The sequence below is a fragment of the Azospirillum largimobile genome (assembly GCF_977007025.2).
On the sequence record NZ_CDRMUA020000002.1, the window covers coordinates 853,958 to 942,500 of the forward strand.

Here is an 88,543-nt window from a genome sequence, read left to right on the forward strand (position 1 = left end):
GGTCGGGAGACAGAAGCGGGTCCAGTCCTTTCAGCATGACATTTTATCCCTGTTCGTTCAGCCGGGCACCGGCACGTCCGCCCCCAGCAGCCCTTCCCCCTTCAGGTCGGACCACAGCGCGCCCGGCACGACTGCCGCCATGGCGGCGAGGTTGCGCTGCACCTCGTCGGCGGTCACTGCCCCCAGCACCACCGACGACACCGCAGGATGCCCCAGCGCGAAGCGCAGCGCCGCGGTGGCGAGCGGCACGCCATGGGCACGGCAGACCGCCTCGATCCGCCCGACCCGCTCCATGATGCCGTCCGGGGCCGGGCCGTAATTGTACTTGGCGCCGGGCACCGCCCCGCTGGCGAGGATGCCGGAATTGAACACGCCGCCCAGCATCACGCCGATGCCCTTGGCCTGGGCCAGCGGCAGGAATTCCTCAAGCGCCGGCTGTTCCAGCAGGGAATAGCGCCCGGCCAGCATCATGGCATCGAAATCGCCGGCCTTCGCGAAGCGGACGCATATTTCCGCCTCGTTGACCCCGACGCCGATCGCCTTGACCGTGCCGTCGGCGCGCAGCCGGTCGAGCGCCCGATAGGCGCCGTCCATCGCCTCGGCGAAGCGCGCCTCGATGCGGTTGGCGCCATGGGTCCAGACATCGACGTCATGGATCAGCAGCACGTCGATGCGGTCGGTGCCGAGCCGCAGCAGCGACTGTTCCACCGACCGCAGCGTGCCGTCATAGGAATAGTCGATCACCGCCCGGTGCGGAAAGCCGCCGGCATAGCCCGACCCGTCGCCCCTGCCCTGGGTTGGGTCCATCCAGCGCCCGACCTTCGTGCAGAGCACGACGCCGTTCCGCCCGGCCTGACGCAGGGCGGCACCGCAACGCGCCTCCGCCAAGCCGTGACCATAGAGCGGCGAAGTGTCGAGCAGCGTCACCCCTGCCGACAGGGCAGCAACGGCGGCCCCGACGGCGGTGGCCTCGTCGAGATGGCCGTACAGGTCGCCCAGCGGCGCGGCGCCGAAGCCGATCTCCGAGACAGCGATGCCGGTGCGGCCAAGGCTTCTGGTCGGCAGGGCTATCACAGCCGCATCCCGGTGTCGGGGTTGAACAGGTGGGCCAGCGCCGGGTCGGGGGCGATCCGTACCACCTCGCCCGGCCGGGCGCCGGTGCGCTCGCGCAGGACCCAGGTCAGTTCGCGCCGACGATCCTCGCGGCCTGTTCCCAGTTGGCCTGTCCCCACTTGGCCCGCCTTGGTTCCGAGAGGACGCAGGACCATCTGGGTTTCCGACCCCGTCGGCTCGACCACCACCACCTCGGCAGCCAGCCCCTCGTCGGCGAGGCGGAAATGCTCCGGCCGCACGCCATAGACGGCAGGGCGCCCCTCCGACGCCGCCGGCACGCGCCCGCTCAGCGGCAGGCGGTCGCCGGCCTCGGTGGTGAAGCCGTCGCCGCCGATGCTGCCAGGAATGAAGTTCATGGCGGGCGAGCCGATGAAGCCGGCGACGAACATGTTGGCCGGGTTGTCGTAGAGATCGAGCGGTGCGCCGATCTGCTCGATGATGCCGTCATGCATCACCACGATCTTGTCGGCCATCGTCATGGCTTCGATCTGGTCATGGGTGACATAGACGGTGGTTGTCTTCAGCCGCTGGTGCATCTCCTTGATCTCGGTGCGCATCTGCACCCGCAGCTTGGCGTCGAGATTGGACAGCGGCTCGTCGAACAGGAAGACCTTGGGGTCGCGGACGATGGCGCGGCCCATCGCGACGCGCTGGCGCTGGCCGCCGGAAAGCTGGCGCGGGAAGCGGCCCAGCAACGGCCCGAGGCCGAGGATTCCGGCCGCCCGCTCCACCTTGGCGGCGATCTCGCTCTTGGACGTGTTCTTCAGCCGCAGCGCGAAGCTCATGTTGTCGGCGATGGTCATGTGCGGGTAGAGCGCGTAGTTCTGGAACACCATCGCGATGTCCCGATCCTTCGGCGGCATGTCGTTGACCACGCGGTCGTCGATGGCGATGGTGCCGCCGCTGATTTCCTCCAGCCCGGCGATCATGCGCAGCAGGGTGGATTTGCCGCAGCCCGACGGGCCGACCAGGATGACGAACTCGCCGTCCTGGATGTCGATGGACACGCCCTTGATGATCTCGACCGTGCCGTAGGATTTGCGGACGTTCCGGATGCTGACGGAGGCCATGGGGTCGTCTCTTTCTTGGGATGGATCAGCCGCCCTTGACGGCGCCGGCGGTCAGGCCGGCCACGATCTGGCGCTGGGCGGCCACGGTCAGGATCAGCACCGGCAGCGTCACCACCAGTGCGGCGGCGGCCAGCGGCCCCCAGCTCACCTGCTCGAAGGACAGCATGTTGTAGACGGCGACCGGCAGGGTCCGCGTCTCGCGGCTGGCCAGCACGATGCCGAAGACGAAGTTGTTCCAGGAGAAGATCACCGACAGGATGAAGGCGACGACGATGCCGGGCTTGGCGATCGGCAGCGCCACCTTGGCGAAGATCTGCCAGCGCGTGGCGCCGTCGACCATCGCGGCCTCCTCCAGCTCCATCGGCGTCGTTTCGAAATAGCCGATCATGATCCAGATCACGATGGGCACGGTGACGACCAGATGGATGATGATCTGCGGCCACAGCGTGCCGAGCAGACCCAGCCATTGGAACAGCAGGAACAGCGGGATCAGGAAGGACAGGCCCGGCGTCATCCGCGCGATCATGATGACCACCGCCGACTTGTGCGCCCGCATCCGGGCGATGCCGTAGCCGGCCGGCACGCCGACCAGCAGCGCGAACAGCGTGGCCGCCCCGGTGACGATCAGGCTGTTCCAGAAATACAGGAGAAAGCTGTTGCCCTCGAAGATCGTCGTGTAGTTCTTCCAGGCGAAGCGCTCCGGGATCAGGATCGGCGGATAGGCGCCGTTGTCGATCTCGAACTTCAGCGACAGCGACAGCATCCAGATGAAGAACAGCAGCGCCGGCGACACCAGCAGCAGGACGCAGACAGCCATGCCGGCCTTGTCCAGTAGCTTTCTCAGCGGCCGGCTCATTGCCCGTCTCCCGTGTTCCAGGCGCTGCGCTGGCGCAGGTACAGCAGGATCAGCGACAGCATGATGATCAGCACGAAGAACACCACCGCGATGGCCGAGCCGTAGCCGATGTCGTAGTAGGTGAAGGCGACGCTGTAGAGATACAGGTTGATCGTCTCCGACGCCGTGCCCGGCCCGCCCTGGGTGATGGTGTAGAGGATGTCGAAGCTCTTCAGCGCGTCGATGGTGCGGATGATCACCGCCACCATCAGGAAGGGCTTGATCATCGGCAGGGTCAGGTAGCGGAAACGCTGCCAGGCGGTGGCGCCGTCGATCTGCGCGCTCTCGTACGGCTCGGTCGGCAACGCCGCCAGACCGCCCAGCACGATCAGCATCACCAGCGGCGTCCATTGCCAGGTCTCCACCAGCACCAGCGACAGGATCACCGTGTTGGGGTGATAGACCCATTGCAGCGGCCCGATACCGATCAGCGACAGCAGGTAGTTCAGCACCCCCAGCTGCGGGTGGAACATCATCGTCCACACCAGCGCGATGGCGACCGGGGTGGCCATCATCGGCATGACGAAGATGCCGCGCAGCAGGCCGCGGGCCGGCAGCTTGGTGTTGAAGGCCAGCGCCGCCGCGGTGCCGAGCACCAGCGGCGCCACCACCGACAGCGCGGTGTAGACCAGCGTGTGGCCCATCGCCTCCAGGAAGCGCAGGTCGGTGAACAGCCGGACATAGTTCTGCAGGCCGACGAAACGCTGCTCCTCGCCGATGCGCCACTCCATGGCGCTCATCCACAAGGTGAAGACCCAGGGAAAGATGATGACCCCGACGACGACGATCAGCGCCGGCACCACGAAGGGCCAGTAGGAGGGCCGAAGCCGCTTCGTCCTGTCGACGGAAGCGGCACCGACCACACGGTCGGAAGAGGCCAGGATGCTCACGTCTTCTCGCTACGCTCGAGGATCGGCTTGAAGTCGGCGGTGGCCCGCTTCAGCTCGGCCGCGGGATCGCTGCCGGAGATCATGTTGGTCAGCGCCCCGCCCAGCACGTCGCGGAACTCGGTGACCGGGATGATGACCGGCAGGGTGAGGCGGCTGATCTTCGCCGACTCAACCACGGCATCGACCCAGGCCGCCGGCATCTTCACGCCCTTGCGGACTTCCGCATCCGACAGGACCGAGTTGCGGAACGGCACGCCGGCCCCGGCCTGCAGCAGGCGGGCGCCCATCAGCTTGCCGGTCGCCCATTGGCAATAGAGGTAGGCGGCTTCCTTGTTCTTCGACGCCGCGGTGACGCCGATGCCGTCGCCGGTGGTCGCGGCGGCGTGCGCCTTCGGCCCCTTGGGCATCAGGCCGTAGCCGACCTTGCCGACGACGCGCGACTTTTCCGGATCCTCCAGCGGCGGGGCGAAGCCGACGCCGTCGAACCACATGCCGACGCGGCCCTGGAGGAAGGCCGACTGGCATTCCGCCCAGTTGAAGCCGGTAACGCCCGGCGGCGCCGACTTGGTCATCAGCGTCTGGTAGAGCTTGGCCGCCTCGACGGCCTCGGGCGTGTCGGTCAGCAGGTTGCGGTTGGCGTCGACGCTGTACTGGTCATAGCCCAGCAGCAGGCTGGTCCACACCGGCGTGTTGGCGTTCTTCATGCCGCGGGCGACGAAGCCGTAGGTCTGGCTCGCCGGATCGGTCAGCGCAGCGGCGGCGGCCACCATCTCGTCGAAGGTCTTGGGGAAGGACAGGTTCTTCTTCGCAAACAGATCCTTGTTCCAGTAGACGATCCAGTAATCGACCGAGAAGGGCAGCGCCCCGATCCCGCCCTCCGGGCTGCGGGCGAAGGTCACCCCGGCTTCGGAGAAATCATCGAGGAAGCCGGCGTCGGTCAGCGACGGATCCTTGATGAAGGGCGTCAGGTCGGCCAGCCATTTGCCCTTTTCGAACTGACGCTTCTGGACGTGATAGCTGATGTGAACGACGTCGAAGCTCGGCCGGCCCGAGGTCAGCTCAATCACCGCCTTCTGGCGCTGCTGCTGTTCCGGGGTCTGTTCCGACACCACGGTGATGCCGGTCAGTTCCTCGAACTCCTTCTGGTACTTGCTCAATGTTTCGCCGCGCGGGCTCTTGATCAGGTTCACCTCGATCTTGCTGCCGGCATATTTGCGCCAGTTGACCCCACCGGTCTGGGCGAAAGCCGGCAGGCCGAGACCACTCAGACCCAGTGCCCCGGCCGCTGCACCCGACGCCAGAAGCCGGCGGCGCGACAAACACATTCCGTTCGACGTCAACATGCACTCCTCCCCGTTATCGCCTGAGCCTCTTGTCGTCGGGCCCCGATCGGTGCGGACACCCGGATTGGACCGGCACATGGCGGATAGTTTGAGCGACACGAATCCGCACCGCCACCGATTTGATTGCTTGGTCAACGTATAATTCTTGCGCGCACCCCTTGCAAACGAAAAACATCCTAGTAACATGTTAGTGGTAGAGCGCCGGTCGTCCGGCCGAGCCTTCAGCCGCCTCTTGGAGAAATGCAAAGTGAATCAATCCACTGGCCGCTTCGGCCTGTCCTGCGCGCTGACCACGCCGTTCCTGGAGGACGGAAGCGTGGATCTGGCCCGCCTGACCCGCCATGCCACCTGGTGCCTCGCCAACGGCTGCGACTCGGTCACCCTGTTCGGCACCACGGGGGAGGGGCCGCTGCTCGGTCAAGTGGCGCGCGACCAGATGATCGGCGCGCTGAAGGGTGCCGGCATCGATTTCCGCAGCCATGTGGTCGGCGGGGTCATCGCCGCGTCGCTGCACGACGCGCTCACCCAGGCCAACCAGCTGCTCGACGCCGGGGTGCGGGCGCTGCTGGTCGCCCCGCCCTTCTACTTCAAGGGCGTATCGGATGACGGGCTGTTCGCATGGTTCTCCGACCTCATCACCGATCTGGGTGACCGGGCGCGCGACATCATCCTGTACCACATCCCCTCTGTCACCGCGGTTCCGCTGTCCATCGCGCTGATCGGCCGGCTGAAGGCCGCCTTCCCGCAGGCGATCACCGGGGTCAAGGATTCCGCCGGCGACTGGGGCTACAGCCAGGAGCTGCTCGCCGCCCATCGCCATGACCTCGCCGTGCTGATCGGCGACGAGCGGGTGCTGGCCCAGGCGGTGCGGGATGGCGGCCAGGGCGCCATCTCCGGCATGGCCAATCTGGTGCCGCACAGGCTGCGGGCCGTGGTCCACCAGGGCCGCGACGACACGGCGCTGGTCGAGCTGGTGGACGCGGTGCTGCGCTACCCGGTCACCCCGGCGGTGAAAGCGCTGGTGTCGCACACCACCGGCGAGAGTGCATGGTTGACGGTGAGAGCGCCTTTGCTGCCTATGTCGCTGGCGGACGCCGCGACCCTCGGCCACCTCTACGACCGGGTCTTCGCGGAAAAGGCCGCCTGAACGGAGCCGCCTGACAGGACAGCATACGGATGAAGACCTCCGCCAAACGCGACCGGGAAACGGTCAACCTGCGCAGCCGGGCTTACGAGAGCTTCACCCGCCGACTGCTGGCGGACGAGATCCGCCCCGGTCAGTTCATCTCGCAGCGTGAACTGGTCGAACTGACGGAACTGCCGCTGGGAGCGATCCGCGAGCTGATCCCCCGCCTGGAGGCCGAGGGGCTGGTGAAGACGGTCCCGCAGCGCGGCATGCAGGTCGCGCATGTCGACCTCAACCTCATCCGCGATGCCTTCCAGTTCCGCCTGTTCCTGGAGCGGGAAGCGGTGGCGGTCTTCGCCGAGGAGGCGCCGGAGGCGACGATCCGCGCGCTGCTCGATGACCACGAACGCATCATCGCCGCCTGCGCCGAAGCGGAGTCCTCCGGCGGGATCCAGCCCGCCTTGCTGAAGGAAGCCCAGGACATCGATTGGGCGCTTCATCTGACGATCATCGACGCGCTCGGCAACACCATCATTTCCGACGCCTACCGGGTCAACCAGATCAAGATCCGGCTGATCAAGCAGTCGAAGACCAAACTGAACACCACCGTTCTTCAGCCGACGATGCGCGAGCATCTGGCCATCATCCAGGCGACCCAGGCGCGGAACCCCGAGCAGGCCAAGGCCGCGATCAGCGTGCATATCCTCAGCGCCCGCGACCGGGCCATCGGGCTGCGGTGACGGGCTGCGGTGACGGGCTGCGGTGACGCGGCAGGCATTCCGGTTGTCCTTGGCAGTCCGCTCATATGACGGCACAGCGTCCGTCCCGATTCAGGCAAATTCATCTCCGCCCGAATAAAGTCGAGGTGATAGATTTGTCCGCAGTATTTCCTATGAATACTCTTCGCGCTTGCAGCATGCGTGGATGTTTGGCGCCGTACGACTGGATTAACCCGGTCCCGCAATGAAATAAGCTCCTAACCACAACAAAATGGCTTGCGTCACGAACAATCGGCTGTTGATATATTAGCCGAGGCGGTCGACCGCCGCGCGGCGCCCCCCTCCCAGGTTCCCCAGCCAGCCGGGGGACGTCTCACAATCGGAAGGAATGCCAATGGAAACTCGCACTCGTCGCGCGGCGTTGAGCTTCGCCGTGCTGATGGCCCTGCCCTTCACCGTCCTGTCCGCGGCCCAGGCCCAGACCAAGCTGAAATGGGCGCATGTCTACGAGACGTCGGAGCCCTTCCACACCCAGTCGGTCTGGGCGGCGCAGGAGATCGCGAAGCGTACCAACGGCCGTTACCAGATCGACGTGTTCCCCGCCTCGCAGCTTGGCAAGGAAGCCGACATCAACCAGGGCCTGTCGCTCGGCACCGTTGACATGATCATCTCGGGCTCCAGCTTCGCGGCGCGCAGCTATCCCCCGATCGGCGTCACCTACTACCCCTACATCTTCCGCGATCCACAGCATCTGCTGAGCTATGCGAAGAGCGACGTCTTCAAGACCCTCGCCAAGGGGTACGAGGAGAAGACCGGCCACCACATCGTCGCCCTGTCCTATTACGGCATGCGCCATACGACCTCCAACAAGCCGATCCAGAGCTGCGCGGACATGAAGGGATTGAAGATCCGCGTGCCCGATGCGCCGGCTTATCTGGCGATGCCCAAGGCCTGCGGCGCCAACCCGACGCCAATCGCCTTCGCCGAGGTCTATCTCGCCCTGCAGAACGGCACGGTGGATGCCCAGGAGAACCCGCTGACCACCATCGAGGCCAAGAAGTTCTTCGAGGTGCAAAAGCAGATCATCCTCACCGGTCACATCATCGACAGCCTGAACACCATCATTTCCAAGAGCCTGTGGGCCAAGCTGTCGCCGGAGGACCGCCAGGCCTTCACCGAGGTGACGCAGGAGGCGGCGGCCCGTTCCACCGCGGAAATCCAGGCGAAGGAGAAGGAGCTGGTGGAGGCCTTCCGCCAGAAGGGCCTGACCGTCACCGAGGTCAACAAGGCGGAGTTCAAGGATGTGGTGATGAAGGCGGTGACGCCTGAGAGCGCCGGCTACCGCAAGGCCGACTGGGAGGCGATCCAGGCGCTGCAGTGACGCGCCGCCTGCCGCCTGCCATCCCGCAAGCCAGAGGGGTCCGCATGACGAGCTACGTTAACCAGTCGGTTCCGCATGGGGCCGGCTTGCAACAGCCGCCCGGCGAGGAACATCACATCCAGATCACGCCGGAGGAACTTGCCCATTCCTTCGTGGACGAGGCTCCCCCGGCCGACCTGTCGCACTATGCGATCGAGGATTGGGCCACCGTTGCGCTGTTCTGGCTGATGGCGGGGGCGGTGTTCCTTCAGTTCTTCACCCGCTACGTCCTGAACGATTCGCTGAATTGGACCGAGGAGATCGCCTCCTATTGCCTGGTGGCGCTGGTGTTCGTCGGTTCGGCCATGTGCGTGCGGCTGTCGCGCCACATCCAGGTGGACATCCTCTACCGTTTCCTGCCGGACGGGCCGGGGCGACTCCTCTCCACCCTGGTGGACGTGATCCGCACCGCCTTCTTCGTCTATCTGACCCAACTGATGTGGCGGCTGATCGAGGTGGTCGGCGACGAGACGATGGTCACCGTCCAGCTGTCCAAGGGCTTCCTCTATTATGCCGTGCTCGCCGGCTGCGCGCTGATGGCCCTGCGGTCGCTGCAGGTGACGGTCGTGAACTGGCGCCGCGGCTATTCGGTGCTGGAGAAACCGGAAGCCTTCGACGGAACAGGAGTGTAAGCGGATGTGGATCCTCATCGGTTCCTTCCTCGGCCTGATGCTCCTGGGGTTGCCGGTTGCGGTCGCCATGGCGGCGGCCTCGCTGGTCTACATTCTGGTCAGCGGGTCGGTACCCGACCTCGTGCTCGCCCAACGGATGATCGCGGGTGCCGAGAGCTTCCCGCTGCTGGCCGTTCCCTTCTTCATCCTTGCCGGCAACCTGATGAACATCGCCGGGGTGACGGGCCGCATCTACAACTTCGCCATCGCCCTGGTCGGCTGGATGCGCGGCGGTCTGGGGCAGGTGAACATCGTCGGCTCGGTGATCTTCTCGGGCATGTCCGGCACCGCCATCGCCGATGCCGCCGGTCTCGGCACGATCGAGATCAAGGCCATGAAGGACCATGGCTATTCGACGGAGTTCGCGGTCGGGGTGACGGCCGCCTCGGCCACGCTGGGGCCGATCATTCCGCCGTCGCTGCCCTTCGTGATCTACGGGATGATGGCGAACGTCTCGATCGGCGCGCTGTTCCTGGCGGGTGTCATTCCGGGCGTGCTGATGACGATCTTCATGATGGCGACCGTGGCCATCCATGCGCGGCGGCACCAGTGGGGCGGCGACATGGTCTTCGACTGGCACCGGCTGGGCGCCGCGTCGGTCGAGATCGTCGTCGTGCTGAGCTTCCCGCTGGCGGTGTGGCTGATGACGCTGGCCGGCGTCTCGGTCAACTGGGCGATCTCCATCGCCCTGGCCGCACTGCTGGCGGCGGACTGGTACTTCGACTTCTCCGCCGTCATGGCGCTGATGACGCCGGTGATCCTGATCGGCGGCATGACGCTGGGCTGGTTCACCCCGACCGAGGCGGCGGTCGCGGCGGTGCTGTGGTCCCTGTTCCTCGGGCTCGTCCGCTACCGCACCATGCGGCTGCGCTCCCTCGCCAAGGCGACGCTGGACACGGTGGAGACGACGGCCTCGGTCCTGTTCATCGTAACTGCGGCTTCGATCTTCGCCTGGCTGCTGACGGCCAGCCAGGCGGCGCAGATCATGACGGACGCCATACTCGGCTTCACCGACAACAAGTGGGTGTTTCTGCTGCTGGCGAATCTGCTGATCCTGTTTGTCGGCTGCTTCATCGACACCATCGCGGCGATCACCATCCTGGTGCCGATCCTGCTGCCCATCGTGTTGAAGCTGGGGATCGACCCGCTGCATTTCGGTCTGGTGATGGTGCTGAACCTGATGATCGGGCTCTTGCATCCGCCACTGGGGATGGTGCTTTTCGTGCTGGCGCGCGTGGCGAAGCTATCGGTGGAGCGGACAACCATGGCGATCCTGCCCTGGCTGGTCCCCCTTTTCGCCGCCTTGATCGCCATCACCTATGTACCGGAAATAACGCTGTGGCTGCCGAGGGCGATGGGGCTCGGCAAGTAGGAGCCGGCAGGCGGGCCGATTCAATGAGCAAGGCTCGAGAGGCTGCGGAACAACGCGCGGCGACGGAACAACATGGTACGCCTCCGGTGAGAACCGCCTTGGCGAAGTGAGGGCCGGCATCTGAGTTTTGCGTGGCGCGTCATCGCGCGGACGCAAACGAGTTGCAAACATTATGGCTTATCAGCGGTTCGAGGTTCTGACAGGGACGGAGCGACGGCGGACATAGACGCCGGCGGAGAAGGTGCGGATGGTCGAGGAGGCGTTCCGCCGGCCGGGAGTGCACGAAAGCCTGCTGTACCGTTGGCGAGGGCTGATGCAGGCCAGCGGGAGCGCCGTGGCCGAACCGCCCAGCTTCGTCGCGGTGACCGTCACGCCGGAGCCGAGCGTCACTGAACCGCCGGTCACGGAGCCCCGTGGGCCATTGCCGCCTCCGGCGGGTCCGACCACGAGCCCGGCGATCCTCGAGATCATCCTGCCCAGCGGGGCACGCCTGCGTCTGAAAGGGCCGGTCGACCCGGCCCTGGCGGCGGCCGTCGTCGGTGTCCTCGCATGATCCCGGTGCCCCCGTCGCACGGTTCCGGCCGACCGGCGACGGCGACACGGTCCAGGTGCTCTGGTGGAATGGCGAACGGTGGGGAGCCTCAGACCCTTTCGGGATCGCGACCATGGCGCTCGACCACGCCCTCGACTACGTCGCCAACGAGCCGAGCTTCTGGATTCACGGCTGATCCGAACCCGGGAAATTGGCCAAAGTCCAGCTTAGATCCCGTGGCAGAAGTTAATGTGGTCCTCGACGATGTCGCCGCCGACCAGCATGTGTTCCGGGTCAAGGTAGCTTATCCGCAACTGCGGGCACCAGCGCACCACCCGCAGGATCAATTCTGGTCGTGAAATAACGACCATTGGTTATTTCTACTGCGCATCACAACTTCGCGCCAATGACCAAGGGATCTATGTTCTCCCGTACATCTACCCAGTGACAAACAATGCAGCAATTACTCCCGCTATGCGGTCGCGCTTGCCAGCACCGTTGGGTTAAGCTCAACGCTACACAACCGCCATATTAGCCAGATGCACAAATGTACAGTTGACAGGCCGCACCAAATGTCATTGCCTACCATGGCGCGCATTTCCTTATGTGTGGAGCGCCCATGAATAAGAAAGGCAATGAACGCTCGCAGGAAGAGGGGCGGCAAAAGCCGATATGTGGGCGGGTGTCGAGAGGGCTCGGCCGCGGTCCCATCGCTGCGACCGTCGGTACGTGCATTATGGTGGCCTGCGCGCCGCTTCAGCCTATGGTCCATGACAGTCGCTTGTTCGGCAGCACGTTCGAAGGACAAACGACTGACCAAAATGGGGGCGCGGCACAGGGATCACATCCGGAGATCAGGCTGACGGGCACGCTTCCGGCCGCGATCGAAGCCGCTGATGCGCAGCGACTCGCCTACCTCAACGCCGCGGCGCAGTACAGCGCGTTACGCAATACCACTCCGTTGCTGGCCGGCGCGTTGGGGGCCACGGCGCTTTTCCTTGGCGTGACCGATACGGGCTCGAAGACGCTGGCCCAAGGCTTGGGGCTGGGCAGCGTCGCGACGCTCTCCGGCGCCGCCTATTACGACAACCATCCGCGCCAGATGGTCTACATCAGCGCCGCGGAGGCCATCGGCTGCCTCATTCTGGCGCAACGTCCCCTGCTGATGACCCAGAGCGACAAGGCGGATTTGGACAACGGCATCGAGAACCTGCGCGCTGCCCTTGCCGAACTCGACTCCATCACGCCCCTCTACGGTCAGGACGACCCCTCATCCCAGCATATCGAGCGCATTCGCGGAGGGGCGGTGGCGAATCTCGAAAAGGCGGTCAAACTGCGAGTGGCACTCGACACCGCAGGCGTGGTGCTGCGCTCGCACGTGCTCGACGTGGTCGGGGCCGCCGACCGGGAGATCGCGAAGACCGATCCCAACCCGGCGGCGGTAACGACCGTCCTAACCGGCTTGGTTCCGGGGGCCGGAGCAACATTCCCGGGCACTGCTTTCGACGTCTTTCGCGGAGGATTCACAGGGCGGTCCTCTGCCAGCACGCCGGGATTGCCGGACAGTCTCCGGAGGGTTGCCCAGGCCGCGTCGAGACTAGGCGTTCATGTCGAGCGCGCGTCCGCGGCGGCGGCCATCGTGAAGGAGATGAAGGCCTGCCAACCGCCCAGGGCCGAGGGTGAGTTGCGGATCGTGCCGAACGAAGCAACCGTGGTGATGAAGCCCACCGACCGGCGCGTGTATACCGTGTCCGGCGGCACCGGCCTGCCGCAGGCGAGCATCATCGGCACCTACGACGCCGGGACCACCGCGGCTGACACGACTTTGCAAAACGGTGTCGTCACCGTGGTGCTAACCACCCGCAACGCCAACAGCGCGCACCAGCCGATCCTGTTCATCAGCGATGCCGCCGGCCGCACGACGCGGGAGATCAGAATCCAGGTGCAGGCGGGCACCGACGGACAGGCGGGCGCCGGCTCCAACCGCGCTTCGGGCGGTCCGGACGCGCGCTCCGGAGCTTCCGGTTCTACCGATTGGTCACGCCCGCCCATGAGCTTCTGGGAATTGCTGACCAACGAACAACGGAAGATGGTGCGCCAGACGATCAACGCGGGCGACAGCTCGACCCCACAGTGGACGACGGCCGACGATCAGGCGCTCAAGGCCTTCGCACCGCTGGACAATCCGACGGCACTCAACCGCGACCTCTATGTCCGGATACGCGAGGAGGCCATCCGCAAGCTGCCGGCCGGCGAACGGGTCGCGGATCAACTGGCGTCCGACGATGTCTGGCGTTTGAAGATCCGGATCCTGTGCCGGCTGAACAAGGAAGGCGACCCGCGCCCGGCAGAAATCTTCGACAGCAGGCTCCGTGAAGTGATCTTCAGGTTCCAGGAACGGGAAAGGGGGCTGCCGCTCGACGGCTATCTCGATCGCGCCACGAACGAACGGATACTGAAGACCGGGTGCCGCAACCAGGGGGGCTGACGTATGTTCCGATGCGCGACCGTACCGATCCGGAGACGCCCCCTCGACGGGGGAGGGGCCGGTACAGCTGGATGCCTTCTTCGCAAACCCGATCAGGATGACGGCCGGCGCTACCTGCTCACGGCGGGTCACGTCCTCAAACGGCCGGGACCACCGGCCCCGACGTCCCCCGGCCTCGGCGAATGCCTGATCGGATGGGACCACCAGCCGATGCTGGTCGAGATTGCCGGCGACGGAACGCTGTTGGGCGAGGTGCTGGCCGTCTCGACCGAGGATTCCGGGCTCGACGTCGCGGTGGCGCGCCTCGTTGGGGTGGTGCCGCCCGAAGCGGCGTCCCTGGGCGATTTCGGCCCGCCGACCGGCGTCAACCAACAGGATCCGCCCCCCTCGGCCGTCTGGATCCATCGAGCCGACGGCCGGTGGCAGAAGCTGAAAGTGCTGGGCAAGGCGAAGGATCCGAAGTTTGTCCGTTACAACGGCCGTCAGGGGGAGGTTTTCTGGCGGCTGGATGAGCCGGTCTTGTGCTCGCCGGACGTCGAGCCGGGGCTGAGCGGCTCGGTCGTTCTCGACCAGGAGGGGTATGTCGTTGGGCTCCTGGTCGCGGGCGATGGCGCGGTCTGCGCCTATCTCCCCATCGACAACGTTCTCGACAGCCTCGCGGCGCCCCTGGGCTTCCGCCCGCAGCCGGTCGTGGAAGCGCGCGCGGTGGATCTGGCCACGCTGGCCAGCCAGACGCCGCTGGTGCCGGCGCCGCCCAGCCCCGCGCCGATCGCGACGCCGCCCGCTCCGCCCGCACCAGTGCCCGGAGGGCTGAACTATCCCGTCGCCGCCCTGGTCACCGATCGCGCCCACTTCGCGTATGTGCAGGGACCCGTGGTAACGGCGCTGCAAGTCGCGCTGGGCCGTGCCGGACAGTCCGTCGAGCCGGACGGGGTCTTCGGCAAGATCACCGCCGGGGCGCTTCGCCGCTGGCAGGCGGCCAACAACCTGCCGGCCAGCGACGCCATCGACGCCGACCTGTGGCGCCGGCTGACCGGGCGGCAGGCGCCGTCCGTCTTCGATCTCTGTCTCAATCTGACGGCCGCCTTCGAAGGCACTTGGTTCGACCGCATCGTCGGCAATTTCGACAAGCAGGGCCTGACCTTCGGGCTCATCGGCTTCACCCTGAAGGGGGGCGAGCTGGGCAAGCTGCTCAAGGCGATCGAGCGCCGGCGGACCGGAGCGCTCCGGCAGGCGTTCGGGGCGCTGCTGGAAGAACTGGACGAGGTGCTGGCGATGTCGTCGCCGACGGACCGGGTTGAATGGGGAGACCGCCTGTCGAGGGGCGCCAAGAAATACGAGGTCGAGTTGCCCTGGCGGGATGCGTTCCGCCGCCTGGGCAGCTTTCCCGAAGCGCGGCAGGTGCAGATGGAAGCCGCCTTCGACCGGTATTGGACCGGAGGGGCGCTCCGGCACATCGACACCTTCATGGGAGGCCGCGAGCTCTCCGTATTGGATGCCGGCTTCTGGTTCGACGTCGCCGTCCAGAACAGCTTGGAGGCTGACGAACGGAAAGACCTCCAGGGCGTCGCCGCGTCCGGCAGGAGCGGCGCGGAACTCCGCGCGGCGTTCGCCGAGGTCATCGCATCGCACAGCAAGGAAAAGTGGCGCGCCGACGTGCTGAACCGGAAGCAGGCTTTCGAGCGTGGCGTCGCAACCGTGCATCGGAGCGGGTACGCGCTCGACAAGTGGGGTCTCATCGACCGGCCGGTGTCGAGGATCGAGCTTGAGGCGGGCTCGACCATCGCCGAGTTGGTCGCCTTGGGGGCATCGGATCCGCGTGACAGCACTCTGGAGCCGATCGCCGAGGCGACCGAGGCTAGTCTCGAGGAGTTGCCGGCGGTGGCGCTGGCAACGCCCGGCAGCAGCAGCCCCCATGCGGGTTGGTCCGACTATGTGGATTTCGTCGCGTGGTTCGGAACGTTAGGACTCGAGAACTTCAATGCCGACGAAGTCCTGTACCTGGGCAGCCAGAACGAGGCGGGTCCCTTCGCCAAACTCAACACCCACCCGCCACGACACCTGTGGAAGAACATCGGTCCGACGATGACCATCTTGCAGCGGCTGCGCAGCGAACTCGGGGCACGTGTCCGGATCCGCAGCGCCTACCGCTCGCCACAGTACAATCAAGCGATCAAAGGTGCACCGCAGAGCCAACACCTCAGCTTCAAGGCCATCGACTTCGTTTGCGAGATCGGCAAGCCGGGTGACTGGGCCAGGATGCTGAAGGACTATCGCGCGCGGGGCCTTTTCCAGGGCGGCATCGGCGTGTACAGCGGCTTCGTTCACCTCGACACCCAGAGCGATAATCGGGACTGGACCGGCTGACCTCGCGCCTTCAGGCGGAGTGCGGCTCCCGCATCCCCACCAAATCGCCTGAAGCCACGGGGACGCGCGCGACAGAAACACGAATGCGGGAGGGGGTTCCATGAAGATCCGTCTTAGTATGCTGATCACCATCCTCCTGGCCCTGTCATTGGGCGGAATCCGCCTGGTGATCGGCTCTCCGGCACTCGAGCCGGTCTCCCTGGAGCGCGCCGTCACCTGGGCAGAGTGCCTTGCCCCGGTCGAGATCCCGAGCACCACCTCGGTGACGTTGTACAGCCTGAAGGATTCGGCCCAGGAGTCTGCCGGGCACTTCGACATCATCAGACCGCCAGTGGGTGAAGCCCTCGGTTTCATCACGACGGAACCCGTGACGGCCAATCTGGAGGATGCAAAGTTGGCCGCGGACATCGAGGCGGCCGCCCTGGCGGCATCGCCGAAGGCCGTCACCGTCACGCTGCCCGCCGACACCATCGTGCGCGTCTCCAAGGGCGAGTTCGTCCTCGATGGCAGGACCCTGGAAATGCACCATTCCGGCAGCGCGTACCTGCTCGGCCCCTCCGGACGGCTGCGCTTCGGTCCGGCCCCCTCCGGAAGCTACGCCGTGAAGCTCGATGCCGAGGTGAAGGCGGAAGCGATCAAGACCGAGACGGCCCCGATGCGGCTGACGCTGTCCGTCGGAACCAAAGGCACGCTGCCCCTCGGCAACGGCCAAGCCGCGTCGGTGGTGGTCTTGCAGCCTATCATTGCGTCCCAATGGCTCCTGGGAACCAGCGCGACGCTGCAGCCGGAGCGGGCATCGGGCAAGAAGGGGCTGGCCGATCTCGCCATTGAGGCATACCGGCCAGGCCTGCGCTTCGACCGCGACGTCGGCGTAAGCGCCTGCGCACGGACCATCGGCCAGGCGGAACCACAGCGTGTCGGCGTTACCGAGATCAGGCCCACGGAAAACGGCGGGGCATCGGTGCTGCTGAGCGTTCCAGGCAGCGTTCTGAATGCGTCCGGCAACATGTTCAATTCCATCGAACTCGCCGTCGCGAGTTCGAGCGGCGGATACGCCGCCTATGGCGGCTTTACCGCCATCGCGCAATGGGCGGCCGCCATTGCCGCAGGTGTGATCACCATCTGTCTGTTCTGGTGGTTGTTCAACATTCGGCATGACGACCTCGGTGCGTCGAAGGACGACTGGGCACGGTGGCTCGCCGGGTTGTTCATTGGGAATGATGGCGAACCCAGTCTATCGCTGTTCCAGATCTTCGTCTGGACCGTCATCACCGTGTGGGGGTTCCTTTACGTCTTCGCCGTTACCGGCAGTCTGCTTAGCCTGACCACGGAGATGATGGGCCTGCTGGGCATCGCCGGCGCCGGCAGCGTTCTTGCGCGCTGGATTGCCGCGACGCGCGGCTCCACACAGACCACGGTGCCCGGAGTGGGGCCGGCGCCGACCGAAGATCTGCGCTTCTGGCAAATCCTGAGTTCCGGCAAACGGTTCGACATGCTCAAGCTTCAACTTTTCGTCTTCACGCTGCTGATCGGTGGCTATGTCGTTTGGAGGATCGCCGACACCGCGGCTTTCCCGCAACTCGACGCCAACACGTTGCTTTTGCTCGGCATTAGTCAGAGCGTCTACATTGGCAGCAAACTGACCGGTTCCAGCGCCCTGGCCCGTTCGCAGGCCTTGAAGGACGAGTTGGACAAAGCAAAGGGACGGCTGGACACTCTGCTGGAAGACAAGGGGAAGGCCGAGGCTGCGCTGAAGTCGCTGCAGGACAAGGAAAAGGCGCTCAGCGCTGAGAAGGCGGCGCTCCCGCCGGGAGCGACGTTCGACGCAAGTAAGGCCCAACAGCTCGCTGACCTGCCGGCACTTATCGCCAGTAAACAGGCGGAAATCAACCGCCTCAACGCCGAGCAGAAGGACCTTGAGGCCCGAATTCCCGGACTTACCGCATCCCTAGCGTCTGCGGTTAGGAAATGGGCCTTACCAGCTAACCATGCTTTCCCTAATGCCTGATTGGGATGGCGTGCGTGGCGGATCGTATGTTGTTGCTGCGTTGAATGGCGTGGCGCGGCGGTTTCTTCAAAAAGAGGGCTCCTGAGATGGCGCAACGTAGGATTTCCCTTCTGGATTCCTGTATTCCGGAGTTCGCTGAGCTGTTCTCCATTTCCGACCTGCATCTTGGAGGCAAGACCGGCTTCCAGATCTTCGCATCGGGCAAGGAACTGGAGAGGCTGGTCAAGGAGCTGACGGCAAGGAAAGCGAACGGCCTCATTGCGTTCGTGATCAACGGCGACTTCGTCGATTTCCTCGCGGAGGATGGCTCCAGCCACTTCGATCCGCAGGGCGCGATTGCGAAGCTCGACCGTATCATGGCGGAACCGGCGTTCGAGGGAGCCTGGAATGCCCTGCGGGGCTTCGTGGCGATGCCCGGACGGCGCCTGATCATCACGCTCGGCAATCACGATGTGGAATTGGCGCTTCCGTGGGTTCGTGCCCATCTGCTCGAACGGCTGGCGGGCGGAGACGGCACGACGCCCGGCGACGACGCCGCGCGCGGCCGAATCCATCTGGCGTTCGACGGAGCCGGGTTCCTCTGCCGGGTCGGCAATGCGCGGGTGCTGTGCATCCACGGGAACGATGGCGACGATTGGAACGTCATCGACCACGAGACGGTCCGCCGGCAGGGACGCGATATCCTGCACGGCCGACCCACGGAAGACTGGGTCCCGAACGCCGGCACCAAGCTCGTCATCGACGTGATGAACGACGTGAAGAAGAAATATCCGTTCGTCGACCTCCTCAAACCAGAAAAGCAGGCGGTTCTGCATACTCTGGCCGCGCTCGATCCGGCGCTGGTCGGCAAGCTGGACGGCGTCGCGGCGGCCTATGTCCGCATGAAGCGCGACCAGGTCCGACGCGCCATGGGCTTCCTGTCGACCGAGGAGCGGCCCGCCGCACAGGAGCCGCCGAGGCATCGGCCGGTGTCGCCGGTCGATAGCGCGGCGCTGGCGGAAAGCATGCTCGACGAGGCGGAAGCCCGCCTGCGGTCAGACATCGCCCCGATCGACTTGGTGGCGGACGACGAGTTGAACGGGCAGCTCGGCGTCTCCGGGGCGATCTACAACCTCATCCGGCGGCGACCGACCTCGGAGGTGTTGCGGGAGGTCCTGGAAAACCTGAAGAAGGATCTGTCTTTCGACCTGCGTGGACCGGACGAGACCTTCGACTACCTGGACAAGGAAGTCGGTGACACGGTCGACATCATCATCGCCGGACACACGCACCTGCAACGGTCAATCCCGCGGAAGTTCACCAGCGGCTGGTACTTCAACAGCGGCTCCTGGGCGCGGCTGATCCAGCTGACCAAGGATATCTTGGATGACGCCGGCCTGTTCGCAAAGGCGTTCGGCGCCTTTGAGGCCGGGAGCATGGACGAACTTGAAAAGATTAAGGGCTTCGTGCTCCGCCTGCCAACCGTGGTGTGGATCGGCGTGGAGAACGGGCGGGCCGTCGGCGAACTGCGGCTCGTCTCCGGCGACGGCACGAAGGATGTCTTCAGCAGGGTGAATGATAGCCGGTATCCCAAGGATTGAGGGCAGGAGAACGCGATGCGCACCATCACCCTGGAACTGCTCCGCCACGGGCCGTCCCATAACCAGCTCGTCTCGCCGCTTACCCCATATCTGGCGCTGTGCGAGAACCACAGCGCCGTCACCGTGCACCTTCCCTTCGAGCACAATCAGGTGCTGCGCCGGTTGAGCGCACTTGAATACCAGGAATCACCCGAATCACGGCATTTCCAACTACGCGACACAGCACGGGTGATGGGCGACATCCTCGACCAAGTTCCTGGCCTGAAGGCCGCGGTCAATCACCAATCCGGCGGGCTGACGCACCTGCGGCTGATCATCTCGGCGTCGGAACTCGCGCTGCTGCCGTTCGAACTCGCGCTGTCGCCAAACGGCTGCCCGGGTGCGGGACAGCATCTGCTGCTGCAAACGCAGTCGCCGGTATGCCTTACCCGCGAGGTTCGGCGCGCGACCAATGAAATGCTGCCGCCGCCCGACAAATTCAGGATCCTCTTCGCTGCCGCCAGCCCTGACGGCGTCGGCTCGGTGCCCCTGCAATCGCATCTGTTGGCGTTGCGCAAAGCCGTATCCCCGTGGATACAATACTACGATCCGAAAGACGACCGGGAGCGCCGCCAACGCGTCGCCGAACATCTGGTTGTGCTCCCCAACGCGTCGATCGAGGCCATCCGCGAAGCCTGCGCGGACGGTGGGTTCACACACGTCCACATCCTGGCGCACGGGGTTAAGCATCAGATCGGTGATGATTGGAGCTTCTGCCTTGCCCTGCACGACGCGAGGGACCTCTCGCAGGTCGACTATGTGGACGGCCCCAGGCTGGCCTCAGCGCTGACCGCCAGCCGCGACCCCGCGCCTCCGTTGCAGGGGTACGGCGCAAAAGACCGAACCTCCACCCAGCCCCACCTCGTGTCGCTCGCCAGCTGCAACAGCGGCAGCATCGGATCGGTGGCCGGCGCCGGCGCCAGCATTGCCCACGCACTCCACGAGTCTGGCATCCCCATGGTGGTGGCCGGTCAGTTTCCCCTGTCGTTCAAAGGGTCCGTCCAACTCGTGGAAACCCTATACCAGGGCCTGCTCTGGGCAGAGGATCCGCGCCAACTTCTGCAAAAGCTCCGCTGCGATATGCATTCGGATTTTTCAGACACACACGATTGGGCGAGCTTGACCGCCTACGCCTCACTCCCGCCCGAGTTCCATCGACATCTGTGCGATCTGCGTATCCGCCGCACGGTGATGAGCATCGACGCCGCCATGAACGTCGCCGACGAGTCGATCCGGCTGCACGCTGGTCTGGACCCGAAGGCGCGCGAGGCTTCGCTCGCCAGCGCATGCGTTCGAATTGAAGAGGCGACGAAGGCACTTTCGGCGCTGCTCTATCAGTTGCCGATCGACGGTGCCCGGATCTCCGGCCTCCTCGGCAGCACCAAGAAGCGCCAGGCCGAAATCCTCTATCTGATGGCGGACCACTGCGATAGCACCATGGTCGAGCGGCTGCAGCAGGCCCGTGATCATTACCGCGACGCTTTCCGGCGGAACCGGTCGAGCGGCTGGGCGCTGGTCCAGCACCTGTCGCTGACGCGCGTGCTCGCCTGCCTCAAGGGTAGTGACGCCGCCGCCCTAGTCGACGAGGCGGAGGCTGCTAAGCTCATGGCGGCGGCCCAGCTCTTGTCGAAAGAGGACATCTACGCCCCCGACAGCAGCGTCGAGCAGAGACTCTGGTCCTACGGCAACTTGGTCGAGCTTGAACTCCTGACCCTCTTTACCGAGGAGGGGCGCGGGCAGGCGCAGGAGGTGCGTGATCGCGCCATGATGTACGCAGGCGAGCTCCTTAACATCACCAACACCGGGGTCAGCGCGTTTGAAGCCTATACTACACTGCGGCAGCTGCGCCGGTACACCGGGTGGTACCATGCCATCGCCACGCTGCCCCCCGAGGTTCATGCACTCGCCCAAAAGATCCTGCAGCTTTTCCCTGCGAGCCTGGGTACGCGGTGGCCATAAGCCGCCGCGTACCCAAGCGGCTGGCGGCGCTCAAACGAACCGGCCGCTCAGCTGAGGCGATGGAGATGGTGCGCGTCATGATCGACCGCGTCGTCCTGACGCCCTCCCCTGCCGGAGCGGGGTTGGACGCCGACCTGCACGGCGAGTTGGCGGACGTGCTGGCGGTCTGCGAAGGCGCCGCTCAGATGCGCAAAGCCCAGACGCACGAACGCCCCGGCTCTTTCGAACCGGGGCGTCGACTGTCGGTGGTTGCGGGGGCAGGATTTGGCCTTTACCGAACACGCTCTCTGCGCTGAGGAGCCGAACGCAAACACATCACAACGCTTAGGAATGCGACTCACCCGGCGGAGAGTTCGGGCTTACCTGATACGCTGGACTGCTGCGACCGTTGCGCTTCGCACATTCTCGAGGCGCCGCAGACGGTGGCCAAAGCACAGGCCGTGACGTACCAGGACGGGGAGATCGGATTGCCGGTGACGCTGATCAGCCAAGTGACGATAAACTGGGCGAAACCACCGAAGATCGATACGCCGACACTGTAGACGATCGACAGGCCCGAGGCGCGGACACGGGACGGAAAGCTCTCCAACAGCAGAAGCAGGCAGGCCCCCGCCCCGACCGCATTGATGGCGATCAGCAGCCCGACCACCGCCAATGCCGCCGGAACGCTGGCGACATAGGACAGAACCCAGAAGGCGGGATAGGTCAGCAGCGCGCTTGCCAGTGCGGTCCAGATGACGAAGGGACGGCGTCGGCCCAGGCGGTCCGACAGAAGCCCGGCCAGAGGAGCCACCGCCAGCATGGTCCCCCCGGCAGCACAGCCCGTCAGAAATGCGGTCTGAGGCGGCAGCCCGACGATCCGGATCAGGTAGGTCGGCATGTAGAAGATGTTGACGTAGGTGGAGGCGGTCCCGCCCATGATCATCAGAACGCCGATCAGTAGCTTCGTCTGATGACGGGACAGCAACTCCGCCAGGACGGCCTTGCCGCCGGAATCGTGTCGCGCGGTTTCCGGAAGCAGGCGGCGCAGATGAAGGCCCACTGGAACGATCATCAGCCCTGCCAGGAAAGGAAGGCGCCAGCCCCACGATTCCAGCGCGTCGGCCGACAGGTGCGTCGACAGCAGATAACCGCTGAGTGCGCCCAACAGGGCGGCCGCCCCCTGGCTGGCCATCTGCCAGCTGACCCGCAGGCCACGGCCGGCGGGATGGCCCAACTCCATCAGCATGGTCGTCGCCACGCCGATCTCGCCGCCGGCCGAGAAGCCCTGCAGGATGCGGCCGATGACGATGATGACCGGTGCTGCCGCACCGATCTGCGCATAGGTTGGACAGAGTCCGATCAGCAGAGTGCCCAGCGCCATCAGGGCGATGGTCAGCACCAGCGCCGGCTTGCGCCCAACGCGGTCGGCATAGGCGCCGATGACGATTCCGCCCAGCGGCCGGACGACGAAGCCGATCCCGAAGGTCAGCAGCGCCAGCAGAAGCGGACCAAAAGCCGATTGGACCGGGAAGAACAGCTTGCCGATGGTCAGGGCGAAGAAGCTGTAGATGGTGAAGTCATAAAGCTCCACCGCGTTGCCGATCGACAGCGCCAGGATGGTGGCGGGAGGCGACGGCGCGGACGGACCGCCGCCGATTAAACTCGACGATGCCATGGTCCTTTCCCCTCTTCCACTGCCCGGAGCGCACGACGGCGTTCATAAGATTCATGTCAATTAGTCTTTGCAAAAACAGGGGCCCGGCGATTCCGGGATATCGAATGGACAGGGCTGCGTCTCTTTTCTCAGCAGAACCGCAAATCAAGACACAATCCGCTCAATACTACTCCCGAATCCATGCCGATTGTTTCCCTGGGAATATTGATAATACCTACGGATGGCTTTGAAAAGTGCCTCATTCCGGTAGGGGTTGAAAGCACCGGCGTTCCGCGGCGCCGATCAGCTGAACCGTTGACGCACTGACATAAGGACTTGAACGATGCGACCCGAAGACTCCACGTCGGCGCCGGATGCCACGCGCCGCAGTTTCATCGTCGGCACCGCAATGACCGGGGCCGCCGTCGCGACGACTGCCATTGCAACCACCGCCGCCGCGGCCGAACGCCAGTCCGCCGGCAACGGCTCTGTCCATCAGAGGGAAGGAAAACGAACGATGACCAACGGCAAAACCGAAGACGGATTCGTCACCGCCAAGGACGGCGTATCGATCTATTACAAGGATTGGGGGCCGCGCGACGCCCAGACCGTCATGTTCCACCACGGCTGGCCGCTGACCGCCGACGATTGGGACGCGCAGATGCTGTTCTTCCTGAACCATGGCTACCGCGTCGTCGCCCATGACCGGCGGGGGCATGGCCGCTCGACCCAGACGGCGACCGGGAATGAGATGAACACCTATGCCGACGACGTGCTGGCCGTCGTGGCCGGGCTGGGATTGAAGAACGTCTTCCATGTCGGCCATTCGACCGGTGGCGGCGAAGTTGCGCGCTATCTGGGCCGCCACGGCACCGCGCGGGCGGGCAAGGCGGCTCTGCTGGGCGCCGTTCCGCCGATCATGGTCAAGACCGAGGCCAATCCCGGGGGCCTGCCGCTGGAGGTGTTCGACGGGTTCCGCGCGGCGCTGGCCGCGAACCGTGCCCAATTCTTCCGCGACATCCCGTCGGGCCCCTTCTACGGCTTCAACCGCGACGGCGCCCAGGTTTCCCAAGGCGTCATCGACAACTGGTGGCGGCAGGGGATGATGGGCGGCACCAAGGCCCATTACGACTGCATCAAGGCCTTCTCCGAGACCGACTTCACCGAGGATCTGAAGAAGATCGACATCCCGGTCCTGGTAATGCACGGCGACGACGACCAGATCGTGCCGATCGCCGATTCCGCCCTTCTGTCTTCCAAGCTGCTGCCGAAAGGCACGTTGAAGGTCTACAAGGGCTTTCCGCATGGCATGGCGACCACGCATGCGGAAACCATCAATGCCGACCTGCTGGCCTTCTTCAAGGCCTGAAGGTGCTTCGCCCCCGCAGGGCCGCGCCCGGCGCTGCGGGGGTCAACCTATACGCAGGTATGAATGCCGCATCCTGCTCCACCTGTTGAAATGAGTCGGCCGCAACGGAGGTTGTTGACGGGCCGTGCCGCGGCTGGAGTGCGATGTTGTGCTGAGTGTTCCCACCATCTGTGTCGTCGACGATGATGAAAGCATCCGGGAGAGCTTGGACAACTTCTTGCGGTCGGTCGGAATGCAGGTTCGCACCTTTTCCTCGGCGGAGGAGTTCATCGCCTATGACGGCGAGGCGGACTGCCTGATCACCGATCTTAACCTGACCGGTATGGACGGGCTCAGCCTGCAGATGGTGTTGCTGCAGCAGGGCCGCACTCACCCCGTCATCGTGATGACCGCCTTTGCCACGCCTGCGGCCCGCAGCCGCTCGATTGCGCAGAAGGTCACCGCCTTTCTGACCAAGCCGCTCGATCCGGAAAAGCTGCTCGTCCTCGTCGAAGACGCCATCAAGACCAAACGGGATCGCACCCCATGACCGCCCAGCCACAAAGCAGCGACACCACCGTTGGGAGATACGACTTCGCCGGCTTTGCCGCGGGAGAGCGGCCCGGCTACGATGAACGGGCCGGTCGAAAGGAACGGCAGACGGTCTTGACGGAGAGAGCCATGGCGGACGGCGGCACCCCTGCCCTGGTCTGCATCATCGACGATGATGCCGACGTGCGATGTGCGGTGGAGAGCCTGCTCCGCTCAGTCGATTACAAGGTGATGGCCTTCCCCTCGGCGGAGGAGTTCCTGGCTTGTGACGAAGCCGCAAGCGCGGCCTGCCTGATGCTGGACGTCTATCTGGACGGCGCCGATGGGCTGGAGGTCCAACAGGCGCTGCACGACCGGTCCATTGCCGTGCCGGTGGTGCTGATGACCGGCCAGGGCGACATCCCGATGACCGTGCGCGGAATGAAGGCCGGCGCCGTGAACTTCCTGACCAAGCCCTTCACCGAACCGGATCTGCTGCAGGCCGTCGCGGAAGCGGTGGAACTGGACAGCCGCCGCCGGGCCGAACGCGGACAGGACGACACGGTGCGCGGGCTCTACGCCAAGCTCACCCCGCGCGAGCGCGACGTCATGGCCCTGGTCACCGCCGGGCTGATGAACAAGCAGGTTGCGGCAAAGCTGGAACTGAGCGAAGTCACGGTGAAGATCCATCGTGGCAACCTGATGCGCAAGATGCAGGCGCAGTCGCTGGCCGACCTCGTCCGCATGGCTGAAATCCTGGACGTGCGCGAACGGACGGTCACCCGCTACAGCACCGCCGGCTAATCCACCGCCTCCACGGTGGCCGACACCACCGGCAACGAGAAGGACAGGGCGGCCCCCTTCCGGCTGTCAGGGGCCGCCCACAGCCGGCCGCCATGTTCCTCCACGATCGTCTTGCAAATCGACAGGCCCAGCCCCATCCCCTCCTGCTTGGTGGAGAAGAAGGGTTCGAAGATCCGCGGCAGCACATCGTCCGGAATGCCGGGGCCACTATCGGCGATGGTGAAGGTTACGGCATCCGGCCCGTCCGCCGCCGCGGCGATGGCGATGCGGCGCTCCGGTGACTTCGCCACCTGCATGGCCTGGATCGCGTTGTAGGCGATGTTGACGATCACCTGCTGGATCTGCGTGCGGTCGCCGAGGATGGCCGGAAGATCCGGCCGGACATCGACGACGATCCTCGTTTTCTGGCGGTAGGCTTCATGCTCAACCAGCGTGACCGCGTCGGCGATGCAGTCTTGCGGCTTCAGCGCTTCGGTGACGAGTTCGCCGCGCCGCGCGAAGGAGCGCATCTTGCCGACAATCCGCACCGCGTGCTGGGTGCTGGCGGTTATGCGGTTCAGGCTGGTGGCCACCTCGGCCAGGTTCGGCGTCTCGCGGAACAGCCAGCGCGTCGCCGCCGCCGCGTGGCTGGCGATGGAAACCAGCGGCTGCGACACCTCATGGGTCAGCGACGCCGCAAGTTCCCCCACCAGCGACAAGCGCCCGGCATGGCTGAGGTCGGCCTGGGCCGCCATCAGCGCTTCCTGCACCCGCTTCAATTCCGTGACGTCGACGGCGAAGAAATAGAGCCGGCTGTAAGCCTGCGGATCGGCAGGGCCCGGCGGCAGGCTCGCCTGCCACAGGATCGGAACGACGCGTCCGTCCTTGGTGTGCAGCACGCGTTCGCCCTGGCAGACCGTCTCGCCGCGCACCATCGCCTTGAACACCTGGGCATTGCTGGCCGGATTGGCCGGCAATCTCACCCGCGATTCCCGCAGGAAGGTCTCCTTGTCCCGGAATCCCAGCAAAGCGAGCGCGGAAGGGTTGGCGTCGAGGATGCGGTGGAACCGCCGCACGTCGAAGAAGAACTGTGGGTTATCCTCCAGGAAGCGGTCGAAATCCGTCACCCCACCGGCAATCGCCTCGTCGACGGCACGCTTCACCCCCGACCAGTCCTCGCACAGGATCGAGATGGGCGAGATCTCGAACAGGTCGGCATGCCGAAGCTCCATCGCTCGATTTCCTTCCCCGTCGCCGTTCACCATCCCGCGACGCTGCGGTTGCCTGTTCTCAGTCATCTATAGGAAACTCTTGAAAAGACGGCAACTTTGTCTTGATTGGCGGTCTTACGCGTTTTCCGGTCATTCGACATCCATATGGTTCGGCATCCTTAATACCTAGGGATGGATACGAGACCGGCGGGCCGTGGGCAAGAATAAGCATCAGCTGAATTCCCCCACATGAACTCCCTGACGGAGACCGTCATGACCACCCTCCATGTCAACGGCCACGCCTATCAGGTAGCGGTCGAGGATGACACGCCGCTGCTCTGGGTCCTTCGCGACACGCTGGGGCTGACCGGGACGAAATACGGCTGCGGCATCGCGCAGTGCGGCGCCTGCACCGTGATGATCGACGGCACCGCCACCCGCTCCTGCCAGGTGCCGGTGGACAGCGTCGGGTCAGCCGACATCCGCACCATCGATGCCATCGAGGAGGACCCGGTCGGCCGCAAGGTGGTGGAGGCCTGGGTCGCCGGACAGGTGCCGCAATGCGGCTATTGCCAGTCCGGACAGGTGATGGCGGCGACCGCCCTGTTGAAGCAGACGCCCAATCCGACCGACGGCGACATCGCCGACGCGATGACCAATCTGTGCCGCTGCGGAACCTACAACCGCGTCGCCGCCGCCATCCGCCAGGCCGCCGGCTGAGAGGAGGACACGTCATGGATCGCCTGCTCACCGTCGCTTCCCCCACCCTCCCGCACCCACGCAAGGACCCGCTGGAACTGCAGATAGAGGCGCAATCGGCCGTCGCGCTGATGAAACCGGACGGCGTTTCCAACCTGTCGCGCCGTGCATTCCTCGGCTTCGGCGCCAGCGCGCTGGTGCTGGGCGCCCTGCTGCCGTCGATGCCGGTGCGGGCGCAAACCGCCACCGCCGCTGCCGTCAAGCCGGGCACCCGCATTCCCGCTTTCCTGGTGATCGGCAAGGACAATGCCGTCACCCTGCTCAGCCCCTTCGTCGAGGGTGGCCAGGGCATCAACACCGGCCTCGCCCAGATCGTCGGCGAGGAGCTGGACGTCAACCCCAGCCGCTTCACCGTCGAATGTGCCCCGCCGGGGCCGGATTATGCCGTCATCAACGGACTGAGGATGACCGGCGGCAGCTTTTCCACCCGGTCCAGCTATCCGCTGATGCGCCGGCTGGGCGCGACCGCCCGCGACATGATGATCCGTGCGGCATCCGCGAAACTGAAGGTCAAGCCGCAAAGCCTGACGACGGAGGACGGCTTCGTCATCCATGCTGCCAGTGGCAAGCGGCTGTCCTACGGCGAACTGGCTCCCGTCGCCCTCGCCCTGCCGCCGCGCGACGATGTGGCTCTGCGCGATCCGGCCAGCTTCCGCTATATCCGCCAGCCGGTGGCGCGGCTGGATGTACGAGCCAAATCGACCGGCAAGGCCGTCTACGCCATCGATCAGAAGCTGGAGGGTATGCTCTACGCCGCTGTCCAGCATGCGCCGAACCAGGGCACCACGGTCCAGGCCATCGCCAACAAGGACGCGGTGGCGGCGATGCCCGGCGCCCATTCCGTCCACACGCTGCCGGGTGCGGTGGCGGTCGCCGCCGACAGCTGGTGGCGGGCCCGCAAGGCGGTGGAAGCCCTGTCGGTGAGCTGGTCGGCCCCGGCCGCGTCGGGCCTGGACACAGTGGCCGCCGACTATGCGTCGGACGGCATGCTGGCGGCGCTGAAATCCTCCACCGAAGCCGGCCTCCCCGCGGAAGCGGCGGGCGACGTGGCCGCGGCCTTCGCCGCCGCCGCCAAGGTGATCGAGGCGGAGTATGACGCCCCCTATCTGGCCCATGGTCAGTTGGAGCCGCCGTCCTCCATGGCGCGCTTCAACCCGGACGGCACGCTGGAGCTGTGGGCGCCCAACCAGATGCCGGAGCTGTTCCAGTCGGTGGCGGCCCAGACCGCCGGGCTGGCGCCGGACAAGGTCATCCTGCATTCGCCGATGCTGGGCGGCTTCTTCGGCCGGCATTTCCTCTATGGCAGCGCCAACCCCTTCCTTCAGGCAATCCAGCTGGCGAAGGCCACCGGCCGCCCGGTCAAGGTGCTGTGGTCGCGCGAGGAGGAGTTCCGCATGGATGCGCTCCGCCCGCTCAGCTTCAGCCGCTTCCGCGCCGCCATCGGCAAGGACGGGCGCCCCACGGCGATCCAGGCGCGCACGGTGGGCGAAGGGCCGCTCGGCCGCTGGTTCGGCGCGGTGTTCAAGGATCCGGTTGACAGCTCGGCGGTGGAGGGCATCACGGAGAAGCCCTACGCCATCCCCAACCGGCGGATGGAGTACGTGAAGTTCCCCCATCCGGTGACCATCGCCTTTTGGCGCTCCGTCGGCCATTCGATGAACGACTTCTTCTATGAAGGCTTTCTGGACGAGATCGCCGACGCTGGCGGCCAGGACCCCTTCGCCCTGCGGATGGAACTGCTGAAGGACAAGCCACGCCATGCCAAGCTGCTGGAAACGGTGGCGGCGATGTCCGGCGGCTGGAAGCGAGGCCCCTACGAGGTGGACGGCACCCGCCGCGCCCGCGGCGTCTCCATGGCCTCCCCCTTCGGGTCGGAGACCGCGACGATCGCAGAGGTGTCGGTCCAGGGCGGCGAGACGCAGGTCCACAATGTCTGGGTCGCCTTCGATCCCGGCAGCATCGTCAACCCGGCCATCGTGAAGTCGCAGGTCGAATCCGCCGTGGCGCTCGGCCTGTCGGCCACCCTGTTCGAAGAGCTTGTCTACAAGGACGGCGTGCGCCAGTCGCATAATTTCGACGATTACCCGATCCTGTCCCGCCGCTCCATGCCCGCCGTGCATGTGGAGATCGTGGAAAGCGGTGCCCCGATGGGCGGCGTCGGCGAACCGGGCCTGCCCGGCGCTCCGCCGGCGGTGGTCAATGCGGTGGCGGCGCTGACCGGCCAGCGCATCCGCAGCCTGCCGCTGGCGAAGAGCAAGATCGGGGTCTGAGGCCAAGAGCCTCTCCGTGTGGCGTGAATGTCTGGAAACGAGGTTTCCGCGACATTCACGCCGCCGCCCCTGCCCTAAAACTCCATGCAACGGTCATTTTTTGCCGCCGGTCTGCCGACGGGGCGCAGAGGCCCCATGGCTGGCATCGCCCGGGCTGGCTCCGCACAGGAATTTCCCATGGCCACCACACCCCTTCATTCCAGGGCGCCGCTCTATTGGCTGGCGCTCGGGTCCTTCGCCGTTGGTACTGAGAGCTTCATGATCGCGGCGATCCTGCCGGACATCGCCGCGGACCTGTCGGTCAGCGAACAAGCGGCGGGACAGCTGGTGTCCGTCTTCGCGCTGACCTATGCCGCCAGTTCGCCGCTGCTGACTGTCCTGACCGCGGCCGTCAGCCGCCGGCTTCTGCTGATCGTCACCATGCTGGCCTTCGTCGTCGCCAATGTGGTGGCGGCGGTCGCCGGCAGCTATGGCGGGCTGATGGCGGCCCGCGTGCTGCTTGCCATGGCGGCGGGGCTGTTCGTGCCGAACGCCAACGCGCTGGCCGGCGTGCTGGTGCCGCAATCGGAGCGGGGTCGCGCCCTGTCCATCGTGACCAGCGGCCTCAGCCTCGCCATCGTCTTCGGCGTGCCGCTGGGCGCGGTCGTCGGCCACACGCTGGGCTGGCGCATGACCTTCGGCGGCGTCGCCGTGCTGTCGGTCGTGGCAGCGGCCGGGCTGCTGGTCGGATTGCCACGCGCCATCGGCTCCGCCGCCCCGGTCGCCGGACTGCGCGAGCGGCTGGGGGCACTCGCCAATCCGGCCGTGCGCCGGCCGCTGGCCGTCACCACCCTGTGGGCGATGGGCCCCTTCACCGTCTACCCCTACATCGCCTCCTACCTGCAACGGGTGACCGGGCTGGAAGGGGCAGCGGTCGGCTTCGCCCTGTTCGCCTGGGGCCTGTCGGCCTTCATCGGGCTGGCGGTGGGCGGGCGCCTGACCGACCGGCTGGGCGGTGCCCGCATCGTCGCCCTGACCCTGCCGCTGATCGTGCTGGCGCTGGCAAGCCTGTCACTGACCGCAGAGCTGCTGCCTCCGGCCTTGGCGCTGATCCCCGCCTTTGTCGGCATCATGCTCTGGGGTTTCTCGGCCTGGGCCTTCTATCCCGGCCAGCAGGCCAGGCTGATCGGCATCGTCGGACCGAAACACGCCCCGATCATCCTGTCGGTCAACGCCTCCTTCCATTATTTCGGCTTTTCGGTGGGGGCGGCGCTGGGCTCCCTGGTGCTGAGCCTTGGCAGCGTGCGGGAGCTGGGTTGGGTCGGCGCGCTCTGCGTCGCGCTGGCATGCCTGCTGGAATTCACCCCTGCCAAGGCGCCGCGGATGGCCCGCGCCCTGGCCGAATGAACTGACGGCGAAAAGGAAAGGCCGCCGGGCTTTCGTCCGGCGGCCTTTCCTTCTTGCGTCGGCTCCGATCAGACCGGGATCGGGTTCTCGGCGATGTAGCTGTTGAAGCCCATGACCAGGGCATGCTCGTTGGGGCCGGCATTGTCGCGCATCGGGCGGGCGCTTTCGACAATGGCCTCCTCCGCGTCGGTGCCCAGCGCCGCCATCGTCTGTTCGATGAAGGCGTCCAGCGGCATAGCACGCGGATCGTCGCCCTTCTTGATCAGGTCGGTGTTGACCCAGGGCGGCGCGATTTCCTGCACGGTGACGCTGGTGTTGCGCAGCATGAAGCGCTGGGACAGCGTGAAGCTGTGCAGCGCCGCCTTGCTGGCGGAATAGACCGCGGTGGTGGCGAGCGGCGTATAGGCGAGCACCGAGGTGTTGTTGACGATCACCGAGCGCGGCTGCGCCTTCAGATGCTCGATCAGGGCCGAGGTCATGCGGATCGGGCCGAGCAGATTGGTGGTGATGATCGACTGCGCCTGCGCGTCGTCGATCGGGCCGGAGGCATCGTCGAACGGCATGATGCCGGCGTTGTTGATCAGGACGTTCAGCGTCGGGTTCTCGGCGACCAGTCGTTCGGCGGCGGCCTGGATGCTGATCGGGTCGGTGATGTCCAGCTCGATGCCCTTCATGCCGGGATTGGCGGCGGTCACCTGATCCAGCAGGGCCTTGCGCCGGCCGGCGATGATGACTTGGTTGCCCAGCTTGTGGAACGCTTCGGCCAGACCGCGGCCGATGCCGGAGGTGGAGCCGGTGATGAAAATGGTGTTGCCGGTGAGTTGCATGGCGTGATGCCCGTCCTTGCTTGATATCGGGTAAGTGAAGGCATTCGGGGAATGGAAGTATTCCCCGGGAAAGCCCTGTCTTGGATGATGTGAAAACCTACCGCACCCGACGTGCCGGCGGAGCCATATCTAGGTGTTAATCGCCGCCCGAACCTCCGAACCCCGGACGCCGCCTACTCCGGTCCCGCCTATTCAAGCGCCGAAGCGCGGCCGCTTTCGACGGCGCGGCGCACCACCTGCGGCGGCTGGCCATAGGCGCGCAGGAAGGCGCGGCGCATGCGCTCGCGGTCGGCGAAGCCGGTTTCACGGGCGATGATGTCCATCGAATGGCGCCCCTCCTCCATCATCACGCGCGCCGCCTCCAGCCGCAGATGCTCGACCGCCTTGGCAGGGGTCTGGCCGGTTTCCTGGCGGAACAGGCGGCTGAACTGGCGCGGGCTCAGATTCGCCGCCTCCGCCAGTTCCTCCACCGACAGGTCGTTCGTCAGATTCTCCTTGGCGTGGACCAGCGCCCGCCTGACACGGTCGGAGCGCGGTTCCAGCTCCAGCAGGGCGGAAAACTGCGACTGCCCGCCGGGCCGGCGCAGATAGACCACCAGCTTGCGCGCCACCGCCTTGGCGACCTCGACGCCGAAATCATCTTCGACCAGTGCCATGGCGAGGTCGATGCCGGCGGTCATCCCGGCCGATGTCCAGACATTGCCGTCGACGCTGAAGATGCGGTCCTCCTCCACCTTCACGGCAGGATAGAGGCGCTGAAGGCTGCGGGCATGGTTCCAATGGGTGGTGGCGCGGCGCCCGTCGAGAAGCCCGGCCTCCGCCAGCACATAGGCGCCGGTGCAGATCCCGGCGATCCGGCGCGACGCGGCGGCGGCGTCGCGCAGATAGGCCAGAAGTCCGGGCGTGCTCGGCTTGACCCGCAAGGATCCGATCGTGATGGTCGTGTCGAAGAAATCCCTGCCGAACGGATTGGTTTCGATGGCGAAGCCCAGCGAATTGCGCACCGCCCCACCCTGTTCCGACAGGACATGAACCTGATAGGCCTGCCTGCCGAGCACGAGATTCGCCATCTCGAAGGCCGACAGCGCGGCCATCCCCATCACCTGGAAATCGTCGAACACCACGAAACCGATGGTGAGCATATCCCTCTCCGCCTCGCCCGCTGCCCCATCCCGCAGCCGCGCCCCGGAGGCAATGCGGCCGTGATCAGCCTATGCCGCGGCTTGGCTGTCTGGAATGTCGAAGATCCGACGATTCCAGCCATCAGGCCGGTGCGTGATGTCCGCTTCCACCTGGATCAAGGGCCGGAAATGCGCCCTGAACCTCGTCCAAAAGACGAGCACTTCCTTCTATATCGCCACCAGACCGGGAGATAGCGTGTGCTGACAAAGCCGGCCGCCGCGACCGCGGGGGTGGCAATCGCAGGAGACACGGACCATGATGCTCAACTGGAACGAATACCGTCAGCAGGTGCTCACCGGCGTCGGCGAAATCGCCAAGCTCAGCCCCGATACCGTGAGGGGCTATGCCGGTCTCAGCGCCGCCGGGCAGAAGAAGGACCTGCTGGGCGCCAAGACGCGGGAGCTGATCGCGCTGGCCGTCGCCGTCAGCCTTCGCTGCGACGGCTGTATCGCCGTGCACACCGAGGCGGCGATCAAGCAAGGCGCCACCCAGGATGAGATTGCCGAGGCGCTGGGCGTCGCCATCGCCTTGAACGCCGGCGCGGCGCTGGTCTATTCCACCCGTGTGATGGACGCCTACGCCGCGCATGGCTGAACCGAAGGCGGCGGACCCCGATCGTCGGGCCGCCGCCCTCCTCCCGGCAATAGACTTTGTTACCGGTCTTCTGCACCGCCCACGTTCGGCGGGTCGACCGGATCGGCGCCGTCAATCAGATGCTTGTGCCGCCACACCCGGGGAACCTCTCCGGTCACTCGGCGGAAGATGCGCGAAAAATGCGACTGGTCGGAGAAACCGCAGTCGAGCGCGATCTGGGACAATGGCATGGTCGTGGTTTCCAGCAGCTCCTTCGCCCGATCGACCCGCCGACGCACGATGTAGCTGTGTGGCGGGCAGCCGAAGCTGTCCTTAAAGCTCTGGCAGAAATAGCCGCAGCTGAGCTTCGCCGCCGCCGCCAGATCGCGGTTGCGGATGGAATTGGCCAGATGGGTGTCGATGTAGGCGGTCACCCGCCGCACCTGCCAAGCCGCCAGCCCGGTCTTCGCCAACGCGGCCTTCTCCGGCCCGTTCGCGTGACCGGCATCGTCCGGCATAAGGATGGCGCGGTCCCGTTCGCCATCGCCACCTTGCAGCCGCGCCAGGGCCAGTGACAGGCATTCCTCCACCGACTGCCGATCCGGCTCGAGCATGTCGCGCGCCGCCCGCAGAAGCCAGTCGGCCGCCGCGGCCAGCTTGTCGCCATTGTCGGCATGCCGCCCGCGAGGTCGCAGCCCAACGGAGTCTGGAACCGGCGGCACCGGAAGACGCTGTTGCGTCTCGAAAGCAGCCGAATGCATATCGCTCTCCTGCAGAGGGTCACCTTGAAGGCGACAGTGCCGGAGGCTCGGGTGTACCGGAACCCATACTCAGGTATCGATTTCAAACCAGATAGGGGCCGGGTTGGCGAACTCCTGCTCCGGAAGCCGGCGGGGCGAGGTGTTGCCCCGCCTGCGAGGGGTGCGGGTGCGGCTTCGCCATCAGCCGGCGGTGGCAGGCCGACGCCTTCAGGGTCGCAAACGCTGCCTACAGCCTGCCCAGAAGTGCTGCCGCCTCCCGGAGGTCGGGGGTGTCGTGCCCTTCGGAAAAGCTGTTGTGGACGGAAGAAAGGACGGATGGGGCATCGGGGTGACGCCCGGTCTCCAAATGCCACCTGACCATGCTCATCGCCGTTCGCAGGCTCCAGGACCGAGCCCCCTGTGCCTCTGCGATCTCCATGGATTGCCGAAGCAGCGCCTCCGCCGCCTCCACTTCACCAACGTTTTCGGATTTCAGGCGGAGCAGTTCGGCCGTCGCCCAATTGTTCGAGCCGTCATTCGCCTCATCCAGGATGGCCGGCGTGATCAAGCGCGGCGCGACGGTCGCGAGCATCCGGATCCGCTTGTTCCGGTATACGTCGGCAAACCGAGTAGACCGGCGGAGTGCGGCAATCCGATGATCCGGACACTGCCGCGCCTCCAGCGCCAGCTGGTAGCACAGCCCATAGGTGCGCCAGACGAACAGCGAGCCTTCGCTGGTCTTTTCGACCAGCAGGCTGGCGTAGCGCTCCGTCAGATCGTAGTCGCCGCACCAGAAGGCCACCGGGCAGGCGCCGAGCGACAGGGCGAAGCACAAGGAGAGCGCGTGTCCGGACGCCAGCGCCAGCTCCACCGCCTCGTGCATGGCCTCCCGCGCCTGGTCCGGCTGGCCCTGAATCCAGGAAATGCGCGCCAGATGGGTGTGGGAGACGATCCGCTGTTCGAACTGGTATCCCCTCAGGCTTGAACCGGTGGTCGGGGCCGGCGCGCTCAGGCAGCGTTCGACGAAGTCGCGGGCGCGGTCGAATTCGCCCACCGTGATCAGACCGAGCGCCATCATGCGCTGGTACATGGACTCCGCCCCGGGATCGAGCGGACTTCCCAGGAGATCCCCGAAGCGCTCCGCCGCCTCCAAGGCGTCTTGGTCCTTCTCCCGCGCCAGATAATAGAGCCACAGCCCCCACAGGGCGCGGCGCTGGCATCCGACGTCGCCGAGCTGCTGCGACAGTTCGAGGCTGCGCAGCAGCACGGCGCTGACCTCCGGCGCGGGGCCGAGCGAGTTCCACAGCGCCGGCCCCAGATGAGCCGTGATCGCCATCTCCGACTTCAAGTCGGGCTGCGGTTGCCGCCGAACGGCCTGGAGCACCGTCTCGGCGCGCCGGCGGAATTCGTCGGTCAGCGACAGCTGGAACCACATGGGCGCCGACGCGACGGTCAGGTCGACGGCGGTTGCCAGATCCCCGGCCGGCGACAGGCACCATTCCAGCGCGCTGCGGACATCGTCCACCCGGGTCCCATACACGACATTCCAGGCCACCGTGTTGGTCGACTGCGATCCATCCAACATCCGGCAGAGATGCCGCGCCAGATTGCGGCAGACCACGTCCTCCTCACCGTTTTCCTGAAGCCGTTCCGCCGCATATTGGCGGGTGGTTTCGAGCAGACGGAACTGGACGCTCTGCTGCCGGTGCTCCACCGACAGCAGCGACTTCTTGGCCAGTTCCGAGATTCCCTCGACGACATCCTCCTCCGAAAGCGCTCCGAAGGCCGCGACGCCGATGGCCAAGTCGCCGGTGAAGGACCCGCGGATCACGGAAAGCCGACGCAGGACGACGCGCTCGCGCTCGTCCAGCAGGCGGTGACTCCACTCCAGCGTGGCCCGAAGGGTCTGGTGACGGGGCAGCGCGGTGCGACGGCCGCCGCGCAGAACGTCGAAGGCCCGGTCGAGGCTCGCCGCCAAGCCGTGGATGCCCAGCAGCGGCACGCGGGCCGCCGCCAATTCCAGGGCGAGCGGAACGCCGTCCAAGTGGCGGCAGAGTTCGGCGGCAACCGGCGCGTCGGCATCCGACAGGCTGAACATCCCGTCGCCGGACGACACCCGCTCAGTGAACAGCTCCACCGCCGGATAGGTCAGCGCCTGTTCGGCGGTCAGCGTGTGTTCCTGCCCCGGTGGAACCGACAGGGGCGGCAGGCGGTAGACCCATTCGCCCTGCGCGCGCAGGATCTCACGGCTGGTCACCAGGATATCGATGTCGCGGGCGGTCGTCAGGATACCCTCGACGACGACGGCGACCTCCTCGATCAGATGCTCGCAATTATCGAGGATCAGCAGGGCGTCATGCCCCTTGACCGCCGTCAGGAACCCTTCCAGGGCGCCCTTGCCGCCGCCGGGCAGCTTCATCACCTGCGCGATGGTGGCGCACACCAGCGTCGGGTCCGACAGCGTGCTGAGATCGACGAAATGGACCCCGTTCCGGTGGCTGCCGGCGGACAGCTGCGCCACCTCGATGGCGACGCTCGTCTTCCCGATGCCGCCGACGCCGGTGATGGTGACGAAGCTCTTCTCCACCAGCTTCCGCACGATGTCGTCGATCGTCTCGTCACGCCCGATCAGGCGGTCGATGTTGCGCGGCAACAGGCTCGACAGGTCGACCTGAGAAGCGGACGGAGGCGCGGCGGCTTCCTCTCCGGTCTCAGCCATCTGTGTCAGGAGCGTCCCGACAAAGCGGTAGCCCTGAGCCGGGATGTTCTCGATGTAATCCGTGCCGACATCGTTCTTCCCCAGCAGCTTGCGCAAGGAGCCGATGTGGACGCGGATGTTCGCCTCTTCGACGAACAGACCGGGCCAGACACGGGCCATGATGTCACGATTGCTGACGACCGCACCGGCCTGTTCCAGCAGCAGGGCGAGAATGGCCAGGGGTCGGCTTCCCAACTTGACGGCCATGCCGTCCTTCAACAGCCCCCGCATCGGGGAAAAGCGGAAGGGTCCGAAGGTGACCTCTCCCTGCTCGATGGCAGGGACTGTCATGGACCGCGGTTGGGAAACCTCGGAACGGGGGGATACGGACGTGTCAACCAAAGGTCGCGTCCACCGTCCCGCCAACGGGAAAGCGGTGACACAACCTCCGGCACGGCTCCGTCTTTTTCAGGTCATCGAAGGCAAAAGAAAGCGTCATTTCCCAGCGCTAAGCATACGTAAGACTTCACCATGATACGTATGCTTTGCCGTAGGTCAACGCATCATAACGTGGCATGGTGCGGTGCCATAGGTATGGTTCCGCACTGGCCATCAACGACCATCGGCGCCATCCTCCAGCATGCCGGCTTCGACCCCGATGGTGTCGGCCCAGCGGTTTCTCACCAACTCTATCGCGCGCTGCCGGGTGAAGGCGCCGGACACGATGATCGCGGAGGGAAAGGCTGCGCGAAGGCGGTCGGCGGCGCTGCGGTCCTCATAGGGCAGATGGCCGAGCGGAGCCCCATCCCCAGCGGTGCGGACCAGATGAACGAAGGGAATCTCCTGCCCGGCCAATGTCCTAAGGAGCATGGTGAACAGCGCGAGGGGATCCGAATCCGACATGCCGCGGAATTGGCCGAATGGCGACAGGCGGACACCGACCCGCTCCGCCGTCCAGACGCCGGTTACCGCATCGACAAGTTCGCAGAGGAAGTTCAACCGGTTCTGGACGGAGCCGCCATACCGGTCCGTGCGCCGGTTCACCCCGTCCTGAAGGAACTGGTCGGGAAGCGAGCCGTCCGCCGCGTCGAGTTCCACGCCATCGAACCCAAGGCGCTTGGCCTGCTCGGCCGCGCGGCGGAAATCCGCGATGATCGCATCAATGCCGGTGTCGTCCAGGGTGGCGGCCCGGACAGGAGCGTATCCCGGGTGGCACAACCGCGCCACCACCTTGGCTTTCCTGGCATGTGCCAAGCTGATCGCCGCAGCCCAGGCCGCAGCCACCCCAGGCTCGTCGAACCCCTCCAGGACGGGGGCGGTCGCCGCCGTCGCGGATACCGGCACGGAGGGCGTTATGACCAATCCACCGGGCGAGACATGCCGAACGCAGGCCACGTAATCGGTCACCGAGCAGCGCTCGCCGATCCGCCTGTGGTCGGTCCCCGCCGACATGACGACGCGATGGGCGAGATCGAGCGCACCGATGTTGATTGGGAGGAACAGCTTTTCCATTCCGGCACCTTCCACCGGATCAAAACCGCATCGCGGCGCGACCGGACGCCGGAGCTTCAATCACGCCAGACACGGGCCAAACGAACGCGAGCCAAACGAACTCTGCCATGCCAAGCTCAGCCATGCCGGACCCGGACCTGCTTGTCACTTTGCACCGTCCTCAGCCCCGGGGCCGAGCGGAAGGCGGAGACCGGAGCCGCATTGGCGCGCTTGGGAAACGACGGCGGGGTGGACGCCGCGCGCACGGACGCCACCAGCTCAACGATGCGGTGTGCCATGTCGTCGGCACGGTCCATCTCGGCCTCGATCAGCCGGGACATCTTCTCCGCGTCGGGGCAGGCAGGACCATTGCGCTCCGTCCAGCGCCGCCGGGCGTCGGACGCCAACCGGATGGAGGTGACGGCATTGACGAGGGTCCTGACGTAGGAGACATAGGTGTTGATCTCCACCTCGCCGAATGCGTGCGGTTGCATCGCGAAGGCTTCGGCTTCGGGCCACCGTTGGTGCGGCGACATCGACGACGCACCAGCGTCATGGGCGGAAAGATGAGCCATGGCCCCTGCTCCTGTCTGGGTTGTTCTGAGGAGAGTGTGGCCGGGCGGTGGCCTGTAAGCGAGTAAAGCGTTGTAAAGGCCAGTGCCTCTTTACGCACATCAGCGCCCTGCTCCCCACGCTTGCGAAGGAGCTTGGCAATCAGGCGGAAGCTCCGCAATATTCTTTTGTGTGCAAGTGCCATTGGGCTCCCGACGGAGATGCGGCACGCCCGTTGCCTTTGATTTGATTGATGGAATTGGCCATGACGGTAAATCGGCGGACAGTGCTGGCGGCCTCTGCGGCGGGCATGTTCCTCGCCTCGGTAAGGCCACTGGGTGCACAATCGCAGGACGCCCTGTCCATCGTGCTGCCCACCCACTTCATCCTGGCCTTCATCGACGTGCTGTTCGCGCAGGCTGCCGGATATTTCGAACGGGAAGGGCTGCAGGTCGGCATCGAGGAAGGCCGAGGCTCGTCCATGGCGTTGCAGCAGGTCCTGGGTGGAAACGCAACGATCGCCCGCATCGGGGCGGTCGATCACATCCGGGCCGTCGGGCAGCCGGCGGGCCGCGATCTCGTCGCCTTTGGTACGGTACAGCAGACCTCCCCCTGGTTCGTGGTGAGCCTGCAGGACAAGCCGGTGACCGGGCCGCAGGATATGGCGAACCGAACCATCGGCATCCAATCGGTCGGCGGCACCACGGAAACGCTGCTCGACGTCATGCTGGCTGCCCGCGGCATCGATCGCGCCGGTGTCCAGCGGGTGGTCGTGGGTAACTCGCCGGCTGGGGTCGATCTGATGCGCCAAGGCCGGATCGACGCCTATCTCGTGACTGCCAGCATTGCGGTCGCATTGCGGAAGAGCGGCCAGCCCGTGCGTGTCTGGAACACGGACGAGGTCGCCCCGACGCCGGGCTTCTGTTACTCCGGCAAGCGCGACGTGATCGAGCGGCACGGGGCCCTGATCCAGCGTTACGTTCGCGCCGTCCGCACCGCGATGCTCGACCTGATCGACGGGAAAGTCGCCGTCGCCGACGCGCTGAAGGCCATGGAGCGCTACGACATGGCCGAAGCCCGCAACCACGAGCTTGCCGCCGCCATCTACAAGGAAAACGTCGCCTTCCTGGTGGCGGACGGCCGGGAGAATCTATTGCGCAATGTGCCGGGGCGCTGGCAGAGCGCCTACGACCTCATGGTCTCCTGCGGGTTGGCACCGCCGAACCTGAAGCAGGAGGATCTTTACACCAACCGATTCATCGACGCGCTGTGACCGGGATCGGCAGCAGCGAACGGTCGCCTCTGATCACCCTGACGGAGGTCGGCAAGACCTTCGATGTCGGCGCCGGGACGGCGCCGGCGCTCCTGCCCAGCAGCCTGTCGATCGCCGACGGCGAGTTCGTCGTGTTTCTCGGACCGTCGGGCTGCGGCAAGACCACATTGCTGCGCATGATGAGCGGGCTGCTGGAACCGACTGCGGGGACCATCGCCATTGCCGGAAGCCCTCTATGGGACAAGGGGCGCTGCCGGAAGGGGATCCGGTCCCGACTGGGGCTGGTTTTCCAGGAATCGTCCCTGCTCCCCTGGCTGACGGTGGAGGAGAATGTCAGGCTGCCGCTGGACCTGCGTGGGCGGCTGCCGCGCGCGGAGCGGCTGTCCGGCGCGCGGGCGATGCTGGCGCTGGTCGGCGCCGCCGACATCGGCGCCCGCATGCCTCACGAGATTTCCGGCGGCATGCGCCAGCGGGTGGCCATCGCCCGGGCGCTGTCCTACGATCCCGATGTGCTGCTGATGGACGAGCCCTTCGCGGCACTCGACGCGATCTCCCGCGAGGCCTTGAACATCGAGCTTCAGACGCTCTGGCTCGCGACCCGCAAGACCATCGTCCTGGTGACGCATTCAATGGCGGAGGCGGCCTTTCTGGCCGACCGGATCGTCCTGTTCTCGCCGGGGCCGGGTCGCATCGACAGCGTGATCGACGTGCCTTTTCCAAGGCCACGCACCCGCGATCTCACCTATTCGCCGGAATTCCAGCGGATGGTGCGCGACCTGCACGAACGATTGGCCAGGCTGATGGGGCAACCATGAAAAAGGTCCGGTTGCGCGATACGGTCTGGCTGCCGTGGCTGGTCACGCCCTGCCTGCTGGCGGCCGGACTGCTGGCCTGGCACGGTTTCGTCACTGCCTGGGGTGTCTCCCCCTTCATCCTGCCCGCGCCCCGGCCGGTGCTGGATGAGTGGGTGGCACTGCTATTCAGCAGGCGGGCCTGGAGCCACACGGCCATGACCTTCGCCGGTTCCGTGGCCGGCTTCCTCCTGGCAACCGTCCTGGGCGTGGCCGCGGGCATCCTGCTCTCGCTGTCGCCGACGCTGGAGCGCCTGTCGAAACCCTTCATCGTCGCCTTCCAGGTTCTTCCGAAGGTGGCGCTGATCCCGCTGTTCGTGGTTTGGATGGGATTTGGTCTCGGCCCGAAGATCCTCACCTCCGCCATTCTGCCCTTCTACCCGATCATGATGAACACGCTGCTCGGCATCCGGTCGGTGCCGGACGGGTTGCGTGACGTGATGGCCTCCTTCGACGCCAGCCGCTTCCAGCTGCTCCGTCGCCTGGAGCTTCCCTATGCCCTGCCCTTCATCGTCACCGGCTTGGAGGTGGGCATCGTCCTGGCTCTCGTCGGCACCGTCGTGGCGGAATTCATATCCGGAAGCCACGGGCTGGGGTACCTGCTGGTCAGCCGGATCAATTCCTACGAAACGGCACAGATGTTCGCCATCGTCCTGCAGCTCTGTTTGCTGGGGCTCGTGCTCTACGCCGGGGTGGCGGGGCTCCGCCGGCTGCTGGTGCCGCGCCTCACGCCGCCGCGCTCCGACTGAGACCCGCCCCACCGACGATAAGGCCGGCTAGCCCCGCCGCCCGTCATTGTCGGTGCCGGACATGCCCAGCCGCTCGACCGTCTCATCGGTGCTCCACAGGGCATTGGCCAGCCAGCGGAAGTTGATCAGCGCAGCCAGATAGCCATCGCCTTCCGGCAGCTTGCTGGCCGCGGTGGCGTCGCGCACCACGGCGACCTCGAAGCCATGCTCGACGAAATCGCGCAAATGCGATTCAACGCAGAAATTGGCGGCCATGCCGGCCAGGATGACCTGATCCACCCGCTTCTTGCGCAGTTGGAACAGCACGTCGTTGGTCTGCGGGCCAGCGATCTTGTGGGGCGAACAGACAATGGTCCGCCCATCCTGGATCAGGTCGTGGTATTCGGGCATCCAGTCCGCGCCCGATCCGGCGAAGCCCTCGAGCGACAGCGGGTCGCGGCGATCGAACATGCGCAGTTTGTGCATCAGCACCTCGCCAGGGGCGGCATGGTCCCAGTGGTGGTCGTGCGGGTAATAGTAGTGCGGTGAAATCACGACCGGGATACCGGCACTCTTGGCGGCGACGAGCAGCCGGCCGATGTTGCCGACGGTGCCGTGCTCGGTGATGCTCTCGCCGAAGGCTCCCCAGGCGGCGCCCTGCGGGCTGAGAAAGTCGATCTGCGGGTCGGTGATGACGAGCGCGGTTCGCGCAAGGTCCAGGACCATCTCGCCCTTCGGCAGCGCAGGGGATGCGGGGTCGGCATAGGCGGCCGGAATCCGGGTGGCCATGGTGAACTCCTTCTTTACAGGGGATGAAATCGTGAGGAGAAGATGACGGACGGGCGCGCTCAGGCGTCGCCTTTCAGGACCGCCGACGCCGCGCGCGACCGGTGCAGGCCATGGGCGATCGCCCAGGCGATGGCGAAAAGAACGACGATCAGCAAGCCCAGGCTGTCGGACTCGTCCTTCAGCAGGCCCAGGAGGCTCCAAACTCCGCCGTCCAGGCCGAAATGCGCGCCGATCAGGCCCAGCAGCTCGGTTCCGCCGATGAAGCCGGCGAGAAGGGCGGACAGCAACGTGATGCCCATGTTGTAACGCAGCCGGCGGGTGGGACGGGCGGTTGCCCAGCGATAAGCTCCCAGCATCAGCAGCCCGTCGGCGGTGTCGACCAGCAGCATGCCGGCGGCGAACAGCAGGGGAAAGACCAGGATCGTCGCGAAGGGCAGACCATTGACCGCCTGCGCGGCGGACAGCCCGAACATCGCGATCTCGGTCGCCGTGTCGAAGCCCAGCCCGAACAGCACGCCGAGCGGGGCCATGTGCCAGCTCCGGCTGATCAGACCGAACAGCGGCCGCAGAAGCTTTGCCAGCAGCCCCTGCCCGCCCATCATACGGTCCAGTTCCGCCTGATCCGGCGAACCGCCGGCCCGCAGCGCGCGATAAGCCCGATAGACCGACCGGAAAACCAGGATGTTGAGCAGCGCCATGGTCAGCAGGAACAGCGCCGATACGCCGGTGCCCAGATAGCCGCCGACCTCCTGCACGCTGCGGAACAGCTCCAGCGAGCCAGCCGTGGCGCCGACCGCCGCGGCCACCAGCACCACCAGGGCCGAATGGCCGAGCGCGAAGAAGAAGCCGACGGCGACCGGGCGTTCTCCTTCCTGCATCAGCTTGCGCGTGACATTGTCGATGGCGGCGATGTGGTCGGCGTCCAGCCCGTGGCGCATGCCGAGCCCATAGACCAGCAGCGCCATGCCGAACAGCGCCGGATCGCCGCCGAAGGACAGGACGGCACCGAGCCAGCCGCCGGCGTTCAGCAACAGGACGGCTGCGGACACCAGGACAAGCCGGGCTTTCAGGTCGGGGCGGCTGAGGACGGCCGAGGGTTTCGGAAGCGGACTCATGACGCTTCTCCTTCGACAGGGGTGGGAGCCGCCCCGCCAAGCGAAAGCGACCTTTTCGGATAGGCGATGGAAATCACCAGAAAGGCGGCAAGCGCCCCCGCCGATTGCGCCAGGACATAAAGCAGCGCCGATCCGCCCGACAGCGCCACCGGCCCGCCGGTGAACAGCGCCCCGAGCGTCACCGCCGGGTTGGCGTAGGAGCCGGACGGCGTCGCCAGGATGGCCGCCGTCAGCCACGCGCCGACGGCGAAGGGACCGGTCTGCGCCCGGCCGCTGCGGCTGCATCCGAACACGATGATCATCAGACCGGCGCTCGCCACCGCCTCGCTCAGCAGCGGGTTGCCGAACGGCAGGGCGGCGACGGCCTGGGTCCGAACGCCGAACAGCGCGTCGGCCAGCATCGCGCCCGCCACCGCACCGGCGCTCTGCGCCACGACATAGGCGATGGTGCAGTCGAGCCGCCTTCCACCGGCCAGCCATTGCAGTACGGTGATCAGCGGGTTGAAATGCCCGCCCGACACTGCACCGAAGGCCAGGATCAGGCCAACCAGGCTTCCGGAGGTCGCCAGTGCGCCGGGCAGCGGGCCGCTTCCGGCCAATCCTCCTGAACGCAACACGGCGTCCCCCGCTCCCGCCACCATCAGCATCAGCAGAAGCGTGCCGACGCCCTCGACCGCCGCCCGGCGGGCCAGCGCCACCCGCGGATCGCGCTCGACAAAGCAGGTTGCGGCGGCGGCCGGCCGGGCCACGCTCATGGCTGCGGAACCGGGTGGCGTGCCGCGACCTCGTCCATCTTGCGGGCCAGATCCTCCGGCGTCAGCAGCCCCTTCTGGAAGAGGATGTTGGAGAAGGCGACGATCCAACGCTCGTAATAGCCAAGCGCGCCGACCATCTCCGACCCCAGCGCCTCGACACCGCGGCGCTTCTCCTCGGTGTTGATGATCTTGCGGAAGTCGAGCACGTCGGCCAGCGCGTGGCAGCGCTTTTCCCACGGCAGCAACTCATGCTCGACCTGCTCGATCGGTCTGGCGGACAAGCCGCCGATGTCGTTGGGCAGACGCCTGACCAGTTGTTCGCCACCGCTCATTGCACCGTCCTCCCCATGGGAGCAGCGACCGGGACCACGCCGATCATGGCGTCCCTGGTCACCAGCGCCGCCAGACTTTCTTCATCCATACCGTCTGTCCCGGTCGGCCGGCGCGGCAGCACGAGGTAGCGGACCATGGCAGTGGAATCACTGACGCGGATTTCGACGTCTTCAGGAATGACGGTCCCGAACTCGGCCAGCACCGCCCGCGGCTCCACCACCGCACGGGCACGGTAGGCCTTCAGCTTGTACCAATCCGGCGGCAGTCCCAGCACCGGGCGCGGGTAGCAGGAACACAGGGTGCAGACGATCAGGTTGTGCACCGTCGCGGTGTTCTCCAGCACGATCAGCCGGGTGTCGTCATAGAAGCTGATGCCCAGTTCCTCGCACGCTGCCCGGCCGTCGGCGAGAAGGCGGTGGCGGAATTCCGCATCCACCCAGGCACGGGCGACGACCTTGGCCCCCAGCGCCGGCGTCCGGGAATCCAGAACCTCGATCTGCCGGCGGATCTCGTCGGGACCGATCATCCCGCGTTCGACCAGCAGTTCACGCACCGCGGTTTCCATGACCTCGTAGTAACCGGGCGGGCTTTCCTGCCCGATGGGGGCATGCGGATGGGCATGCTCATGCTGATGGCCGTGTTGGTGGCCGTGATCTGGGTCGGTCATCGGGTCAGGCCCTTTCCAGCCAGGTCTCGTAGATTTCGATGCGCAAGCCGTCCTGTTCCGGACCGGCATAGTCGGGCCAGACGTCGGTCAGCGGGATGGCGACCCGGTAATAGTGTCGCCTGGCGCCGGCATTGCGGCCGTAGGCCTCCTGCTCGTTGTCGATGGCGGCGGGTTCGATGACGGCTTCGACCGTGCCGGTCTTGCCGCGCAGGTAGGCCGGTACCCGGTAATGGCCGATGGGGCTTCGGGTGAGGATGCGGACGGCGTCGCCGGGCCGGAAAGCCGGCTCCTCGCCAAGCGCCGTCACGATGCCGGGCAGCGGCGCCGTTCCGGCCGGTTCAGCTTGTCGGTTCACGCAAACCTCCTTTTGCGACAGGGCCATGGGCTGGCCGACTTAGAAATTTGCAAGGGATTGCGGGGCGGACAGGGTTCCAGGGGAGGGAGCCCTGTCCGGCGCGATCAGCCGGCGGCGCGGGGAAACTCCACCGGTTCCGTTCCCGAAAGCGAACGGATCGTCATGATCCGTCTTCAGGAACCATGGCGGCGATGTTGCCCGTCCAGGTCAGGATCGTCTTGGACAGGGCACCGCTGATTTGAACGCTGCATGGTTTCGACACCAAGCGGTCCGCGACATCCGGCTTTCGTTCAAATCGACGGGGCTTTCCACAAGATCGGCAGGCGCTTGATGGGAATAGTCGGGCAAGCCAGCCGGGGAACATCCCGGCACACACCCATCCAAATGCGAACAAGGCCGACTGACATGTCCCACACGCTCCGTGTTGACCTCTTGTCAATCGGCTTCCAATTTCGGCTCTTCCTCAGATTTGATGACGGTGTTCAGGCTGCCATGAGCCTGTTGCGCAGAAGGTCGGGCTTGGCGCGACCGTACATGGAGCGCTTGACGAGTTTGAGCCGTGTGATCTGCCCTTCCGTTTGCCCGTTGCTCCAAGGAGTGGTAAGCGCGGCATGAACCGCAGCGAAATCCGAACGCAGACCATCGGCGAAGGACCGCAGGTCGCTGGTGTCCGCGTCGTCCAGCCAAACGGACAGGGCATCGGCTTGGCGCTGCCGGATCATCGCGCCGAAGCGCCGGGCGAGTTCCTGCACTGTCCCCAGATTCGGCGCGAGGGCAAACACCCGCTCCAGATAGCGAGACCGCTCCGCCGTCCAGGAGGATGGGTCGGCAGTCAGCAACATCGCCACCCGACGGGTGGACGGGGCGGCGATCGGGGAAGCCAAGCGTTCCGGCCGGGCCGTTAGGCGTTGGCGGGTCGCCCACTCGGTCACCACCCGCAGGCCGCCGTCAAATCCCCCTGCCCGGAGTTCCCGCCACAGTTGGGCGCCATTGTGGCACCCTTCTCCCCATCACCCGCCGAGCAGGAAACCCGAGGTGTCGACGGCGATGTGACGCTTGCGGCCCTTGATCTTCTTGGCCGCGTCAAAGCCTCGGGGCCCCATTTTCCGTCGTTTTGACGCTCTGGGTGTCGAGGATGCCGGCCGAAGGTATTGGATTGCGGCCTTCCTGCTCGCGCAGCATCACCACCGGATGGTGGCGCAGGGCCTCCCACACGCCGGCTTCCAGGAAGGCGCGGAAGTACCGGTAGACCGTGGGCCAGGGCGGGAAGGCCGGCGGGGGCGGCAGATGGCGCCATTGACAGCCGGCTTATGTCCGTACTGCGGGGCCGTCGACCGTGCTTGGCTGATGGAATCAGAGGCTCGATCAAGCGGTATCGGCCATCGCTCAGGGCTTGGCCGGCGCCGTAATCGCCAACCAGCCGGCGGTCCTCGGGCGTCCACATCGGCGGCCTCCGGCAGGGTGTGTGTTCCCTGCCAACAGCCTTTACGTCAGACCCTCACCCCGTCAGCGACAACTTTCGAAAGGGGCTGTAACGGCGTAGGCGTGCGCGGGTTTCGTTCAAAAAATTCTGCTTCCATTCTTCAATAGCACCGCCGCGCCGTACGGCACCCTCCCTGGACTTATCCGCCCGCCGACGTCGCTTGCGGCGGTTCAGAGGAGGTGCAGCATGAAACCAAACCGACGGGCTGGAGGGACGGTAGGCAGATGGGCAGCCGGCGGCGCCCTGGCCTGCCTCGTCGGCGCCGGCGTGTTCCTGGGCATCGCCCACCGGGGCGGCCTCCCCACCGTTCCCACGCCCAAGGCCGCCGACTTCCCGGCGGAGCTGGTGCTCCGCGGTGCTACGCTCGCCACGATAGGCGACTGCATCGTCTGCCACACCGCCGACGGGGGCGCCGCCTATGCCGGCGGCCGGGCCTTGGCGACGCCGTTCGGCACGCTCTATTCCACCAATATCACACCCGATGCGGAAACCGGCATCGGAGGCTGGTCGAAGCAGGCCTTCAGGCGCGCCATGCGCGACGGGGTGTCGCGCGACGGCCGCCATCTCTATCCGGCCCTGCCCTACGACCATTACCGCCGGGTGCATGACGGCGACCTGGACGCGATCTACGCCTTCCTGATGACCCGCCCGGCGGTCCCGGCGCCGGCCAAGGCGAACGACCTGATCTTCCCGCTGGGCTTCCGCCCGCTGCTGGCCGGCTGGAAACTGCTGTTCCTGCACCAGGAGGAGTTCACGCCGCGGCCGGACCGCGATGCGGAGTGGAACCGCGGCGCCTATCTGGCCGAGGGGCTGGGCCATTGCAGCAGCTGCCACAGCCCGCGCAACCTGGCCGGCGCCGAGAAGACGGGCGACGGCGTCTATTCCGGCGGCTTGGCAGAGGGATGGGTGGCGCCGGCGCTGAACGGCTCCAGCCCGGCCGCCGTGCCGTGGACGGCGGACAGCCTGTTCACCTATCTGCGCACCGGCGTGGACGGCCGCCATGCCGCCGCCGCCGGGCCGATGGGTCCGGTGGTGCACGGCCTGTCCCGCGCGCCGGAGGCCGATGTCCGCGCCATCGCCAGATACATCGCCTCGCTGTCGGCGGACCGCGCCGGTGCCGCGGCGAACACGGCCGCTCCCCTTCCTCCCGACCTTGCGGATGAAGCCGCCAGGGCCAATCCCGCCGGCGCTGCCCTGTTCGCCGGGGCCTGCGCCGGTTGCCATGAGGGCGGTGCGCCGATGATGACCCAGGGCCGTCCCGGCCTGTCGACGGTAACCGCCCTGCAGCTCGACCGGCCCGACAACGCCATCCGCGCCATCCTGCAGGGCATCCATCCGCCCACCGGGCCGGCCGGCCCAACAATGCCGCCCTTCGCCGCCAGCCTGACCGACGCGCAGGTCGCCGACCTCGCCGCCTATCTGCGAACCCGCTTCAGCGACCGCCCGGCCTGGATCTCGCTGGAGGCGGCATCCGCCACGGTCCGCAAGGAGGAGTCCCAGCCATGACTGTCACCATCACCGTCAACGGCGCCGACCATGCGCTGGACATCGACCCGGCCACACCGCTGCTCTATGTGCTGCGCGACGACTTGGAACTGAACGGGGCCAAGTACGGCTGCGGGCTCGGCCAATGCGGCGCCTGCACGGTCCATATCGACGGCAAGCCCGCCTTCTCCTGCCTGACGCCGGTCGGCGCCGTCGCCGGCCGCCGCATCCGCACGGTGGAGGGGCTTGGCAGCGCCGACGCTCCCGGCCTGCTGCAGCAGGCGTTCGAGAAGGAACAGGCGGCCCAGTGCGGCTACTGCATCGCCGGAATGCTGATGCGCGCCCAGGCCCTGCTGGACCGCGATTCCGATCCGGACGAGGCGCAGATCCGTGCCTACATGCAGACCAACCTCTGCCGCTGCGGCACCCACATGCGCATCCTGCGCGCCATCCGCCGCGCCGTCGCCATGCGCAAGAGCGTCCAGTCGGCGCAGGAGGTGCGGCCATGAGCCCTGTCCTGCCGCCCCTCTCCCGCCGCGGCTTCCTGACCGGCGGCGCCCTGGTGGTGTCCTTCGCCGTCGCGCCCAAGGCCTTCGCCCAACTCGCCGGCGGCGGCGAGGGCGGCGCCGGCCCGGCCATCGTGGCGCCCGACCTGAAGGGCAGCCTGAAATCCACCCCCTGGCTCGACGCCTGGATCCGCATCGACGCCGATGGCCGGATCACCGTCTTCACCGGCAAGGTGGAGTTGGGCCAGGGCATCCGCACCGCGCTGATCCAGGTCGCGGCGGAGGAGCTGGACGTCCCGCCCGCCGCCGTCACCCTGGTCACCGCCGACACCGAACGCACGCCGGACGAGGGGCTTACCGCCGGCAGCCATTCCATGCAGGACAGCGGCACCGCGATCCAGAACGCCGCCGCCACTGTGCGCATGCTGCTGGCGGCCGAGGCAGCGCGGGGCTGGGGACTGCCGGCCGATCGGGTGACCACCGGCGGCGACGGCAGGCTGAGCGCGCCGGACGGCCGGACCCTGCCCTATGGCGAAGTCGCGGCACGGCTGTCGCTGCATGTGCAGGCGGTGCCGGATGCACCGCTGCGCCAGCCGTCGGACTACCGCACGCTGGGCCGGGCGCTGCCGCGGGTGGACATCCCGGCGAAGCTGACCGGCGGTGCCGCCTATCTGCACGACATGCGCCTGCCCGGCATGTTGCATGCCCGCGTCGTCCGCGGTCCCAGCGTCGGCACCAGCCTGCTATCGCCCGACCTGGCCACCGTGGCCCGCATGCCGGGCGTGGTGAAGATCGTGCGGCAGGGCGGCTTCCTGGCGGTGGTGGCGGAGCGGCAATGGACGGCGATCCAGGCTTTGCGACACCTGCAACGGGCGGCCTATGCCCGAATACAGTCGCCGCTGCCGACCCTGTTGCCGACGGACGGCACCGGCGACGCAGTGGCGGCGACGCTGAAGGCGCTTCCGGCCCGCGACATCCCGATCATGGACACCGGCGAACCCGCGGGTCCGGCCGTTCGTACCGTCAAGGCGCGCTACACTCGCCCCTGGATCAGCCATGGCTCCATCGGTCCGTCCTGCGCCATCGCGCAGTATGTTGACGGCACGATGACGGTCTGGACCCACAGCCAGGGCACCTTCGACGTGCATCGCGTCGTCGCCGAACTGCTCGGCCTGCCGCCGGAGAAGGTCCATGCCATCCATGCGGAGGGTGCCGGCTGCTACGGCCAGAATGGCGCCGACGACGTGGCGGCGGACGCGGCGGTCATCGCCAAGACCCTGCCCGGCCGGCCGATCCGCCTGCAATGGATGCGCGAGCAGGAGTTCGGCTGGGAACCGCTCGGCCCCGGCATGATGACGGAGTTGGAGGCGTCGCTGGGCGCCGGCAATCGCATCGTCTCGTGGCGCCATGCGGTCTGGAGCAACCCGCACAACAATCGGCCTGTCGGGGCCGGCGGCGTGCTGGCCGGCGGGGAGGCCGATCCCCCCTTCCCCGCACCGGAAGGCAAGCCGATCCCGATGCCGGAAGGCGACGGCAGCCGCAACTCCAACCCGCTCTACAGCTTCGCCAACACCCATGTCGTCTATCATTTCCTGAAGGACATGCCGGCGCGCGTCTCCGCCCTGCGGTCGCTGGGCGCGCATCTGAACGTCTTTTCCATCGAAAGCATGCTGGACGAACTGGCAGCCGGGGCCGGGATCGACCCGCTGGCGATCCGCCTCGACCATATGAAGGACGAGCGGGCACGCGACGTGATGCAGGCGGCGGCCGACCGCTTCGGCTGGCGGGAAAGACCGAAGGGGGATGGCCGGCGCGGCTGCGGCATGGCCTTCGCCCGCTACAAGAATCTGGGCGCCTATTGCGCGGTGGCGATGGAGGTGGAGGTCGACCGCGAGACCGGCCGGACGCTGGTCCGCCGCGCCGTCGCCGCGGTCGATTGCGGCCAGCCCGCCAACCCCGACGGCGTGCGCAACCAGATCGAGGGCGGGCTGGTGCAGTCGCTGAGCTGGACCGGGCATGAAGTGGTGCGCTTCGCCGCCGACCGCCGCGCGAGCTTCGACTGGAGCAGCTACCCGATCCTGCGCTTCGACAGCGTGCCGGGCTCGGTCGAGGTGGTGGTGATGGACCGCCCCGGCGCTCCCTTCCTCGGCACCGCTGAAGCGGCGCAGGGGCCGTCCGCCGCCGCCCTGGCCAACGCCATCGCCGACGCCACCGGAGTGCGCCTGCGCGACATGCCGCTCAGCCCCGAACGGCTCAAGGCCGCGCTCGGTCCCGTTTGACCGGGCGCTATACTAAGGGAAAAAGCCATGAAGACCTTGCGTGTGAGGATCGTCGGCGGTTCCGTCGGCGGTCTGTTCGCCGCCGCCCTGCTGCGGCAGGAGGGGCACGACGTCCGCCTCTATGAACGCTCCAGCGGCGGGCTCGCTGGCCGCGGTGCCGGGCTGGTGGGGCAGCGCGAGCTGTTCGCCCTGCTGCGCGCCGTGGGGTGCGAGCATGTGGCCCATGTCGGCGTCGTCGCCCGCGAGCGCATCTACCTCGACCGCGCCGGCGAAATCCGCCACCGGCAGGCGATGCCGCAGATGCAGATCTCCTGGGACCATCTGTACGCCACGATGCGCAGCAAGGTGCCGGACGAGTCCTACGCGCTCGGCCGCACCGTCCTAGGGGTGGAGCAGGATGACACGTCCGCCGGCCTGCGCTTCGACGACGGCAGCCGGGAGGAGGCCGATCTGGTTATCGGCGCCGACGGGCTGGGTTCCATCGTCCGCTGCGCCGTGGCGGGCAAGCGGTCCGCCAACACTTATGCCGGCTATGTCGCTTGGCGCGGGCTGGTGCCGGAACGCACCCTGCCGGCGGAATCCGCCATCCTGCTGGACCGCTTCGCCTTCTACGACATGCCGCGGTCCCATACGCTGGGCTATCTGGTGACCGGCCCGGCTGCGGAAACGGAGGTCGGAGCCCGACGCTACAATTGGGTCTGGTACAGACGGGTGGAGGCGGCCGATCTGCCGGCGGTGCTGACTGATGCGGATGGACGCCGCCATCTCTTCTCGCTGGCGCCGGGCCAGGTGCCGCAGGCGGCGGCCGATCGGCTGCGGCGGGACGCGGCCGACCTGCTGCCGCCCCCCTTCGCGGCGGCGGTCGCGGCGGAGCCCCGGCCCTTCCTGCAGGCCATCTTCGATTACGAGGCGCCGGCCATGGCGAAGGGCCGGGTGGCCCTGCTGGGGGACGCCGCCTTCGTCGTGCGCCCGCACACCGCCATGGGCGTGGCCAAGGCGGCGGGCGACGCCATTGCGCTTGCCCGACAGCTGTCCGCCCACGGCGAGATGGAGGCCGCCCTGCAGGCCTATCACGAGGAACGCCACCCCGCCGGCACCGCCATCGCCGACTACGGGCGCCGCCTGGGCGCCATGCTGGAGTGAGCATCATACCAATGGATAGCGGCCGCAAGACCATGGCTGGGGTCGGGCGAACCGAGCGTCCGATTCAGCGGCGCTCTGCGGCGTGATGCGTTTGTCCGCGATGGCGGGCGGTGCGTCCTGTGTAACGCGACAGACCAGTTGGAAGGGCACCACCGCGTTTACCCGCCCGGCGGCGACTGGGCTAGGGATCGCCTGGAAGCCGTGACGACGCTGTGTGCGCCCTGCCACGAGACCGTGACCAGCATGCTGCGCGGTCGCCGCTACGCCGCGGCCACGGTCAACCTCCCCGACACCAAGCCAAGCCGCCCCCGTCCGCGGCTGGAGGCCCCCGATGTATCAGTCCCTGAGCTTCCAGATCACCGGCGTCTCTCCCCTTCTCATGCACAACGGCCGGCTTGCCGATCCGCTCGACCCGCTGGTCAAGGACATCAAGAAGCTGAGCTGCAAGCGGCCGAAGACGGAGGCCGACCTGGAGCGGATAACCAAAAGCTTGAGTTCCTCGGCTCGCTGTACCTGCATGGTGGCGCACCGGCGGGAATAGCAGGCGGAACGCCTCGTAACCGTTGAAAACTCTCGTTCTTTTGCCGCACTGCCGTGCAACAGGCGATGGCACATGAAAAAGCCCGCTGGATCGAAGCTAAGTGCTTGATCCAGCGGGCTTGATTTGGTTGCGGGGGCCGGATTTGGCCTTTACCGAACACGCGTTCCGCGTTGAGGAATGATTGCGGTTCTTTCGGATTCCATTCGTGCTGTATGATCAGGGGCGCCAGCCCGCCGGCATCAGATCTCGCCGCATAGGTGCAATAGCTGAGGTGATGTGGTGGACGACCCTTCCAGCTTCTGTGATCGGTGGCAAGCTGATGCCGTCGAAGAAACCACCTTACACCCTCCACCATCCGCAAGCTCAGCGGGAAACGGAAATGCTGAGCCGGGACACGACACCGCGCGGGGAGGAAGCTCTCCGCGTCCAGTTCATCCGGCGCGGCACAGCTCCGCCAGCGCCTGGAACCCGGCGGCGAATGTGTTCCGGCCCACCTGCTCGCGCAACGCGGGGAGGTCCTCGGGCTGGCATTCGAAGTCGGCCCACCACTCGCCGAAGGTCCGGTTCCCCTCCGTCACCTCGTGCAGGCGGAACGTCGCGACGTAGCCGGTGAGCGGCAGGGGAGATTCAAGGATCGTGTAGGTATAGGAGTGCTCGCGGTCGCTGAACGACACCAACTGTTCGCGAAGGCGGCCTCCGGGCTTGAGTCCGAAGTTGCGGACGCACCCGACCGTGTCGCTGCGCAGCCCGTCCTCGATGTGGCTGTCCGCGATGACGGGGTGCCAAGCGTGGTGCCCGTTGAAATCCCGCGCCTTGTCCCAGACCTGTCCGATGGGCGCGTCGATGACGCTGCTGACATAGATCCGTGCCATGCCTTCCTCCCCCTCAGCGTTGCTTGGTGATGGCCTTGAAGCGGCGCGTCTGCTCGGTCAGCGCGGTCTCGGTGGGCAGGCGCTCCATGCTGGAGGCGCCGTAGAAGCCGTGGCAGACCGCGCATTCTCCCAGGATGAAGGACGCGTCCTCCGGCGTCGCGATCGGGCCGCCGTGGCACAGCACGATCACGTCCTTGCGCACCCGCAACGCCGCCTCCGCCCAGGCGTCGATCTTCGGCACGCAATCCTTCAGCGACAGGGCCGTTTCCGCCCCGATGCTGCCGCCGGTGGTCAGGCCCAGGTGGCAGACGATGATGTCGGCCCCGGCCTCTGCCATCGACTCCGCCTCCCCTTCCGAGAAGACGTAGGGCGTGGTCAGCAGGTCCTGCTCACGCGCCGCGCGGATCATGTCCACCTCCAGCCCGTAGCTCATCCCCGTCTCCTCCAGGTTGGCCCGGAAGATGCCGTCGATCAGCCCGACGGTCGGAAAATTCTGCACGCCCGAGAAACCCAGATCGGCCAGCCGCCGCAGGAACTGGTCCCGGATCATGAAGGGATCGGTGCCGTTGACGCCGGCCAGCACGGGGGTGTGCCGGACCACCGGCAGCACCTCGCGCGCCATGTCGACAACGATCTCGTTGGCGTTGCCGTAGGCGAGCAGCCCGGCCAGGGACCCGCGCCCGGCCATGCGGTAGCGTCCGGAGTTGTAGATGACGATCAGGTCGATCCCGCCGGCCTCTTCGCATTTGGCGGACAGCCCGGTGCCGGCACCGCCGCCGACGATGGGTTCGTCGCGGGCGATCATGCCGCGGAACCGGTCGAGGATTTGCTGACGGGGAATGCGGGGCATCTTGCAAAGGCTCCTTATGCGGTCGCGCCGTGCCCGGCCGCAGCGATGTCCCGGATGGCCCGGACGAGCGCGGCGGCGAAGGCGGGGTCGTTGATGTGGAGGGGAAGACGGACCAGCCGGCGCGCGTCCGTCTGTTCGACGGTGCGCTCCAGCGCGTTGAACAGGGCGGCGTCGGCCTCGGGATCGTGGAACGGCTGGCCCGGCGCGTCGAGCGCCGATACGCCCCCTTCGGGGATGAGAAAGCGGACCGGCCCGGTGAAGGCGTTCAGCTTGCCGCCGATCCAGGCGCCCATGGCCCGGTTCTCGTCCGCCGTGGTGCGCATCAGCGTGACCTGCGGGTTGTGCACGTAGAACAGCCGGTCGCGGTAGCGGTCAGGCACGCTGTCGCGGGGGCCGAAATTCACCATGTCCAGCGCGCCGCAGGACCCGACATAGGGGATGCCGGCCCGCGCGACGGCATCCAGCCGCTCCTCCCCGGCGCTGAAGACGCCGCCCATCAGCAGGTCGCAAACCTCGGTGGTCGTCACGTCCAGGACACCCGCGAGTAGGCCCGAGGCGACGAGCTTCTCCATCGCCCGCCCGCCAGTGCCGGTGGCGTGGAAGACCAGGCAGTCGTAGTCGGGGTCGAGCGCCCGCGCCACCTGCGCGACGCAGGGCGTCGTCACGCCGAACATTGTCAGCCCCAGGGCCGGCTTGGCATCCGCCGCGGGGATCGCGCGCGTCACCATGCCGGCCATCGCATGGGCGGCGTTGCCAAGCACGCGGCGCGAAATGCGGTTGAGGCCCGCCACATCGGTAACCGACGGCATCATGCAGAGGTCCGTCTCCCCCACATAGGACGCCACGTTGCCCGACGCGACGGTGGACACCAGCAGTTTGGGCGTGCCCACCGGCAACTCCCGCATGCCCGGCGTGATGATGGCCGTGCCGCCGGAACCGCCCAGCCCGATCATTCCAGCGACATCGGGGCGCTGCCGGACGAAGCGCCGGAACGCCTCCGCCATGCGCGACACGGCAAGTCCCCGGTCGTCGGTGCCCAGCACCGCGTCGGGTCCGTCGGGGTGGAAGGCCGCGACAACCTGCGCCGGGACATCGGCAGCGACCTCCGGGGAGCGGGTTCCCACATCCACGGTCAGCACGCTCAATCCCTCAGCCGCGATCAGCCCCCGCACATAGTCCAGCTCCATACCCTTGGTGTCATGACAGCCGACGACGTAGACCGTCGCCGCGTGCCGCGTCTCACCCGCCATGGCCTAGCCTCCCTTTCCCCTCTTTTCCGGAAGCTTATGCCGGCTGCGGGGCGCAACAACCGGAGCGTTGCGGCGGAGCGAGTAATCTTGGGTATAATGGCTGGCATGACTCATGATCGGAACCGCGTGCTCGACGATCTGCGGCGCGCCTGCTCGGGCCGGCACACGCTGCTGGTGGGGGCCGCCATCGGCACCGGCCTCGCGGCCCGCGCGGCGGCGCGCGGCGGCGCCGACCTGTTGCTGGCGCTCACCGCGGGGTGGTTCCGCACCATGGGGGCGTCGTCCATCGCCACCATGCTGGCGCTTCGGGACAGCAACGCCTTCGTCGCCGACTTTGCCTGCTCGGAGATCGTCCACGCGACGCGCATCCCGGTCTTCTTCGGCGCCAGCGCCTGGGGCATCACGGAGGAGGAGCTGGCCCCCTTCATGGAGCGGCTGCAGGCGTGGGGCTTCGCCGGGGTGGTGAACTTCCCCACCGTGGCGCATGTGGACGGGCGCTTCCGTGAGGCGCTGGAGCGCACCGGCCTAGGCTTCGCGCGCGAGGTCGGCATGCTGGAGGCGGCGCGGGCCGCCGGGCTCGCCACTATCGGCTATTTCCGCCGCCGGGAGGAGGCGCTGGCGCTGACCCGAACGGGGGTCGACCTGTACTGCTTCAACATCGGGTGGAACGCCGGCGGCGCCGTGGGCGTGCCCAGCGGCGAATCGGTGCTTCAGGTCGGCAACCGCGCGCGGGGCCTCATCAAGGCCATACGCACGGTCCATCCCGGCGCGCTGTGCGTGATCGAGGGCGGGCCGATCACCACCCCGCAGGACATGCACGAGGCCTGCCGCGAGGCGCGGGCCGACGGCTACATCGGCGGTTCGACCATCGACCGCCTGCCGTTGGAAAGCTCGATGGAGGAGATGACCGCCGCCTTCAAGCTGGTCTCCACGTTGCAACGGCGAATCGACAGACTGGAACGCCGGCTCGACCAAACCGGGCGGGGGATGGGCCTGCTGGGCCGCACCGACGCCCTGGTGGAGGCGCGGGCGCGGCTGGAGCATCTGGGGGCGGACGGCGGGCCGGTGTGGATCGCCGGGCCGGACGGCAGCGGACGGTCGCTGGTGGCGCAACTGCTGCACGGGCGCGGTTCCCAGCGCCAGCGCCCACCGATGGTGGTCGACGCGCGGCATCTCGACGGCGGATGGCTGTTCGGGGCCGAGCCGGCGGACGGCGGACGACGACGCCTCGGCTGGATCGAAGCGGCGAACGGAACGACGCTGGTGATCGAGAACGCGGAGCGCCTGCCGGCCGATACGCAGGCGGAGCTTGCAGCTTTCCTGGAACGCGGCGGCTTCCGCCGCCAGGGCGGTCAGGAAAGCCTGCGCTCCAACGCCCGGATCATCCTGATCGGAACGGCAGGCCTGGAGGACGCTTCCCGCACCGGAACCCTCGTGCCCGAACTGGCGCGCCGCCTCGCCCGGCGAAACATCGATTTGCCGCCGCTGAGCGAACGATTGGACGACATTCCGCTGCTGGTCGAGCATTTCGCGGCGGCGCTTCGCCCAGCGGCGGGGCCGGTGCGGCTCTCGCCGCGGGCATTCCGGCTGCTCATCGCCCATGACTGGCCGGGCAACCTCCGCGAACTGCGCGCCGTGGTGGAGCAGGCGCTGCACGGCGACGGCGACGTGATCGAGGCGGAGGCTCTGCCATCCCTGGACAGCAGGAGAACGGGCCGGCCACGCCCGAACGCGCCCGGTGACCGCACCCCGGCGCAATCGGAGCGGGACTGGATTCTGGACGGCCTGCGGCGGCACCGCTTCCGCCGGGGGAAGGCGGCCAGCTACCTCGGCCTGTCGCGCAAGACGCTCTACAACAAGATGCGGCTCTACGGGTTGTTGGACTGAGTCGCGCCGGGCAGCAGCGCCAGCCCGTCGGCCTCGCGCGCCAGGATGGCGTGATGCTCCTCGAACCCCGCCGGACGGTAGACGAGAACCGGGCCGCCGCCCTCCCGCCGCAACGCGGCGGCGACCGCGGCGGCGTTCTCCGCCGCTTCGGCGTCGCGTGACGGATCGCCGGTCGCGGCGCCGGGATGCACCACGAGGCGGGACGCGCCCGCCGCCCGCATGCGCCGGCCCGTCACGATATCGGCGGCGAAGCTGGTGACGGCGAATCCCGCCTGCGCAGCCTGTTCGAGGAAGGATGCCTCCCGCTCCGCACCCAGCCCGACGCCGCGCAGCGTCTCGCCGGTCTCCCCATCGAACAGCGCGGTGGTGGGGAAGTTGGTGATCGCCTTCACACCGGCACGGCGCAAGGAGTCCAGGAACTGACCCGCCGGCCGGAAGGGATCCACCGCCAGCACGCCGACGCACACGCCCTCCGGCACGCCGTCCGGAAGCTCGGCGAGGGCGGCGAGCAGGCGCCCGTTGCTGTCCTGGACGGGAAGCAGGGCGAGATACTCCGCGCGGTCCGCCGGATGCCCGCCTAAGGCCGGGCAAAACAGCCGCTCCCCCGCCGTTCCCGGCACGTCGTCTGGACGGAGAAGTGTCGGAACAATTTGAACGGCAAACTGATCGTTTTTCCCCATTTTACCCATGCCCCGGATCGGACGACGTTGTGGAGTCGATCATGCGGCGGGACCGTGTGGCAACGGGTTTCGGCGCAGGCACGCCGGGACGGCGCAATCCAGGGAGGAAACGATGAAGCGTGCTATTCGCACCGCGTTGGCGGCCGGGACCGCATTGCTGCTGGCCAGCGCGGTGCCGGCGGCGGCCCAGCAGGGTGCACGGCCGGCCCCGAAGATTTCGAACGACACCGTCCGGATCGGAGTCATCACCGATCTGTCCGGCGTGTTTTCCGACCAGAGCGGCCGTGGCTCGATCGCCGCCGCGCAGATGGCGGTCGAGGATTTCGGCGGCAAGGTGCTGGGCAAACCCGTGGAGGTGCTGTCCGCCGACCACCAGAATAAGGTGGATGTCGGCTCGGCCATCGTGCGCGAGTGGATCGACGCGCAGAACGTCGACCTGATCCAGGACGTGGCGAATTCCGGCCTTGCGCTCGCCGTGTCGGACATCGTCCGCGACAAGAACCGCATCGCCATCTTCAATGGCCCGTCCGTCACCCGCCTGACCGGCGACAAATGCACCCCCAACACCATTCACTACGCCTACGACGCCTATGCGCTGGCCAAGGGCACGGGGGCGCAGACGATCAAGCAGGGCGGCGACAGCTGGTACTTCCTCACCGTCGATTTCGCCTTCGGCCACGGGCTGGAGGAGAACACGGCGAAGATCGTGCAGGAGAATGGCGGAAAGGTCCTGGGCGCGGTGCGCTTCCCGCTGAACAACCTGGATTTCGCGTCCTACGTGACGCAGGCGCAGGCGTCCGGGGCCAAGATCGTCGGCCTCGCCACCACCGGAATGGACGCGCGCAACGCCATCAAGGCCGCCTCCGAGTTCGGCCTGACCCAGAGCGGGCAGCAGCTTGCGGGGCTCCTGCTGTTCGACACGGACATCCACGCCCTCGGCCTGGAAGCGACGCAGGGCATGTACCTGACGACCGCCTTCTACTGGGACCGCGACGACGAGACCCGGGCCTTCTCCCGGCGCTTTCACGAGCGGGTGAACAGCATGCCGAACATGGGGCAGGCCGGCGTCTACTCCTCCACGCTCGCCTATCTGAAGGCCATAGAGGCCGCCGGCACCGACGAGGCTGGACCGGTCATGGAGAAGCTGAAGAGCATGCGGATCAACGACGCCTTCGTGAAGGACGGCTGGGTGCGCGAGGATGGCCGCTTCATGCGCGAGATGTACCTGATGCAGGTGAAGAAGCCTTCGGAGTCCAAATATCCCTGGGACTACTACAACCTGCTCGCCACGATCCCCGCCGAGGAGGCCTTCCGTCCGCTGTCGCAAAGCGACTGCCCGCTCGTGAAGAAGTGAACCGCGCCGAGATTCCCGCCATGCGGCCACCGTCGGCGATGGCCTGCGTACGCGGCCCAGTTGCGCACCCGGAAGCGCTGCTTCGGGATATGATGGCGCGCGTCGCGTTGGCTTTGAACCGCATCGGACAGGGCATCGTCACGTTAACTTGAGCGATGCAAGGAGGGTGGGTGCCGCCGCCCACCTCCACCCATCAGGTCACTTTGCGGGCACACGTCTCCTGCTGCCAGACGGCGAAGGCGCTGGTTCGATAGGCTCGATATTCGGCGGCCGTCATAAGGTAGCGGCTCGGGTGGGAATGCTGATGAATGGGGCCGTGGGCGGAGAGAAACTGCTGGGCGTGCCGGGGTGACTTGAAGCGCTTCATCCGTCGCTCACGCAGGTGGGTCGGCTGGTGCGAGTTCTCGGCGCGGTTGTTGAGATACCGGCTTTGCCGGTGCTCCACGCCGGGGATGATCTTCACTTTTGCGGCGGCATACGACTTCAGCTTGTCGCTAACGACGACGCGGGGCACGTAGCGCAAATCTATCAACAGCTTCCTGAAGAAGCGCATTGCCGCCTTGGTGTTGCGCCGGCTCTGCACCAGGATGTCGAGCATCACACCCTCCTGATCGACCGCGCGCCACAGGTAATGCTGCACGCCGTTGATTTTGATGAACACCTCATCCAAGTGCCAGCGATCGCCGGGACGGGGACGCCGACGGCGTAGCCGGTTGGCAAAGGTCTGGGCGAACTTGCGACACCAGCGCCGCACCGTTTCATAGGAAACCTCAACGCCGCGCTCGGCCAGGAGCAGTTCGACATCCCGAAAGCTGAGCGGGAATGTATGGTAGAGCCAAACCGCATGCGCGATCAGCTCGGCCGGGAAGCGGTGGCGGTAATGGGGATCGGGCTCACGTCTCATCCCGCTACCATGCCCAGCGCACCTCCAGCTCGCTAGCCCCGCAGTTTATGTGACGATGCCGTCGCACTGGCTGGCCGAACCCCCGTTTGGCGAACCGAAGCTGGAATAGGGCAGTTTCAACGAAACCCGACGCTGCGGCAATTGAGCTGGTCTGCGAAGGATCGGTCCCTATCCCCGCATCCCGGCCTCATCGTCGGCCGGGGGGGCCGCGCATGTAATGGCGTTCGGGCCGGTAGGCCGGGCGGAACCAGGATGGGAAGCGGGCCCGGACCCATGCGCGTAGCGCGGCCAGCATGGTTGTTCGTCTCCTTGTCGTTTGGTTGCGTTACTTCAGGCCCAACGCCGCGCGCACGGCCGTGGTGGCGTCCTTGCCGTCGCGGGTCGACACGCCGGCCAGCCAGGGGCTGAGAAGGTCGGGGTGCGCCTTCAGGTGGTCGGCCGCCGCGTCCTTGGGGGTTTTCTTGTCTTCCGTGATGGCGGCCATGATCTGGTTCTCCATCTCGACGGTGAAGGCGAGTTGGCTGAACAGGCGGTGGACGTTCGTGCATTCGGTGCCGTAGCCGCGCCGGGACAGGGTGTTGACCGTGGTGCTGCCATAGTTCGGGCCGAAATAGGCGTCGCCGCCGCTGAGATAGGTCATGTCGATCCGGGTGTTCATCGGGTGCGGTTGCCAGCCGAGAAAGACCACCCAATCCTTGCTGCGCGTCCGGCGCATCGCCTGCGTCAGCATGGCCTGCTCGCTCGATTCGACCAGGGTCCAGCCCTCCAGCCCGAAATCCTTCTTGTCGAGCATGCGCTGGATGTTCTGATTCGCCGGTGCCCCCGGCTCGATCCCGTAGATCTTCTTTTCAAACCGGTCGCCGAAGCGGGCGAGGTCGGCGAAGCTGTGCACGCCGGCATCGGCCACCGCCTTCGGCACCGCCAGAGTGAATTTGGCGTTCTCCAGGTTGGGTCGCACGATTTCAACGGATTTCTCGGCGATCAGCTTGTCGAGGAAGGTGGATTGGGCCGGCATCCAGTTGCCGAGGAAGACATCGATCTGCGCGGTCTTCAGCCCCTGGAAAATGATCGGCACGGCGACCGTCTCGACCTTCTGCTGATAGCCCAGCGCGCTTAGCAGCGTTCCCGCCAACGCATTGGTCGCGGTGATGTCGGTCCAGCCGGGATCGGCCATTCTGACTGTCTGACAACTGGCGGGCTCCGCCGCCGATGCTGCCGGCAAGCCGGCCGTAAGCCCGATCATGGCCGCCAAGCCGGCCGCCAGACCTGCCAGTGCCGCACGCCCTGCCGTCAAACCGCCCATTGCAACCCCGGATATCTGCATGCTGCGTTCCCTCCTGTCGGGTGATGGTCGACGTCCGGCGCGCCGTCGCGCCGTCCTATTGCACAGGGGTACCAGGACGCGGGAAGCGCGCCATGGCTTCCAGATCGTCGAGATCCAGATGGTTGCGCATATAGCTGGTGCCTGCGTCGGTGAAGGGCTGGAAATCCCAGGAGCGGTGCTGCCCCCGCCGCAGCGCGTCGGCAACCAGGAGGCGCCGCTGCTGGCTGGCGACGACCTCCTCATGCAGACGCGCCAAATCCCAACGCTGGTCCACCTCGGCGCGGTAGCGTCGCAGGGCATCGGACGCCGCCGAGCCGACGGCAGGCCGCTCCGCCCGGTTCACCAGTTCGTCCGGATCGTCGGACAGGTCATAGAGCTGGTCGGGATCGGCCGGCGAATGGATGAATTTGTCGCTGCCGCGCCGGATCATCACGATCGGGGCCACGGCGCCTTCGCCCAGATATTCGCCGATCACCTCGTCGTGGCCGCCGCTGCGCTGCAGGTGCGGCAACAGGCTGCGCCCGTCGATCGGCGTCCGCAAGCCGGGCGCCGCCCCGTCATGGGCGAGGTCGACCAGGGTCGGCAGCAGATCCATCGACGAGACCGAGGCGGCGACCCGCCCGGCCTGGAACCAGCCCGGCGTCCGGATGATCAGCGGGATGCGGCAGGCGGACTCGAAGAAGCTCATCTTGTACCACAGCCCGCGTTCGCCCAGCATGTCGCCATGGTCTGACAGCAGGACGATGATCGTGTCCTCGGCCAGTCCGGTTTCCTCCAGCGCGCCCATCAGCCGGCCGATCTGGTCGTCCACATAGGCGACCGAGCCGTAATAGGCGCGACGGGCGTTGCGGATCTGCCGTTCGCTGAGCGGCATCTCGTCCATCGCGCAGACGTGGCGCAGCCGCCGCGAATGCGGGTCCATCGCCTCCAGCGCCAGGGTGACGCGCGGCAGCGGCACCTCCTCGTCGGTGTGGCGGTTCCAGTAGCGCTCGGTGATGGCGTAGGGGTCGTGCGGATGGGTCAGCGACACCACGAAGCAGAAGGGCCGTTCCCGCCGGCCGCGGGCGATGTCGTACAGCTTGCGCTCCGCGGTGAAGACCACCTCCTCGTCGAAGTCGAGCTGGTTGGTGCGCAGGCAGGGACCGGCATCGCGCACCGAACTCATGTTGTGATACCAGCTCGGCCGCTCATCGGGTCGGGTCCAGTCCGGCGTCCAGCCGAAATCGGCGGGGTAGATGTCGGTGGTCAGCCGCTCCTCGAAGCCATGGAGCTGGTCGGCCCCGCAGAAATGCATCTTGCCGGACAGGATGGTCCGGTAGCCCGCCAGCCGGAGGTAATGGGCGAAGGTGGGGACTGCGGAGGGGAATTCGGCGGCGTTGTCATAACCGCCGATCGCCGAGGGCAACCGCCCCGATAGGAAGACATAGCGCGAGGGCGCACAGAGCGGGCTGTTGCAGTAGGCGCTGTCGAACACCACGCCGCCCTCCGCAAGGCGGTCGATGTGCGGCGTCCGCACCGTCGGGTTGCCATAGGCGCCGAGCGCCTGCGGGATCATCTGGTCGGCCATGAGGATAAGGATGTTTGGGCGCCGCGCCATATCCGCCTGCTTCATACCGTTTGTGGACAGATCCTTGGATGAAGATAGAATTGACGAACCCGGCAAGGAGCGTGAAGCCCCTGTCTGATCATGTTGGCATGAAGGGTGCTCATGGGAAAGGACCGCCTGCCGCCGCTGCGCACCCTGCTTTTCTTCGAGGCGGCCGGCCGGCTGCTCAGCTTCAGCGCCGCCGCCCGCGAGCTTGCCTGCACCCAGTCGGCCGTCAGCCACCAGATCGGCTGGCTGGAGGCCGATCTGGGAACGGCGCTGTTCCGCCGCCTTCACCGCGGGGTGGCGCTGACGCCGGACGGCGTGCGGCTCTACGAGGCGACGCGCGACGCGCTGGACGGCATCGGCGATGCGGTGACCCGCATCCGTGACAGGCACCGGCCGGGGGTGTTGAACGTCGCCACCGATTTCGGCTTCGCCGCCGGCTGGTTGCTGCCGCGCCTCGGCGCCCTGCGCCAGCTGTTGCCCGAGCTGGACGTGCGGATCGTGACGATGCAGAACGCGATCGACCTGCGCCGCGACGCGGCGGACATCGCCATCACCTTCGGCCATGGCCATTGGCCCGGCTGCGAGGCGGAACTCCTGTTCCCGGAACGGGTCCTGCCGGTCTGCAGTCCTGCCTTCCGGGCGAGCCGCGCTCCGTTTGCCGCAGGGGCCTCCACCGGGGCCTCCACCGGCACCTTCGCGTCCCCGGCCGATCTGGCGTCCCTGCCGCTCCTCCATCTGGAAAGCGTCGGGCCGGCCGCATGGCTGTCCTGGGGCGACTGGTTCACCCTGCACGGGCTGCCGATGCCGGCCGGTGGCCAGGACCTGACCTTCAACAATTACCCGCTGGTCCTGCAGGCTGCCCTGATGGGCCAGGGGGTGGCGCTGGGATGGAGCCCGCTGATCGACGAGCTGATGCGGGACGGGCATCTGGTCGCCCTGCTCGACCGGCCGATCCAGACGGAAAGGGGCTATTTCCTCGTCGTCCCCAGCCGGCGCAAGCCGAATGAGCGGCGCGACCGCTTCCGCCGCTGGGTGGTCGAGGAAAGCCGGCGGGACGGAGCCCGGCATCAATAGCCGAGCGCGCACCCGTCCTTCCGGTGGTCGGAACCGCCCAGGAGGGTTCCATGCTCCCAATCGATGGCGATGGCCTGGGCACCGCCGATCGCCCAATTGGGTGCCGTCACGGTGAAGCCCCGGCGGACCAACTCCGCCCCAGCCCTGGTGCGGATTGCCGTCTCCGCTTCCACGCTGCGGGTGCCGGGCAGGGGGAACAGGCGCGGCAGTTCGATGGCGTTCTGGATGTCCAGGCCGTGGTCGAACAGCTTTGACAGGAAATGGGCATGGCCCATCGCTTGGTAATGCCCGCCCATGACGCCGAAGGTCAGGCTGACGCGCCCGTTTTCGGTGACCATGCCCGGAATGATGGTGTGCATCGGCCGCTTGCGCGGCGCCACCATGTTCAGATGCCCGTCGACCAGGGAAAAGCTCTGGCCCCGGTTGTGGAACAGCACGCCGGAGCGGGGCGCCATCAACCCGCTGCCATAGGGATGGAAGATCGAACTGATGAAGCTGACCGCCGTGCGCTGCTTGTCGACCACGGCGATGTAGACCGTGTCCTTGTGCTCGACACTGTCGAACACTCCGCCGATCTCCAGCGCGTCGGACAGCAGATGCTCGACCATCGACGATCCGGTCTGCGCCGGATCGGCCAGGAAGGCGTCGCGCGCGGCATAGGCGAGCCGCGTCGCCTCGATCTCCACATGCAGGCTGTCGGGGTCGAGCGGATCGCCGGCGGGCCGGAAGCGTTTGAGAATGTTCAGGATCATCAGGGCGATGATGCCCTGTCCGTTCGGCGGGCATTCGTGGATGGTGCGGCCGCGATAGTCGGTGCTGATCGGCGTGACATACTCGCCTCTGGCCTCGGCGAAATCCTCCGGGCTGTGGAAGCCGCCGGCCGCCCGCAGGGTCTCCACCATGTCCCGGGCGACGGCGCCGCGGTAGAAGGCGTCCGGCCCCTCGCGCCCGATGGCCTCCAGCGAGTCGGCCAACAGCGGCTGGGTCTGGACGGTGCCGGCCGCGGGGGCTTCACCGTCCACCAGGAAGGTGGCGGCGGCGGCCGGGTCCCGGCGCAGCAGATCGGTCTGCTGGGCGAGGTCGTGCGACACCCGTGGCGTGATGACGTAACCTTCGCGCGCCATGGCGATGGCCGGGGCGAAGACCTCGCTCAGGGGCAGGCGGCCATGGTCGGCGACCAGCCGCGTCCAGGCATCCACCGCCCCCGGCACCGTGACCGCGTGGGGGGAGTGGCGGTCGATCGCGGTGATGCCCGCCGCCCGCAGGCGCTCCAGCGTCATCGCCGCCGGGGTGCGGCCGGAGCCGTTATAGGCGCGGATGTCGGTCCCGCACTGGGGAGCGACCATGGCGAAACAGTCGCCGCCAATCCCGGTCGAACCCGCTTCCACCACGCTCTGGACCGCACAGGCCGCCACGGCCGCATCGATCGCCGTGCCGCCGGCCTTGAGGATCTCGACCGCCGTCAGGGTTGCCGCCGGGTGCGAGGTGGCGGCCATGCCGTTGCGGCCCATGGCGAGCGAACGGCCGGGTTCTTCGAAGTTGCGCATGGTCTTCGTAGGCTCCCCGACGTTGGTCTTTCGCGGTGAAGGGCTGCATGCGAGGGTCAGCATCCACCGCGCCAACACGATGGTATACCAAATCCCAATTCGACAGGCGGATCTGAAGGGGGGCAGCGTACTGCCGTCAGCGGCCGGCGATCTCCTCCCGCGTCAGGGTCATGAACAGATCGACCACTGGCGTCGTCGCCCGGTCGCTGTGGACCGCGATCTGGAACGGCGCGTGATAGGACAGCACGCGCGGCAGCAGGACGTGCAGCCGTCCGGCCTGGACGCAGGGGGCGGCGTAGTGGTCGGGCAGATAGCCGAGATAGCGGGCGGACAGGATCAGCCGGGCGGCCCCCTCCATGTCGCTGACGGTCGCATGCGGTGCGCTGATCGCGAAGATCTTGATGTCGCGCGCCCCCCAATAGCTGCGGGCGACCAGCCGGTGACGGCGCACCTCGTCCAGATCGACCATATCGTCCGGACGGTCGAACAGCGGATGGCCGGCACCGCAGAAGAACAGGTTGGTTTCCGTGTAGAGGTCGATGTAGGAGAGGCCCGGCACGATCCGCGGAAAGCCGGCGATGGCGAGGTGCAGCCCGCCGCCGATCACGTCGCGCAGCAGCTCGTTGGGCGGCCGGGTGGAGATGGAGAGGTTGACCTCGGGGGCGGCATCGGCGAAGCGGGTGATCACGCGTTCCAGCGGGAAATTGGGATCGGTCAGCGTGTTGTCCACCAGCCCGATGCTGAGGGTGCCGGTCAGGCGGTCGCGCAGCCCCCGCACCCGAGCGCCGAACGGCATCGTCACATAAACTGCGGGGCTAGCGAGCTGGAGGTGCGCTAGGCATGGTAGCGGGATGAGACGTGAGCCCGATCCCCATTACCGCCACCGCTTCCCGGCCGAGCTGATCGCGCATGCGGTTTGGCTCTACCATACATTCCCGCTCAGCTTTCGGGATGTCGAACTGCTCCTGGCCGAGCGCGGCGTTGAGGTTTCCTATGAAACGGTGCGGCGCTGGTGTCGCAAGTTCGCCCAGACCTTTGCCAACCGGCTACGCCGTCGGCGTCCCCGTCCCGGCGATCGCTGGCACTTGGATGAGGTGTTCATCAAAATCAACGGCGTGCAGCATTACCTGTGGCGCGCGGTCGATCAGGAGGGTGTGGTGCTCGACATCCTGGTGCAGAGCCGGCGCAACACCAAGGCGGCAATGCGCTTCTTCAGGAAGCTGTTGATAGATTTGCGCTACGTGCCCCGCGTCGTCGTTAGCGACAAGCTGAAGTCGTATGCCGCCGCAAAAGTGAAGATCATCCCCGGCGTGGAGCACCGGCAAAGCCGGTATCTCAACAACCGCGCCGAGAACTCGCACCAGCCGACCCACCTGCGTGAGCGACGGATGAAGCGCTTCAAGTCACCCCGGCACGCCCAGCAGTTTCTCTCCGCCCACGGCCCCATTCATCAGCATTCCCACCCGAGCCGCTACCTTATGACGGCCGCCGAATATCGAGCCTATCGAACCAGCGCCTTCGCCGTCTGGCAGCAGGAGACGTGTGCCCGCAAAGTGACCTGATGGGTGGAGGTGGGCGGCGGCACCCACCCTCCTTGCATCGCTCAAGTTAACGTGACGATGCCCCCCGGCCTTGTCATGAAGATCGGCCGGATGCACCCGCACCTTCAGAAGATCACCTTCCGTATCGACTAAGGTCTGCCGCTTCCGCCCGCTGACCTTCTTGCCGCCATCATAGCCACGTGGCCCCCCGGCCTCGGTTGTCTTCACAGATTGACTGTCGATGACTGCCGCCGTTGGTTGGGCTTTGCGGCCACGCCGGGTTCGATACTGCTCGCGCAGCACCGCATTGACCTGTTCCCACTTCCCGCTTTTGCGCCAGCGACGGAAGTGGTCGTACACGTCCGCCCAGGGTGGTAGATCATGAGGCATCATGCGCCAGGAGATGCCTCCACGCAGGACATACAGGCATCCGTCAATGATGCGCCTCAGATCATGTTTCCGCTGCGCTCCACGATGCTCACTTTTCGTGAAGAGTTTTGAGACGGCAGCCCACTCTTCGTCGGTCAGATCTGATGGATATCGGTTCGTTGACATGCGATTGTCTCCTATGGCGGCGACATAGCATGCATTATCAACAGGGCACCTGGGCTCAGCATCCCAATCCAACTTCAACGCTGCATTTGCTCTATTTTCTTCTCAACAGCCTCTTAGTAGATTTTGAGTCACAATACATCAAAGAGGAGCAACAATATTCGAACGCCTAACAGAGCCGGTTTGACATTCAGAAAAACCAAAAATCCAGAACATCAAACCGGTATTTGACAGGTTCCTGCCGCGAACACGCTCCTCTTGACCGGGACATCATAGCTTCGTCCCCACTTCGATGGATGTATCCGGGCCGGCGTGGGCAATCAGGGCCCCTGCGAGATTTTTCGTCAGACTGCCGAGCGATGCGGATAAGACAGCATCGGAAAAGCCTCACCAAGTTGAACCGCTGCGATCATCGCAGTCTCATGCTCGGGCTGTGATGATGTGGTTCGCCGGCTATTTCACCAGCGGGCAACCGCCTTTGTCCATGGGGCGGAAGGCCTCGTCTCCTGGAATCGTGGCAAGCACCTTGTAGAAGTCCCAAGGCCCTTTCGATTCTTCCGGCGATTTAACCTGCATCAGATACATGTCATGGACCATACGTCCATCCGCGCGCAGCTTACCACCCTTTGCGAAGGCGTCGTTCACGGGCATCTCGCGCATCCGTGCGACCACCGTCTTGGCATCATCCGTGCCGGTGGCTTCGATCGCCTTGAGGTACTGACGCACCGCCGAATATACGCCGACCTGGATCATGCTCGGGAATTTTCCGGTCCTGTCCATGAAAGCCCTCGCGAAGGCGCGGCTGTCATCGTCCCGATCAGCGTTCCACCCGTCGATGAAGACAAGTCCCTTTGCGGATTTGAGACCCAGAGATTTGATATCGCTGGGGAACAGCATAAGGCTGGTCAGCACCTGTCCGCTTTCAGGCAGTCCAAATTCTTCGGCCTGCTTGATGCTGTTGACGGTATCCGCGCCGGCGTTTGCTAGAGCAACCACCTTGGCTCCGGACGCCTGCGCCTGCAACAGGTAAGAAGAAAAGTCCGCTGTGTTGAGCGGATGACGAACCGCTCCGACGACCTTCCCGCCGCTGGCCTTCAAGGCAGTGGAAAGTGACCCTTCCATGGCGTAACCGGCGTTATAATCCACCACCAGCATAAACCAGCTGTCACCCAGCAACTTTCTCCCGTACTTCCCCAAACCTTCAGACAGGCTATAAGTATCGTACGTCCAATGGGCCGAAGTCGGGGAACATGCCTCGCCGGTCATCTGCGCGGCGGCACCACCCGATATCAGAAAGGCCCGGTTCTTGCGCTTGGTTATTTCCTGCACGGCCAGGGAAACGGACGAATTTGGAACATCGGCGATCACATCCACTTGATCGACATCAATCCACTTATTCGCCAACGAGGCGCCGATATCTGCCTTGTTCTGGTGGTCGGCGAAAATCAACTCAATGGGTTTTCCGGCAACCTTGCCACCCATCTCCTCGATTGCCATTCGGGCCGCTTCGACCGAGCCCATGCCGGTCTGCTCCGAATAGCCACCCGACATGTCGTTCAAGACGCCGATCTTTACCTTGTCATCGGTAATTTGCGCCTGCGCCGCCGTTGCCAGGGCAAATACGCATGCGGCAGCACCAGAAACCCAGAACCTCATGGTGTTTCCTCCATCTTATGTTTCGTGCCTTGCAACCGGAGCGGCTTGCGCCGGATCAAGGCCCGTCGTTCTCGTGTGATTGGAAACTTCAATACTGAAGCAGCACGACGGCTCCGGGCTGAAGGCTTCTGGAGCCGGGTTTCCAGCAGCACCCATTGGTTGGCGGACCTGCGCTGCCCATTGCGTCGACCGGCAAGAAGCCGGTCGGCTTTCTCTATGGCCGCGCCGGCGTTACCACCTGTTGAGACAGGCCGCCGTCCACCAACAGTTCCATGCCGGTCACGTACCGGGAGTCATCGCAGGCCAGATACAACGCAGCATGGGCGACGTCCCAGGCATCACCCATCTTGCCGGTGGGACACATGGCGTCGCGCTGCGCCACCATGGCATCCACGTCGCCATAGAACTTGGCCAAAGGTTCGACGATCATCGGCGTATTCATCAACCCCGGCAAGATCGTGTTCACTCTGATATTCTTGGCGGCATATTGCATGGCCACGTATCGGGAGAAGCCATTTACGGCAGATTTGCTTGCACCGTAGGAAACATACGGCACGCCAGCCCAACGCACACTGGCCAGGGAACTGATGTTGATGATGGAGCCACTGCCCTGCCGCTCCATTTGCGGCAGCACATGCTTGCAAGCCAGGAACATGCTTTTGACGTTGACGTCGAAGACCAGATCCCACTTTTCTTCCGACAACTCGACAGGCCCGCCCAGTTCCGCGATGCCGACGTTGTTCACTAATACGTCGATGCGTCCGAAGCGGTGGATGCATGCATCCACCACCCGCAGCACGTCGGCGGACACGGTCACATCGGCTCGCTCGGCCTCGCAGACGCCGCCTTCAGCGGCGATGCGATTTCGAGTTTCCTGTGCGGAAGCGAGATCCCGATCCACGGCGATGACGCTGGCGCCCTCTCGGGCAAACAACATCGCCATCGCCCGGCCATTGCCGACGCCGGACCCGATGGAGCCGGCACCGAAAACGAGCGCCACTTTTCCCTGAAGTCGCATGGTGCTTGCTCCTTTGATCACTGCGTACGGCCGTAGAGCGTCACCACGGTCGCGCCGCCGAGCCCGGCATTGTGCTGCAGCGCCATGCGTGCGCCGTCCACCTGTCTGGCCTCGGCGCTGCCCCGCAACTGGTGGGTAAGCTCGAAGCATTGCGCGAGGCCTGTCGCACCCAGGGGATGCCCCTTCGACAGCAGGCCGCCCGAGGGATTCACTACGACCTTTCCGCCATAGGTGTTGGCATCGTCCTGCACGAAAGCCTCGCCTTCGCCCAGACCGCAGAAACCCAATGCCTCGTAGGTCATCAACTCGTTCTGGGTGAAGCAGTCATGCAACTCGCAGACATCGATGTCCTCGGGACCAACCCCAGCGGCTTCGAACACCAGACGCGCAGCCTCGCGGGAGGTGTCGTAGCCGACGGCCGAAATGGCGCTCCGGTCGTCAAAGGTGCCGGGCCTGTCGGTTACCAGCGACTGGGCCAGGATACGCACCGCCGGATCGAGGCCGTGCTTTCGGGCAAAGCCGCGGCTGACCAGCAGTGTAGCGGCGGCGCCACAGGTCGGCGGACACGCCATCAGACGTGTCATCACGCCGGGAACGATGGCCGGCGTTGCGAGGACTTCCTCGGCGGTCACCTCCTTGCGGAACAAGGCCAGCGGGTTGCGCGCAGCATGGCGGCTCGCCTTGGCCCGAATTTTTGCGAAGGTCTCCAGCGACGTCTGGTAGCGATCCATGTGCTCCTTGCCTGCTGCGGCGAAGTAACGGATCGCCATCGGCAGTTCGGCATGACCGAAGGTCTGTTCCACAACGTCGCTGAAACGGTCCAGCGGATCGGGACGATCGCTCCAATGGGTTTGCAAAGCCCCCCGCGGCATCTGCTCGAACCCCACGGCCAACACACAGTCCGCTGCACCGCTGGCAATCGCCTTGCGTGCCAGATAGAGCGCGGTCGACCCTGAAGAGCAGTTGTTGTTGACGTTGATGATGGGAACACCGGTCATGCCGACTTCGTAGACGGCACGCTGGCCGCTGGTGGAGTCGCCGTAGACATAACCGGCATAGACTTCCTGGACGTCACCGTAGGCAAGCCCCGCATCCTGTAGCGCCTGCCGGATTGACTGAGCCGCCATGTCGGGATAGGGAAGGTTATCGCCAGGCTTCTTGAACGGGGTCATGCCGATACCGGCAACCAGAACTTCGTTTTGCATGGATGTCACTCCCAGGGCTTCGCATGGGGCGCCGCCCGTGATGGCATTGATGTTGACGGGATGTCGGCTGCCTAGACCATCCGCTCCTGGTCCTGCCAGTAGCGCTTGCGGACCTCTTTCTTGAGGACCTTGCCCACGCTGCTGCGCGGAAGCTGACTGACGATCTCGATATCCTTGGGAGCCTTGACGCTGCCCAATCGGGCCTTGACGAACTGGATCAGGTCGGCTGGTTCGACCGATTGTTCCGGCCGTACCTCGATGACGGCTTTGACGGCCTCACCCCACTTCTCGTCCGGCACCCCGATCACCGCACAGTCCTTCACGGCCGGATGGGCCATGACTGCCGCCTCGACTTCAGACGAAAAGACGTTGAACCCCCCCGTGACGATCATGTCCTTCTTGCGGTCGACGATGAAAAGGAAACCGTCCTCATCGAAGTAGCCGATGTCGCCCGTGCAGTGCCAGCCGTGGCGCCGCACTTCCGCGGTCGCATCCGGGGCCTTGTAATAGCCGGGCGTGACGATATCGCCTTGAGCGACGATCTCGCCGACCGCTCCGGGTTCATCGAGCAGGTTGCCGTCCTCGTCCATGATCGCCACCCGTGTGAATGGGCAGCGGCGCCCAGCACTCAGGAGCCGCTGGCGAGGAGCGATCTGGTCGTCGACGAAATGGTCCTCGACCCGCAGAACGGTGATGGCCGCCGGCACCTCCGCTTGGCCATAGATCTGCATCATGACCGGGCCGAAGATTTCGATGGCCTCAGCCAGCTTGTCGGGAGACATGGGAGCCGCACCGTAAACGAGATAGCGCAGCGCGGAGAAATCGAAATCGCGGATGTTGGGCTGCGCCAGCAAAGTGTATATGACAGTCGGAGGCAGGAACAACTTGTTGACCCGCTCCCGCTCCATCACCCTCAGCAGCTTCTGCGGCTCGATCCCGTCCATCAGGACGACGCGCGCCCCCCGGGCCAGAAATGGCATCGTGATGAGGCCCGCCGTGTGTGTGATGGGTGCTGCAGCCAGGACGGTCATTCCGTCCGTCACCTGCATCGCCGACATGTGGCTGGCGAAGGTCATTGCCACATTGCGGTTGGTGAGCATGACGCCCTTGGAGCGGCCTGTCGTCCCGCCTGTCCCGATGATCAGGGCCAATGCCTCGGGCTGTGACGGAACGGCGTTCATTCGAAGCGGATGGCCATGCATCAGTCGGTCGAGAGACAGATCGGTTCCGTCCGTCTCCTCAAGGGAAACGTAAAGACGAATGCCGGGCAATGTTTTGCGGATGGCCTCAACTTGGTCGGCGTAGCGCGCCTGATAGAAGAGAACATCGCAGTCCATGTCCTTGAGGAACTCGATGTTCGTATCCACACTGTTGCGCGCATTGACCGGCAGCCAGACGCCCTGCGCTCTCAGAACTCCCAGCAGCGCCGTGAATGCGCCGGCGGTGTTGCCGCTGAGAACCGCACCATGAAAGCCCGGTTCGAAACCGAGCGCATGCAGAGCATGTGCGATCTGACAGGTCTTGGCCTTGGTTTCAGCGTAGCTGGCACTTGGCGCACCGTTGCCGCTGTCCACGAAGCACGGGGAGGCGGGATGGCTGTCAGCACCAGCATCAAAATAATCAATCAGATTCATCGTTGTCTTCCTCCCAGCCCCGACTACTGTTTCACTGGGTATCCGTGCGAGGTCGTCAGCAGATCCTGCTCGGGGGAGGGGCAGTTCGTCCGCGGCGCACTGCATCACACCCTTAACCCAATCAGGTATCTTCGGTACCAGAAAGCATTGTTTGGTACCATTAAACTGTTTTTGGTACCTTAGCAAGCGTTTTGGTACCGACATAATCAGGGGAGCGTACTTATGGCGAAAGTGGTTTCGGATGAGGAATTTCTGGACGGGCTTACCCGCCTGTTTCTTGCGGAAGGCATCAACAACCTGACAGTCGGTGAGATCGCCAAACGGATGCGCTGCTCACGCCGCCGGCTCTACGACATTGCGCAAACAAAGGAAGACCTTTTTCACATTGTGGTTGAGCGCCTTTTCAGGGGATTGCTGGATAAGGGAAATGCCCTGATCGGCAGCCAGCAGGACCCCACGATCACACTGGCTGAATACCTCGATATCGGCTTGCAGGCGGTGGGGCGAATGTCTGCTGCATTCTTTAAAGACATTGAGGCCTCAATACAGAACCGAGATAGCTTCGATGCATATCAACAGGGTCGCGCAGCCGGCCTTGCGCAGTTGATTGATAAAGGTGTAACTCAAGGAGTTTTCGTTCCTTGCCATGGGCAAGTAGTGGCGGAAACTATCCTTGGAGCTGCCCTAAGACTGCGGCGTCCGACTTTCCTTACGAGATCTGGCCTCACCATGGAAGAGGCATTTCAAGAACTTTACCGTGTCTTGCTTGGGGGGTTATTGGTTGATGCTAAAATCCTGAGAACCAGTTCGGGAAATATTGTGCCGATGAATAGTAATGCAAAAAATTACCCTCGAGAGGACTCGTCACAACTTCCATCGACTGACGGGAGAAATGATGACGCAGATAGAATGCTTCTGGCAGCGTGGAATCGACCCTGATAATTTGAAAATAGGCACTGTCTTGATCCGGTCGAACACCTCCTCGATGCGCTTTCGGCAACGTTGGCTCGGCGATCATCCGACAAAAGGAGCCTGTTCCAAAAGCCGCTCCCCTTCCGCCAAAACCAGCGTGGTGCGTGGATGGGGGATTGGCGGCGGCTTGCGGCTTGGCGTAGAAGCTGTATCCCGTTGATGCCTGCCACCCCGTCGACCGATGCCGTTCAAACACCACGCTGCCCACCGCCAGCAGTTCCCTCGCGCCAAGTACCGTGTGACGAACTGGTCGACGTATGAATCTGGGCTGCGTCAGCGCGGCAGTTTGACCATCTGGTTCAGCGAGGAGGCCATTCAGGCCAGGCGAGCCGCCCCGCGGGACGTTGGTGCAGAAATCAGCGTTTGGGCGGACTTCGCCCTATCCCAGGGTGTTCAGGTGGCGCGGCGGGACGCCGGCATGCCGAGGCCGGTCATGATGTTGATCACCTTGCAGGCGATCTTGGCCTCGGTCTTCTGTCGAGGCAGAGTCCGGGCGTGGAGGCTGCGACCGATCAGCGTCTTGTAGCGCAGCATCGCGACTTCCCCGAGGGAGCGGCGGCCGTAATCGACGGCGCGTTGCCAACCAGCCCGGCCACGTTCCTTGATCATCCGGATGTGCCGGTCGCGTTGAGTTGGAGCGGTTTCGGTCGTGTCGCTTGGCACGGCGGTCGAGCGGGGTGGGATGACCACTGCGGCGTCGGGCGTGTGGCCCGTGACGGCTTGGTAGATTGGCTCGCCATCGTACGCCCCGTCGGCCAGCACCGTGCCGATCGGGCGGGCGATCTGGTCGAGCAGCGGACCGAGCAGGGAGGCATCCCCCTCCTCGTTCGACGTCAACGCCGATGCCAGGATCTCACCGGTGTCCGGATTGACCGCCAAGTGCAGTTTGCGCCAACTCCGGCGCGCGTGGCCGCCATGCTTTTCCAGATGCCACTCGCCCCGGCCGAACACCTTCAGCCCCGTGGAGTCGATGACCACGGTGACCGGCCCGTCCGTCCTGACCAGCGCCGACGCGATCTCAAGATCGGCGCTACGGCGGGAGAAGGTCGTGTGATCCGGGACCGGCAGGTCCAGGCCGAGCAGGCGCATGAGCGAGCCCAGCAAACCCTCGGTCTGCCGCCATGGCCGGCCGAACGCAAGACGCAGCATCAGCCCGGCTTCGATCGCCACGTCCGAGTAGCGCGCTGGCCGGCCGCGTCGGCTCGAAGCCGGCGGCGTCCAGGTGGCGATCGCCTCCGGCGTCACCCAGATCGTCAGGTCGCTGCGCCGACGCAGCGCCGCATCGTAGGCCGACCAGTTCTCCACACGGTAGCGCGCCTTCGGGATCTTGTGACGGTGGGCCTCGTTGGCCTTGTACGGCATCGGACTCTTGGCTTCAGCATGGGCTGATCCTTTACCCGCTCGCCCTCCCGGCCGCCACCACTCCGGTCCTTTTTGCACCAACGTCGCGACCAAAGGCTGTGCTTCTCTCCACCGGTCGAGCCGAATGACTCTTGACTTGCAAACGACAATCGTTATCATTTTCAAAACGTCTGCACCTCGATGCGAACACAAACCTCCATGATCGATGTAGAAAACAGCACCCGTCCGGAGCGCCGAGAGGGTAATTTTATGCTTTGAGCCAATATACTTTGCTATGCAAAACTCGTTCTCTTGACTCTTTTTATTGCTCGCAATTGAGATTTTGATTGCGGGCCTATTGCCTAGGACGCTGCTCGCCCGCGGCGATCGGCATGAGCAGCCTCACCGGGACATGCGCCACATCATTGCCACCCCGCCCCGAGCGAAGCCCGCGATCCGCAATGGCATGACCGTGCCGACGCCGGAAAAGCGCCCGCTCGCCCATCCTCGCACGGCAGGCGCCACCGCTCCCCATCGCAGCCGACGGACCACCAACGGCGCACCGTAACGACAAACCGGCCTGGAACATTCCCATGACCTTTGTAAAATCACTCCTGACCGCTGCCACCCTGTTCGCGGCGGCCAGCCTTGCCGCGGCGCCCTCCTTCGCCGGAAAAACGAGCTATCCGCTGATCATCGAGAATTGCGGTGCCCAGGTCACGATCCAGAAGGCTCCGCAACGGGCGATCGGCCTCGGCCAGAACAGCGCCGAAATCCTTCTGCTCCTCGGCCTGCAGGACAGGATGGTCGGCACCGCCTTCTGGCCCAGCAAGGTCATGCCGCAGTTGGCCGAGGCGAACGCCAAGGTCAAGCTGCTGACCGTCGAGTTCCCGACCTTTGAATCGATCCTGGTCGAAAACCCGGATTTCGTCTCGGCGGCGCTGCCCGTCCTGCTCGGCCCGAACAGCAAGGTCGCCAAGCGCGGCGATTTCGAGAAGGTCGGCGTCCCGGCCTATCTGTCGCCCAGCACCTGCCTCGACACCAAGAACTCCAAGGATGCGTATGGCACCCGTGCGCAGCTCTGGAGCATGGATCAGCTCTATCAGGAGATCGACGAGCTGTCCCAGATCTTCGACGTCGCGGATCGCGGTCAGGCAGTGATCGCCGATTTCAAGGCGCGCGAGGCGGCCATCCGCGCCAGCGTCCCCAAGGACGGCCGGAAGCTCTCCTACGTCTTCTGGTTCTCCAGCCCCTCGCCGTCCGCCGACGCCTATCTCGGCGGCAAGAACGGCGCGTCGGGATTCATTGCCGACTTGCTCGGCGGCACGAACGCCATCGCCTCGGAATCGGAATGGCCGACGTTGGGTTGGGAGGGCATCATCGCCGCCAATCCAGATGTCATCGTCGTGGCCAGTCTCGACCGCAACCGGTGGGAACTCGACAGGACCGATGCCAAGATCAAGTTCCTGACCACCGATCCAGCGGTCAGCCAGATGCCCGCGGTCAAGAACAAGGCCATTGTCGTCATGGACGGCCAAGCGATGAATCCGACCATCCGCACTCTCTACGGTGCCGAACAGGTGGCCGGGCAACTGAAAGACCTCGGGTTGCTGAAGTGACGGGCATGGGGCAGTCGCTCGGGCGGTTGACCATGCTGGGGGGCATGCTTGCGGCCTCCCTAGCAGCCATCGCTCTCGTCATCGCGGTCAGCGTGGGGATCGGCGATCTGCCGATTCCGCTTTCCACGACCTTCCACGCCATGACCAACCGGCTGGGATGGACCTCGGTCGAGCTGAGCCGCATCCATGAGACCGTGATCTGGGACTACCGGCTCAGCCGGGCGCTGGTCGCGGCCTTCTGCGGTGCCGGCCTTGCGCTGTCGGGGGCGCTCATGCAATCGCTCCTGCGCAACCCGCTCGCCGAGCCCTATGTGCTGGGCATTTCTGCCGGTGCGTCGACCGGCGCCGTCGCAATTGTCATCCTCGGCGTCGGGGCCGGCGCGGTCTCGCTGTCGATGGGGGCCTTCGCCGGCGCCTTCGCCGCCTTCCTGTTCGTGGCCCTGCTGTCGAACGGCACGCGCGGCGGCGCCGACCGCACGATCCTGGCCGGCGTCGCCGCCTCCCAGCTGTTCAACGCCGCCACGTCCTACATCGTGACGACGTCCGGCAATGCGCAGCAGGCGCGTGACGTGATGTTCTGGCTGCTCGGCAGCTTCAGCGGCGCGCGTTGGCCGGAATTTATGCTGGTCTCCATCGTGGTGAGCGGCGGCCTCGTGGCCTGCCTGCTCGCCGCGCGCGTCCTCGACGCCTTCGCCTTCGGCGACGAATCCGCTGCGGCCCTCGGCGTCGATGTCGGCCGGGCGCGGCTCCTGCTCTTCGCGCTGACCGCGCTGATGACGGCGACCATCGTCAGCATGGTCGGCTCGATCGGCTTCGTCGGCCTCGTGGTGCCGCATGCCGCCCGCTTCCTCGTCGGCCCGATGCACATCCGGCTGCTGCCGGCCTGCGCCATCGCGGGCGCGATCTTCATGGTGGCGGCCGACATCGCGTCGCGCGTCCTGATCCCGCAGCAGGTCCTGCCGGTCGGCGTCGTCACGGCGCTGGTGGGCGTGCCCTTCTTCTCGGTCATCCTCTACCGGTTCCAGCGTGCGTCATGAGCTTTAAGACCGAACGTCTCACATGGGGAATTGGCGGCAAGACCGTGCTCGACGCGGTTTCGCTGGAAGCCCGGCCGGGCGAGATGCTCGGGCTGCTGGGACCGAACGGGTCCGGCAAGACCTCGCTTCTGCGCCTGCTCGCCGGGCTGAAGCAGCCGCAATCCGGCAAAGTCCTTCTCGACCAGACGGACCTGCGGACCATTCCGCGCCGGTCCGTCGCGCAGCGCGTCGCCTTCGTCGAGCAGCATGCGACGACGAACGCCAACCTGAAGGTCATCGACGTCGTGAAGCTCGGGCGCTTTCCCCACCGCTCCCTGTTCTCGGGCTGGTCGCGGGCGGACGAGGAGGCGGTGGACGGCGCGCTGGAAAAGGCCGGGATGACGGCGAAGCGCAACGACTTCTGGCACAGCCTATCCGGCGGCGAGAAGCAGCGCGCCCACATCGCCAGGGCGCTGGCGCAGACGCCGAAGGAACTGATCCTGGATGAGCCGACCAACCACCTCGACATCCAGCACCAGATCGCGCTGCTGAAGCTCGTCTCCGAGCTTGCGGTCACCAGCATCACCGCCCTTCACGATCTCAACCACGCGGCAATGTTCTGCGACCGGCTGGTGGTCCTGAAACAGGGGCGGATCGTTGCGACCGGGTCGCCGGACGAGGTGCTGACCGAGGATTTGCTGAGGACCGTCTTCTCGGTCGAAGCCCGCGTGGAAGTGTCCTCCCATCACGGTCGGCCCCACATCCATTATCTCCGCTGATCCTCATCGCGAAACGAACGTGCCTGCGGACAGGCCACCCGGCGCGGAAACGGCGCGTCCAGGATGGGTTCCCGCCGATTTTTTCAGAAACCGTCGTCATGGAGTCAAAAGCTGTGAATCGTTTTCTGCTGGCGGGCTGCGCCGCGGTCACTCTCGCAACGGGTGCCGGCGCCGCCAATGCCCAGGCCAAGTTCGACGTGAAGGTCAGCGGCGACGCCTATTTCGAAGCCGGCTACGTGAGCCAGGACCTGGACGCCAACACCCGGTCGAGCGAATTCCGCAACCGCCTGCGCGTCAACATCATCCCGACCGCCAAGGCCGACAACGGCCTGGAATATGGTGCGCGCATCCGCATGCGTGCCAACAGCGGCGCCGATAATGTCCGCAGCATGGACGCTGACCGCGCCTTCATCTTCGTGCAGGGATCCTTCGGCACGCTCCGCGTCGGCGTCAGCAACTCCTTCAGCGACGAGACCTACATCTCGGCGCCGTCCGACTACGTGTCGGCCTTCGTCGAGCAGCCCGCCTTCTGGGTCGGCCCGAACAACAACATCAACGGCACGACGGCCGGCTCCCTGGCCTTCGGAGCGGTTCAGACCTCCCGCAACACCATCCTCTATCCGGCCCTGGCCGTTGAATCCAACTCGACGAAGATCGTCTATTTCTCGCCTCGCCTTGCAGGCCTGCAGTTGGGCGCCAGCTATACCCCGCGCAACGACAGCAGCAACACCGACGTAAGCCGGTCGCAGTACACGGCGAGCAGTGCCGCCAACATCATGGGAACCGGCATCTTCGAGGACATCTGGGAGGTCGGCGCCAACTACAACAACAGCTTCGGCGGTGTCTCGGTCAAGGCCAGCACCGGCTACATGGGTGGCAGCGCGGTCGCCGGCGCTCCGGGGATCGCCTACAACGACCTGACCGGCTGGCAGGCCGGCGTCATCATCGGCTATGCCGGCTTCTCCGTCGGCGGCAGCTACACCGACTTCAACCGGTCGGGCGAACGCCAGTCCTTCGCCGCCGCCGGGGCGCCTGTCACCGAAGCGCAGCGCAACTGGACGGCCGGCATCCAGTATGCCTCCGGGCTCCTGACCGTCGGCGCCAACTACAAGTTCGGCGCGGATGCCGGGCGCACCGACACGCCGGGCAGCCGCCATGTCAACGTTTATGAGGTCGGCGTCAGCTACACCGTCGCACCGGGTCTGACACTGCAGGCCCAGTACGACTATGTCGACACCAAGGGCGAGGTCAGTACCCTGAACGACAAGGCGAACGTCGTCCTGGCGCGCTCCGTCCTGGCATTCTGAAGCGCGGCCCGTCCAAGCGGACGGAACACCGAAAGCGCACGGTCCGCCGGAGCATCGATATGCACCAGCGGACCGTGCTCGCCATGGCCGAGCGGCTCCGTCGACGGCCCATTACGGAAGCACTACTTTGGCATTTCCAACGTGATGGCGAGAGGAGCGCGCTGTTTTGCAGTCTAAGGGATGACCTGCACTGGAGGCGGTTCTGTTGCAAAGTTTGCCGGCATGCGGAGATCGGATAAAACCCAGCCCTGTCGGTGGCTGGGGTGACACGGTAGTGCGCAGCAGGAAGAGCCCGTTCAAGGGGCGGCAGTTCACGGCCGAGGTGATCCTATGGGCAGTGCGCTGGTATCTGCAGTTCCCGATCAGCTACCGCGATCTGGAACGGATGCTGGCCGCCCGCGGCGTCGCCGTCGATCACACAACCATCTTCCGCTGGATCCAGGCCTACGCGCCGGAATTGGACAAACGCCTGCGTCCGCACCTGAGCATGACCACCGTCTCCTGCGGGTGGACGAGACCCACGTCAAGGTGAAGGGCCGCTGGATGTATCTGTACCGCGCCGTAGACGCGCGTGGGCAGACGATCGACTTTCTGCTCACGCCAAGCGCGATGCCGCCGCCGCGCGGCGTTTCTTCCGCAAGGCGTTGAAGCAGGCGCATACGGTGAACCCGCGCACCCTCACCGTGGACAAGAACGCCGCCTATCCGAGCGCGACCAAGGCGATGAAGAAGGAGGGCGAGCTGTGGCTCGTCGCCAAGCTCCGTCAGCTCAAATATCTCAATAACATTGTTGAACAGGATCACCGTCGCATCGAGCGGTTGGTCCGGCCGGGGCTTGGCTTCAAGAGCTTCCACACCGCGCGCCGGACGATCGCGGGCTAGGGGATCCTGGCGATGGTCCGCAAAGGGCAGATCGTCGCCATGCCCGCCGACGACATGCCCGTCCAGGTGACCTTCATCGCCCACCTGTTCGGTGTTGCCGCCTGACGATGTGGGCGCCGCGACTCTCCGCGCCTACCGTCAAACTTTGCAACGGAACCGCTTAAAGCAGCATCCTGCCCAGCACGGGCTAGGACGCCTCTGCTACGAACATGCTCTCAGTTCCTGTAACAGTGGCCGACAAGTTGATGGTGTGGACGAACGCTGCTCCCGGCATCGAGGTGCCATAGATTAGTGGTTGCAGACTCCCACCTGACGAGAGGGCCGTCCACATGAGCATTGTCACCGTCGGTCTCGATCTTGCCAAGCACGTCTTCCAGGTTCATGGCGTTGATGAAGCCGGAAAGGTGGTCGTGCGCCGGCAGCTTCGCCGGGAGCAGGTGGAGGCGTTCTTTCGTGGCTTGACGCCTTGCCTGGTCGGTATGGAGGCGTGCGCGACGGCTCATCACTGGGCGCGTCTCATCAGGGCTCTCGGCCATGAGGTCCGGTTGATCCCGCCGCCCCGGGTCAAGGCCTACGTCCAGCGCGGCAAGAAGAACGACGCCGCCGATGCCGCGGCCATCGCCGAGGCCGTGACCCGGCCGCAGATGGCCTTTGTTCCGATCAAGAGCGAAGACCAGCAAGCGGTTCTGGTCCTTCACCGCTCCCGTGACCTGCTGGTCCGCCAGCGTACCATGCTGCTCAATGCCCTGCGCGCTCATTTGGCGGAATTTGGCATCTAGGGGCGCAGGGCCCCCGGAGGCTGGTCGAGTTGATCGATCGGCTGAGCGATCTGCCGATCCCCGAGTTGGTTCGCTTGGCCCTGGGGGAATTGGTCCAGCAGGTCGAGAGCTGCAGCGCGCGGATTGCGGCCCTGGAGAAGGCCATCCTGGCGTGGCATCGCACCACCGAGGCCAGTCGCAATCTGGCCACCATTCCTGGCATCGGGCCGATCACCGCCTCGGTGCTCGCCGCCACCGTCACCGATCCGAGCGCGTTCAAGAACGGCCGCCATCTGGCCGCGTGGCTGGGGCTGGTGCCGCGGCAGAATTCCAGCGGCGGCAAGGATCGGCTCGGCGGCATCACCAAGGCTGGCGACCGCTCACTCCGCCGTCTTCTGGTCATGGGCGCCACCACGGTGATCCGCTATGCCCGCAGCAAAGCGCCCGGCGAGGGCGAGTGGCTGAAGGGCCTGCTGGCCCGCAAACCGGCTCGGCTGGCCAGCATCGCGCTGGCCAACAAGATGGCCCGCATCGCCTGGGCGGTGCTCAGCCGCCGCGACGTCTACCGCAAGACTGTCCCGGTTCTGGCGGTTACCTGAGCCGTCAGCGCCAGGAGCATCCGGAGCGGATTGTCCGCCCGTCCGCGGAACCTGATAGCGTCCACGCACGTGGTGGAAATTCGCTGGTCGCCCTGGAGTGGGGCATGCCCCACCCCAGGGCGGCGGCCCGTGCGCAAGAGGTGGTCATTGGATTGGTCGGCTAGAGTGGAGTTGCAACGCTTCAACTCGAACCGAAAGACGAACCCAATGACCGATGACAGTATGGTATGGACCTGCTTTCTCCCGTCGCGTCCCATGCTGGTGCCGGCCCATTGCAGAACGGCGGCATGCACATGCCAGTGTCCACTCGATCCGGTGCATCGTCACGTGCCTCATCGCTGCATGCCGGTCCGCTTCTCTCTGCCGATCAGGACCAATGCAGAAGGCTCGGCTTTGTCGGAGATAATGGAATGGGGTGGGCACCGGTCACGGTGCCCACCCCATTCTTTGCTGACCGGAGCCGTGGCTTCGTGGCGCGCCGGCTCAGCCCTGCAGACTCTTGTCCGCATCCACGAAGCCAAACTGCTTCTGCTCCTTGTTGTCCGTCGGCTTCCGCGTGCGCATGGTGGCGGTGCCGGTCTTCTCCGCCGCCGTTCCGGCGGGCGACGCGATCTTGGTACCTGGCACCTTCTTGATCGGCCTTGCCGCCATAGCGGCCCTGGTGCTCTTCGTCTTCTCCCTTTTGCCGGTCTTCGTTCCGTGGCCATCCTGCACGTAGGTGCTCAGGCCCGAGGCATCGATGACCAGGCCCTGCTCCGTCAGCCAGTCGGCCATCGCCTTCCAGGTCCAGCCTGTGAGATGGTCCCCGTTTCCCGGACAGTGGGATAAGCTTGGTTCGCCGAGGAAGAAGGACGGACCCGATGACGGGGAAACGGAAGCGGTATTCGGCAGAGTTCAAGGCGAAGGTGGCGCTGGAGGCGATCCGTGGCGAGCTTACGGTGTCGCAGTTGGTGGCCAAGCACGGCGTACACCAGACGCTGATCAACGCCTGGAAGAAACAGGCGATGGAGGGGATGGCCGGTGTGTTCTCCGGCAAGGCTGAAGCTGCTGAATCCAGCCATCAGGGCGAGGTGGAGAAGCTGCACGCGATGATCGGCCAGTTGGTCGTGGAGCGGGATTTTTTGCGCAAGGCCTCCGGTCGATGAGCATCGGTCGGAGGCGGGAACTGGTCGAGGCGGATCATCCGCGTCTGTCGATCACCCGACAGTGCGAGCTGGTTTCGATCAGCCGGTCCAGCTACTACGGACCGGCCAAAGGCGAGCCGGCCGAGAACCTGGAGCTGATGCGGCTGATCGACGGTCAGTTCCTGGAAACGCCCTGGTACGGCAGTCGGCAGATGACCCGGCATCTGCGCCGGCACGGCCACCAAGTCAACCGCAAGCGGGTTCGCCGCCTGATGGTGCGGATGAGCTTGCAGGCGGTTTACCAGCGCCCGAAGACGACAGTGCCACACCCTGAACACAAGATCTGGCCGTACCTGCTGCGCGACCTGACCATCGACCGCCCCGATCAGGTGTGGTGCAGCGACATCACCTACATTCCCATGCGCCGCGGCTTTCTGTACTTGGTGGCGGTGATGGACTGGGCAACGCGCAAGGTCCTGAGCTGGCGTCTGTCGAACACCATGGACGTCGAGTTCTGTATCGAAGCCGTGGAGGAGGCGATGACACGCTACGGCCGGCCGGACATCTTCAACACCGATCAGGGCAGCCAGTTCACCAGCCCACGTTTCACCAGCCTCTTGACCTCGGCCGGCATCCGGGTATCGATGGACGGGCGCGGCCGGTGGATGGACAACGTCTTCATCGAACGGCTGTGGCGATCGATGAAGTACGAGTGCGTCTATCTCCACGCCTTCGAGACCGGCAGCGAGGCCAGAGCCGGGATCGGCCGCTGGATCAATTACTACAACGCCGACCGCCCACACTCCGCGCTCGCCGGCAGAACCCCGGCAGAGGCCTACGACGGCACACCGAACCAGATCAGAGTGGCGGCATAACAGGAACCAGAGCCAAGCTTATTTCAGCCGCAAATCTGTCCCGGAAACGGGGACCAGCTCAGATGGCCGCGATGGAGATGATCCGGTCCATGGTCGACCGTGTCGTGCTGTCCCCCTGCCCCTCGGGCGCCGGGCTGGAGGCGCAGCTTCATGGCGACCTGCTGGCGATCCTTGAGGCGTGCGCCGAAGAGGACCCGAAACGCCGACAGCCCGCCTCGTGGGAGGCGGGCTGTCAAGTGTCGGTGGTTGCGGGGGCAGGATTTGAACCTGCGGCCTTCAGGTTATGAGCCTGACGAGCTACCGGGCTGCTCCACCCCGCGGATGTCTCGGTATGGGATGTGGACGGTGAGGATGCGAGCGTATTTGCTTCGGTTTGACGTCTCTTGAGCCTGAGTGACCTGGCGGCGACCTACTCTCCCACGTCTTAAGACGCAGTACCATTGGCGCGGAGGCTTTTCACGGCCGAGTTCGGGATGGGATCGGGTGTTTGACACCTCGCCATGACCACCAGGTCACCAAGGCTCAAGACCGACGCTTCCGAAGCGTATCGCTGTTCAGTGCAAGTGAGGTGAGGATGTATCGAACGGCTGTGCGCTGGTCAAGCACTGCTTGGAACAGGCTTGCTGCTGCGCATGGCGCGGTAATGTGGGGTCGAGATCAAGCCGATCGAGCGATTAGTAAGGCTTAGCTTCAGACATTGCTGTCCGTCCACATGCCTCCTATCGACGTGATGGTCTGTCACGGCTCTCAAGGGAGCTCTGGTTTAGAGGTGGGTTTCCCGCTTAGATGCTTTCAGCGGTTATCCCGTCCATACTTAGCTACCCGGCCATGCCACTGGCGTGACAACCGGTGCACCAGAGGTATGTCCATCCCGGTCCTCTCGTACTAGGGACAGATCCTCGCAAAACTCCGACACCCACGGCAGATAGGGACCGAACTGTCTCACGACGTTCTAAACCCAGCTCACGTACCACTTTAATCGGCGAACAGCCGAACCCTTGGGACCTGCTCCAGCCCCAGGATGTGATGAGCCGACATCGAGGTGCCAAACGACTCCGTCGATATGGACTCTTGGGAGTCATCAGCCTGTTATCCCCGGCGTACCTTTTATCCGTTGAGCGATGGCCCGTCCACGTGGAGCCACCGGATCACTATGGCCGACTTTCGTCTCTGCTCGACTTGTCAGTCTTGCAGTCAGGCGGGCTTATGCCATTGCACTCGACGAGCGATTTCCGACCGCTCTGAGCCCACCATCGCGCGCCTCCGTTACACTTTGGGAGGCGACCGCCCCAGTCAAACTACCCGCCATGCAGGGTCCCGGACCCGGATCACGGGCCACGGTTAGATGCCAGAGACTTCAAGGGTGGTATTTCAAGGTTGGCTCCACCCGGGCTGGCGCCCGGGCTTCCAAGCCTCCCACCTATCCTACACATGAAGTCCCTAGCACCACTGCAAAGCTGTAGTAAAGGTGCACGGGGTCTTTCCGTCTGACCGCGGGAACTCCGCATCTTCACGGAGAGTTCAATTTCGCTGAGTTGGTGTTGGAGACAGCGGGGAAGTCGTTACGCCATTCGTGCAGGTCGGAACTTACCCGACAAGGAATTTCGCTACCTTAGGACCGTTATAGTTACGGCCGCCGTTTACCGGGGCTTCAATTCAAGGCTTGCACCTCTCCTCTTAACCTTCCGGCACCGGGCAGGCGTCAGACCCTATACGTCGCCTTGTGTGGCTTCGCAGAGCCCTGTGTTTTTAGTAAACAGTCGCTACCCCCTGGTCTGTGCCCCCCGCCATGGCTTGCGCCACAACGGGGCCCTCTTCTTCCGAAGTTACGAGGGCAATTTGCCGAGTTCCTTCAACACCATTCTCTCAAGCGCCTGGGTATACTCTACCAGTCCACCTGTGTCGGTTTGGGGTACGGTCTATACGGCGGGGCTATTTCCTGGAACGGGTCCACAGCATGTCCAATCCGATAAGGACATACACGCTTTCCCATCCGTCACCTCCGCCAGGCCCACGATTATTAACGTGGTTCCCATCGACTACGCCTTTCGGCCTCGCCTTAGGGGCCGGCTCACCCTGCGTGGATTAACCTTGCGCAGGAACCCTTGGACTTTCGGCGACAGTGTTTCTCACACTGTTTGTCGCTACTCATGTCAGCATTCTCACTTCCGATACCTCCAGGCGGCCTCACGGACACCCTTCGCAGGCTTACGGAACGCTCCGCTACCACGTGATCAAAGATCACATCCGCAGCTTCGGTACACGGCTTGAGCCCCGATACATTTTCGGCGCAGGCCGGCTTAACTAGACCAGTGAGCTATTACGCTTTCTTTAAAGGATGGCTGCTTCTAAGCCAACCTCCTGGTTGTCATGGCCTTCCCACATCCTTTCCCACTTAGCCGTGATTTGGGGACCTTAGCTGGCGGTCTGGGCTGTTTCCCTCTCGAC

Annotated in this window: 73 protein-coding genes, 1 tRNA gene, 2 rRNA genes and 5 pseudogenes (2 of these 81 cut by a window edge); 39 read left to right on the top strand and 42 right to left on the bottom strand. The window is 65.6% G+C overall.

From position 1 onward, the window contains the following. The 6 genes in view from ACWPKK_RS17095 to ACWPKK_RS17120 are tightly spaced (at most 25 nt apart) and all read right to left on the bottom strand, a layout consistent with a single transcriptional unit that may run on beyond the window. Window positions 1-37, bottom strand: the start of a protein-coding gene (locus tag ACWPKK_RS17095) for an RbsD/FucU family protein (protein ID WP_452006408.1). 419 nt of this gene lie to the left of the window's left edge; 37 of the gene's 456 nt are visible here — the first part of the coding sequence; its start codon is at window positions 35-37; its stop codon lies off the left edge, out of view. A 20-nt stretch (window positions 38-57) separates the two neighbouring features. Next, on the bottom strand, window positions 58-1,071 hold the full coding sequence (locus tag ACWPKK_RS17100) for an aldo/keto reductase (protein WP_452006687.1): 1,014 nt from the start codon (window positions 1,069-1,071) through the stop codon (window positions 58-60). Then, window positions 1,071-2,183 (bottom strand): ABC transporter ATP-binding protein, encoded by a 1,113-nt coding sequence (locus ACWPKK_RS17105; protein WP_452006411.1) that lies wholly within the window; start codon window positions 2,181-2,183, stop codon window positions 1,071-1,073. Before ACWPKK_RS17105 ends, ACWPKK_RS17100 begins: the two co-directional genes overlap by 1 nt. Window positions 2,184-2,208: 25 nt before the next feature. Further along, the gene (locus ACWPKK_RS17110) at window positions 2,209-3,039 is read right to left on the bottom strand and encodes a carbohydrate ABC transporter permease (protein ID WP_324867583.1); all 831 of its coding nucleotides are present in this window, start codon (window positions 3,037-3,039) and stop codon (window positions 2,209-2,211) included. Beyond that, window positions 3,036-3,968 carry a carbohydrate ABC transporter permease gene (locus ACWPKK_RS17115; protein ID WP_452006414.1) on the bottom strand — a complete coding sequence of 311 codons (933 nt, stop codon included), beginning with the start codon at window positions 3,966-3,968 and terminating at the stop codon, window positions 3,036-3,038. Before ACWPKK_RS17115 ends, ACWPKK_RS17110 begins: the two co-directional genes overlap by 4 nt. Next, entirely contained in the window at window positions 3,965-5,311 is a 1,347-nt protein-coding gene (locus ACWPKK_RS17120) for an ABC transporter substrate-binding protein (protein ID WP_452006417.1), read from the bottom strand. Before ACWPKK_RS17120 ends, ACWPKK_RS17115 begins: the two co-directional genes overlap by 4 nt. Window positions 5,312-5,558: 247 nt before the next feature. Here ACWPKK_RS17120 and ACWPKK_RS17125 point away from each other — a divergent pair, with 247 nt between their 5' ends. The 12 genes from ACWPKK_RS17125 (at window position 5,559) to ACWPKK_RS17180 (ending at window position 21,888) form a co-directional block, all read left to right on the top strand. Then, window positions 5,559-6,458, top strand: coding sequence for a dihydrodipicolinate synthase family protein (locus ACWPKK_RS17125; protein ID WP_452006419.1), 900 nt, complete (start codon window positions 5,559-5,561; stop codon window positions 6,456-6,458). 29 nt (window positions 6,459-6,487) lie between these two features. Continuing rightward, a complete protein-coding gene (locus ACWPKK_RS17130) occupies window positions 6,488-7,177 on the top strand; it encodes a GntR family transcriptional regulator (protein WP_452006422.1) in 690 nt (229 codons plus the stop codon). Window positions 7,178-7,595: 418 nt separating this feature from the next. After that, complete coding sequence (locus tag ACWPKK_RS17135; RefSeq protein ID WP_452006689.1) at window positions 7,596-8,537, top strand: sialic acid TRAP transporter substrate-binding protein SiaP; 942 nt, start codon at window positions 7,596-7,598, stop codon at window positions 8,535-8,537. Between the two features lie 44 nt (window positions 8,538-8,581). Further along, window positions 8,582-9,208, top strand: a complete 627-nt coding sequence (locus ACWPKK_RS17140; RefSeq protein WP_452006425.1) for a TRAP transporter small permease — start codon at window positions 8,582-8,584, stop codon at window positions 9,206-9,208. Between the two features lie 4 nt (window positions 9,209-9,212). Then, the gene (locus ACWPKK_RS17145; protein WP_324867570.1) at window positions 9,213-10,619 is read left to right on the top strand and encodes a TRAP transporter large permease; all 1,407 of its coding nucleotides are present in this window, start codon (window positions 9,213-9,215) and stop codon (window positions 10,617-10,619) included. A gap of 247 nt (window positions 10,620-10,866) precedes the next feature. Beyond that, entirely contained in the window at window positions 10,867-11,172 is a 306-nt protein-coding gene (locus ACWPKK_RS17150) for a hypothetical protein (protein WP_452006428.1), read from the top strand. Between the two features lie 598 nt (window positions 11,173-11,770). Beyond that, window positions 11,771-13,639 (top strand): hypothetical protein, encoded by a 1,869-nt coding sequence (locus tag ACWPKK_RS17155; RefSeq protein ID WP_452006431.1) that lies wholly within the window; start codon window positions 11,771-11,773, stop codon window positions 13,637-13,639. A gap of 210 nt (window positions 13,640-13,849) precedes the next feature. After that, window positions 13,850-16,006 (top strand): D-Ala-D-Ala carboxypeptidase family metallohydrolase, encoded by a 2,157-nt coding sequence (locus tag ACWPKK_RS17160; protein ID WP_452006433.1) that lies wholly within the window; start codon window positions 13,850-13,852, stop codon window positions 16,004-16,006. 100 nt (window positions 16,007-16,106) lie between these two features. Further along, window positions 16,107-18,014: a coiled-coil domain-containing protein gene (locus ACWPKK_RS17165; RefSeq protein ID WP_452006435.1), complete on the top strand. Its 1,908-nt coding sequence runs from the start codon at window positions 16,107-16,109 to the stop codon at window positions 18,012-18,014. 86 nt (window positions 18,015-18,100) lie between these two features. Beyond that, window positions 18,101-19,594, top strand: coding sequence for a metallophosphoesterase (locus tag ACWPKK_RS17170; protein WP_452006437.1), 1,494 nt, complete (start codon window positions 18,101-18,103; stop codon window positions 19,592-19,594). A gap of 15 nt (window positions 19,595-19,609) precedes the next feature. Beyond that, window positions 19,610-21,592 (top strand): CHAT domain-containing protein, encoded by a 1,983-nt coding sequence (locus ACWPKK_RS17175; RefSeq protein WP_452006440.1) that lies wholly within the window; start codon window positions 19,610-19,612, stop codon window positions 21,590-21,592. After that, window positions 21,583-21,888, top strand: coding sequence for a hypothetical protein (locus ACWPKK_RS17180; RefSeq protein WP_452006443.1), 306 nt, complete (start codon window positions 21,583-21,585; stop codon window positions 21,886-21,888). Before ACWPKK_RS17175 ends, ACWPKK_RS17180 begins: the two co-directional genes overlap by 10 nt. 41 nt (window positions 21,889-21,929) lie before the next feature. Here the strand turns inward: ACWPKK_RS17180 and ACWPKK_RS17185 are convergent, their stop codons facing one another. Then, on the bottom strand, window positions 21,930-23,249 hold the full coding sequence (locus ACWPKK_RS17185) for an MFS transporter (protein ID WP_452006446.1): 1,320 nt from the start codon (window positions 23,247-23,249) through the stop codon (window positions 21,930-21,932). Between the two features lie 496 nt (window positions 23,250-23,745). Between ACWPKK_RS17185 and ACWPKK_RS17190 the strand changes: the two genes are divergently transcribed. From ACWPKK_RS17190 to ACWPKK_RS17200, 3 genes are all read left to right on the top strand, one after another. Continuing rightward, window positions 23,746-24,597 (top strand): alpha/beta fold hydrolase, encoded by an 852-nt coding sequence (locus ACWPKK_RS17190; protein WP_452006449.1) that lies wholly within the window; start codon window positions 23,746-23,748, stop codon window positions 24,595-24,597. 148 nt (window positions 24,598-24,745) lie between these two features. Beyond that, window positions 24,746-25,126, top strand: coding sequence for a response regulator transcription factor (locus ACWPKK_RS17195; RefSeq protein WP_452006452.1), 381 nt, complete (start codon window positions 24,746-24,748; stop codon window positions 25,124-25,126). Between the two features lie 131 nt (window positions 25,127-25,257). Next, window positions 25,258-25,911: a response regulator transcription factor gene (locus ACWPKK_RS17200; protein WP_452006454.1), complete on the top strand. Its 654-nt coding sequence runs from the start codon at window positions 25,258-25,260 to the stop codon at window positions 25,909-25,911. Here the strand turns inward: ACWPKK_RS17200 and ACWPKK_RS17205 are convergent. Then, a complete protein-coding gene (locus tag ACWPKK_RS17205; protein WP_452006456.1) occupies window positions 25,908-27,122 on the bottom strand; it encodes a sensor histidine kinase in 1,215 nt (404 codons plus the stop codon). The two genes, ACWPKK_RS17200 and ACWPKK_RS17205, sit on opposite strands and share 4 nt — an antisense overlap. 252 nt (window positions 27,123-27,374) lie before the next feature. Between ACWPKK_RS17205 and ACWPKK_RS17210 the strand changes: the two genes are divergently transcribed. The 3 genes from ACWPKK_RS17210 to ACWPKK_RS17220 all read left to right on the top strand — a co-directional run bounded on the left by ACWPKK_RS17210 (window position 27,375) and on the right by ACWPKK_RS17220 (window position 31,516). Next, a complete protein-coding gene (locus ACWPKK_RS17210) occupies window positions 27,375-27,821 on the top strand; it encodes a (2Fe-2S)-binding protein (RefSeq protein ID WP_377805949.1) in 447 nt (148 codons plus the stop codon). Window positions 27,822-27,931: 110 nt separating this feature from the next. Further along, a complete protein-coding gene (locus ACWPKK_RS17215; protein ID WP_452006692.1) occupies window positions 27,932-30,130 on the top strand; it encodes a molybdopterin cofactor-binding domain-containing protein in 2,199 nt (732 codons plus the stop codon). A 177-nt stretch (window positions 30,131-30,307) separates the two neighbouring features. Continuing rightward, entirely contained in the window at window positions 30,308-31,516 is a 1,209-nt protein-coding gene (locus tag ACWPKK_RS17220) for an MFS transporter (protein ID WP_452006459.1), read from the top strand. A 68-nt stretch (window positions 31,517-31,584) separates the two neighbouring features. On the opposite strand, the gene ACWPKK_RS17225 is transcribed toward ACWPKK_RS17220, so the two are convergent. Then, window positions 31,585-32,343: an SDR family oxidoreductase gene (locus ACWPKK_RS17225; RefSeq protein ID WP_452006462.1), complete on the bottom strand. Its 759-nt coding sequence runs from the start codon at window positions 32,341-32,343 to the stop codon at window positions 31,585-31,587. A 188-nt stretch (window positions 32,344-32,531) separates the two neighbouring features. After that, a complete protein-coding gene (locus ACWPKK_RS17230) occupies window positions 32,532-33,485 on the bottom strand; it encodes a GlxA family transcriptional regulator (RefSeq protein WP_452006465.1) in 954 nt (317 codons plus the stop codon). 298 nt (window positions 33,486-33,783) lie between these two features. Between ACWPKK_RS17230 and ACWPKK_RS17235 the strand changes: the two genes are divergently transcribed. Further along, a complete protein-coding gene (locus ACWPKK_RS17235) occupies window positions 33,784-34,119 on the top strand; it encodes a carboxymuconolactone decarboxylase family protein (protein WP_377806221.1) in 336 nt (111 codons plus the stop codon). A 59-nt stretch (window positions 34,120-34,178) separates the two neighbouring features. Here ACWPKK_RS17235 and ACWPKK_RS17240 read toward each other — a convergent pair whose 3' ends face one another. The 4 genes from ACWPKK_RS17240 to ACWPKK_RS17255 all read right to left on the bottom strand — a co-directional run bounded on the left by ACWPKK_RS17240 (window position 34,179) and on the right by ACWPKK_RS17255 (window position 39,602). Then, entirely contained in the window at window positions 34,179-34,859 is a 681-nt protein-coding gene (locus ACWPKK_RS17240) for a helix-turn-helix transcriptional regulator (RefSeq protein ID WP_452006468.1), read from the bottom strand. Between the two features lie 226 nt (window positions 34,860-35,085). Then, window positions 35,086-37,887: an ATP-binding protein gene (locus ACWPKK_RS17245; protein ID WP_452006471.1), complete on the bottom strand. Its 2,802-nt coding sequence runs from the start codon at window positions 37,885-37,887 to the stop codon at window positions 35,086-35,088. A 261-nt stretch (window positions 37,888-38,148) separates the two neighbouring features. Continuing rightward, the gene (locus tag ACWPKK_RS17250) at window positions 38,149-39,048 is read right to left on the bottom strand and encodes an oxidoreductase (RefSeq protein WP_452006474.1); all 900 of its coding nucleotides are present in this window, start codon (window positions 39,046-39,048) and stop codon (window positions 38,149-38,151) included. Window positions 39,049-39,164: 116 nt separating this feature from the next. Beyond that, window positions 39,165-39,602 carry a hypothetical protein gene (locus ACWPKK_RS17255; protein WP_452006477.1) on the bottom strand — a complete coding sequence of 146 codons (438 nt, stop codon included), beginning with the start codon at window positions 39,600-39,602 and terminating at the stop codon, window positions 39,165-39,167. A 230-nt stretch (window positions 39,603-39,832) separates the two neighbouring features. Between ACWPKK_RS17255 and ACWPKK_RS17260 the strand changes: the two genes are divergently transcribed. The 3 genes from ACWPKK_RS17260 to ACWPKK_RS17270 are packed head-to-tail and all read left to right on the top strand — an operon-like array spanning window position 39,833 to window position 42,452. Further along, the gene (locus ACWPKK_RS17260) at window positions 39,833-40,852 is read left to right on the top strand and encodes an ABC transporter substrate-binding protein (protein WP_452006480.1); all 1,020 of its coding nucleotides are present in this window, start codon (window positions 39,833-39,835) and stop codon (window positions 40,850-40,852) included. Continuing rightward, the gene (locus ACWPKK_RS17265) at window positions 40,849-41,667 is read left to right on the top strand and encodes an ABC transporter ATP-binding protein (protein ID WP_452006483.1); all 819 of its coding nucleotides are present in this window, start codon (window positions 40,849-40,851) and stop codon (window positions 41,665-41,667) included. Before ACWPKK_RS17260 ends, ACWPKK_RS17265 begins: the two co-directional genes overlap by 4 nt. Continuing rightward, a complete protein-coding gene (locus ACWPKK_RS17270; protein ID WP_452006485.1) occupies window positions 41,664-42,452 on the top strand; it encodes an ABC transporter permease in 789 nt (262 codons plus the stop codon). Before ACWPKK_RS17265 ends, ACWPKK_RS17270 begins: the two co-directional genes overlap by 4 nt. 27 nt (window positions 42,453-42,479) lie before the next feature. On the opposite strand, the gene ACWPKK_RS17275 is transcribed toward ACWPKK_RS17270, so the two are convergent. The 9 genes and pseudogenes from ACWPKK_RS17275 to ACWPKK_RS17315 all read right to left on the bottom strand — a co-directional run. Then, window positions 42,480-43,220: a cysteine hydrolase gene (locus ACWPKK_RS17275; RefSeq protein ID WP_452006488.1), complete on the bottom strand. Its 741-nt coding sequence runs from the start codon at window positions 43,218-43,220 to the stop codon at window positions 42,480-42,482. A gap of 59 nt (window positions 43,221-43,279) precedes the next feature. Then, on the bottom strand, window positions 43,280-44,335 hold the full coding sequence (locus tag ACWPKK_RS17280; RefSeq protein ID WP_452006491.1) for a HoxN/HupN/NixA family nickel/cobalt transporter: 1,056 nt from the start codon (window positions 44,333-44,335) through the stop codon (window positions 43,280-43,282). Further along, on the bottom strand, window positions 44,332-45,090 hold the full coding sequence (locus ACWPKK_RS17285) for an aquaporin (protein ID WP_452006494.1): 759 nt from the start codon (window positions 45,088-45,090) through the stop codon (window positions 44,332-44,334). The genes ACWPKK_RS17280 and ACWPKK_RS17285 overlap by 4 nt, the downstream gene beginning before the upstream one ends. Beyond that, window positions 45,087-45,422 (bottom strand): hypothetical protein, encoded by a 336-nt coding sequence (locus tag ACWPKK_RS17290; RefSeq protein WP_452006497.1) that lies wholly within the window; start codon window positions 45,420-45,422, stop codon window positions 45,087-45,089. Before ACWPKK_RS17290 ends, ACWPKK_RS17285 begins: the two co-directional genes overlap by 4 nt. Then, entirely contained in the window at window positions 45,419-46,090 is a 672-nt protein-coding gene (nthA, locus tag ACWPKK_RS17295; protein ID WP_452006499.1) for a nitrile hydratase subunit alpha, read from the bottom strand. Before nthA ends, ACWPKK_RS17290 begins: the two co-directional genes overlap by 4 nt. A gap of 4 nt (window positions 46,091-46,094) precedes the next feature. Then, complete coding sequence (locus tag ACWPKK_RS17300) at window positions 46,095-46,445, bottom strand: SH3-like domain-containing protein (RefSeq protein WP_452006502.1); 351 nt, start codon at window positions 46,443-46,445, stop codon at window positions 46,095-46,097. A gap of 482 nt (window positions 46,446-46,927) precedes the next feature. Then, a complete protein-coding gene (locus ACWPKK_RS17305; protein WP_452006505.1) occupies window positions 46,928-47,380 on the bottom strand; it encodes an ISL3 family transposase in 453 nt (150 codons plus the stop codon). Window positions 47,381-47,464: 84 nt separating this feature from the next. After that, window positions 47,465-47,615: pseudogene (locus tag ACWPKK_RS17310) on the bottom strand (transposase); the annotation flags it as partial. 42 nt (window positions 47,616-47,657) lie between these two features. Next, a pseudogene (locus tag ACWPKK_RS17315) lies at window positions 47,658-47,738 on the bottom strand (hypothetical protein); the annotation flags it as partial. A gap of 376 nt (window positions 47,739-48,114) precedes the next feature. Between ACWPKK_RS17315 and ACWPKK_RS17320 the strand changes: the two are divergent. The 5 genes from ACWPKK_RS17320 (at window position 48,115) to ACWPKK_RS17340 (ending at window position 53,882) form a co-directional block, all read left to right on the top strand. Continuing rightward, the gene (locus ACWPKK_RS17320) at window positions 48,115-49,434 is read left to right on the top strand and encodes a c-type cytochrome (protein ID WP_452006507.1); all 1,320 of its coding nucleotides are present in this window, start codon (window positions 48,115-48,117) and stop codon (window positions 49,432-49,434) included. Then, window positions 49,431-49,922 carry a (2Fe-2S)-binding protein gene (locus ACWPKK_RS17325; protein ID WP_452006510.1) on the top strand — a complete coding sequence of 164 codons (492 nt, stop codon included), beginning with the start codon at window positions 49,431-49,433 and terminating at the stop codon, window positions 49,920-49,922. The genes ACWPKK_RS17320 and ACWPKK_RS17325 overlap by 4 nt, the downstream gene beginning before the upstream one ends. Beyond that, complete coding sequence (locus ACWPKK_RS17330) at window positions 49,919-52,198, top strand: molybdopterin cofactor-binding domain-containing protein (protein ID WP_452006513.1); 2,280 nt, start codon at window positions 49,919-49,921, stop codon at window positions 52,196-52,198. The genes ACWPKK_RS17325 and ACWPKK_RS17330 overlap by 4 nt, the downstream gene beginning before the upstream one ends. Before the next feature lie 27 nt (window positions 52,199-52,225). After that, entirely contained in the window at window positions 52,226-53,341 is a 1,116-nt protein-coding gene (locus tag ACWPKK_RS17335; RefSeq protein WP_452006515.1) for an FAD binding domain-containing protein, read from the top strand. Window positions 53,342-53,672: 331 nt separating this feature from the next. Then, the gene (locus tag ACWPKK_RS17340; protein ID WP_452006518.1) at window positions 53,673-53,882 is read left to right on the top strand and encodes a hypothetical protein; all 210 of its coding nucleotides are present in this window, start codon (window positions 53,673-53,675) and stop codon (window positions 53,880-53,882) included. 431 nt (window positions 53,883-54,313) lie between these two features. On the opposite strand, the gene ACWPKK_RS17345 is transcribed toward ACWPKK_RS17340, so the two are convergent. Genes ACWPKK_RS17345 through ACWPKK_RS17355 form a run of 3 tightly spaced genes read right to left on the bottom strand, consistent with a single transcriptional unit; the run spans window position 54,314 to window position 56,854 of the window. Further along, window positions 54,314-54,754, bottom strand: coding sequence for an SRPBCC family protein (locus ACWPKK_RS17345; protein WP_452006520.1), 441 nt, complete (start codon window positions 54,752-54,754; stop codon window positions 54,314-54,316). Window positions 54,755-54,767: 13 nt separating this feature from the next. Beyond that, window positions 54,768-55,604: a phosphoenolpyruvate hydrolase family protein gene (locus ACWPKK_RS17350; RefSeq protein ID WP_452006522.1), complete on the bottom strand. Its 837-nt coding sequence runs from the start codon at window positions 55,602-55,604 to the stop codon at window positions 54,768-54,770. 14 nt (window positions 55,605-55,618) lie between these two features. Beyond that, on the bottom strand, window positions 55,619-56,854 hold the full coding sequence (locus ACWPKK_RS17355; protein WP_452006524.1) for a Tm-1-like ATP-binding domain-containing protein: 1,236 nt from the start codon (window positions 56,852-56,854) through the stop codon (window positions 55,619-55,621). A 105-nt stretch (window positions 56,855-56,959) separates the two neighbouring features. Between ACWPKK_RS17355 and ACWPKK_RS17360 the strand changes: the two genes are divergently transcribed. Continuing rightward, the gene (locus ACWPKK_RS17360; protein WP_452006527.1) at window positions 56,960-58,741 is read left to right on the top strand and encodes a phosphoenolpyruvate hydrolase family protein; all 1,782 of its coding nucleotides are present in this window, start codon (window positions 56,960-56,962) and stop codon (window positions 58,739-58,741) included. Here ACWPKK_RS17360 and ACWPKK_RS17365 read toward each other — a convergent pair. Further along, a complete protein-coding gene (locus tag ACWPKK_RS17365) occupies window positions 58,723-59,361 on the bottom strand; it encodes a phosphoenolpyruvate hydrolase family protein (RefSeq protein WP_452006530.1) in 639 nt (212 codons plus the stop codon). The two genes, ACWPKK_RS17360 and ACWPKK_RS17365, sit on opposite strands and share 19 nt — an antisense overlap. 172 nt (window positions 59,362-59,533) lie before the next feature. On the opposite strand from ACWPKK_RS17365, the gene ACWPKK_RS17370 reads away from it, so the two are divergent. Next, window positions 59,534-60,775: an ABC transporter substrate-binding protein gene (locus tag ACWPKK_RS17370; RefSeq protein WP_452006533.1), complete on the top strand. Its 1,242-nt coding sequence runs from the start codon at window positions 59,534-59,536 to the stop codon at window positions 60,773-60,775. Window positions 60,776-60,968: 193 nt separating this feature from the next. Here ACWPKK_RS17370 and ACWPKK_RS17375 read toward each other — a convergent pair whose 3' ends face one another. The 3 genes from ACWPKK_RS17375 to betC all read right to left on the bottom strand — a co-directional run bounded on the left by ACWPKK_RS17375 (window position 60,969) and on the right by betC (window position 64,600). Further along, window positions 60,969-61,679: an IS6 family transposase gene (locus tag ACWPKK_RS17375; protein ID WP_452006536.1), complete on the bottom strand. Its 711-nt coding sequence runs from the start codon at window positions 61,677-61,679 to the stop codon at window positions 60,969-60,971. 325 nt (window positions 61,680-62,004) lie between these two features. Beyond that, entirely contained in the window at window positions 62,005-62,922 is a 918-nt protein-coding gene (locus tag ACWPKK_RS17380; RefSeq protein ID WP_452006695.1) for a choline ABC transporter substrate-binding protein, read from the bottom strand. Between the two features lie 136 nt (window positions 62,923-63,058). Then, window positions 63,059-64,600, bottom strand: coding sequence for a choline-sulfatase (gene betC, locus ACWPKK_RS17385; RefSeq protein WP_452006539.1), 1,542 nt, complete (start codon window positions 64,598-64,600; stop codon window positions 63,059-63,061). Between the two features lie 111 nt (window positions 64,601-64,711). On the opposite strand from betC, the gene ACWPKK_RS17390 reads away from it, so the two are divergent. Then, entirely contained in the window at window positions 64,712-65,671 is a 960-nt protein-coding gene (locus ACWPKK_RS17390; protein WP_452006542.1) for a choline sulfate utilization transcriptional regulator, read from the top strand. Here the strand turns inward: ACWPKK_RS17390 and ACWPKK_RS17395 are convergent. Beyond that, entirely contained in the window at window positions 65,665-67,218 is a 1,554-nt protein-coding gene (locus ACWPKK_RS17395) for a gamma-glutamyltransferase family protein (protein ID WP_452006544.1), read from the bottom strand. The two genes, ACWPKK_RS17390 and ACWPKK_RS17395, sit on opposite strands and share 7 nt — an antisense overlap. Before the next feature lie 136 nt (window positions 67,219-67,354). Then, the gene (locus ACWPKK_RS17400; protein ID WP_452006547.1) at window positions 67,355-68,014 is read right to left on the bottom strand and encodes a substrate-binding domain-containing protein; all 660 of its coding nucleotides are present in this window, start codon (window positions 68,012-68,014) and stop codon (window positions 67,355-67,357) included. Window positions 68,015-68,069: 55 nt separating this feature from the next. On the opposite strand from ACWPKK_RS17400, the gene ACWPKK_RS17405 reads away from it, so the two are divergent. Then, on the top strand, window positions 68,070-68,780 hold the full coding sequence (locus ACWPKK_RS17405; protein WP_452006550.1) for an IS6 family transposase: 711 nt from the start codon (window positions 68,070-68,072) through the stop codon (window positions 68,778-68,780). A 57-nt stretch (window positions 68,781-68,837) separates the two neighbouring features. Here the strand turns inward: ACWPKK_RS17405 and ACWPKK_RS17410 are convergent. The 5 genes and pseudogenes from ACWPKK_RS17410 to ACWPKK_RS17430 all read right to left on the bottom strand — a co-directional run. After that, window positions 68,838-69,314 (bottom strand): annotated as a pseudogene (locus tag ACWPKK_RS17410) (IS5 family transposase); the annotation flags it as partial. Window positions 69,315-69,764: 450 nt separating this feature from the next. Next, window positions 69,765-70,967 carry an ABC transporter substrate-binding protein gene (locus ACWPKK_RS17415; protein WP_452006552.1) on the bottom strand — a complete coding sequence of 401 codons (1,203 nt, stop codon included), beginning with the start codon at window positions 70,965-70,967 and terminating at the stop codon, window positions 69,765-69,767. 214 nt (window positions 70,968-71,181) lie between these two features. Next, window positions 71,182-71,985: an SDR family NAD(P)-dependent oxidoreductase gene (locus ACWPKK_RS17420; protein WP_452006555.1), complete on the bottom strand. Its 804-nt coding sequence runs from the start codon at window positions 71,983-71,985 to the stop codon at window positions 71,182-71,184. A 17-nt stretch (window positions 71,986-72,002) separates the two neighbouring features. Continuing rightward, window positions 72,003-73,190, bottom strand: a complete 1,188-nt coding sequence (locus tag ACWPKK_RS17425) for a lipid-transfer protein (protein WP_452006558.1) — start codon at window positions 73,188-73,190, stop codon at window positions 72,003-72,005. 71 nt (window positions 73,191-73,261) lie between these two features. Then, a complete protein-coding gene (locus ACWPKK_RS17430) occupies window positions 73,262-74,824 on the bottom strand; it encodes an AMP-binding protein (protein ID WP_452006561.1) in 1,563 nt (520 codons plus the stop codon). Between the two features lie 222 nt (window positions 74,825-75,046). On the opposite strand from ACWPKK_RS17430, the gene ACWPKK_RS17435 reads away from it, so the two are divergent. After that, window positions 75,047-75,763, top strand: a complete 717-nt coding sequence (locus ACWPKK_RS17435; RefSeq protein WP_452006564.1) for a TetR/AcrR family transcriptional regulator — start codon at window positions 75,047-75,049, stop codon at window positions 75,761-75,763. A gap of 426 nt (window positions 75,764-76,189) precedes the next feature. Here ACWPKK_RS17435 and ACWPKK_RS17440 read toward each other — a convergent pair whose 3' ends face one another. Beyond that, entirely contained in the window at window positions 76,190-77,158 is a 969-nt protein-coding gene (locus ACWPKK_RS17440; RefSeq protein ID WP_452006567.1) for an IS5 family transposase, read from the bottom strand. Between the two features lie 572 nt (window positions 77,159-77,730). Here ACWPKK_RS17440 and ACWPKK_RS17445 point away from each other — a divergent pair. From ACWPKK_RS17445 to ACWPKK_RS17470, 6 genes and pseudogenes are all read left to right on the top strand, one after another. Further along, window positions 77,731-78,756 carry an ABC transporter substrate-binding protein gene (locus ACWPKK_RS17445; RefSeq protein ID WP_452006570.1) on the top strand — a complete coding sequence of 342 codons (1,026 nt, stop codon included), beginning with the start codon at window positions 77,731-77,733 and terminating at the stop codon, window positions 78,754-78,756. Window positions 78,757-78,761: 5 nt separating this feature from the next. After that, entirely contained in the window at window positions 78,762-79,793 is a 1,032-nt protein-coding gene (locus ACWPKK_RS17450) for a FecCD family ABC transporter permease (RefSeq protein ID WP_452006573.1), read from the top strand. Further along, window positions 79,790-80,551: an ABC transporter ATP-binding protein gene (locus ACWPKK_RS17455; protein ID WP_452006575.1), complete on the top strand. Its 762-nt coding sequence runs from the start codon at window positions 79,790-79,792 to the stop codon at window positions 80,549-80,551. The genes ACWPKK_RS17450 and ACWPKK_RS17455 overlap by 4 nt, the downstream gene beginning before the upstream one ends. A gap of 113 nt (window positions 80,552-80,664) precedes the next feature. Continuing rightward, on the top strand, window positions 80,665-81,858 hold the full coding sequence (locus ACWPKK_RS17460) for a porin (protein ID WP_452006578.1): 1,194 nt from the start codon (window positions 80,665-80,667) through the stop codon (window positions 81,856-81,858). 274 nt (window positions 81,859-82,132) lie between these two features. Further along, a pseudogene (locus ACWPKK_RS17465) lies at window positions 82,133-82,844 on the top strand (IS6 family transposase). A gap of 224 nt (window positions 82,845-83,068) precedes the next feature. Next, a pseudogene (locus ACWPKK_RS17470) lies at window positions 83,069-84,096 on the top strand (IS110 family RNA-guided transposase). A gap of 483 nt (window positions 84,097-84,579) precedes the next feature. On the opposite strand, the gene ACWPKK_RS17475 reads toward ACWPKK_RS17470, so the two are convergent. After that, on the bottom strand, window positions 84,580-84,870 hold the full coding sequence (locus ACWPKK_RS17475; protein ID WP_452006581.1) for a hypothetical protein: 291 nt from the start codon (window positions 84,868-84,870) through the stop codon (window positions 84,580-84,582). An 86-nt stretch (window positions 84,871-84,956) separates the two neighbouring features. Here ACWPKK_RS17475 and ACWPKK_RS17480 point away from each other — a divergent pair. Further along, a protein-coding gene (locus ACWPKK_RS17480; protein ID WP_452006584.1) for an IS3 family transposase occupies window positions 84,957-86,095 on the top strand; the annotation gives its coding sequence in 2 pieces (ribosomal slippage) (window positions 84,957-85,212 and window positions 85,212-86,095; 1,140 coding nt in all). Between the two features lie 243 nt (window positions 86,096-86,338). On the opposite strand, the gene ACWPKK_RS17485 is transcribed toward ACWPKK_RS17480, so the two are convergent. The 3 genes from ACWPKK_RS17485 to ACWPKK_RS17495 all read right to left on the bottom strand — a co-directional run. Then, window positions 86,339-86,415, bottom strand: a tRNA-Met gene (locus tag ACWPKK_RS17485). A 76-nt stretch (window positions 86,416-86,491) separates the two neighbouring features. Further along, window positions 86,492-86,607, bottom strand: a 5S ribosomal RNA gene (gene rrf, locus ACWPKK_RS17490). A 141-nt stretch (window positions 86,608-86,748) separates the two neighbouring features. Next, a 23S ribosomal RNA gene (locus tag ACWPKK_RS17495) occupies window positions 86,749-88,543 on the bottom strand; it runs 951 nt beyond the window's last position.

Coding starts and splice junctions, on each gene's coding strand:
- ACWPKK_RS17105 (WP_452006411.1), bottom strand. CDS start 2,183: ATGGCCTCCGTCAGCATCCGGAACGTCCGCAAATCCTACGGCACGGTC.
- ACWPKK_RS17110 (WP_324867583.1), bottom strand. CDS start 3,039: ATGAGCCGGCCGCTGAGAAAGCTACTGGACAAGGCCGGCATGGCTGTC.
- ACWPKK_RS17120 (WP_452006417.1), bottom strand. CDS start 5,311: ATGTTGACGTCGAACGGAATGTGTTTGTCGCGCCGCCGGCTTCTGGCG.
- ACWPKK_RS17130 (WP_452006422.1), top strand. CDS start 6,488: ATGAAGACCTCCGCCAAACGCGACCGGGAAACGGTCAACCTGCGCAGC.
- ACWPKK_RS17135 (WP_452006689.1), top strand. CDS start 7,596: ATGGCCCTGCCCTTCACCGTCCTGTCCGCGGCCCAGGCCCAGACCAAG.
- ACWPKK_RS17140 (WP_452006425.1), top strand. CDS start 8,582: ATGACGAGCTACGTTAACCAGTCGGTTCCGCATGGGGCCGGCTTGCAA.
- ACWPKK_RS17145 (WP_324867570.1), top strand. CDS start 9,213: ATGTGGATCCTCATCGGTTCCTTCCTCGGCCTGATGCTCCTGGGGTTG.
- ACWPKK_RS17150 (WP_452006428.1), top strand. CDS start 10,867: ATGGTCGAGGAGGCGTTCCGCCGGCCGGGAGTGCACGAAAGCCTGCTG.
- ACWPKK_RS17155 (WP_452006431.1), top strand. CDS start 11,771: ATGAATAAGAAAGGCAATGAACGCTCGCAGGAAGAGGGGCGGCAAAAG.
- ACWPKK_RS17160 (WP_452006433.1), top strand. CDS start 13,850: ATGCTGGTCGAGATTGCCGGCGACGGAACGCTGTTGGGCGAGGTGCTG.
- ACWPKK_RS17165 (WP_452006435.1), top strand. CDS start 16,107: ATGAAGATCCGTCTTAGTATGCTGATCACCATCCTCCTGGCCCTGTCA.
- ACWPKK_RS17170 (WP_452006437.1), top strand. CDS start 18,101: ATGGCGCAACGTAGGATTTCCCTTCTGGATTCCTGTATTCCGGAGTTC.
- ACWPKK_RS17175 (WP_452006440.1), top strand. CDS start 19,610: ATGCGCACCATCACCCTGGAACTGCTCCGCCACGGGCCGTCCCATAAC.
- ACWPKK_RS17185 (WP_452006446.1), bottom strand. CDS start 23,249: ATGGCATCGTCGAGTTTAATCGGCGGCGGTCCGTCCGCGCCGTCGCCT.
- ACWPKK_RS17190 (WP_452006449.1), top strand. CDS start 23,746: ATGACCAACGGCAAAACCGAAGACGGATTCGTCACCGCCAAGGACGGC.
- ACWPKK_RS17200 (WP_452006454.1), top strand. CDS start 25,258: ATGGCGGACGGCGGCACCCCTGCCCTGGTCTGCATCATCGACGATGAT.
- ACWPKK_RS17205 (WP_452006456.1), bottom strand. CDS start 27,122: ATGGAGCTTCGGCATGCCGACCTGTTCGAGATCTCGCCCATCTCGATC.
- ACWPKK_RS17210 (WP_377805949.1), top strand. CDS start 27,375: ATGACCACCCTCCATGTCAACGGCCACGCCTATCAGGTAGCGGTCGAG.
- ACWPKK_RS17215 (WP_452006692.1), top strand. CDS start 27,932: ATGAAACCGGACGGCGTTTCCAACCTGTCGCGCCGTGCATTCCTCGGC.
- ACWPKK_RS17220 (WP_452006459.1), top strand. CDS start 30,308: ATGGCCACCACACCCCTTCATTCCAGGGCGCCGCTCTATTGGCTGGCG.
- ACWPKK_RS17225 (WP_452006462.1), bottom strand. CDS start 32,343: ATGCAACTCACCGGCAACACCATTTTCATCACCGGCTCCACCTCCGGC.
- ACWPKK_RS17230 (WP_452006465.1), bottom strand. CDS start 33,485: ATGCTCACCATCGGTTTCGTGGTGTTCGACGATTTCCAGGTGATGGGG.
- ACWPKK_RS17235 (WP_377806221.1), top strand. CDS start 33,784: ATGCTCAACTGGAACGAATACCGTCAGCAGGTGCTCACCGGCGTCGGC.
- ACWPKK_RS17240 (WP_452006468.1), bottom strand. CDS start 34,859: ATGCATTCGGCTGCTTTCGAGACGCAACAGCGTCTTCCGGTGCCGCCG.
- ACWPKK_RS17245 (WP_452006471.1), bottom strand. CDS start 37,887: ATGACAGTCCCTGCCATCGAGCAGGGAGAGGTCACCTTCGGACCCTTC.
- ACWPKK_RS17250 (WP_452006474.1), bottom strand. CDS start 39,048: ATGGAAAAGCTGTTCCTCCCAATCAACATCGGTGCGCTCGATCTCGCC.
- ACWPKK_RS17255 (WP_452006477.1), bottom strand. CDS start 39,602: ATGGCTCATCTTTCCGCCCATGACGCTGGTGCGTCGTCGATGTCGCCG.
- ACWPKK_RS17260 (WP_452006480.1), top strand. CDS start 39,833: ATGGAATTGGCCATGACGGTAAATCGGCGGACAGTGCTGGCGGCCTCT.
- ACWPKK_RS17270 (WP_452006485.1), top strand. CDS start 41,664: ATGAAAAAGGTCCGGTTGCGCGATACGGTCTGGCTGCCGTGGCTGGTC.
- ACWPKK_RS17275 (WP_452006488.1), bottom strand. CDS start 43,220: ATGGCCACCCGGATTCCGGCCGCCTATGCCGACCCCGCATCCCCTGCG.
- ACWPKK_RS17280 (WP_452006491.1), bottom strand. CDS start 44,335: ATGAGTCCGCTTCCGAAACCCTCGGCCGTCCTCAGCCGCCCCGACCTG.
- ACWPKK_RS17285 (WP_452006494.1), bottom strand. CDS start 45,090: ATGAGCGTGGCCCGGCCGGCCGCCGCCGCAACCTGCTTTGTCGAGCGC.
- ACWPKK_RS17290 (WP_452006497.1), bottom strand. CDS start 45,422: ATGAGCGGTGGCGAACAACTGGTCAGGCGTCTGCCCAACGACATCGGC.
- nthA (WP_452006499.1), bottom strand. CDS start 46,090: ATGACCGACCCAGATCACGGCCACCAACACGGCCATCAGCATGAGCAT.
- ACWPKK_RS17320 (WP_452006507.1), top strand. CDS start 48,115: ATGAAACCAAACCGACGGGCTGGAGGGACGGTAGGCAGATGGGCAGCC.
- ACWPKK_RS17325 (WP_452006510.1), top strand. CDS start 49,431: ATGACTGTCACCATCACCGTCAACGGCGCCGACCATGCGCTGGACATC.
- ACWPKK_RS17330 (WP_452006513.1), top strand. CDS start 49,919: ATGAGCCCTGTCCTGCCGCCCCTCTCCCGCCGCGGCTTCCTGACCGGC.
- ACWPKK_RS17335 (WP_452006515.1), top strand. CDS start 52,226: ATGAAGACCTTGCGTGTGAGGATCGTCGGCGGTTCCGTCGGCGGTCTG.
- ACWPKK_RS17340 (WP_452006518.1), top strand. CDS start 53,673: ATGTATCAGTCCCTGAGCTTCCAGATCACCGGCGTCTCTCCCCTTCTC.
- ACWPKK_RS17345 (WP_452006520.1), bottom strand. CDS start 54,754: ATGGCACGGATCTATGTCAGCAGCGTCATCGACGCGCCCATCGGACAG.
- ACWPKK_RS17350 (WP_452006522.1), bottom strand. CDS start 55,604: ATGCCCCGCATTCCCCGTCAGCAAATCCTCGACCGGTTCCGCGGCATG.
- ACWPKK_RS17355 (WP_452006524.1), bottom strand. CDS start 56,854: ATGGCGGGTGAGACGCGGCACGCGGCGACGGTCTACGTCGTCGGCTGT.
- ACWPKK_RS17360 (WP_452006527.1), top strand. CDS start 56,960: ATGACTCATGATCGGAACCGCGTGCTCGACGATCTGCGGCGCGCCTGC.
- ACWPKK_RS17370 (WP_452006533.1), top strand. CDS start 59,534: ATGAAGCGTGCTATTCGCACCGCGTTGGCGGCCGGGACCGCATTGCTG.
- ACWPKK_RS17375 (WP_452006536.1), bottom strand. CDS start 61,679: ATGAGACGTGAGCCCGATCCCCATTACCGCCACCGCTTCCCGGCCGAG.
- ACWPKK_RS17380 (WP_452006695.1), bottom strand. CDS start 62,922: ATGATCGGGCTTACGGCCGGCTTGCCGGCAGCATCGGCGGCGGAGCCC.
- betC (WP_452006539.1), bottom strand. CDS start 64,600: ATGGCGCGGCGCCCAAACATCCTTATCCTCATGGCCGACCAGATGATC.
- ACWPKK_RS17390 (WP_452006542.1), top strand. CDS start 64,712: ATGGGAAAGGACCGCCTGCCGCCGCTGCGCACCCTGCTTTTCTTCGAG.
- ACWPKK_RS17395 (WP_452006544.1), bottom strand. CDS start 67,218: ATGCGCAACTTCGAAGAACCCGGCCGTTCGCTCGCCATGGGCCGCAAC.
- ACWPKK_RS17400 (WP_452006547.1), bottom strand. CDS start 68,014: ATGCCGTTCGGCGCTCGGGTGCGGGGGCTGCGCGACCGCCTGACCGGC.
- ACWPKK_RS17405 (WP_452006550.1), top strand. CDS start 68,070: ATGAGACGTGAGCCCGATCCCCATTACCGCCACCGCTTCCCGGCCGAG.
- ACWPKK_RS17415 (WP_452006552.1), bottom strand. CDS start 70,967: ATGAGGTTCTGGGTTTCTGGTGCTGCCGCATGCGTATTTGCCCTGGCA.
- ACWPKK_RS17420 (WP_452006555.1), bottom strand. CDS start 71,985: ATGCGACTTCAGGGAAAAGTGGCGCTCGTTTTCGGTGCCGGCTCCATC.
- ACWPKK_RS17425 (WP_452006558.1), bottom strand. CDS start 73,190: ATGCAAAACGAAGTTCTGGTTGCCGGTATCGGCATGACCCCGTTCAAG.
- ACWPKK_RS17430 (WP_452006561.1), bottom strand. CDS start 74,824: ATGAATCTGATTGATTATTTTGATGCTGGTGCTGACAGCCATCCCGCC.
- ACWPKK_RS17435 (WP_452006564.1), top strand. CDS start 75,047: ATGGCGAAAGTGGTTTCGGATGAGGAATTTCTGGACGGGCTTACCCGC.
- ACWPKK_RS17440 (WP_452006567.1), bottom strand. CDS start 77,158: ATGCCGTACAAGGCCAACGAGGCCCACCGTCACAAGATCCCGAAGGCG.
- ACWPKK_RS17445 (WP_452006570.1), top strand. CDS start 77,731: ATGACCTTTGTAAAATCACTCCTGACCGCTGCCACCCTGTTCGCGGCG.
- ACWPKK_RS17450 (WP_452006573.1), top strand. CDS start 78,762: ATGGGGCAGTCGCTCGGGCGGTTGACCATGCTGGGGGGCATGCTTGCG.
- ACWPKK_RS17455 (WP_452006575.1), top strand. CDS start 79,790: ATGAGCTTTAAGACCGAACGTCTCACATGGGGAATTGGCGGCAAGACC.
- ACWPKK_RS17475 (WP_452006581.1), bottom strand. CDS start 84,870: ATGGCCGACTGGCTGACGGAGCAGGGCCTGGTCATCGATGCCTCGGGC.